A 114,068-nucleotide genomic window follows, 5' to 3' on the forward strand; every position below is an offset into this window, starting at 1 on the left:
TCTGCCCGCCGGCGAGTCCCTCGGGCAGCGGCTGCTCGCCGGGCCCGTCGCCGACCAGGTGCGCGGCGCCGTCGAGCCACACGTGCCACACGGCGCGGGCGGACCCGGTGGCGCGTACCCAGATCAGGCCGGACTTCTTGGTGGCTTCTTCGACCAGGGCCCGGCCGAGCGGCGAGTCAGCAGCAGTCATGGCCCCGAGCTTATGCGGGGCGCGGCAGCGGCGGACCCGGGGAGGCGGCACGGGCTGCCACGACGGAAACCCGGTCGCCCCCGTGCGCCCGGTGCGACGGGACGGGCGGCCGTCCCGCCGCGAGCACCCGGCGGACGCGGCGCACGCCACGGGCCTGCGCCGCGTCCGTCCTCACCTGCCGCTGTAGACGGGGAACACGGTGTGCTCGCCGTAGTCCACGTCGTCGAGGTCCCGCAGGACGTCCATGTCGGCGCCGGAGATCTCGAAGTCGACCTCCGCGTTGGAGCGCATGTGCGCGGGGTTCGCCGTCTTCGGCAGCGACACCGTGCCCAGTTGCAGGGTGTAGCGGATGCACAGCTGGGGGACGGACACGCCGTACTTCTCCGCCATGCCCCGGACCCGGGCGTTGTCGAGGATCGCGCCGTGGGCGATCGGCGAGTACGCCTCGACGAGGATCTCCTGGCTCTCGCAGTAAGCCAGCAGCTCGGAGGGGGTGTTGCCGGCGTGCACGAGCAGCTGGTTCACCTGCGGGGCGACGGTGGCGTCCTGCGCGATGTTCTCCAGGTCGTGCCGCTGGAAGTTGGAGACGCCGATCGAGCGGATCCTGCCGGCCCGGTGGGCGTCCTCCAGGGCGCGCCACGCCTCGCGGTTTCCCCGGGCGTAGTCGCCGCCGCGGAAGTCGTCCCACGGCTGCGGGCTGTGGATGAGCATCAGGTCGACGTAGTCGATCCCGAGCTTCTCCAGCGACCCGTCGATCGCCTCGACCGCCCGGTCGTAGTCCTTGATCTCCGCGGCGAGCTTGGTCGACACGAACAGTTCGGCGCGGGGCACCCCGCAGGTGCGTACCCCCTCGCCGACGCCGCGCTCGTTGCCGTACGCCTGAGCGGTGTCGAGGTTGCGGTAGCCGGCCTCCACGGCCGCGCGGACGGCGTCGGCCGCCTTGTCGTCGTCGATGAACCAGGTGCCGAGTCCCAGCTTGGGGATCTCGACGCCGTTTGCCAGCGTGTAGGTCTCGTCCAGGACGGTCATGCGGTCGCTCCGTTCTTCGGCAGTGCCCCGTACACCTCGTCGGTGATGGGTTCGAGCCATTCGTTGCGGACGTCCTCACCGGGGGTGAGGAAGGCGAGGTGGGAGAACCACGCGTCGGCCTTCGCGCCGTGCCAGTGCTTCGTGCCCGCCGGGACGCGGACCACCGTTCCCGGCTCCATGCTGACGGGCTCCCCGCCCTCGGCCTGGTACCAGCCGCTGCCCGCCGTGCACAGCAGGATCTGGTCACCGCCACCGTCCGTGCCGTGGTGGACGTGCCAGTGGTTGCGGCAGCCCGGCTCGAAGGAGACGTTGCTGACGGGGACGCTCCCCGCGGCGAGCGGGGCCAGGTAGCTCTGGCCGGTGAAGTACTGCGCGAAGGCGTCGTTCTTCTCCCCGAGCGGGAAGATCTGGTCGAATCCGTTGGCAGACATGCGGTCCTTTCGTCCTTTCGTCCTTTCGGCGCGCCCCACCGGGCGCGGTGCGGGTGCGGGTGCGGGGTCCCGGGTCCCGGCCGGCCCGCGCGGGTCCCCTAGCGGTTGACGTGGGCCATGTGCTCGGCGTTGTAGCGCTCGCCGCTGACCCCGACCCGCCGGGCGAGGCCGTCGAGGTCGGCGACCTCGTCCGCGGACAGCGCGAGGGCCGTCGCGGCGTTGTTCTCCCGGACGCGCGCCGTGCGGCGGGTTCCGGGGATCGGCACGATCCAGGGCTGTTGCGCGAGCAGCCAGGCCAGGGCGATCTGGCCGGGCGTCGCACCCTTCGCTTCGGCGAGCCGCCGGACGTGGTCGACGAGCGCCCGGTTCGCGGCCAGGTTCGCCGCCTCGAAGCGCGGGACCCGGTGGCGGATGTCCCCGTCGCCGAACCTCGTGGTCGCGTCGACGGTGCCGGTCAGGAAGCCCTTGCCGAGCGGGCTGAACGGCACGAAGCCGATGCCCAGCCCGGCGAGCGTGGGCAGCACCTCCGCCTCGGGGTCCCGGGTCCAGAGCGAATACTCGCTCTGGACCGCGGTCACCGGCTGGACGGCGTGTGCGGCGCGGATGGTGGCGGCCGAGGCTTCGGAAAGCCCGAAGTGCCTGACCTTTCCCTCGGTGATCAGCTCGCCGACCGTGCCCGCGACGTCCTCGATCGGCACCGTGGGATCGACGCGGTGCTGGTAGAACAGATCGATCGTCTCGGAGCGGAGCCGCCTCAGGGACTCCTCCGCGACGCGGCGGATCCGCTCGGGACGGCTGTCGAGGCCGACGCTCCGGCCGCCCTGGATGTCCCACCCGAACTTGGTGGCGATCACGACCCGGTCGCGGACCGGCCCGAGCGCCTCGCCGACCAGTTCCTCGTTCACGTAGGGCCCGTAGACCTCGGCGGTGTCGAAAAGGGTCACGCCCTCGTCGACCGCGGAGCGCAGCACCGCGATCATGTCGTCGCGGCTGCCGGGGTTGGGGCCGTAGCTCTGGGACATGCCCATCGCGCCGAGCCCGACCGCGGAGACGTCCAGGCCGTTTCCGAGCGTTCTGGTGTGCATCGTCATTCCTCCGGAGCGGTGATCGGGTCCCTGGCGTCCATGCCTTCCACGCTACGGCGCGGGGCCCCGGTGAGGGATGCCCTGCCAGTACGCCCCTTGCCGAGGACTCCCTCGCCCGGCCCCGGGCGACCCGGACGCGGACTTATCCGCTGGAGACGGATCGGGAGCGGTCACTATGCTGCGCCGGAGCCGGGGCCCGGACGTGGGCGGCCCGCTCGGGATCGGAGACGTACCACCATGATGAGCCGTCTGCACGCGGTCTGCTTCCGGGCGGACCGCCCGGAAGAACTGGCGCGGTTCTGGTCCGGGGTCCTCGGGTGGGAGGTGGCGGGCGAGCCGGACGGGGCCGCGCTCCTGCCCCCGGACGCCTCCGGGTTCCGCGTCCGCTTCGTACCGGGCGGACGGCCGAAGACCGTGCGGAACCGGGGGCACTTCGACCTGACCAGCGCCTGTGCCGAGGACCAGCGGCGGACGGTGGCCAGGGTGCTGGAGCTCGGTGGCCGGCACATCGACGTGGGCCAGACCCCCGAGGACGCGCACGTGGTGCTCGCGGACCCCGAGGGCAACGAACTGTGCGTGATCGAGCCGGACAACGCGTTCCTGGCCGGCACCGGTGCGATCGGGGCGCTGGCCTGCGACGGCACGCAGGAGGTCGGCCACTTCTGGAGCCGGGCGCTGGGGTGGCCGCTGGTCTGGGACCAGGACGAGGAAACCGCCGTCCAGTCGCCGGACGGCGGTACGAAGATCACCTGGGGCGGCCCTCCGGTGGCGCCGCAGACCGGAACCGACCGGCTGTTCCTGGAGCTGGCGGTGTCCGGGGACGGCCCGCGGACCGGGGACGGCGGCCTGGAGGCGGAGGTCGACCGTCTGCTGGCGCTCGGCGCGACCCGCGCCGCCGACGGCGACGGCGAGGAGGACGGGCGCGGCGTCCGGCTGCGCGATCCGGACGGGAACGCGTTCGCCCTGCGCGGGTCCCGGTGAACGGTGCCCCGGTGAGCGGCCCCCGGTGAGCCGCGTGCGTACCGCGCCGGCCGCGGGGCGACGCGTACCGGCGGGCGAGCCCCGGTGTCCGGGGCCCGCGTCCGCTCAGAGCCAGCCGTTCCGCTTGAGCGTGCGGTGGATGGAGAAGCACACCACGGCGATGACGCCCAGCACCGCCGGATAGCCGTAGGTCCACCGCAGTTCCGGCATGTGTTCGAAGTTCATGCCGTACACGCCGCAGATCATCGTCGGCACGGCGATGATCGCCGCCCACGAGGTGATCTTGCGCATGTCCTCGTTCTGCGTCACGGTCGCCTGCGCCAGATTGGCCTGCAGGATCGAGTTCAGCAGTTCGTCGAAGCCGACGACCTCTTCCTGGACGCGGGCGAGGTGGTCGGCGACGTCGCGGAAGTACTTCTGGATGTCCGGGTCGATCAGCCGCATCGGCCGCTCGCTGAGCAGTTGCATGGGCCGCTGGAGCGGTGACACGGCCCGCTTGAACTCCAGCACCTCGCGCTTGAGCTGGTAGATGCGTCCGGCGTCGGAACCGCGCTTGCCGCCCTTGACCGGGGTCGAGAAGACGTCGATCTCGACCTCGTCGATGTCGTCCTGCACGGCTGCCGCCACCGCGATGTACCCGTCGACGACGTGGTCGGCGATGGAGTGCAGCACGGCGGAGGGCCCCTTGGCGAGCAGCTCGGGGTCGTCCTGCAGCCGGTGGCGCAGCGCCCGCAGCGAGCCCTTGCCGCCGTGCCGGACGGTGATGACGAAGTCCCGGCCGGTGAAGCACATCACCTCGCCGGTCTCCACCACCTCGCTGGTCGCGGTCAGTTCGGCGTGCTCCACGTAGTGGATGGTCTTGAAGACGGTGAACAGGGTGTCGTCGTACCGTTCCAGCTTGGGCCGCTGGTGGGCGTGGACCGCGTCCTCGACCGCGAGCGGGTGCAGGCCGAACTCCCGCGCGATACCGGCGAATTCCTCCTCGGTCGGTTCGTGCAGGCCGATCCAGGCGAACCCGCCGCCCTCACGCACCCGCAGCATCGCCTCGTGCGGGGTCTGGCAGGCGGCCGCCTCCATCCGGCGCCCGTCGCGGTACACCGCGCAGTCGACCACCGCGCTGGACGCCGACGGGTCGCGGGTGGCGTCGTAACCGCTGTACGGGGTGGGGCTCTTGCGGAAGTGCGGGCGCAGGGACGGGCGCACGGCGGCACGGAGGTCACGGATCATCGACATGGCTGACTCCTTCACGGAGGGCCGTGCGCGCAGGCGTGGAACAGCCCGGAATGGGGACGTGCGCTCACGTCCACAAAGCGGGCGGCACCGCGGCGGCGCGACGACGGCGTTCGCTGCGGACAGGCAGAAAGGGAATGCTCTTCCGTCGTGCGAGAAGCCATGAGCCCTGACCGGGAGGGCTGAAGATCACCCGATGCGGGTGGGGGCGGAAGAGCGGTTGGTACTGCACGGTCGACTTGGATCCATGGCAGTCCCCACCTCCTCCGGCCGGTCCCCCGTGGGGGACGACGTGTGTCGGGATCAGAAGGGCGTCGATGTCAGACGCTGTCCCGACCGGCGCCCAGGCTATCAGCCGGGTTGGGCGGATCTCTTACTTTGCCCATTCCGGACGGGTTCTATGCTCGCGGCATGGCAGAAATTCTCGCTCTGGTCGAAGCCAGGCTCCGCACGGCCCTGGGGGAACCGGACGCACGCGCGGCCGTGACCTTCCTCGGCACCGACCGCATCGAGGTGCTGCGCTTCCTGGACGGCGACGTGGTCCGCTACGCGACGCTCGGCATGTCCGCGCAGCCGATGGCCGATCCGACCTCGCCGCTCGCCGATCCGGTGAAGGGGCCGCGCGCCGAACTGGTCCTGTCGGTGCGCGTCGGTCTCGCCGACACCGACCAGGTGCTGCGCCCGCTCGCGGTGCTGGCCGCGTCCCCGCAGGTGGAGGGCTTGATCGTGGCGCCGGGCGCCTCGCTGGACCTGGGTGACCCGCTGTGGCCGGGCGCGCCGTTCTCCTCCGTGCTGGTGGCCGAGGCCGGCGGGCTGGTGGAGGACCTGGAGCTGGACGCCCCGATGGACCCGGTGCGCTTCCTCCCGCTGCTGCCGATGACGCACAACGAGGCCGCGTGGAAGCGGGTCAGGGGTGCGCAGGAGCTCCAGGAGCGGTGGCTCACCCACGGCACCGACCTCCGCGACCCGATGCGGAGCTCGGTGGCCCTGGACTGACCCCGGTGGCCGTCCTGCACACCGCAGGCGAAGCCGGGGGCCGGACGTGGCCCCGGCGTCCACGTCCCGTGCGGCCGTGGAGGCCGACGTCGTGCTCGGGGAAGGCGCCGGTGTCGTCGCGCGCGAACGTTGCCGTGGTCGTGACGGGGCCTTTAGGGTCGGTCGGGTGACTGCCGGGTCGGCCATGGGCCATGCACGAGTGAGGCGCCCGGCCCCGGCGTGAGTGCGGGGCGGGCGAGAGCCCCGCCGACGCCTCCCTGTCTTTCCTCCCGGCGCCCGCACGCGGCGCTCGACAGCGGACCCAAGACTCGGAGACACGTCCACCCATGCCCTACGAAGAGCGACGCCGGCAGGAAGCTGAGCCGTCGGCCAACGCCATCCAGCTGAACCACACCGCCGTCTATGCCGCGGACCGGCACCTCTCGGCCGAGTTCATCGCCGCGATCCTGGGGGTGAGGGTCGGCGCCCCCTTCGGGCCGTTCTTGCCCGTCGACCTGGGCAACGGTGTGACGCTCGACTACTACGAGAAGCGGGACGAGCCGATCCAGCCGCAGCACTACGCCTTCCTTGTGCCCGACGAGCACTTCGACGCCATGATCACCCGCCTGGAGGCGGTCGGGGTCGCCTACTTCGCCGACCCCCAGCACACCGAACCGGGCCGGATCAACCGTCTCTTCGGCGGACGCGGGGCGTACTTCGACGACCCGGGCGGTCACAACATGGAGATCATGACCCGGCCGTACCTCCGGCCCTAGCGGCCGGGCGGCGGCCCCGTCAGGGCCTCACGCCGAGCGGATCCGTCCACGGCGCCGGTCCCGGCGTGTGCCCCCGGGCAGGGCGGAGCCCCGCCGCGCGGCCAGGAGGGGGAGCTGCGGGCGGGGCGGTCGGTGCCCGGTCCCCGCGCGCGGGGGCGCGGGTCCGGAGGTTTCTTGGCGGCTCGTCAGCCGGCGAAGGCGGAGACGCCGTCCTCGGTGGCGTGCCGGGGCTCGAGCTCCTCGGCCTCGTGGGTGAGGGCGGTGCGCCGGACCCGGACGACCAGCGCGCCGATCACCGCGGTGGCCGCGGCCACGACGAACGGGATGTGGACGTCGCTCCACTCCTCGATCTTCGGCGCGAGGAAGGGGGCGGCGGCCGCGGCGAACCAGCGGACGAAGTTGTAGCCGGCGCTGGCCACCGGGCGCGGGGCGTCGGAGACACCGAGGGCGAGTTCGGTGTAGACGGTGTTGTTCATGCCGATGAAGGCGCCGGAGAGGATCGTGCAGACGATCGCCGCGGTGTGGTCGCCGTAGCCGAGCACCAGCAGGTCGACGGCGAGCAGGACGAGCGATCCGCCGACCACCTTGAGCGAGCCGAAGCGGGCCTGCAGGCGGGGCGCGACGAGGACCGAGAAGACGGCGAGCAGTAGGCCCCAGGCGAAGAAGACCGCGCCGGAACGGTAAGGCGTCATGTCCAGCACGAACGGGGTGAAGGCCAGGATCGTGAAGAACGAGTAGTTGTAGAAGAACGCCGAGGTCGCCACCGAGGCGAGCCCGCCGTGGCCGAGCGCCTTGACCGGATCGAGCAGCGAGGTCTTCTTCGCGGGCCTGGGCTGCTCCTTGAGGAACGCGGTGATGCAGAGGAAGCCGATGGCCATCAGGACGGCGGTGCCGAAGAACGGGTAGCGCCAGCTCGCGTTGCCGAGCAGGGCGCCGACCAACGGGCCGCAGGCCATGCCGAGGCCGAGCGCCGACTCGTAGAGCAGGATCGCCGCCGCGCTGCCGCCGGCCGCGGCGCCGACGATCACCGCGAGCGCCGTGGAGACGAAGAGGGCGTTGCCGAGGCCCCAGCCCGCCCGGAAGCCGACCAGTTCGCCCACGGACGACGAGGTGCCGGAGAGGGCGGCGAACACGACGACGAGCGCGAGGCCGAGCAGCAGCGTCTTGCGGCCGCCGATGCGGCTGGAGACGAAACCGGTGACGAGCATCGCCATGGCGGTGATCAGGAAGTACGAGGTGAACAGCAGGGACACCTGGCTGGGGGTGGCCTCCAGTCCCTTGGCGATGGACGGCAGGATCGGGTCCACCAGCCCGATGCCCATGAACGCCACGACGGATGCCCCCGCGGTGGCCCAGACCGCCTTGGGCTGGTGCAGCAGGCTGCCCGCGCCCTCGTCGAACGGATCCTTTCCCGGCATGGGATGACTCGCCTCTCTCCGATGAAGTAGCTGTGTTATGCACAGAATAAGTTAGGGGCACTAATAAATGCAAGCTACATTTATTTACGCGGGTGAGCGCCTTCCGGGCGTCGCACCTCCGGGTGGTCCGTAGGGGGAAGGGGTCTGCCCGGAGGGTCCGTGCCGGGGGCACCGGGCGTCGGTGCGGACGCCGCCGCCACGGTCGGGTGACTCTGCTTTTCGGCAGGTGATCCGCCTTGACGGGACGCCGGACGGGGTGGACCGTGGAGCGCTATGAGGGGCGAACCCAGTTGCCCGAGATGCGGTGGCCGGGTCAGGGCGCCCGGTCTCTTCGCCGACTCCTGGCAGTGCGACGCGCACGGCCGGGTCCATCCCCTGCAACCCGTGGTGCCGCCGGGCGTCGAGGTGCTGGGCGCCGTCGTCGGCCGCGCCCAGGTCCCCGTCTGGATGCCGTGGCCGCTGCCGGTCGGCTGGCTCTTCACCGGCGTAGCCCACGCCGGGGACGACCGGGGCGGCAGCCGTGCCACCGCCGTCGCCTGCTCCGGGCCGGGACCGCTCGGCGGCACGGGGGAGATGCTGCTGGTGGCCGAGGAGCCCGGCGTCGGACTCGGGGCGCGGTACGCGGGACTGGAGGGTCCCGACCCCGGCCCCTCCCTCCGGCTCGACACCGTCCCCGAGGCCAAGGTCCACGCGGCCGGCCGGTCCACCCCGCTCTGGCACGTCCGGTCGGCCCCCGCCGACCGCGCGGTCTTCGCCGGGGAGGCGCGCGGCATCTGGCTCTGGGCCGTCGTGCGGCCCGAGCGGTCCGCGATCCTGATGTACGACGAACTGGTGCTGACGGACCTGCGCGACGCCGGGGCCGAGGTGGAGCTGGTGCCCTGCGGGGCGCTCTCCCCGCAGCTGCTCGCCGCCCCGGACGCCCCGCCCCCACGGGCGCGGCCCGGCGCCTAGGGGGATGCCCGCGCGGGTCGGGGCGCGCCGGAAGGGACGGTTATCCTGGAGCGTCCCCTTCCGTCGCCAGCAATGGAGCGTCCGCCGTGCGCATCGATCTGCACACGCACTCCACCGCCTCCGACGGCACGGACACCCCCGCCGAACTGGTCGCGCACGCGCGGGCCGCCGGGCTCGACGTCGTCGCCCTCACGGACCACGACACCGTCCGCGGCCACGCCGAAGCCGTCGCCGCGCTCCCCGAGGGGCTCACCCTCGTCACCGGCGCCGAGCTCTCCTGCCGTCTCGACGGCGTCGGGCTGCACATGCTGGCGTACCTCTTCGACCCCGAGGAGCCCGAGTTCGCCCGCGAGCGCGAGCTCGTCCGGGACGACCGGGTGCCGCGCGCCCGCGCCATGATCGACAAGCTCCGCGGGATGGGCGTCCCGGTCACCTGGGAACAGGTCGCCCGGATCGCCGGGGACGGCTCGGTCGGCCGCCCCCACATCGCGACCGCCCTGGTGGAACTCGGCGTCGTGGACACCGTCTCGGACGCCTTCACGCCCGAGTGGCTCGCCGACGGCGGACGCGCGTTCGCCGAGAAGCACGAACTCGACGCGTTCGACGCCGTCCGGATGGTCAAGGCCGCCGGCGGCGTCACCGTCTTCGCCCACCCGCGGGCCGTCAAGCGCGGCACGGTGGTCCCGGAGAGTGCCATCGTCCGGCTCGCCGAGGCGGGGCTCGACGGCATCGAGGTCGACCACATGGACCACGACGCCCCCACCCGGGAGCGGCTGCGGGAGCTCGCCGCCGGGACCGGACTGCTCACGACCGGCTCCAGCGACTACCACGGCAGCCGTAAGACCGTCCGGCTCGGTGAATACACCACCGACCCCGAGATCTACGGCGAGATCACCCGGCGCGCCACGGGAGCCTTCCCGGTGCCGGGCGCCGGCGGAGCGCTCCTGCGCTGACGCCGCCGCGGGCCGCCCGGACCCGCGCGCCCCGTCGCGTACCCGCCACCGCCCACGCGACGCCCTCCCCGCCGGCCGCCGGACCCCGCCGGTGGGCGGAGCGCGCCGTGCGCGGCCCTCTCCTTCCCCCTGCCCCACCTCTCTCGCAAGGCTCACCCGTGTTCGACATCGCTGTCTTCGGATCCCTCTTCCTCACGCTGTTCGTGATCATGGACCCGCCCGGAATCACCCCGATCTTCCTCGCGCTCACCGCCGGGCGCCCCGCCAAGGTGCAGCGCCGCATGGCGCTCCAGGCGGTCGCCGTCGCCTTCGGCGTGATCGCGGTCTTCGGCGTGCTCGGGCAGCAGATCCTGGACTACCTGCACGTCTCCGTGCCCGCGCTGATGATCGCGGGCGGGCTGCTCCTGCTGCTCATCGCGCTGGACCTGCTGACCGGCAAGACCGACGAGCCGACCCAGACCAAGGACGTCAACGTCGCCCTGGTGCCGCTCGGGATGCCGCTGCTCGCCGGGCCGGGCGCCATCGTGTCGGTGATCCTCGCGGTACAGCACGCGCACTCGCTGAGCAGCCAGGTGTCGGTGTGGACGGCGATCGTCGCCATGCACGTGGTGCTCTGGCTGACCATGCGCTACTCGCTGCTGATCATCCGCGTCATCAAGGACGGCGGAGTGGTGCTGGTGACCCGGCTCGCCGGCATGATGCTCTCCGCCATCGCGGTGCAGCAGATCATCAACGGCGTCACCCAGGTCGTCCGGGGCGCCTGAGGGCGGCCGTCCCGCCCGCCCGTCCGGCCCCGGACGCACCGCACCCCCGCACGGATGAGTCCGTACGGGGGTGCTTCGTCGACGGGCCCTCCTGCGCGGCGGGCCGTACTGCGGGAAAAGGGTTACGAAGCCGAACTGTCGGCCGGCCGGATATAGATACGCTGGCCCATCGCTGCGGCCTGCTGCACGATTCGGTTGACGGAGGCGGCGTCCACGACGGTGCTGTCCACGGCGGTACCGTCGACATCGTCGAGTCGCATGATCTCGAAGCGCATACGGCTTCCCTTCGTCTGATCCTCCTGCTGGAGAACTGCTGGTCGGACGGGGGGTACCCATCCGCAAGGATATGAGCGCAAGGCGTCTTCGTCCTGCGCTCCACAGTGGGTGCAACGGCTTGCCCGCGACAAACATTCCCTACGCTAAGGAAAAGTTTTGGATGTCTAAGTACCCCTTGTGTCTGCGTATGCTTCCCCGTTTCCGCATGATCATGGGTGCCGCGTGAACGACACGGGCCCACACCACCACGACCAAGACGCACTCCACGAACGTCTCGACCTCACCAACGAGCTGCTGCAGCGCGTCCTGGCCGAGGTGTCCAAGACCCCGTCCACGCACGCGATCTTCGTGGACGCCGGATACGTCTACGCCGCGGCGGGACTCCTCGTCACCGGCACCGAGGACCGGCGCTCCTTCGACCTCGACGCGGAGGGGTTGATCGACGCCTTCATCGACAAGGCGCGCACGATCTTCGCCGACAGCCGGCTGCTGCGCGTCTACTGGTACGACGGCGCCCGGCGCCGCATCCACACCACCGAGCAGCAGACCATCGCCGAACTCCCCGACGTCAAGGTGCGGTTGGGTAACCTGAACGCCAACAACCAGCAGAAGGGCGTCGATTCACTCATCCGCACCGACCTCGAATCGCTCGCCCGGCACCGCGCCATCAGCGACGCCGCGCTCGTCGGCGGCGACGAGGACCTGGTCTCCGCGGTCGAGGCCGCGCAGGGGTACGGCGCCCGCGTGCACCTCTGGGGCATCGAGGCCGGGGACGGCCGCAACCAGGCCGAACCGCTGCTCTGGGAGGTCGACAGCTCGCGCACCTTCGACCTGGACTTCTGCCGACCCTACGTCACCCGCCGCCCGGTCACCACCTACGAGGACGACGGCGGCGGCCCGATGCCGTCCCGCGAGGACGTCCGGTTCGTCGGCGCGCAGATCGCCGCCGCCTGGCTGGTCGCGCGGGGCCGTGAATCCCTCGCCGACCTGCTGCCCGGCCAGCCCTACCTGCCGGGCTCCGTCGACCAGGACCTGCTGGTGGAGGCCGAGCGCCTGCTCCAGCGCTCGCTGCGCGGCCACGCCTCGCTGCGCAGGGCCCTGCGGGACGGCTTCTGGCAGCACCTCCAGGCGCAGTACTGAGCGGGACGGGGCCCCGTCCTCCCTGGGCCCCGTCCGGTCAGAGGCCGGTCCAGAACCCCACGAGCGCCGCCGCCGTCTCGGCCGGGCGACCGGTGTTGGGGGAGTGCTCGGCGCCCGCGACGACCGTCCGCCGCGCGGAGAGCCGGTGCGCCATGGTGTCCAGCAGCTCCACCGGCCAGACGTCGTCGCTCTCGCCGGAGATCACATGGACGGGCAGACCGGTCGCGGCCAGCTCGTCCACCCGGTCCGGCTCGGTGCACAACTGGGTTCCGGTGGCGACGAGTTGGGCGGGGTTGTGGCGCAACCAGCGCAGCCGCAGCCCTTCGCCGTCCCCGGTGTCGGCGTCCTCGGGCGGGTCGAGCAGCCGCATGGCCTGCCAGACCTCGGCCATGGTCAGCACGTCCAGCGCGTCGCTGAGCATCTTGACCTTGTCCTGCTGCGCCGGGGCGATCTCGGCGGGCCCGGAGGACATCAGGGTCAGCGAGCGGAACGCGGTCGGCGCCCGCAGGACGGCGGCGCGGGCGATCTGGCCGCCGAGGGAGTGGCCCAGCAGGTGCGGCGGCCCGCCGCCGTTCAGGGCGGCCGCCTGCGCCAGTACGTCCTGCGCCAGCCCGGCCTGCGCGTACGCCGCCCGGTCGTCCGGCCCCGCGCTCTCGTACTGGCCGCGGCCGTCCACCGCGACCGTGCGGAAACCCGCCAGCGCGAGCGGCTCGAGCAACGCGACGAAGTCCTCCTTGCTGCCGGTGTAGCCCGGCAGCATGAGCACCGTCCCGCGCGGCGGGGCGGACGGCGCGGCGTCGAGTACGGCGAAGTCCCCGCGCGCGGTCCGCAGCGTACGGGGGCGGGCGCAGGGGGGCGGGGCGAAGGTGGACGGGCGGCTCATGCCACGAGGTTAAGGGGTGGCCGGTCGCGCGGCGGGTGCGGGCATGCGCGACGGCCCCGCCCCCGGCGCCGGTGCCGTGGGCCGGCATCGGTGTCGTGGGGCGGGGCCGTCAGGGGATCCTGCGGACCGGGGCGGATCAGCCCTCGGTCGACTGCACCTCGGTCTTCGGCCGGGTCGCACGGCGGCGGCGCGGCTTCGCCGGGGCGGCCTCGGCCTCGGCCGGCGCGGCGGCTGCGCCCACGGCGGCCTCCGCGGCCTCCGCGGCGGGGGCCCGGCGGGTGCGGCGGCGCGGCTTCTCCTCGGCCGGGTCCGCGGCGGCGGACTTCGGCGCGGACGCCGCCCGCGTCTCCGTCTTCGGCTGGGCGGCCGTACGGGGGCGACGGGTACGCGAACGGGTCTCCGGCTCGGGCTCCGAGGCGGGGGCGATCTGGAAGTCGACCTCGTCCTCGGCCGGCTTCACGACCCGGGCGCGGCGGCGCGGCCGGGTGACCGGCGCGGTCTCTTCGGCGGTGCCGGCCGCACCCGCGACCGTCTGGAACTCGGGTGCCGCCACGGCCGTCTTCGCGGGAGAGCGGCGACGGCGGGCCTTCGGCTCGGCGACCGGCTCGGCCGGAGCGTCGACGGCCGGAGCGATGACCGGGGCGACAGGGGCCTCGGCCACGGCCGCGGCCACGTCCGGCTTCTCCGCCACGGCCACTGCGGCCTCGGCGGCGACGCCCTCGGCCACGCCCACCCGGCCGCGACGGCGGCGGCGCGGCGTGCGCGTCTCCGGCGCGGAGCCGGCCTCGGCGGCCGGAGCCGCTTCGGTGGCCGGAGCCGCCTCGGTGGCGGGCGCCGGGACGGTCACGGTGTTCTCGACGGCGCCGGTCCCGGTCTCCGTCGAGCCGCCACGGGTGCGGCGGCGCTGGCGCGGCGTGCGGGCCGGGCGCTCCTCGCGCTCGCGGGCAGGGGCGGCGGCGGGACCGGAGGACGACTTGCGTCCCCGGCCACCCGTCTCGCCCAGGTCCTCCAGCTCCTCGGCGCGCAGACCCGCGCGGGTCCGCTCGGAACGGGGCAGCACGCCCTTGGTACCGGCCGGGATGCCCAGGTCCTCGAAGAGGTGCGCCGAGGTGGAGTACGTCTCCGGCGGGTCCGGGAACTTCAGGTCCAGCGCCTTGTTGATGAGCTGCCAGCGCGGGATGTCGTCCCAGTCGACCAGCGTGACCGCGGTGCCCTTGGCGCCGGCGCGGCCGGTGCGGCCGATGCGGTGCAGGTAGGTCTTCTCGTCCTCGGGGGACTGGTAGTTGATGACGTGCGTCACACCCTCGACGTCGATGCCGCGGGCGGCGACGTCGGTGCAGACGAGGACGTCGACCTTGCCGTTGCGGAAGGCGCGCAGCGCCTGCTCGCGGGCGCCCTGGCCGAGGTCGCCGTGGACCGCGCCGGAGGCGAAGCCGCGCTTTTCGAGCTGCTCCGCGATGTCGGCGGCGGTGCGCTTGGTGCGGCAGAAGATCATCACGAGTCCGCGGCCGTCGGCCTGGAGGATGCGCGAGACCATCTCGGGCTTGTCCATGTTGTGGGCGCGGTAGACGAACTGCGTCGTGTTCTTGACGGTCGTCCCCTCGTCGTCCGGCGAGGTGGCGTTGATGTGCGTCGGCTGCGACATGTAGCGGCGCGCCAGGCTGATGACGGCGCCGGGCATGGTGGCCGAGAACAGCATCGACTGGCGCTTGGCCGGCAGCATCGTCATGATGCGCTCGACGTCCGGCAGGAAGCCCAGGTCGAGCATCTCGTCGGCCTCGTCGAGGACGAGGGCGCGGATGTGCGAGAGGTCCAGCTTGCGCTGGCCGGCCAGGTCCAGCAGGCGGCCGGGCGTGCCGACGACGATGTCGACGCCCTTCTTGAGTGCCTCGACCTGCGGCTCGTAGGCGCGTCCGCCGTAGATCGCCTGCACGCGCACGTTGCGCACCTTGCCGGCGGTCAGCAGGTCGTTGGTGACCTGCTGGCACAGCTCGCGGGTGGGCACGACGACGAGCGCCTGCGGCGCGTCGGTGAGCTTGTCGGGCGCGGCGCGGCCCGCCTCGACGTCGGCGGGGACGGTGACGCGCTCCAGCAGGGGCAGACCGAAACCGAGGGTCTTGCCGGTGCCGGTCTTGGCCTGGCCGATGACGTCACTGCCGGAGAGCGCTACGGGGAGCGTCATCTCCTGGATGGGGAACGGGGTCAGGATGCCGACGGCTTCGAGGGCTTCGGCCGTCTCGGGGAGGATCCCGAGGTCGCGGAAAGTAGTCAGGGTTCTGCCTCTTCTGTGAGACGCGGACCGAGGCGAACGCTGGGGGTCGTACCGTGCCGGGGTTGGTCATCCGGCCCTGTGGGAGGGCGCGGGTGGCGCGGGACCACTGCCGTCGCTCGAGCGCTCGTGCCGCTGAGGGGGCCCCTCATATGCGTCGCACGTGATGTGCGACCCACGCGGAGGGCTGTCGGGTCGGAGCCGATCGGGCCACCGACCGGGCATCCTCATTCAAGGTCGCGCTTCCGGCACAGCAGTGCACAGCAATGCTCAGTAAGCGCATTACCACTGTACCCCGGAATCGCGCACACGTGTCGGGCGAATTCATCGGAACGGTGTGGTGCCGGTGACCGACCGGCCCCGGGAGCAGGTGCGGAAGCGGGCTATTCTGCGCTGCATGGAGACGCCTGACAACGCCACTGAATCAGCCGACGAGGCCGCCGCGCCGACCCGGATCGCCGCCCAGGACTGGGCCACGGCCGCCGCGGACCCGCAGTACCGCGCCGCCGTCGTCGATCTTCTCGGCGCCCTCGCCTACGGCGAACTCGCGGCCTTCGAGCGCCTCGCGGAAGACGCGAAACTCGCGCCGACACTCGGCGACAAGGCGGCTCTGGCGAAGATGGCCTCCGCCGAATTCCATCATTTCGAGCAGCTCACCGACCGCCTCACCGCGATCGAGGTGGATCCGGCGGCCGCCATGGAGCCCTTCGCCAAGCCGCTCGACGCCTTCCACCGCCAGACCGCCCCGTCGGACTGGCTGGAGGGCCTGGTCAAGGCGTACGTGGGCGACTCGATCGCGAGCGACTTCTACCGCGAGGTGGCCGCCCGGCTCGACACCGACACCCGCTCGCTGGTGCTGGCGGTGCTGGACGACACCGGGCACGGGAACTTCGCCGTGGAGAAGGTGCGCGGCGCGATCGAGGCCGAGCCGCGCGTCGGCGGCCGGCTGGCGCTCTGGGCGCGGCGGCTGATGGGCGAGGCGCTGTCGCAGGCCCAGCGGGTGGTCGCCGAGCGCGACGCGCTGTCGACCATGCTGGTCGGCGGGGTCGCGGACGGCTTCGACCTCGCCGAGGTCGGCCGGATGTTCTCCCGCATCACCGAGGCCCACACCAAGCGGATGGCCGCGCTCGGACTGGCCGCGTAACCGTCCGGAACGCGCCGATCGCGTCGGCCGGGCCGACGCGATCGGGGTGGTCGCGGGAGGCGACCGGCGGTCCTGGAGAAGGCGCTCCGCTACTGCGCGGCGGCCGACCTGATGTTCCGTCGGGCGCGCGGCCGGATCAGCAACGAGAGCGTGATCGCGCCGACCAGCACCGCGCAGACCAGGGTGACGGGCAGGTGGCCGGAGCCGAGGGTGGAGCGGGTCAGGTACACGCCGAACAGGGTCCCCAGGGCGCCCGCGGCATAGACCGTCCGGCCGCTCGGAAGGCGGCCGGGAAGTGTGTGCAGTGCGGCCCAGGCCAGGGCGAGGCCGAGCACGACGGAGCCGAAGGATTCCCAGAACACGGAAGATCACCTCGTGGGGGTCTGTGGCGGGATGTCCGCTCTTCCGCGGGTGACGGAGAGGGCGAATCGGTCACAGGGCGTCCTACCCGCCGCTCTCTGAGGGCAATCCTCCCGTCACCTACGGAAACCTCGCCGCAACCTGACCGGTCCCGTCCCGGCCGGTGGCGCTCCGGCCGGTCCCGCCCCGGCCGGGCGCACCGGCACGGCATGACGGAGCGGCCCGGCGGGAATCCCGCCGGGCCGCTCCGTATGTCACGGGCGTGACGTCCTACAGCGCGCCGAACCCGACGCGGCGGGCCGTGGGCTCGCCGATCTCGACGTACGCGATCCGGTCGGCCGGCACCAGGACCTTGCGGCCCTTCTCGTCCGTGAGGCTGAGCAGCTGAGCCTTGCCGCCGAGTGCGTCGGCGACCGCGCTCTCCACGTCCGCGGCGCTGAGCCCGCTCTCCAGAACGATCTCCCGGGGCGTGTGCTGAACCCCGATCTTGACCTCCACGGCTATGTCCCTCCGACGGTCAGTCCCTGCGCGGTGAGCCGCGCCGTACGCAGCCACATTAGCCCGGCCACCGGCGCGCCCACGGCCCTACCGGGAACGCTGGGAGCGAACACGGGCGGCCGGACGTCCGTGCGCGACGCGTCAGGGCTGCTCGGTGCCGTACAGCGGGAAGCCCGCGATGCCGCGCCAGGCCAGCGAGGTCAGCAACTGGACCGCGGTGTCCCTCGGGATGCTGGAGCCGCTGGAGAGCCAGTAGCGGGCCACCACCTGGGAGACGCCGCCGAGGCCGACGGCGAGCAGCATCGACTCGTCCTTGGACAGGCCGGTGTCGCCCGCGATGACGTCCGAGATGGCCTCGGCGCACTGGAGCGACACCCGGTCGACCCGCTCGCGCACGGCGGGCTCGTTGGTCAGGTCGGACTCGAAGACGAGGCGGAAGGCGCCGCCCTCGTCCTCGACGTACGCGAAGTAGGCGTCCATCGTCGCCTCGACGCGCAGCTTGTTGTCCGTGGTCGAGGCGAGCGCGGTGCGCACGGCCTGGAGCAGCGACTCGCAGTGCTGGTCCAGCAGTGCGAGGTACAGCTCCAGCTTGCCGGGGAAGTGCTGGTACAGCACGGGCTTGCTGACCCCGGCCCGCTCCGCGATGTCGTCCATCGCCGCGGAGTGGTAACCCTGCGCGACGAAGACCTCCTGGGCGGCGCCCAGGAGCTGGTTGCGTCGGGCGCGGCGGGGCAGGCGGGTGCCCCGCGGGCGCGCTGCCTCTGTCTGCTCGATGGCGCTCACGCCGCCTCCCAAATAGATGATCGGGCACAGCCGTTCCGTGCACGTCGTGCCACGCACCCATCGTACTTTTGAGTAACCCGGGCGTGCGCGGCGCGGACGCAGAATTTCACGGACCGGACACCAGGGGTAGCCGTGTATACCGGCAGGAGCAGGTCGAATCAGCATTTTCACTGACAATCCCGCCGCTGGTGGGTGCGCAACCGTGACGATCGCGTCGGAGCCGTCGGAGCCGTCGGAGGGTTGCCGCCCGACGCGCTCCCCGCCGGGCGGCACCCGTCCGGCGCGGCTTACCGGTAGTCGTCCTCGTGCAGGGACACGACGCGCTTCTGGTCCGCGGCGTCCGCCTCGTCGGCGTGGGCGGGATCGACGGCGGTGAGCGGTTCGTCCTCCTCGGGGACGACGTCGGCCCGCTGTTCGGCGGCGTCCGCCTCCGGGGTCTCGTCGCCCCGTTCCGGGGGCGGGGCGTCCTCGAAGGTCTCCGGGTCGCTCGGATCGACCGTCATGGTGACTCCCTTCCGTTGACTTGAGCCTAGGTGTGTCCCTCCTGCCCCGCGATGCGTCCTGTGACCGCGAACACGTGAAGCGGCGCGTGATCGTCTCGTAACATTGCCGCATGTCTTCGACCGAGCTGCCGGGTATCAGCGCCGCCGCCGCGGCCGTCGCCCCCACGGTCGGGGCCGTCAGGGTCGCCGACGGCGAGCGTCTGCGCACCGTCTCCCTGCCCGGTCTCGGCCTCACCCTCCGGTCCCGGCCCGGTGAGGGCGAGGGTCTGCCGTCCGCCCTGTTCGTGCACGGGCTCGGCGGGTCCTCGCAGAACTGGTCGGACCTGATGGCCCTGCTCTCCGACACGGTCGACGGCACCGCCGTCGACCTGCCGGGGTTCGGCGACTCGCCGCCCCCGGACGACGGCGACTACTCGGTGCGGGGGCACGCCCGCGCCGTGGTGCGGCTGCTCGACGCCGAACGCCTCGGCCCCGTCCACCTGTTCGGCAACTCCCTCGGCGGGGCGGTCGCCACCCGGGTCGCCGCCGTCCGCCCGGACCTGGTGCGCACCCTGACCCTGGTCTCGCCCGCGCTGCCCGAACTGCGCGTCCAGCGCCCCGCCGTCCCCACCGGGCTGCTCGCGGTCCCCGGCGTGGCCGCGCTCTTCGCCCGGCTCAGCCGGGACTGGACCGCCGAACAGCGCACCCGCGGAGTCATGGCACTCTGTTACGGCGATCCGGCACGGGTCTCCGAGGAGGGCTTCCGCCACGCGGTCGCCGAGATGGAGCGCCGGCTGGAACTGCCGTACTTCTGGGACGCGATGGCCCGCTCCGCGCGGGGCATCGTGGACGCCTACACGCTGGGAGGCCAGCACGGGCTGTGGCGCCAGGCCGAGCGGGTGCTCGCGCCGACCCTCCTGGTGTACGGCGGGCGGGACCGGCTCGTCTCGTACCGTATGGCGCGCAGGGCGTCCGCGGCCTTCCGCGACGCGCGCCTGCTGTCACTGCCCGACGCCGGGCACGTGGCGATGATGGAGTACCCGGACGTGGTGGCCCGCGCCTTCCGGGAATTGCTGGACGACAGCGGCAGGAGCTGATCCGGGGCGTGGGACGACACAGCCGAAGCGGTCCCGGGGCCGCCCGCACCGGGAGCGGGGCGGACCCGGCGGCGGACGACGGCGCCGAGAACCCCGGCAGCGGCCGTCGCAGGCGCGGGGCCGGTACGGCGGCCGGGCACGGCGAGGCCCGTGCCCCCTTCCCCGGCGCCGAGGCGCCGGGGGCCCGCCACACGCGTCCGGAGCAGCGCGAGTCACCCGTGCGCGGCGGTCACCCCGAGCAGCACGAGCCGGGCGGCGGCTGGGGTTCCGGCCCGCCGGCCGGCCGCGCTCCGGCGCAGACCCCGCCGCGCTCCGCGCCGCCCGGCGCCCCCGGGCGGGGGCCCGGCCCGCAGGCCGGCCGCCCGGCCGCCGGCGGAGCCCCGCTGATACCGGGCCCCCGGCGGGAGTTCGTCGACGCCTTCGACATGCTGCCGCCCGCCCCGCGCCGGCCGGTTCCCGGTCCGGCCGCGCCGCATCCCGTACGGGACGAGCCGGCCGCCGGGACCGGAGACGGTTCGGACGGCTCCGACGACGGCGCGCGGACCGGGACCGAGGAGTCCGGCGGCAAGGGCGGCCTGGCCCGCGTCTTCACCGGCATCGCCGCCGCGGCCGTGACCACCGTCCTCGCCGTGGTGGTGGCCGGGCAGGTCGCCCAGGAGCCCGCGAAGGACGCGATCGGCACCCTGAAGTCCGCCGGGACGGGCCGGGACGGTGAGTCGGACGCCTCCCGTTCGGACACCCGGGCGGATCCGGAGTCCGGGAAGCCGTCCGCCGCCGCCAGGCCCTCGTACGAGCAGGCGATGGCGACCCCCTACCCCCTCGCGCCCGACCTGAAGGCGAGCGGCGAGTTCGAGGCGGTCCCCGGGCGGGCGAAGGCGCCGGGAACCGGGCAGAAGTTCCGCTACCGCATCGACGTGGAGAAGGGGCTCGGGCTGGACGCCGCACTGTTCGCGCAGGCGGTGCAGAAGACCCTCAACGACGACCGGAGCTGGGCGCACGACGGCGCGATGACCTTCGAGCGGGTCTCCTCCGGCTCGTCCGACTTCGTCATCACCCTGGCCAGTCCCGGCACCACCGGCGTCTGGTGCGCGAAGTCGGGGCTGGACACGACGGTCGACAACGTCTCCTGCGACTCCGCCGCCACCGAACGCGTGATGATCAACGCCTACCGGTGGGCGCAGGGCTCGGCGACCTTCGGCCCCGACAAGCTGCTGCCCTACCGGCAGATGCTCATCAACCACGAGGTCGGCCACCGGCTCGGACACAACCACGTGAGCTGCCGGACGCCGGGCGCGCTCGCCCCGGTCATGCAGCAGCAGACCAAATCGCTCGATATCGATGGGATCACGTGCAAACCCAACCCCTGGGCGTATCCGGGTAGTTGACACGAGCTGTCCGGATGATGGGACGGCTGTCTCATTCGGTGTTGACGCAGGTGCGTGTGTCACGCATATTTCTCCCCATGTCACGCAGTCATGATCTCCCCGAGAGCGCCGCCCACCGGCTGGCGCTGATCGGCGTGACCGTGCACTGCGTAGCCGACATCCTCTGTCGCTGACGCCCGCCCGAGCGCGCGTCGGTCCGCTCCGTGACCCCCTGCGGGGGTGCGGGGCCCTCATGACGGCCGCGTCCGGGCGCACTTCGCCCGCAGGCGCGGCCTCTTCGGTGTCTCCCTCCGGTCCCGGTGTCCCCGGGGCGGCGGACCCCCGGTGCCGCAGCCCGCGTGAGCCCCCACCCCGCAGACCGTCCCACGCCTGCGCCACCCCTGCTCGCGGCACCACCGAGAGGTCGTCTTCCGATGCGTCATCCGTCCGTCACAGCCCGCAGAGCCGCCCTCGCGGCCGTCGTCCTCGCCGTCGGAGCGGGCGCCGTCGCCTGCGGACCCGAGGAGTCCGGCAAGAGCGCCGCCGGCCGGTCCGGCGCGACCGGCGCGCCCGCCGAGGGCGGCACGCTGACCGTCCTCAACTCCACGGCGCAGTCGGACTTCGACCCGGCACGGCTCTACACCTCCGGCGGCGGCAACGTCCCCTCCCTCGTCTTCCGCACCCTCACCACCCGCAACCGCGAGAACGGCGAGGCCGGCGCGCAGGTCGTCCCCGACCTCGCCACCGACCTGGGCACGCCCAGCGAGAACGCCACCGTCTGGACGTACACCCTCAAGGACGGGCTGAAGTACGAGGACGGCACCGCGATCACCAGCGCGGACGTCAAGTACGGCATCGAGCGCTCGTTCGCCGCCGAACTCTCCGGCGGCGCGCCCTACCTGCGCGACTGGCTGATCGGCGGCGCCGACTACCAGGGCCCCTACAAGGACAAGAAGGGCCTCGACTCGATCGGGACGCCCGACGACCGGACGATCGTCTTCCACCTGAACAAGCCCGAAGGCGAGTTCCCCTACCTGGCGACCCAGACCCAGACCACCCCCGTCCCGCAGGCCAAGGACACCGGCGCCGCGTACGAGAACCACCCCGTCTCCTCGGGCCCGTACAAGGTCGTCTCCAACGAGGGTGACGGCGAACGCCTCGTCCTCGAACGCAACCCCTACTGGTCCGCGAAGACCGACTCCGAGCGCAAGGCCTACCCGGACAGGATCGACGTCCGCTCCGGGCTCGACTCCGCCGTCATCAACCAGCGGCTCTCCGCCTCCCGGGGCGCCGACGCCGCCGCCGTCACCACCGACACCAACCTGGGCCCGGCCGAACTCGCCCAGGTCACCGGCGACGAGGACCTCGCCGCCCGGGTCGGCACCGGCCACTTCGGCTACACCAACTACATCGCCTTCAACCCGAAGGTGAAGCCGTTCGACAACCCGAAGGTGCGCCAGGCGATCTCCTACGCCGTCGACCGCTCCTCGGTCGTCAACGCGGCCGGCGGCTCCGCGCTCGCCGAGCCCGCCACCACCTTCCTGCCCGAGCAGAAGTCCTTCGGGCACACCGCCTACGACGCCTTCCCCGCCGGGAAGACCGGTGACGCCGTCAAGGCCAGGGAGCTGCTGAAGGAGGCCGGCTACCCGAACGGGCTGACCGTCACCCTGACCCACTCCAACGCGAAGGACTTCGCCACCAGCCCGGAGATCGCCACCGCCCTCCAGGAGGCGCTGAAGAAGGCCGGCATCACCGTCGAGCTGAAGGGCCTCGAAGACAACGCCTATTCCGACACGGTGTACAACGTGAAGACCGAGCCCGGCTTCTTCCTGGCCGGCTGGGGCGCCGACTGGCCGTCCGGCGGGCCGTTCCTCGCCCCGATCTTCGACGGCCGCCAGATCGTGAAGTCCGGGTACAACTTCAACTCCGCGCAGCTCGACGACGCGTCGGTCAACAAGGAGATCGACGAGATCAACAAGCTCACCGACCTCGGCGCCGCCGCCGCCCGCTGGGGCGCGCTGGACGAGAAGATCGGCGGACAGGCGCTGACCGTGCCGCTGTTCCACCCCGTCTACCAGCGGCTCTACGGCTCGTCCGTCAAGAACGTCGTCATCAGCGACTGGACGGGCGTGCTGGACATCTCGCAGGTCGCGGTCAAGTAGCCATGACCGCACCCCTGCTGATCCAGGAGGCGGGGGCCGTCCGGACGGCCCCCGCCTCCGGGGCCCACGCCTTCTGGCGGCGGCTGCGCGCCCGGCGGTCCGCCGTCGTGGCGGGCGCCGTCGCCGCCCTGCTCGTCCTGACCGCCCTCGCCGCGCCGCTGCTCGCGGCCGTGGAGGGCCAGGACCCCACCACCTACCACCCGGACCTGGTCGACTCCGCCACCGGCGGGGTGCCGGTCGGCGCCTTCGGGGGCATGAGCGCCGACCACTGGCTCGGCGTCGAACCCCTCACCGGCCGCGACCTGTTCGCCCGCGTCGCCTACGGCGCCCGCGTCTCGCTCGGCGTCGCCCTCGGAGCGACCCTGCTCCAGGTGCTCGTCGGCGTCGCCGTGGGGCTCGCCGCCGGGCTCGGCAACCGCTGGGTCGACCAGGCGCTCAGCCGCCTCACCGACGTGGTCGTCGCGCTGCCCGTCATGGTGATCGCCCTCGCCGCGCTCGCCGTGGTGCCCGCCGGATTCCCCCGGCCGGTCCTCATCGCGGTCATGGTCGGCCTGGTCGGCTGGTCCGGCATCTCCAAGATCGTGCGCTCGCAGACACTCGCCCTCAAACAGCTCGACCACGTCGCGGCGGCCCGGCTGAGCGGCTGGAGCGGGGTGCGGATCGCCCGGCGCGAACTGCTGCCCGCGCTCGCCGCCCCCGTCATCACCTACGCCGTGCTGCTCTTCCCCGGCAACATCGTCGTCGAGGCGGCGCTGTCCTTCCTCGGGGTCGGCATCAAACCGCCGACTCCGTCCTGGGGACAGATGCTCAGCGACGCCGACACCTGGTACCGCGCCGCCCCCACCTACCTGCTGATCCCCGCCCTGCTGATCTTCGTCACCGTGCTCGCGCTGACCGTGCTCGGCGAGGGCGTCCGCACCGCGCTCGACCCGCGCGTCGCCTCGCGGCTGCGGATCGGCACCGGCCGCAAGAAGGAGGCCGGAGCGTGACCCGCTTCCTGCTGCGCCGCGCGGGCGGCGCGCTGCTGGTGCTCTTCGTGCTGAGCGTCGTCGTCTACGCCGCGTTCTACGTGGCCCCCGGCAACGTCGCCCAGATCGCCTGCGGTCCCCGGTGCTCACCCGCGCAGGTCGCCCAGGTGAGCGACCAACTCCGCCTCGGCGACCCGGTGTACGTCCAGTACGCCCACTTCGTCCAAGGCATCTTCGCCGGCCGGGACTACTCCACCGGTACCGGCGTCCTGCACTGCCAGGCACCCTGCCTCGGCCGCTCCTACCAGGACGACCAGCAGGTCACCGACATGATCCTGGCCAAGCTCCCCGCCACCGCCTCGCTGGCCCTCGGCGCGTTCGTGCTGTGGATCGTGCTCGGCGTCGGCACCGGGCTGCTCTCGGTCTGGCGGCGCGGCCGCGCCACCGAACGCGTGCTGACCGGACTGACGCTGGCCGGCATGGCGACGCCCGTCTTCGTCGTCGGCCTGCTGCTCATCATCGTCTGCTGCTCCGTCCTGCGGATCCTGCCGTTCCCCGACTACGTGCCGCTGACCGACGACCCCGAGCAGTGGGCCTGGAACCTGCTGCTGCCCTGGGTCTCGCTCGCCCTCGTCACCGCCGCCCCGTACGCCCGGATGACCCGCGCGTCGATGCTGGAGACCCTCGCCGAGGACCATGTGCGCACCTTCCGGGCGTACGGAGTCGGCGAACGCGCCATCGTCGGGCGGCACGCCCTGCGCGGCGCGCTCGGACCGGTGATCGCGCTCGGCGCGCTGGACATCGGCTCGATGTTCGGCGGCGCGGTGCTCACCGAGTCGCTGTTCGACATCCCCGGCGTCGGACGGGAACTCGTCGAGGCCGTGAAGAACGTGGATCTCCCGGTCGTCGTCGGGCTGGTGCTGGTCACCGGCTTCTTCGTCGTCCTCGCCAACGCCGTCGCCGACATCCTCCAGGCGCTGGCCGACCGTCGGGTGGTGCTCTCATGAGCCTCGTCGAAGTGTCCGGACTGACCATCGACTTCGACGGCGTACGCGCCGTGGACGGGCTCTCCTTCACGCTGGACGAGGGGGCCGCCCTCGGCGTCGTCGGCGAGTCGGGGTCCGGCAAGAGCGCCACCGCCTACGCCCTGCTCGGACTGCACCGGGGGACCGGCGCGGCGGTCGGCGGCTCCGTGCGCGTCGCCGGCACCGACGTGCTGAGCGCGTCCGACGCGGAGATACGGGCGCTGCGCGGGGCGAAGGCCGCCATGGTCTTCCAGGACCCGCTCTCCTCGCTCGACCCGTACCAGTGCGTCGGCGACCAGATCGCGGAGGTGTACCGGGTCCACAACCGGGCCTCCCGGCGGGCCGCGCGGGCCCTCGCCGTGACGGTGCTCGACCGGGTCGGCGTGCCCGACGCTCCCCGGCGGGCGCGGTCGCGCCCGCACGAGTTCTCCGGGGGCATGCGCCAGCGCGCGCTGATCGCGATGGCGCTGGCCTGCGAACCGGAACTGCTGATCGCCGACGAGCCGACGACCGCCCTGGACGTCACCGTGCAGGCGCAGATCCTCGACCTGCTGCACGACCTGCGCCACGAGACCGGCATGGGGCTGATCCTGGTCACCCACGACGTCGGCGTCGCCGCCGAGAGCGTGGACGAGATCCTGGTGATGCGCGACGGCCGGGAAGTGGAACACGGCCCGGTGGCCCGCACGCTGAGCGAGCCGCGCGCGCCCTACACCCGGACGCTGCTCTCCGCCGTGCCCCGCATCACGCCGCCGGACCGGCCCGTACCCGCACCCGGACCTCCCGCCACGACGGCCGCCGTCGTGGCGCCGCGCCCCCGCAGGCCGCAAGCGGAACCGGCCGGGGAGACTCCGGACCGGGCCGCGCCGCTGCTCGAAGCGGTCGGACTGCGCAAGGAGTTCGGCCGGGGGAGGGGACGGTTCACCGCCGTCGACGACGTCTCCGTCACCGTCGAGGCGGGCCGCACGCTCGGCATCGTCGGCGAGAGCGGCAGCGGAAAGACGACCCTCGGACGGATGCTGGTACGCCTGACCGACCCGACCGCGGGCCGGCGCCGTTACGGGGGTACGGAGATCGGCGCGCTGTCGGCGCGGGGACTGCGCCCGCACCGGCGGGAGTTGCAGATGGTCTTCCAGGACCCGGTCGCCTCCCTCAACCCGCGGCGGTCGGTGGGCGAGTCCGTCGCGGACCCGCTGCGGGCCGCCGGGGAGCGCGACGAGGACCGTCTCCGCGAGCGGGTCGGCGGGCTGCTGGAACGGGTCGGCCTGGACGCCGGGCGTTACGACGCCTATCCGCACGAGTTCAGCGGCGGGCAGCGCCAACGCGTCGGGATCGCCCGCGCGCTGGCCGCCGAACCCCGGCTGATCGTCTGCGACGAACCGGTCTCCGCGCTGGACGTCACCACCCAGGCGCAGGTGGTGGCGCTGCTCGCCGAACTCCAGCGGGAGCTGGGCATCGGCCTGGTCTTCATCGCCCACGACCTCGCGGTGGTCCAGCAGGTCAGCCACCGGGTGGCCGTGATGCGCGGGGGCCGGATCGTGGAGCAGGGCACCGTCGACGAGGTGTACGGCGCCCCCGGCGACCCGTACACCCGGCAGCTCCTGGCGGCCGTCCCGGCACTGGACCCGGCGGTGGCGAAGGCCCGGCGCGCGGCCCGGCGCCGGCAGGCCGGCGGGGCGGCGGCGTCCGCGCCTGCTCCGTCGGCGGCGGCCGGGGCGGCGCGCGTGGCGGGCTGACGCGGCAGCCCCGCCGCCGGTCCCGCCGGCCCGGCCTCCGGACCGCGCCCCGCGCCCTCCCGTTCCCGGGGCGCGGGGCGCGGTCAGGTCCGTACCACCAGGAGACGGAGCGCGAGCGCGGCGATCAGCGACGCGGAGACCACGCCGGTCAGCAGCCGGCCGCGGTCCCCGGTCAGCGCGCGGCCCAGCAACGCGCCGCCGCAGGCCAGCAGGGACTGCCAGCCCGCGGACGCGGCGAACGCCGCCGCCACGAACACCGCCCGCTCCGCCGGGCCCGCCCCCGCGGACAGCGTGCCGCCGAGCACCAGCGCGGCGAAGTAGACCACCGTCGTGGGGTTCAGCAGGGTGAGCGCCAGCAAGGACGCAAAGGCCCGCGCCGGCGAGGGCGGAGCCCCGTCGCGGGCGTCCGCCGACTCCCGCGCGCGGTACCGGCGTACGGCCGATCGGCCGGTCCGCACCGCCAGTGCCAGGAGCACGGCGGCGGAGAACAGGCGCAGCGGGAGCAGGACCGGCGTGAGCAGGGGCGCCAGGGTGGCGCCCCCGGCCGCCGCGACCAGGGCGTAGAGGCCGTCGGCGGTGGCGACCCCGAGGGCCGCGCAGGCCCCGGTCCGCAGCGGCGTCCGGGCCGCCAGGGCCACCAGATACGCCGCGACCGCGCCCACCGGGACGGCGATGCCGAGGCCGGCCAGCAGCCCCGCGAGGGCCGCCGCGCTCACGGACGGAGAGGATCGGGCCTCCGTCGGCGGCCGGGCCGCTGCTGGTCGCCCCGGTGCGGGGCGGAGGGAGCGGCGGCCGGGGGCGCGGGGGTGAGAGTCGTCTTCATGGCCGGGAGACTGCCGGTCCCGACGGGGCGCGGCAAGCCGTTTTCCGCGCCCGGCACCGCCACTGTTCCCGTCCCGGACCCGGCGTCACGGCCTGACGGCGTGTGACCGAACGCCAAGCGATGCGAAGGAACGCCGCCGGGGCGCGAAGGTTACGACGGTTCACCCCTTTCGGTGGTGCGACGGACAACCGTCCGTCATCCCCCCGTCCTGTCCGCATACGGTCGTCCCGCTGTGAGCCACCCGCCAACGGTGGCTGCCCACAAGGGAGATCGGGGGTGCACTCGTGCGGATCGGCCTGCTCACCGATGGTGGTTATCCGTATGCGAACGGTGAGTCCAGACTGTGGTGCGACCGCTTGGTACGCGGTCTGCCCCAGCACGAGTTCGACCTTTTCGCGCTGAGCCGCTCCGCCGAGCAGGAGGACCTCGGCCGGGTCCTGCTCCCGCCGCAGGTCCGCGAGGTGTACACCGCACCGCTCTGGGACTCGGAGGAGGACGTGCTGCGCGGCGGCGAGGGCGGCTGCGGGCTCACCCGGCTGGTGACCGGCGGCGCCGGAGCGTACGGGCGCCGCGAGCGGCGCCGGTTCACGGCGCACCTGACGGAGCTCTGCACCGCCGTCTGCGCGTCCGAGGAGGACGCCGCGCGCACCGCCGGACTGTTCACCCGGGGGCTCTACGGGCTCGCCGAGCTGGCCCGGGAGCACGGCGGGCTGCACACCGCCCTCCGCTCCGAGGCCACGGTGCGGATCCTGGAGGCGGCCTGCCGCGCCCGGGGCACCGCCCGCACGGTGCAGCGCGCGACCGTCGCCGACCAACTCGCCTTCGCCGCCGAGCTGGAACGCCTGCTGCGACCCCTCTCGCTCGACTGGTACGACGACGACACCCTCGGCTCGGTGGACCTCTGCCACGCCGCATCCGGCGGCGCGGCCGCCCTGCCGGGGCTGCTGGCCAAACGCTTCTTCGGCACCCCGTTGCTCGTCACCGAGCACACCGTCCCGCTCCGCACCCACTACCTCTCCGCCCCGGACGGAGCCGGCGCTCCGGCCCGCGCCCTGCTGGCCCGGCTGCACGCCCGGCTCGCCGCCGAGGTGTACCGGCAGGCCGCCGTGATCACCCCCGGCAACACCCATGTGCGCCGCTGGCAGGAACGCTGCGGTGCGGACCCCGGCAGGGTGCGCACGGTGTACCCCGGCATGGAGGCCGCCCGGTTCGCCGGGGTCGGCGAGGGACCGCAGGACGACGGAGCGGGCCCGGGCACGCTGGTGTGGGTGGGCAGGATCGAACCGGCCAAGGATCTGATCGGCCTGCTGCACGCCTTCGCCGAGGTCCACCGCGCCGAGCCGGACGCCCGGCTCCGCGTCTTCGGGGCCCCCGCCGACGGCCCCGAGGGCGCCGCGTACCTCGGTCACTGCCGGGCGCTCGCGGCGCGGCTCCTCCCCGACGAGGCGGACGGCGCGCACGCCGAGGGCGACAGCCCCGTCTCCTTCGAGGAGATCGGCGGCCCCGAGGCGCACGACCTCGCCGAGGCGTACGCGGCGGGCGGCATCGTCGTCCTGTCCAGCGTCGTGGAGGGGTTCCCGATCAGTCTGGTGGAGGCGATGTTCTGCGGTCGGGCCACCGTCTCCACGGACGTGGGCGCCGTGGTCGAAGTCATCGGCGGCACCGGCCTGGTGGTGCCTGCGCGCAATCCGAAGGCGCTCGCCGACGCCTGCCTCGCCCTGCTCGGCGACCCCGAGCGCCGTGCCCGCCTGGGGGCCGCCGCGCGGGCCCGCGCCGTCGAACTCTTCACGGTCGAGCAGAACCTGGCGGCGTACCGGTCCATCTACCTGGAACTGCTGGCCCGTTCACCGGGGCGGGTGGCCCGCGCGGCCCGGTACGACGACCGCGACACCCGGCCCTTCGCCACGCCGCCGGAGGCCCATGTGCTGGGGGAACGCACGGGCGGGGCACGGACCCCACAACCGGCCGGGCGGGCCGCGGTACCGGACGCGGGTCCCGTCGAGGAGCGGTGGGTCCCGGCGGCCGCCACGGCTCCGGGGGCGCACGCGTCCGCGGAGTCCGCCGGCGCGCGCGCCGGGCGGGTGCCGCGCTGGGCCCAGGTCCCCGAAGGCGCGTGTGCCGGGGCGGGGGACGGCGATGCGTGATTCCCGCCCCACCGCCCCCGCCCACGAACCCGTCCCGGACCCGGCCCACGAACCGGCCCACGAACGCGTCCACGGACCGGCCCCGGACCCGGCCCACGCACCGCACGGAGGAGACCCGATGGGCCGAACGGCCCCCGAGCCCGACGCCCCCGAGCCCGACGCCCCCGAGCCCGACGCCCCCGAGCCCGACGGCTCCCGCCCCGGTGAGGGTCGGCGGCCGGCCGCCGACGTGCCGTCCACGCGCGACGAACGGTCCGGACCGGCGGGGCGCGGGGCCGGGACGCCGCGGACCGCCGCCCCCTGTGCCGACGAGGACGCGCCCGCCGAAGGCCCTCGGCCCCGCGACGATGCCTCGGACGCAGCCGCCCCGGCCGACGACGCGACGCCCGACGCCCCGGCCGACGCCCCCCGCGCCCCCGAACTGGCCGCCTCCGCTCCGGCGCACGCCCCCGCGCACCCGGTCCCCGGCCGCGGAGCGGGCCACCCGGCGGCCGGTCACCCCGCCACCGGCCGCCCCGTCCCGAACCGTCCCCCCGCGCGCCGTCCCGGCACCGCCCGGCGCGGTCCCGTGGACCCCGTGAAGTCGCTGCTGCACCGCCACCGCGACCTGTGCGAACGGGCCGTCGACCCGCTGGAGATCGCCGCCGGGCTGGAGGCGCACGGCCTCACCGACCGCACCGCCGCCCGCTACCGCCACCGGGACGTCTTCTCGCTGGCCGAGGAGCTGTACGCCCGCGTCCCCGATGCCGAGCGGGAACCCGCCGCCCTGCCCTCCGGCCCGTCCCCGGTCCCGCCGGCCGGGGCGCGCACGGCCTGGACGCTCCGCGCCCTGCTGCCCGGTGCCGCTTGCTTCCTCGCCGTGACCGTGCTCCGGCTGACCGATGGCGTGTTCGGCGCGGGCACCCGGTTCGCCCTGGTCGCGGCGGGCGTCCTGCTCGTCCACCTCGCGCTCCGGGCCGCCCTGCGGACCGGCCCGCTGAGGGCCGCCGGGGGCTCCGGCCGGGCGGGCCTCTACACCTGCTGGCTGCTCGCCTTCGCCGCGTACGGCGAAGGGCTGCTGGCCCAGATCGCCCGCGGCGGCCCCGACGGACCGTGGGACGGCGACACCGCCCCGCTGCTCGGCCTCTCCCTGGCGGTGCCCGCCGGGGCGTGGTGCGCGCACCTGTTCGCCGTACAGGCCCGCCGCAAGCTCGACGGCAGTCGCGCCCTGGAGGAGTTCGGCGCGGGCGTCCGCCCCGTGCTGCTCGTGGTGGTGGTCCTGTTCGCCTGCGCCCTGGTCCCGCCGCTGGTGGCGGCCCACCTCGGACTCGGCGCCGGCGCCGTGCCGCTCTCGGCCGCCGCGCTCGGCGTCCTCTTCTTCCTGGCCCGGCTGGAGGCCGTGCACGGCCTCACCGCGCCCGCCGTCACCGCCCTGGCCGCCGCCTGCGCCGTCGAGGCCGCCGCCCCCGCCCTGCTGCTGGCCGGCCGGCTGCCCGGCCTCGCCCCGCTCGCCCGGCCGGTCGACGTGCTGATCGCGGCCGGGGGCACCGGGGCCGTACCCGCCCTGGCCTGCACGGCGGCCGCCCTCGGACTGCTGCTGCACGCCTCCGCCGCACTCGCCCGCGCCTCCGCCCATGCCGCCCGCCGCCCCTGACCCGCAACGGACCGCCACGGAGCGCCGCGCTCCACGGCCCCCGAACCGCACGACCCCCGCGGAGCCGACGCCGCGGGACATCCGTACCGCACGCAACCGCTCAAGGAGAAACCGGACATGACCCCCCGACCCACCGCACCGGCAGCCCGCCGTCGGCACTCAGGGAGCGCGCGATGAGGGTTCTGCTGCTCGGAGCCAACGGCTTCCTCGGACGTTTCGTCGCCGACCGGCTGCTCGCCGACCCGGCCGTGCACCTCACGGCGCTCGGCCGCGGCGACGACGCCGACGTCCGGTTCGACCTCGCGGGCGGCAGCCCCGGAGCGCTCACCCGCTTCCTGGACGCCGTCCACCCCGGAGTCGTCGTCAACTGCGCCGGAGCCACCCGCGGCGGCGCCCGCGAACTGACCCGGCACAACACCGTCGCCGTCGCCACCGTCTGCGAGGCCCTGCGCCGCAGCGGCTGCGGCGCCCGCCTCGTCCAGGTCGGCTGCGCCTCGGAGTACGGGCCCTCGCAGCCCGGCTCCTCCACCGCGGAGGACGCGGTGCCGCGCCCCGGCGGCCCGTACGGCGTCAGCAAGCTGGCCGCCACCGAACTCGTCCTCGGCTCCGGCCTGGACGCGGTGGTCCTCCGGGTCTTCTCACCGGTCGGACCCGGCACCCCGGCCGGCTCCCCGCTCGGCAGGCTCGCGGAGGCGATGCGCCGGGCGATGCAGTCCGGCGACGGGGAGCTGAAGCTCAGCGGCCTCGGCGTCCAGCGCGACTTCGTCGACGTGCGGGACGTGGCGCGGGCCGTGCACGCCGCCTCGCTCTCCGCCGCCCAGGGCGTCGTCAACATCGGCACCGGCCGCGCGGTCCGGCTGCGGGACGCCGCCGCCGTGCTGGCGCGGGTCGCCGGCTTCGCGGGCGCGCTGCACGAACTGGACACGCCCCCGGCGCGGCTGCCGATCGGCGCCCCCCGGCCCTCCGCCGAGTCCATGGTCGAGCACCTCGCCGCCACCCCGTCCCCCTACCCGGACGGCTGCGGCGCCTGGCAGCAGGCGGACGTGCGCACCGCCCGCGACCGGCTCGGCTGGCGCCCCCGGATCAACCTGGAGGAGTCGCTCGCCGACATCTGGATGGAGGCGGCATGCCGCATCTGACCCGTACCGGAACCGCCCCCCGGATCAGCGGTGGCGAACGGCTCGGCGTCGGCGTGCCCGGCTACGGCCACCCGCTGCTGGCCCGCGCCGAATGGGCCGAACTCGTCCGGCCCGGCACTCCGCTGCACTGGGCCGTCCTCAACGTGGCCGACGGCCCCGGCAGCCGCCCCGACCCGCACTGCCTGGAGGCGGCGGGCCGACTGCGCAACGCCCGCGAGCGCGCGCTGCACGAGGACGCGCCGGGCGACGCCGTGCGCGCCGCCGGCGGCCGGCTGCTCGGCCACCTGAACCTCGCCGGCGGCCGGCGGCCGTGGGACGAACTCGTCGCCGACGCCCGCTCGTTCCTCGACTGGTACCGGGTCGGCGGCTTCTACCTCGGCCGCTGTCCCACCGACCGGGCCGCGCTGCCCTCGGTCCGCCGGCTCACCGCCACCCTGCACGCGCTGGCCGGGGAGAGCGGCCACGACGACGGCTCCCTCCGGATCGTGCTCGGGCACGGCACCCACCCGCACCCCGGATACGCCGAGGCCGCCGACCAGCTCGTCACCTTCCGGGGGCCGTGGACCGAGTACCGCTGGGCGGAGGTCGAGCAGTGGACCGCCGACTACCCGCCGGGGCGCTTCGCGCACTTCGTGCACGGCGTCCCGCGCACCCACCTCGACGAGGCCCTGCGCATCGCCCGCTGGCAGGGGGCGGGCACGGTCTTCTTCACCGACCGGGACGGCCAGAAGGGACAGACCGACCCCTTCGCGACGCTGCCCGGCTACTGGGACGACATCGTCTCGCGGATCGGACCCGGTATCTCGGAATGACGGGGGGCGTGGCAGTGTTACGGCAAGAACAACCGTACGCAGATGAAGTACGTAGAAACCGACCACCTGCATTGTCGAGGTTCCTGTGTCGCTGCCACCCCTGGTCGAGCCCGCTGCCGAGCTCACCGTCGATGAGGTCCGCAGGTACTCCCGCCACCTGATCATCCCGGACGTCGGGATGGACGGGCAGAAGCGGCTGAAGAACGCGAAGGTGCTCTGTGTGGGCGCCGGCGGTCTCGGTTCGCCGGCGCTGATGTACCTGGCCGCCGCCGGTGTCGGCACGCTCGGCATCGTCGAGTTCGACGAGGTCGACGAGTCGAACCTGCAGCGTCAGATCATCCACAGCCAGGCCGACATCGGCCGCTCGAAGGCCGAGTCCGCGAAGGACTCGGTCCTCGGCATCAACCCCTACGTGAACGTGATCCTCCACGAAGAGCGGCTCGAAGCCGAGAACGTGATGGAGATCTTCGCGCAGTACGACCTCATCGTGGACGGCACCGACAACTTCGCCACCCGCTATCTGGTCAACGACGCCGCCGTGCTGCTGAACAAGCCGTACGTGTGGGGGTCGATCTACCGTTTCGACGGCCAGGCGTCCGTCTTCTGGTCCGAGCACGGTCCCTGCTACCGCTGCCTCTACCCGGAGCCGCCGCCGCCCGGCATGGTCCCCTCCTGCGCCGAGGGCGGGGTGCTCGGCGTGCTCTGCGCGTCGATCGGCTCCATCCAGGTCACCGAGGCCATCAAGCTGCTCGCCGGCGTCGGCGACCCGCTCGTCGGCCGTCTGATGATCTACGACGCGCTGGAGATGCAGTACCGCCAGGTCAAGGTCCGCAAGGACCCCGACTGCGCGGTCTGCGGCCCGAACGCCACCGTCACCGAACTCATCGACTACGAGGCCTTCTGCGGCGTCGTGTCCGAGGAGGCCCAGGAGGCGGCGGCCGGCTCCACGATCACTCCGAAGCAGCTCAAGGAGTGGATCGACGGGGACGAGAAGATCGAGATCATCGACGTCCGCGAGCCGAACGAGTACGAGATCGTCTCCATCCCCGGCGCCAGGCTGGTCCCCAAGGGCGAGTTCCTGATGGGCAACGCCCTCCAGGACCTGCCGCAGGACAAGCGCATCGTCCTGCACTGCAAGACGGGCGTCCGCAGCGCCGAGGTCCTCGCCGTGCTCAAGTCGGCGGGCTTCGCCGACGCCGTGCACGTCGGCGGCGGCGTGATCGGCTGGGTCAACCAGATCGAGCCCGAGAAGCCGGTCTACTAGACGATCCGGCCCACCGCACCCGTACGACCCCGAGGGGCCGGCCCGCGCACACCGCGCGGACCGGCCCCTCGGCCGTGCGCGGGCTCAGGCGGTGCAGACGGTCCGGTCGGCCGGCACCTTGCCGTTCAGGAAGTACGCGTCGACCAGCGAGGTCACGCACCGGCTCTCGCCGTAGGAGCCATGGCCCTCGCCCTTGTTGGTGATCATCACCCCGACCCCCTCGCCCAGCTCGTCCGCCATCCTCTGCGCTCCCTCGTACGGGGTGGCGGGGTCGCCGGTGGTGCCGATGACCAGGACCGGTCCGGCGCCCGGGGCGCTCGCCACCGGCGTCGTGCGCTCGCCGGGCACCGGCCAGCGGGCACACCAGCCGGCCGTGTCCCAGGCCAGGAAGGGTCCGAAGACCGGCGACAGCTTCCGGAAGGCGGGCAGCAGCGCCCGCGCCTGCTCCACCGTGGGCCGGTCGGAGGAGTCGGCGCAGGAGATCGCCCGCTGCGAGTGCGCCTGAGTGTCGTAACGGCCCTGCTCGTCGCGGCCGTTGTACGAGTCGGCGAGCTGGAGCAGTCCGTTGCCGGTGCCGTTGTTCTGCGCCTCGTCGAGCGCCTGCGCCAGCATCGGCCAACTGCTCCGCGCGTACAGGGGCGTCACGATGCCGGTGATCGCCAGGGACTCGTTGAGCGTCCGCCCGGAGTCCGTCGGCAGGGGCTTGGCGTCGATCTTCCTCAGCAGCCGCACGATCCGCTGCGTCCCCGCTTCGGGGTCCTCACCCCGGTCCTTCAGATAGTTCTCCAGGGCCCGTTGGAACCCGAAGGCCTGGTGCTCGGCGTGCCCCACGGTGTCCGCCGTGGGGTCGACCACGGCGTCCAGCACGGTGCGCCCCACGTGCTGCGGGAACAAGTGGGCGTAGGTGCCGCCCAGCTCCGTGCCGTACGACACACCGAAGTAGGAGAGCTTCTCGTCACCCAGGACCTGACGCAGGACGTCCATGTCGCGGGCCGCGTCCGACGTGCGCACATGGGGCAGCACCGTGCCGGAGTTCTTCGCGCACCCCGCGCCGAAGTCCGCGGCGTCCTCGATGAAGGCGGCCTCCTCCGCAGCCGTGTCGGGCGTCATGTCGATCCTCTTCAGGGCCTGTTCGGTCCGCTGGTCGGTGCGGCAGTTCACCCCGGCGCTGGCGGCCACCCCGCGCGGATCGAAACCGACCAGGTCGTAACGGGAGTTGAGGTCGGCGTACGACGCCGACAGGCGCGGCAGGACCTGCACCCCGGAGCCGCCGGGGCCGCCGAAGTTGAACAGCAGTGAGCCGAGCCGGCGCTGCCCGTCCTGCGCCTGACGCCGGATCAGCGCGATGCCGATGGTCCGGCCCTCCGGTTCCGCGTAGTCGAGCGGCACCTTCACGGTCGCGCAACGCCAGGCGGAGCCCGGTGCCTCGCCGCCCTCGGGCGCTTCGCACCGCTGCCAGTCGGGCCGCTGTCCGGTGAGCGAGGCGGGCAGACCCGCCGGGGCGCCGCCGGTCGCCGTCGCGGAGGCGGTGGCCTTCGCGGTCGCGGACGGAGTGCCCGCCGCCTTGCCGGAGGTTTCCCCGCCCCCGCCGCCGCAGCCCGCCAGCGCCCCGGCCATCAGCAGCGCCGCCCCGGAGAGCGCCCCCACGCGTCGGTTCCGTCCCCTTGCGTGCATGTGGTGCCGTCCTCCCCGTTGCCGCGGACGCGGTACGACACGCCCCGGCGCGACCTGTGTCGCGGTCATGCTATGCGGCGCCCACGAGCGAGCCGTGCCCCCGCTTGCGCCCACGAGCGGGCCGTGCGCCGCCTACGAGCAGACCGTGCCCGCCGCGGGTACCTCGCCGTCGAGCAGATAGCCGTCGACCGCCTTCTGCACGCAGGCGTCCCCGCTGTTGTAGGCGCCGTGCCCCTCGCCCTCGTACGTCAGCTCCACGCCCACACCCTCGCCCAGCTCCACGGCCATCGCCTTCGCCCCCTCGTACGGGGTGGCGGGGTCGCCGGTGTTGCCGATGACGAGGATCGGGGCGGCGCCGGGGGCGGACACGTCGGGGGTCTTCCAGGCGCCGGTGACCGGCCAGCCGGTGCAGGAGATCAGGCCCCAGGCGAGGTAGTCGCCGAAGACGGGGGACGCCTCGCGGAACTCCGGGAGGGCGGCGCGCGTCTGCTCCACGCTGAAGCGCTGGGCGGAGTCCGCGCAGTTGATCGCGGCGTTCGCGGCGTTGGAGTTGTCGTAATGCCCGTCCTGTGAGCGGCCGTTGAGCGAGTCGGCCAGGGCCAGCAGCAGTGCGCCGTCGCCGCCGTCCGCTTCGTCCAGCCCCTGCTCCAACAGGGCCCAGGTCTCCTTCGAGTACAGCGAGGAGGCGATGCCGGTCAGCGCCTGGGACTGTGTGAGCTTGCGTTCGCCGAGCCCCGGTACCGGTTCGTCCTCCAGCTTCGCCAGCAGCTCCGCGGTCCACGTCTCGATCTCCTTGCCGGTGGAACCCGGCAGCCTGCACGCGTCGCCCCGGTCCGCGCAGTCCGCGGTGAAGGCGTCGAAGGCGAGCTGGAACCCCTTGGCCTGGCCCAGCGACGACTCCTTCACGTCCTCGGTCGGATCGACCACCGCGTCGAGTACCGCCCGTCCGACCCGGTCCGGGTAGAGGTGGGCGTAGACGCTGCCCAGTTCGGTGCCGTACGAGATCCCGAAGTAGTACAGCTGGTCGTCGCCGAGGACCTCGCGCATCAGGTCCATGTCGCGCGCCGCGTTCGTGGTGCCGACGTGGGGCAGCTCCCCGCCGGAGTTCTTCCGGCAGTCGTCGATGTACGCCTTCTGGCCGGCGGCGTAGGCCTTCTGCGCGGCGGCGTCGTCGGGGGTGGCGTCCTGCGCGTAGCGCGCGTCGAGCGTCCTGTCGTCGGAGCACTCCACGCCTTCGCTGCGGCCGACCCCCCGGGGGTCGAAGCTGACCAGGTCGTAGCGGGCCCGCAGCCGGTCGTAGTCGGTGCCGAGGGCGGGCAGGGTGGCGACGCCGGAGGCGCCGGGACCGCCGAAGTTGAAGATCAGTGAGCCGATCCGCCTCTTCCGGTCCGTGGCGGCGGCCCGGACGAGAGCCAGTTCGATGGTCCGGCCGTCGGGCTTCGCGTAGTCCAGGGGCACGTCCATGAACGCGCACTCCCAGGCGGTGCCGCCCGGCAGCGGCGACGGGGAGGTGCCGCCGCCCTGCGAGGTGCTCGGCGCCGTACACCGTTTCCAGTCCAGATCCTGGGAGGCGAGCTTCGCGGCCGTCGAGGTGGGCGACGCGGTGGACGCCGGGACCGGGGACCGGTCCGCACCGCCGCTCCCCGTGCCGTCCCCGTCCGAACAGCCCGCCAGCGGGAGAAGGACACCGGCGGTGGCGGTGAGGGCGGCGGCACGCAGGGCGGGGGAAGTCCTCATGATCTCCATCGTGCGGCGGCCCGGACCGCCGCGCGCGGACCGGCGGGCCATGCGGGTGGCCGGGCCGCGGAAGGGATGCGGCGAGGCTCGGCGGGCGTGGGAGGTGGGCCCGCGCCAGTGCGAGGCGGTCCGTGGAGGGTGCGCGACGCGGTGCGGGCGCGTCCGGGGAGGCGCGCGCGGCGCGGTGCGTGGCGGTGCCCGTGACGCGGTGCGCTCTCGCCGGTGCGCGCGGGGCGTGCGCACCGGCGGGAGGCGCCCAGGCGGCTCCCGGACGCGTGCCGGGGCGGGACCGTCCTCGGCCCGGCCCCGGCACGCGCCCCCGAGACGTCCCCTACAGCTCGCCCTTACGGGTCAGCTGGTTGAAGCACAGCCACCCCGGCAGCACCGGCAGCCACAGCGTCATCAGGCGGTACAGCAGCACCGCGGGGGCGGCCACCTCCTTGGGCAGGCCGACCGCGATGAGCCCCAGCGTCAGCGCGCCCTCGACCGCGCCCATGCCGCCCGGCGTCGGCGCCGCGGACCCGAGTGCGTTGCCCGCGAGGAAGACCACCGCGATGCTCGCGTAGCTGAGCTGCGGCACGTCGGGCCCGCTGAACGCGCGGATCGAGGCGTCCAGACAGAGCACGAACAGGCCCGTCAGCAGCAGCATCCCGCCGATGCCGGTGAGCAGCTTCTGCGGCCGCTGCACCACGTCCAGCATGCGCGGCACGACCCCGGCGAACAGGGACCGCACGCGGGTCACCACGAACTTGCGCAGGAACGGGATGGCGGTGACCACCAGCACCAGCACCGCGACCGTCAGGAGCCCGGCGATCACCGTGCGGGACGGGGTCAGCGAGTCCGGCGTCTTCTCCGTGCCCGTCAGATAGCCGAACAGCCCCAGCAGCAGGATGTGACAGCCGAGGCCGAAGAGCTGCGACGCGCCGACGCTGGCCACCGCCAGCCCCGGACGCACGCCCGCGCGCTGGAGGAAGCGGGTGTTCAGGGCCACCCCGCCGACCGCCGCCGGCGCGACGATCTTCACGAACGACCCCGCCACCTGCGCCAGCACCGTGCGGCCGAACGCCACCCGCTCCGGCACGAAGCCCAGCAGGCTCATCGCCGCCGCGACGTAGCTCAGCGCGGAGAAGCCGAGGGCGGCCGCCACCCAGCCCCACTCAGCCTGCTCGACGACGGTGCCGAAGTCGGCCTGGGTGACCTGCGAGATGAGGAAGTAGGCGGCGATCGCACCCGCGATGAAGCTGAACAGCGTGCGCGGCTTGATGCGCTCCAGGCGGACCGGTTCGACCGGTGCCTGCGGGCGGATCAGCAGCACCTGGCGGCGGATCTGCGCCAGCAGGTCCTCCTCGCGCGCCTCGTCCAGCGCCTCGTCCAGCGCCCGCTTCTCGGCCTGCTTCTCGGTCCGCTGCGACTTTCGCCCGGCCTTGCGGCCCGTCGCCTCCGCACCGCTCTCCGCGGCCTCCTCGGCCTTGGCGCGCTTGGCGGCGCCGGACGCCTCCAGCACCGCTTCCCGCTCCCGCTGGGCCCGCTCCCGCGCGATCCGGCGCAGCGTGGCGCGGGTCGAACGGCTCAGCGCGATCGGCTGGAGCAGCGGCAGGCAGTTCGCCACCGCGTCCGGTCCGAGCACCTCCAGCGCCCCGGACACCGACCGCTCGGCCCCGACCCGGAGCCCCAGCGTGGTCAGCAGCTGCGCCACGTCCATCCGCAGGATCAGGTCGCCGGCCGCGATCTCGCCGCCGCGCAGATCCGTGACGAAGGCCCTGCCGGAACGATCCACCAGCAGCGCGTCGCCGGTCAGCCTGCGGTGCGCGATCCGCCGCGACTGGAGCGCCTTCACCTGCTGCCACGCCGAACGCACCAGCGCGTCGGTGATCTCTTCGTCCGCCAGTGCGTCGAGCTGGCGCCCGCCGATGTGCTCGTAGACGAGCATCACCGCGTCCGGGCCCAGCTCGGAGGTGGCGATCAGCTTCGGTGCGTTGGCCCCGGCGGCGATGGCGGCGTACGCGAGCAGCGCCTCCTGCTCCAGCGCCTGGCGCAGCGACTGGATGGAGCGCCGCTGGGTGAGGCTGCGCAGGGTGATCCTGCGCCACAGGCGGTAGAAGAACCCCTGTGCCTGCTGTTCCCGGTCGACCACCGTCACGTCCAGCGGCGGCCCGTTCTCCAGCGTCACCAGGTAGCGGCGGCCCCGGTCGTTCTGGTCCGGGTTCTCCGGGGCGTCCTCGGTGCGCATCGCGGCGACCGGACGGAACCCGACGTGCCGCAGTCCGGCCATCAGGTGCTGGCCGGTCGGCCGGACGTTGGGCGAGCCGACCGTGTAGAGCGTGCCGTACGCGACGGTCCAGCCGATCAGCACGGTGAGGCCGATCGAGAACGGGGTGGTGTAGCCGCCCACCAGCATCGCGAACGCGTCCAGCAGCAGCACCACCCACAGCACCACCCGCCAGCGCGGCCGCCGGGCCATGCCGACCGCCGTCATGTACGCGATCACCGGCGCGAGGTAGCCGTGCACCGGATCGGTCAGGGCGGCGCCGGGCTGCGGCTGGGTCAGGGCGTCCTGGATCGTGCCGGGCGCGGAACGCGAGACCCAGAGGTCGGTGGCGAGCGTCACGCCGTGCGCGAGGACCGCGGCCAGCACCCCGTCCGCGATCCGCAGCCCGTCACGTTTGACCAGCCGTTCGATCGCGAACGCCACCGGCACCAGGAGCACCGCGATGCTCGACACCAGCCCGGCGATCTTGATCAGCAGATCGGGGGCCTGCTGGGTGCCCTTGGAGATGTCGTCCTCGAGGCCCGTCGTGGTGCCCTGCGCGAACGCCGCGACGGCGAGCAGCAGCGCGATCGCGAGCACGCCCACCAGCAGCCGCAACAGGTCGGAGGGACGGTGCACCCGGGCCGCGAGCAGCGGCTCGTCGCCGGAGACGCGGTCGGTCAGCCCTTCGTCGGCCGCGGAGCCCACGAGGGTCGAGCCGGAACCGCCGGCGGTGACGTCCGCCGGCGGCGGAACATCCGGTACGACGCCGGAGGCGGGCGGCACGGGAGGCGCGGCGCCCCCGGCCTCCGGCCCGGACGCACCGTCCGGGCGGTCGCCGGACGTCCCGTCCGGCTCCTGCCGCGACGTCTGCGGACGCGGTCCTTCCGGCTGCGATCCGGCAGCAGAGCCCGCCGCCTTCGATGGCTGCACGCCCTGCTCCTTCGTGTCATCCGGTCGGTCTTCGTGTTCCGGTGTCACCGCTCACCGTCCGCACGATGGTGGCACGGCCCGTACGGGTACGGGGGCATCAGGGTGCATCCGCCCGGCCCGCGACGCGGAACATTAGCCCCTTTGCCCCGGCGCGCACGCCGGATTCCGGCCCTCGGCCGTACGCCCCCGCACTGTCGGAGGCGTACGGCAAGATGGGAGGGATGAGCCAGCACCGGACGAGTCAGCACCGCACGCCCCCGGGCGGGGCGGACCGTGTCCGCGCGAGCGGTGCGTCCGGCGGCGCGGACCGGCCACCGGCCCTCGCCGAACTGCCCCATTACGCGGAGCGGGTGCTGGACGTCGCCGAGCTGATCCCGCCCGGCCGGGTGATGACCTACGGCGACGTCGCGGAGTGGCTCGGCGACGGCGGCCCCCGCCAGGTCGGCCGGGCCATGGCCCTCTACGGCTCCGCGGTGCCGTGGTGGCGGGTGGTGCGGTCCGACGGGAAGCTGCTGCCCGGCCACGAACAGCGCGCGCTGGGCCACTACCGCGAGGAGGGCACCCCGCTGCGCGAGGCCCCGGCCGCCGCGGACGGACACCTGCCGCGCCTCGACATGCGCCGCGCCCGATGGGACGGACGGGACGGGACGCGTCCGGGCGACGGCGGCGGCTCGGGCGGGGCCGGACCGGGCGGGAGCGAGGAACCTCACATCTGACAGCTTCGGCCATCGGGCTGCGCCCGGCGTCCGGTGCCACGCCCGGATCCGGCACGATCCCCACGGGCGCGTACGCCCCCGGGGCGGGCGGGCACGTGACGCGGAACGCGCCCCGACCGCCGCCGTCCGCGCCCCGTTCGGCGTAGCGTCGTCACGACGCGGCCCGCGCCGGCCGCCCCGGCGACCGTCCGGGCGCGGAGCCCTCGCACGCTGTCCCACCGTCACACTCCGTCCGTCATCACCTCGTCCGACCCGACGTCCGACCCGACCGCCCGAGCCCACCGTCCGACGCCCGGCACCCCCGGCGCCGGGCGCCCCGCACCAGCGCCCCGTACGACCCCAGGACCGGCGAACCACGTGAGCTTCTCCCCGACCACCCGGCACAGCCCGCCCCGTGAGACACGGCGGCGGGCCGCTCCGGGCGCGTACCGGCTGGTGCGGACCCCGCCCGGTTCCGTCGGCCCCCCTGTCCTGGACGCGGCCCAGCGCGCGGTGGTTGAGCACCCCGGCGGCCCCCTGCTGGTGCTCGCCGGTCCCGGCACGGGCAAGACCACGACCCTCGTCGAGGCGGTCGCCGCACGGGTCGCTGCGGGCACCGACCCCGCCCGCGTCCTGGTTCTCACCTTCAGCCGCAAGGCGGCCGTGGAACTGCGGGACCGGATGGCGGTCCGGCTCGGCGCGGCCAGCGGCCCGCAGGCCACCACCTTCCACTCGTACTGCTACGCCCTGGTCCGCGCCCACCAGGACGCCGACCTGTTCGCCGACCCGCTGCGGCTGCTCTCCGGCCCCGAGCAGGACGTGACGGTCCGCGACCTGCTGGCCGGCCAGCTCGACCTGGAGAAGGAGGGCCTGGCACACGTCCGCTGGCCGGACGAGCTGCGGGCCTGCCTCACCACGCGCGGTTTCGCCGACGAGGTCCGCGCGGTGCTCGCCCGCAGCCGCGAACTGGGCCTCGGCGCGGACGCGCTGGCCGCTTTCGCCCGGCGCACCGGCCGCCCCGACTGGGGCGCCGCCGCCCAGTTCCTCGCCGAGTACCTCGACGTGCTCGACGCGCAGGGCGTCCTCGACTACGCCGAGCTGGTGCACCGCGCGGTGCTGCTGGCGGAGCGCCCGGAGGTCGCGGCGGACCTCGCCGGACGGTACGACGCCGTCTACGTCGACGAGTACCAGGACACCGACCCCGCCCAGGTGCGGCTGTTGCGCGCCCTGGCGGGCAACCACCCGCCCCGGCTCCGCCCCCGCCGCACGGGCCCCGGCGGTCGTGAAGCCACCGGTCCGGACGCGGGCACGGCCACGGGCACCGTCACCGCCACGGGTACGGACACCGCGACGGGTACGGACACGGCGACGGGTACGGGCACGGGGCGGCCGGGCGGGGACGCGGGCGGCGGGCGGACGCTGGTGGCGTTCGGCGACCCCGACCAGTCGATCTACACGTTCCGGGGCGCCGACGTGAACGGCATCCTGGAGTTCCCCGAGACCTTCCCGCGCGCCGACGGCACGCCCGCGCCGGTCGGAGTGCTCACCACCTCCCGGCGCTCCGGCGCCGACCTCCTCGCCGCGACCCGGCTGCTCACCCGCCGGATGCCGCTCACCCGGCTGCCCGCGGACCGGGTCCGCGCCCACCGCGACCCCGTGCCGGTGCGCAAGGGCGGCAAGGTCGAGGTGTACACCTACCCGACCGCCTCCACCGAACTGGACAACATCGCCGACCTGCTGCGCCGCGCCCACCTGGAGGACGGGGTGCCGTGGCAGGAGATGGCGGTGCTGGTACGCGCCGGCGGCCGCTCGCTGCCCGCCGTGCGCCGGGCCCTGACGGCGGCCGGCGTCCCGCTGGAGATCGACGGCGACGACCTCCCGCTGCGCCACGAACCGGCGGTGGCCCCGCTGCTGACCGCCCTGCGCACGATCGCCGAGGCCGTCCCGGACCGCCCGGCCGGCGGCGGCGGCTCCCGCGCGTCCGCCGACGAGGACGCTCCGGCGGACGGGACGGACGGGGCTCGCGGGACGGACGGGACTCGCGGGACGGGCGGTGCTGGTAGGGCCGACGGTACTGACGCGACGGAAGCTGTCGGCGGGGCTGACCGCGCCGGCGCGGCGTCGTCCTTCCGGTTCGACGCCGAGACCGCGCTGACCCTGCTCACCTCGCCGCTGGGCGCCATGGACGCCGCCGACCTGCGCCGCCTCGGCCGCGCGCTGCGCGACGACGAACGCGCCGCGGGCAACCGGGTGCCGCCGCCCTCCGGCGACCTGCTCGCCCGCGCCCTCGCCGAACCCGAACGCCTCGCCACCCACGACCCCTCCTACGCCCGGGGCGCCCAGCGGCTCGGCGCCCTGCTGGCCACCGCCCGCGACCAGCTCGCCGCGGGCGGCACCGCCGAGGAGGCGCTCTGGACCCTGTGGAGCGGCACCCCCTGGCCCACCCGGCTGGAACGCTCCGCGCTGCGCGGCGGCACCACCGGACGCAACGCCGACCGGGACCTCGACGCCGTCTGCGCGCTCTTCGACACCGCAGCCCGCGCCGAGGAACGCACCGGCGGGCGCGGGGCGCTCAACTTCCTGGAGGAGATCGACGCCCAGGACATCGCCGCCGACACCCTCTCCCGCCGGGTCGCGCGCCCCGACGCCGTACGCCTGATGACGGCGCACCGGTCCAAGGGACTGGAATGGCGGCTGGTGGTCGTCTCCGGGGTGCAGGAAGGGCTCTGGCCCGACCTGCGCCGCCGCGGCTCGCTCCTCGAAGCGGACCGCATCGGCCGCGACGGACTCGCCGAGCCCCTCACGCCCGGCGCCCTCCTCGCCGAGGAGCGCCGGCTGTTCTACGTCGCCGCCACCCGGGCCCGCGACCGCCTCGTGGTCACCGCCGTCAAGGCCCCCGCCGACGACGGGGACCAGCCCTCGCGGTTCCTCACCGAGCTGGGCGTCGAGCCCCGCGACGTCACCGGCCGGCCGCGCCGCCCGCTGGCGGTGGCCGCCCTCGTCGCCGAACTGCGGGCCACCACCGTCGACCCGGCGGCCTCCGACGCGCTGCGCGACGCCGCCGCCCGCCGGCTCGCCCGGCTCGCCGCGCTCACCGACGACGAGGACCGCCCCCTCGTCCCGGCCGCCCACCCGCACCGCTGGTGGGGACTGGACGAGCCGACCCGCTCCGAGGTGCCGCTGCGCGACCGCGACCGGCCGGTCGTCCTCTCCGGCAGCGCGCTCGACCAGCTCGCCAACACCTGCGCCCTGCAGTGGTTCCTCGGCCGCGAGGTGAAGGCCGACGCCCCCGCCACCGCCGCCCAGGGGTTCGGCAACGTCGTGCACGTACTCGCCGACGAGGTCGCCTCCGGGCGCACCCCGGCCGATCTCGACGTGCTCATGGCACGCCTCGACTCGGTCTGGGACGGCCTCGTCTTCGACGCGCCGTGGAAGTCCGACCAGGAGAAGAGCCACGCCCGCGCCGCCCTGGAGCGGTTCCTGCGCTGGCACGTCACCGACCGCGGTGGCCGCACCCCGGCCGCCAGCGAGCACGACTTCGACGTGACGCTCGGCGCGGGGCCCTTCGAGGTCCGCGTCCGCGGCTCCATGGACCGGGTCGAGCGCGACGCGCAGGGCCGCGCGTACGTCGTCGACTTCAAGACCGGCAAGGCGGCGCCCACCAAGGACGAGGTCGCCACCCACCCGCAGCTCGCCGTCTACCAGCTCGCGGTCCGGGAAGGCGCGGTCGACGAGGTCTTCGACGGACAGCGCCCCGAACCCGGCGGCGCGGAACTCGTCCAGCTCCGGCAGCCCGCCCCGGTGAAGGAGGGCGGCGACGCCCTGCCGAAGGTGCAGGCCCAGCAGGCGCTGTCGGGGGAGTGGGTCTCCGATCTGCTCGCCACCGCCGCGGGCCGGGTGCTCGACGAGCGCTTCACCCCCAGCACCGGCTCCCACTGCGCCCACTGCGCCTTCCGCGCCTCGTGCAGCGCCCAGCCGGAGGGCGCGCAGATCGTCGAGTGAGCCGGGACACGCGGGCGCACCCCGGCGGGCCGCGCGCCCCCGGTCGCGTACGCCACGTGGGGGGACGCCCCCGCCCGGCGCGGCGGGCGGCCGGACCGGTTTGTCGGTCGGTCCGGTTACCGTTTCTCAGGTGTCCCCGCGCCTGACCGACCCCGAGCAGCTCAAGGAGCTGCTGGGCATCCCCTTCACCCCGGAGCAGACGGCCTGCATCGTCGCGCCGCCCGCCCCGCAGGTCGTCGTGGCCGGGGCCGGGTCCGGCAAGACGACCGTCATGGCGGCCCGCGTGGTGTGGCTGGTCGGCACCGGACAGGTCGCACCCGAGCAGGTGCTCGGCCTCACCTTCACCAACAAGGCGGCCGGCGAACTGTCCGAACGCGTCCGCAAGGCCCTGGTCGCCGCGGGCGTCACCGACCCCGACGTCATCGACCCGGACGATCCGCCGGGCGAGCCCGCCATCTCCACCTACCACGCGTTCGCCGGCAGGCTGCTGACCGACCACGGGCTGCGCATCGGACTGGAGCCCACCACCCGGCTGCTCGCCGACGCCACCCGCTACCAGCTCGCCGCCCGCACCCTGCGCGAGGCCCCCGGCCCCTACCCCGCCCTGACCAGATCCTTCTCCACCCTGGTCAGCGACCTGCTGGCACTCGACGCCGAACTCTCCGAGCACCTCGTCGAGCCCGAGCGGCTCGCCGCGTACGACACCGGCCTGCTGACCACGCTCGCCTCCGTCAAGCTCGGCAACGCCGAACTGCGGAAGATCCCCGAGGCCGCCGAGGGCCGCCGCGAACTGCTCTCCCTCACCACCCGCTACCGCCGGGCCAAGGCAGACCGCGACCTCCTCGACTTCGGTGACCAGATCGCCCGCTCCGCCGAGCTCGCCCTCACCCGGCCGGAGGTCGGCGAGATCCTCCGCGACGAGTTCCGGGTCGTGCTGCTCGACGAGTACCAGGACACCTCCGTCGCCCAGCGACTGCTGCTCTCCGCCCTCTTCGGCCACGGCCCCGCGGGCCCCACCGGCCACGCGGTCACCGCCGTCGGCGACCCCTGCCAGGCGATCTACGGATGGCGCGGCGCGTCCGTCGCCAACCTCGACGACTTCCCGCTCCACTTCCCGCACGCCGACGGCACCCCCGCCGCCCGCCACAGCCTCAGCGAGAACCGCCGCAGCGGTGGCCGCCTCCTGCATCTCGCCAACGGCCTCGCCGAACCGCTGCGCGCCCGCCACGAGGGCGTCGAAGCGCTGCGCCCGGCCCCGGGCGCCGAGCGCGACGGCCTCGTCCGCTGCGCCCTGCTGCCGACCCACGAGGCGGAGATCGACTGGCTGGCCGACTCGCTCGCCCACCTGGTGCGCACCGGTACACACCCCGGCGAGATCGCCGTGCTCTGCCGCACCGCGTCGGACTTCCCCCTGATCCAGGCGGCCCTCGTCGCCCGTGACGTCCCGGTCGAGGTGGTCGGCCTCGCCGGACTGCTGCACCTGCCCGAGGTCGCCGACCTCGTCGCGGTCTGCGAGGTCCTCCAGGACCCCGGCGCCAACGCCTCCCTCGTCCGGCTGCTGACCGGCCCCCGCTGGCGCATCGGTCCTCGCGACCTGGCGCTGCTCGGCCGCCGCGCCCGCCTCCTGGTCCAGCACGCCCCCGGCGACGCCGCGCCGGACCCGGACGTGCGGCTCGCCGAGGCCGTCGAAGGCACCGACCCCGCCGAGGTGATCTCGCTCGCCGACGCCCTGGACACCTTCCTCGACCACGGCGGCGCCCCGGACGACGGACTGCCGTTCTCCCCGGAGGCCCGCGTCCGCTTCGCCCGGCTCGCCACCGAACTGCGCGAACTGCGCCGCTCGCTCGCCGACCCCCTCATGGACGTCCTGCACCGGGTGCTCACCGCCACCGGCCTCGAAGTCGAGCTCTCCGCCTCCCCGCAGGCACTGGCCGCCCGTCGCCGCGAGACGCTGGCCAACTTCCTGGACGTCGCGGCCGGCTTCGCCTCCCTCGACGGCGAGGCCACCCTGCTCGCCTTCCTCGGCTTCCTGCGCACCGCCGCCCAGTACGAGAAGGGGCTCGACAACGCCCTGCCCGGCGGCGAGAACACCGTCAAGGTGCTCACCGCCCACAAGTCCAAGGGCCTGGAGTGGGACGTCGTCGCCGTGCCCGGACTGGTCGCCGGCCAGTTCCCGAGCAGCCGCTCCCGCGACTCCTGGACCGCGCAGCCGCAGGTGCTCCCGCACGCCCTGCGCGGCGACGCCGAGACCCTGCCGGCCGTCCCCTCCTTCGACGCCCGCGGACTGAAGACGTTCAAGGAGGAGATGAAGGAGCACCAGCACACCGAGGAACTGCGCCTCGGCTACGTCACCTTCACCCGCCCCCGCAGCCTGCTGCTCGGCTCCGGCCACTGGTGGGGCCCGTCCCAGAAGAAGACCCGCGGCCCGTCCGAGTTCCTGCACGCGCTGTACGAGCACTGCGCGGCCGGGTACGGCGAGATCGAGGTCTGGGCCGACGAACCGGCGGAGGGCGAGGAGAACCCGGCGCTCGCCGGGAGGGACGCCGACACCGCCTGGCCGCTGCCGCTCGACCCCACCGCGACCGCCCGCCGCCGGGCCGCCCGGGACACCGTCCTCGCCCACCTGGCCGCCCTCGCCGAGTCCGACCGCCACCAGGACGCCCACGCCCCCGACGGCCCGCCCCCCGAACCCGACGCCGGGTACGACGAGCCGTACCCGGAGGAGCCGTACCCGGAGGAGCCGTACCCGGACGACGAGCCGTACGACGACGTCCCGTACCCGGACGACCCGTACCCCGACGGCCCCGACGCGTACGGCACGCAGGACGCGCCACCGGCCGGACCCGCCTCCCCGGGCCCCGCCCCCCTCGACCACGTGCCGGCCGCCCGCACCCGGCCCGCCGGGCCCGCCCTCACCCCGGAGGAGGCCCGCACCCTGGCCTCCTGGGACCGCGACCTCGACGCCCTCACCGGCGAACTGCGCCGCGCCCGCGCCACCGTGCGGGACGTCGTCGTGCCCGCCTCGCTCTCCGCCACCCAGCTGCTCCGTCTCGCCGAGGACCCCGACGCCTTCGCCCGCGAACTGGCCCGGCCCATGCCCCGCCCTCCGCAGGCCGCCGCCCGCCGCGGCACCCGCTTCCACGCCTGGGTGGAGTCCCGCTGGGAGGAACTGCCGCTGCCCCTGCTCGGCCCCGACGAGCTCCCCGGCGGCGACGAGAGCGACGCGGACATCGCCGACGAACGCGACCTGGCCGGACTCAAGGAGGCGTTCGAACGCACCGAGTACGCCCGCCGCACCCCCCACAGCGTCGAGACCCCGTTCCAGATCAGCCTGGCCGGCCGGATCGTCAGGGGCCGGATCGACGCGGTCTACCGCACCGGCGACACGTACGAGATCGTCGACTGGAAGACCAGCAGGCACCGCGCCGCCGACCCGCTCCAGCTCGCCGTGTACCGCCTCGCCTGGGCCGAGCTGCACGGCCTGCCGCTCGACGCGGTCACCGCGACCTTCCTCTACGTGCGCACCGGGGAGACCGTCCGCCCCCGCTCGCTGCCCGGCCGGCCGGAGCTGGAGCGCCTGCTGCTGGACGAGCCCGCTCCACGGGCCCGTTAGGCTCAAAGGTATGAGCGACACCCCGGACAGCGCCGTCCGTACGTACATCGAGCAGCACCGCTCGGCCTTCCTCGACGACCTCGCCGAGTGGCTGCGCATCCCCTCCGTCTCCGCCCAGCCGGAGCACGGGGACGACGTACGGCGCAGTGCGGCATGGCTCGCAACGGCCTTCCGCGACAACGGCTTTCCGGTCGCCGAGGTCTGGGAGACGCCGGGCGCCCCGGCGGTCTTCGCCGAGTGGCCCTCCGACGATCCGCAGGCCCCCACCGTGCTGGTCTACGGCCACCACGACGTACAGCCCGCGGCCCGCGAGGACGGCTGGAATTCGGACCCCTTCGAACCGGTCGTCCGGGACGGCCGGATGTACGCCAGGGGCGCCGCGGACGACAAGGGCCAAGTGTTCTTCCACACACTCGGCGTCCGCGCCCACCTCGCCGCGACCGGCCGCACCAGCCCCGCCGTCCACCTGAAGTACCTCGTCGAGGGCGAGGAGGAATCGGGCTCCCCGCACTTCCGCGCCCTCGTCGAGGAACGGGCCGGCCGCCTCGCCGCGGACGTCGTGATCGTCTCGGACACCGGCATGTGGGACGAGGACACCCCGACCGTCTGCACCGGCATGCGCGGCCTCGCCGAGTGCGAGATCGAACTGCGCGGCCCCGAGCAGGACATCCACTCCGGCTCCTTCGGCGGCGCGGTCCCCAACCCGGCCACCGCCGTCGCCCGCCTGGTCGCCGCGCTCCACGACGAGGACGGCCGCGTCACCGTGCCCGGCTTCTACGACGGGGTGGCGGAACTGACCGAAACCGAACGCACCCTCTTCGCCGCGCTGCCGTTCGACGAGGAGGCCTGGCTGCGCACCGCCAAGTCGGCCGCCGCCTCCGGCGAGGCCGGCTACACCACTCTGGAACGCGTCTGGGCCCGCCCCACCGCCGAGGTCAACGGCATCGGCGGCGGCTACCAGGGCGAGGGCAGCAAGACGGTCATTCCGTCCTCGGCCATGGCGAAGATCAGCTTCCGTCTGGTCGCCGGTCAGGACCCGGACCGCATCGAGAAGATCGTCCGGGAGTGGGCCGAGGACCGCGTCCCGGCCGGGCTCCGGCGGCGCATCACCTTCCTGCCCGCCACCCGGCCGTGCCTGACCCCGCTCGACCACCCCGCCCTGCGGGCCGTGGCCCGCGCGATGGGCCGCGCCTTCGACCGCGAGATCCTCTTCACCCGCGAGGGAGGGTCCGGCCCCGCCGCCGACCTCCAGGACGTGCTCGGCGCGCCGGTCCTCTTCCTCGGCATCTCCGTACCCTCCGACGGCTGGCACGCCCCCGACGAGAAGGTCGAGCTCGACCTCCTGGCCAAAGGCGTCGAGACGACCGCCCACCTGTGGGGCGAACTGGCCGCCGTACTCCGCCCCACCCTCTGAACGCCCGATCGATCCCGGGGGAGTAGGAAGCACTTGTGAGCACCTTCAGCAGCAGCATCACCGAGCGTCCGATCGGCCTCACCGCGCCCAGCGGCATCGACCGCGCCGCGCACCACCGCATGGACGAGGCGTGGCTCGCCGTGGCCTGGAGCCACCCGACCACCCGCGTCTTCGTGGTCTCCGGCGGGCAGGTCCTCGTCGACGACACCGCCGACGGCGGCACCGAGATCGTGATGACCCCGGCCTTCGAGGCCCCCGTCACCGAGACCCACCGCTACTTCCTCGGCACCGACGAGGAGGGCGTCAGCTACTTCGCGCTGCAGAAGGACTCGCTCCCCGGCCGCATGGACCAGCAGGCGCGCCCCGCCGGACTGCGCGAGGCCGGCACGCTGCTCTCCGCCCGCGACGCCGGCCTCATGGCGCACGCCGTGGCGCTGGAGAACTGGCAGCGGCTGCACCGTTTCTGCTCCCGCTGCGGCGAGCGCACCGTCATCGCCGCGGCCGGCCACATCCGCCGCTGCCAGGCATGCGGAGCCGAGCACTACCCGCGCACCGACCCGGCCGTGATCATGCTGGTCACCGACGAGAAGGACCGGGCGCTGCTGGGCCGCCAGGTGCACTGGCCCGAGGGCCGCTTCTCGACCCTCGCCGGGTTCGTGGAGCCGGGCGAGTCCATCGAGCAGTCGGTGGCGCGCGAGGTCTTCGAGGAGGTCGGGATCACGGTCGGCGAGGTCGAGTACGTCGCCAGCCAGCCCTGGCCCTTCCCCTCCAGCCTGATGCTCGGCTTCATGGCCCGCGCCGTCGACTCCGCGATCGAGGTCGACGGCGAGGAGATCGAGGAGGCCCGCTGGTTCTCCCGCGAGGAGCTGACGGCCGCCTTCGAGTCGGGCGAGGTCCTGCCGCCGTTCGGCATCTCCATCGCGGCCCGCCTGGTCGAACTCTGGTACGGCCAGCCGCTCCCCCCGCGCCCCGGCAACTTCTGACCCGCCCGCCCCGCGCAGCCGCCCGCCGCGCCCCGCACGACGAAAAGGGCCCCACCCGGAAGTGGGGCCCTTCGTCGTACCCGATGTGCCGGGCCTCGGCTCAGACGCCGACCTTCTGCTTGACCTGCGCCAGGGACGGGTTCGTCAGCGTCGAACCGTCTGCGAAGAGCACGGTCGGGACCGTCTGGTTCCCGCCGTTCGCCTTCTCGACGAAGGCCGCCGACTCCGGGTCCTGCTCGATGTTGATCTCGGTGTACGCGATGCCCTCGCGGTCCATCTGGCCCTTGAGGCGGCGGCAGTAGCCGCACCACGTGGTGCTGTACATCGTCACGGTGCCCGGCATGTCGCAGGTGCTCCTTCGTCGTAGGTCCGTCGGCGTCCGCTCCCGCCGCCGGTCCCGGCCGGGGCCTGGGAACCGCGGGCCGGGTGACGGTGCCGACGGAGCGGGTGTCGCTGAGGGGGAAACGCTCGGGGTACGCCGCTCATTCCCCCGTACGGCCCGTGGCGCGGCGGCTCCGCCCGGTGGCGCGGCCGGTGTACGGCGGACGGCGAGGTGCGCCGAGGCCGGTGTACGGCGGACGGCGAGGTGGGCCGGAGCCGGTGTGCACCGCGTGGGGCGCGGGAGAGGCCGGGGTCGGCGTGAGGGCGAGTACCGGGGCCGGCCGAGCCGGGAGCGGCCTGATTTCGACGTTCCGCGAGGGCCGTGCCGGGGCCGGCCGCGGGTGTCCGCAGCTGTCCGCGGGGGTGACGAACACACGAATCCACTGCCCCTGTGGACAACCCCTCCGGCGGGCCCCGTCGACCTGGCAGCATGGCAGGGTGACAGCAGCAACGCATTCCACCCTCTTCCCCCAGGTCCCCGAGTCCCCCGACGCCGTCCTGGAGGGGCTCGACCCGGAGCAGCGCGAGGTCGCCCTCGCCCTGCAGGGACCGGTGTGCGTGCTGGCCGGAGCGGGCACGGGCAAGACCCGCGCCCTCACCCACCGCATCGCGTACGGCGTGCGTGCCGGGATCCTCCAGCCGAACACCGTGCTGGCGGTCACCTTCACCAACCGGGCGGCCGGGGAGATGCGGGGACGGCTCAGGCAGCTCGGCGCGACGGGCGTGCAGGCGCGCACCTTCCACTCCGCCGCGCTCCGGCAGCTCCAGTACTTCTGGCCGAAAGCCGTCGGCGGCGAGATGCCCCGGCTGCTGGAGCGCAAGGTGCAACTGGTCGCCGAGGCCGCGGCCCGCTGTCAGGTCCGCCTCGACCGCAACGAGCTGCGCGACGTCACCAGCGAGATCGAGTGGGCCAAGGTCACCCAGACCGTCCCCGCCGACTATCCGGCGGCGGTCGCCAAGACCCGCCGGGACGCCCCGCGCGCCCCGGCCGAGCTGTCCCAGATCTACTCGGCGTACGAACAGCTGAAGCGGGACCGCTCCGTCATCGACTTCGAGGACGTGCTGCTGCTGACCGTGGCCATCCTCCAGGACCGCCGGGACATCGCCGACCATGTGCGGACCCAGTACCAGCACTTCGTCGTCGACGAGTACCAGGACGTCAGCCCCCTCCAGCAGCGGCTGCTGGACCTGTGGGTCGGGGACCGGGACAACCTCTGCGTGGTCGGCGACGCCAGCCAGACGATCTACTCCTTCACCGGCGCCACCCCCGACCACCTGCTGAACTTCCGCACCCGTCATCCGAACGCCACCCTGGTCAAGCTGGTGCGCGACTACCGCTCCACCCCCCAGGTCGTGCACCTCGCCAACGGTCTGCTCAGCCAGGCCGCCGGGCGGGCGGCCGAGCACCGGCTCGAACTCGTCTCGCAGCGCGAGAAGGGCCCCGAGCCGTCCTACACCGAGTACACCGACGAGCCTGCCGAGGCCGAGGGCACCGCCCGCCGCATCCGGGACCTGATCGCCGCCGGTGTGCCGGCCGGTGAGATCGCGGTGCTCTACCGGGTGAACTCCCAGTCCGAGGTGTACGAGCAGGCGCTCGCCGACGCCGGGGTGCCCTACCAGCTCCGCGGCGCCGAGCGGTTCTTCGAGCGGGCCGAGGTGCGCGAGGCGGGGGTGGCCCTGCGCGGCGCCGCCCGCGCCGGGGGCAACGACGCCCTGCTCGACGGCGCGGACAGCCTGCCCTCGCAGGTGCGGGCGGTGCTCTCCACCAAGGGCTGGACCGACCGGCCGCCGGCCGGATCGGGCGCGGTCCGCGACCGCTGGGAGTCGCTGGCCGCCCTGGTGCGGCTGGCCGAGGACTTCGAACGGGCGCAGCCCGGCGCGACCCTCGCCGGGTTGGTGCGGGAGCTGGACGAGCGTGCGGCCGCCCAGCACGCCCCCATGGTCCAGGGCGTCACCCTCGCCTCGCTGCACGCGGCGAAGGGGCTGGAGTGGGACGCCGTGTTCCTGGTGGGGCTGACCGAGGGCATGATGCCGATCGCCTACGCCAAGACCGATGAGCAGGTCGAGGAGGAGAGGCGGCTGCTGTACGTCGGCATCACCCGCGCGCGCTTCCACCTCGGGCTGTCGTGGGCGCTCTCCCGCTCGCCGGGCGGACGGGCGGGGCGTCGCCCGACCCGCTTCCTCAACGGCCTGCGGCCCGGTTCCACCGGACCCGGTTCGCGGGGGGCGGCGGGCGGCGGCGGTGGCATCGACCGGGGCACCGGGAGCGGTGCCGGTGCGCATCCGGACGCCGGACGGAATCTGCGGCGCAAGGCGTGGGGCCCGGTGCGCTGCCGGGTCTGCGGCCGGACGCTGACCGAGGCCGGCGAGATGAAGCTGATGCGGTGCGAGGACTGCCCCTCGGACATGGACGAGGCGCTCTACGGCCGGCTGCGCGACTGGCGTGCCGCCCGTGCCGCCGAGCTGAGTCAGCCGGCCTACTGCGTCTTCACCGACAAGACGCTGATGGCCATCGCGGAGGCGATGCCGGGAGACGAGGGCGAACTCGTCACGATCCCGGGCGTCGGGAACCGGAAACTGCAGCGGTTCGGCACCGAGGTTCTGGCCATCTGCGCCGGTGAGGAGGGGGACGGGGAGACCGGGGAGGAGGTCTGAGAAGGTCCCGCGAAACTCGTCCCAAAAATAGTTTGCGCCCGCGCCAGTCATCACCATAGGTTCTTAACCACGGACACAGCGGCTTCATCGAAACCCCGTTTCCGTGCTGTACTGAGCTGTACCCAACCGTATACGCAGGACCGGTTCCGGCCGTTCCGCCCGAGACGCCGAGAGGAGGCGATTCCAGTGATCAGCATCAACACCAACAAAGTGACCGATCCCTCGGTCGTCTCCGCATGCTCTCTCGGCCTTCTCGGCTCCTCGGAATCCGTCCTGCTCGGCACCGGTCTGTCCGGCGTCTCCGCCGTTCGTCCGATGCCGTTCGCCGGGCTCCCCGTGGTGCGGGAGCGCAATGAGCGACCGATTCAGGCACCGGCGGCAGCAGTAGCGATGGCGGCTCAGGCCTATGCCTTCGCGGCAGCCGGTGCGGGAATCGGAGCCGAGAAGCAGACGACGCAGCACCACACGATGTGGGCCTTCCGTGGGCCTGAACCCTGGAGCGATCCAGCCTGACGCACCATCAGGCCGGCGCCTTCAGGGCCGCGGAACCCCACTCGGGATCCGCGGCCCTTTTGTTTTGTCCGAACGGACACGACATCCGGAAGGGGCCTCGGGACGAGCAGTACCTGGTACCAGCCGACAACGGCCGACAGGCCGCACGAAACAGACGAGGACACCACCCACCGTGCAACTCGACACGCACGCCCCGTCCGTCCCGCCTTCCGACACGATCGCCCTGCCCGGTTCCACGGAGGACCCCACCTTGACCCCGCTCACCACCCTCACCGCCCTCGACGACGCCATCGAGAACCTCGGCGTACCCGTCCCCTGCCGTTCCTACGACCCGGAGGTCTTCTTCGCCGAGTCGCCGGCCGATGTCGAGTACGCCAAGTCCCTCTGCCGCACCTGCCCGCTCGTGGAGGCCTGCCTCGCCGGCGCCAAGGAGCGGCGCGAGCCGTGGGGCGTCTGGGGTGGCGAGCTCTTCGTGCAGGGCGTCGTCGTCGCCCGGAAGCGGCCGCGTGGCCGCCCGCGCAAGAACCCCGTCGCCGCGTGAACGCCGGCCTCGGGGTCAAGGCCCCGACACGAGCCAAGCGCCTCGGATCCATCGATCGCCCCCACACCCATGACCCCCGAAATCAGGCAGCCATGACCACCCCCACGAAGGAGCCCGCCGGCTCCGTCATCACATCCGACTTCAGCTGCACCACCGGCGCGAACGACTCGCGTCAGAACAGGAACCGCGAGATGCAACTCATCCCAGAAGCCATGGCGCGTGCGCATATGGACGACCGCCTCAGGGTCGCCGAGACGGAACGCCGGGCCGCGCGCCTGGTCTCCGCCCGGCGCATGCAGCGCAAGGCGGAGCGCGTGTCACTGCGCGCCCGCCGCGCGCTGGCCATGGCGGTCATGCAGTAACGAGCGCGTGGCCCGCCCCCGTGGCGGGCCGGCGGTCCGCACCCCGGACCGCACGTCCGTGAGACTCCGCGGGACCGGCCGACCAGGCCGGTCCCGCATGCGTTGTGCCGTGCCGTGCGCCGGGGCCGGGGTTATCGTCACGAGGTGGACGAGGAACGGCATCACCTCACGACGCCCGCCCCTGAGCCGCCCGTTGTCTGCGGGCACTGCGGCACCCCCGCGCCCGGCCAGGACCCGCCCCCGACATGGCTGTACGCCAAGGAGGACGGGGCCTCCCAGTACTTCTGCGAGGACTGCTCCCGCATGCACATCAGGGCGATCGAGAGCCGTCTCGACTCCGTCTGGTGGTGACGCCGACGGGTGCCGGCGGTGACGGCGGCGGGATGCCGCCCCCGGAGGACCCGTGCCGCAGTCCCCCGCCCCGAGAAGCCGCGCCGGAGTCGCGCCTCCGGGCGAGCCGCGCGCAGGCCTCCCGCGGACGCCCTCGGTTCGGCCCGGCATGCCGCCGCCCCGGCCGGTTCGGCTGCCCCACGCCCGAGTTCCGCCGAGGGTCAGTCGTGGGCGGGCTTCGCCACCGCGAGGGCGTCCTGCTCCGTCCCCTGCTTCTCGGCGCTCCCCTCCGCTTCGGTTTCCGCCCCGCTCCCGTCGTTCTCGCCACCGGCTTCGTTCTCGTCGCCGGTCTCGTCCCCGTCACCGGTTCCGTCCACGACGTCGGCCCGGTCCGTGACGCCGGCATCGTCGCCGTCCCCGTCCCCCGCCTCGGTCTCATCCGCGAAGCCGGGGAGCCAGGACTCCAGCTCGTCCCGGAGCCGCACGGTCGCACCCAGTTGGCACAGGACTCCGATGGTGCTCAGCGTCACCCGGTGGATCAGTACGTACGACGGAGGCAGGTTCAGTCGGCGGCCCAACTGGTGGGCGGGGGAGCGGGGATCGGCGATCCGCGCCGCCTGCGTCCGCAACCAGCCCCGGGTGAAGGTGAATTCCTCCACGGCGGCGGGCTCGATGATCGGCAGCAGGTAGTCCCGCACCTCCTCCGGGTCGAGGTCGATCGTCTCCTTGACGAACCCCTCTTCCCGCAGCTTCGCGTAGACCGCCTCGGCGTCGCCCCGGAGGGTCAGCCGGAGGGCGTCCCCGATGAGGTCCGGCAGCCCGCCCGGCAGCCGGTCCACGGTGCCGAAGTCCAGTACGCCGAGCCGCCACCGCGTGGGGTCGGCGGTCTCGGCCGCCCCCGTCTCCCCGTCGTCGGTGCTGTCCTGCGCACCGCCGGCGTCGCTCTCGGCGACCGGCACCAGGCGGAAGTTGCCCGGATGGGGGTCGGCGTGCAGCAGACCGGTGCGGGCGGGTCCGGAGAAGAGGAAGCGGGCCAGCAACTGTCCCGCGCGATCCCGCTCTTCCGGGGTGCCGTTCGAGATGATCTCCGAGAGGGGGATGCCGCCGATCCACTCCGTCACCAGGATCTGGTCGGCCTGGTGCACCACCGCCGGGATGAGGACTTCCGGGTCGTCGGCGAACTCCTCCGCGTGTGCGGTCTGGGAGCGCGCCTCCAGTGCGTAGTCCAGCTCCTCGGTGACCCGGTCGCGCAGTTCCTGGATCAGCGGCTTGATGTCCATGCCGGGGATCAGCGGACCGAGCAGCTTGGCGAACCGGCCGAGCTGGGTGAGGTCGGAGAGCAGGGCCTCGCCCGCGCCCGGGTACTGGATCTTGACGGCGACGTCCCGGCCGTCGTGCCAGACCGCCCGGTGGACCTGGCCGATGGACGCGGCTGCCGCCGGGGCGTCCTCGAACTCGAGGAAGAGGTCGCGCCACTGTTCGCCGAGCCGATCCGCGAGCACCGCGTGCACCGAGTGCGTGGGCATCGGCGGTGCGGCCTCCTGGAGTTTGGTGAGGGCCGCCCGGTAGGGGCCCGCCACCTCTTCGGGGAGGGCCGACTCGAAGACGGAGAGCGCCTGGCCCACCTTCATCGCACCGCCCTTCAGCTCGCCGAGCGTCTTGAAGAGCTGCTCGGCGGTGCGCTGCTGTACCTCGCGGGCCACCAGCTCCGCGGACCGGCCGCCGATCCGCTTGCCCAGGCCCCAGGTGGCCCGGCCGGCGAAGCCGAGTGGGAGAGCGGCCAGCTTGGCGGTGCGGGTGACCGCTTTCCGGGGAAGATCAGACATGTGCCCCTCCAGTTCCCAGACTGCCGTACCGGGTGAATCCTTCGATCACTCCGTCGACGGCGGTCACCCGGCCATTGTGTCCTGCGGGACCGCCACTTCCGAGAGAGGCTCCGTCCGAGCGGGTCCGTGCGCCCCGCACGGGCAGTCGGGATGCGGCGCGATCCGTTCGCTCCGCCAGTCCAGCAGGGGCAGCGCCGCCTCCCAGCGGGTGCCCGTGCTGGCGGGCAGCTCGCCGTCCAGGAAGGCCAGGGCGTGGGACGCCGCCAGTCCGGCCACCGCGGTGGCGAGGCTGAGATCGCAGGCCGGGACCGGGTCCCGTCGGCGGGACGAGCGCCACTGGGCGGTCATCCGGGGCCACTGGGGATCCTGGTCCGCGCGGCCCAGCGCGAGGCAGCGGGCGCATCCGGTGCCGCCCGGCAGGACGAGCGGGCCGACCACACCGGTGGCCTCGATCACCCCGGCGTAGAGGTGGGGGACGCCGCCGGTGAGCCACGGGGCGGCCGCGTCCGGGTCGGGGGCGTAGACGTCGAGTCCCTCGCGCGGGGCGAGCACCACCAGGGAGAGGCCGGGCGCGTGGCCGTCCGCACCGTCGGGGCCGTCGGGGAGCCGGGCGGCGCCGTCCGCGGCGGACCTGCGGACGAGCTGGCGGGCGGCGGTGTCGCGCCGCTCGCCCACCGCCGAGGCGGGCAGCCCGCCGGGGGCGACGTCCCACGGCTCGGTCCGCCCGCCGTCCAGGACGTCCACGCGCCCCACCCCCGACGCGGAGAGCAGCGCCGCGACCGAGGCCCCCACCCGTCCCGCACCCCGCACCCGCACGCGCATGGCGCGGCGGGCGGCCAGCCGTCGGACGCCGTCCCCCGGGCCCGGATGCACGACGGAGAGCGAGGCGGCGTCGGAACGCTGGCGCTCCAGCGCGTCGGCCCGCCGCCGCAGCGCGTCCGCCTCCGGTCCGCCGGCCCGCGGGTCGTCGAGCAGCCCCGCCCTGGTCAAGCGGTCCAGCAGAGTGTTCACGTGACGGTCCGACAGGTCGAGGGCACGGGCTTCCTCGCGGAGGAGAGGAAGGCCGCGAGTTCCGTCGAGGAGTTCGAGAAAACTTCCCGTCGCGATATCGAGCGGCCCCACTTTCACCGCGTGGGCGGGTGTGACTCCGAATTGCACGGTGTTCCGGCCCCGCCAGGCGCGGCGCAGTGCGGGCTTCAGCATCGGATGCATGGTCTCTCCCCCGGTCGTGTCGTGAACTCGGGCCGGAGGCTCCGGTCCGAGCGCGAGATCCGTTCACAGAATGCCGGGAGGCGGAGAGGCGTGCGGAAAGTTATCCACAGGAGTGGGGTATTAGTCGTTCAAATGGTGCAGGAGGAAGAAGGGAAGTGCACCGAACCGCAGCGGAGGCGGGACTTCCCCCACTGACAGCGGGTAACGTCGGAGCGTGCCCGCCGACCCGTCACCCGGCATCGCCGGGGAGACCTCCGTGCGCCGTGCCGGTAGCTCTCAGCCCGCCACGGCTGCCCTCGCCCGCCCCCGCGGCGCCGTCGCGGGCGCCGTCGAGGTCCGCCGCAGTGCGCGGCGCAGGAGGACGGTGTCCGCCTACCGCGAGGGGGACCGGACGATCGTGCTGATCCCGGCCCGCATGTCGGAGGCCGAGGAGCAGCGCTGGGTCGGCGTGATGCTCGACAAGCTGGCGGCGCAGGAGAGCAAGCGGGTCCTCGGGGACTCCGAGCTGACCGAGCGTGCCGACCGGCTCTCGGTCCAGTACTTCGACGGGCGGGCGCGGCCCGCGTCGGTGCGGTGGGTGACCAACCAGAACACCCGCTGGGGTTCGTGCACCCCCGCGGAGGGCAGCATCAGGCTGTCGCACCGCCTGCAGGGCATGCCGGAGTACGTCGTGGACTACGTCCTCCTGCACGAACTGGCGCATCTGCTCGTGCCAGGCCACGGCCCCGGGTTCTGGCGGCTGCTGGAGGCCTATCCGCGGACCGAGCGTGCGCGGGGGTATCTGGAGGGTGTGGTGGCCGCCGACCAGCTCCCGCACCTGCCCGCCGCCCGCGAGGAGTGACGTACGGTCACTTTGTACCGGGTCTGTACCGGCTTGGCTCGATGTCGGACTTTGCGGATAGCCTGACGCGACGCATTCACCTTCGGGATGGGGGACGGTCGTTACGTATGGCCAGGGAATTCCAACGCGGTCACAAGGCCAAGGTCAGTGATCTCACGCCGGGTACCGATCTGTACGTGGGTGTGCAGATCGCGGGGCCGGGACTGACCTTCGACATCAGCTGCTTCGGCCTCGACGCGCATGAGCAGCTCTCGGACGACCGGTATTTCATCTTCTTCAACCAGCCGAAATCGCCTGAGGAGTCCATTCAGCTCCTCGGCGCCCAGTCGGGCGACACCGAGTCGTTCCGGGTGACCCTGGACCGCCTGCCTGCGCAGATCCACAAACTGTCGTTCACCGCGACCGTCGACGGCGGCGGACAGATGTCGCAGATCGGTCCCGGATACATCCGGATCGTGGCCGGCGGCGAGGAAGTCGTGCGGTATTCCTTCACGGGGTCGGAGTTCACGACCGAGCGCGCCGTGATGCTGGGCGATTTCTACCTCAAGGACGTCTGGCGCTTCGCCGCGGTCGGTCAGGGCTTCGACGGCGGACTGGACGCCCTGCTGAGGAACTTCGGCGGCGAAGTCGCCGAGGAAGAGGCCCCCGAGCAGCCGCAGGCCCCCGCCCCGTCGTTCGCCCCGCCCGCGCAGGCGACCGCTCCCCCCGCCTTCGGCGCGCCCGCCGCGCCGCAGGCGCCCCGGCCCGCCCCCTCCTTCGGCGCGCCGGCCCCCGCTCCGCAGGCACCCCCGTCCTTCGGCGCGCCCGCCGCCCCGCAGCAGCCGGTGCACTCGGCGCCCACGGTGGCCGCCCCGCTGACTCCGCAGGCCCCCGCTCCGCACGGTGCGCCGGGGCAGCAGCCGCCCCAGGCGCCACCGTTCGGCCAGATCCCGGGTCAGGCCCCGCCGCCCGCCGCGCCGTACGGCCAGCCGGCACCCGCGCCGTACGGCCAGCCGGCACCCGCGCCGTACGGCCAGCCCTCCGCACCGTTCGGGCAGCAGCCCCAGGGCGGTCCCTTCGGGCAGCAGCCCGGTTTCTCCGGGCAGGGGGTGCCGCAGGGAGCCCCCGCGGGCGGAGCCGGCCTGGCCGCCGCCCTCCAGCCGTACAAGGAGGCGCCGACCGGGCAGCGCTGGACCTCGCAGAACCAGCAGCTCGTCCGGGCCGACCTGACCATGGGCGGCACGGGTGTCCTCGCCCGGCAGGGCAGCATGGTGATGTACCAGGGCAAGGTCGACTTCGGCTACAAGGGCGCCGGTTTCGCCGGCCGCATGGTCGGCAACGCCACCGGCCAGGAGATGCAGCTCATGCGCTGCACCGGCCGGGGCCAGGTCTTCCTCGCCGAGGAGGGCGCGCACCTCCACCCCGTCGAACTCCAGGGCGACGGCATCTGCGTCTCCGCGGAGAACGTCCTCGCCTTCGACGAGTCGCTCCAGTACGAGGTGCGCCGCATCGAGGGGCACGGAATTCCCGGCGGCGCGCTGTTCACCATGCAGTTCCAGGGCACCGGCACCGTGGTCGTGAAGACCCACGGCGTCCCGGTGGTCCTGCCGGTGACGCCGACGACGTTCGCCGACTGCAACGCGGTCGTCGCCTGGTCGTCCGCCTCCCAGGTGATCATCTCCAGCCAGGTCCGGCTGCGCCGCAACGCCTATCCCGGCCACAGCGGCGAGACCGTGAACCTCCAGTTCCGGGGCGCCCCCGGCAACTTCATCGTCGTCCAGCCCTACGAGGTCTGAGGGAGCCTGCCATGAACCAGCAACTCGCGGGCTACGCCCCGTCCCCCGTCACGGCCCGGATGGAGAACCACGGCCATTCGATGCTCAAGGTCGCCATGGCCTCCGGGCAGGACCTGTACGCCCGCACCGGCTCGATGGTCGCCTACGAGGGCTTCATCCAGTACGAGCCCAACCCGCCCGCCGTCCGCCAGATCGCGTCCCAGTGGGTGACCGGCGAAGGCACCCCCGTCATGAAGTGCTCCGGCGACGGACTGCTCTACCTCGCCGACTACGGCGCCGACGTCGTCGTGGTCAACCTGAACAACGACGCCCTCTCGGTCAACGGCACCAACCTCCTCGCCTTCGACGCCCATCTCACCTGGGGCGTCGAGCGGGTCAAGGGCCTCGCGAAGTTCGCCGGGCAGGGGCTGTGGAACGTCGTCGTCCAGGGCACCGGCTGGGTGGCCATCACCTCGCGCGGCACCCCGATCGTGGTCGACTGCGGCCGAGGCGAGGACGAGACGTACGTCGACCCGGACGCGCTCGTCGCCTGGTCCCCGAACCTCAAGGTCAAGGGGAAGCGCAGCTTCAAGGCCGGGGCGCTCCTCGGCCGGGGCAGCGGCGAGGCGTACCAGATGGCCTTCTCGGGGCAGGGGGTGGTCGTCGTGCAGCCGAGCGAGGACAGCACCGACCGCCTCCGGGTCCGGAACTGAGCGGGGGAGGAGACACATCATGCAGAGTCCGCTTTTCGCCCACACGGAACAGCAGTCGCAGGAGCGCTACACGCTCCAGAACCCGCAGCTGCTCCGCGTCGCCCTGACCGGCAACGACGACGTGCTCGCCCGCAAGGGCGCGATGGTCGCCTACCAGGGCCTGATGGAGTTCGACGGCGAGTACCAATCGCACGCGCAGCGCGGCGCGCGGGCGCGCACCGGCGAGGGACTTGACCTGATGCGCTGCTCCGGGCAGGGCACGGTCTACTTCGCCAACCTGGCGCAGCACGTCCACGTCGTGGACGTCGACCACGGGGGGATGACGGTGGACAGCGCCTACGTCCTCGCGCTGGACTCCTCGCTGCACACCGAGGTCATCGCCGTGGACAGCCAGTACGGCGTCTCCGGCAGCGGCAAGTACCAGCTCAACATCTCCGGCACCGGCAAGGTCGCGCTGATGACCTCCGGCGTCCCGCTGATGATGCGCGTCACCCCGGACAAGTACGTCAGTGCGGACGCCGACGCGATCGTCGCCTGGTCGACCTCGCTGCGGGTGCAGATGCAGGCGCAGACGCACTCCTCCGGCGTCATGCGGCGGCGGGGCAACACCGGCGAGGGCTGGGAGCTGAGCTTCCTCGGCGACGGCTTCGCGCTGGTGCAGCCCAGCGAGGTGATGCCTCCGCAGAACGCGCAGCTCGGACAGGGGCTGGGCGCCCAGTACGGCGTCGGCCAGCACGGGGCGCACGCGCAGAACCAGAACAACGCCTGGAACTGAACCGCCGGGCGGACGCGGTGGAGGGGCGGTCTCCGCGGAGACCGCCCCTCCACCGCGTCCCGCGGGCCCGCTAGAGAGCCGCGCGGGTCCGCTCCAGCAGACGCACCACCGACGCGTCGGCGACCTCCGCGACCTCGTCGTACGCGAACCAGCGCAGGTCCAGCGACTCGTCGCTGATCCGCTGGGTGGCGCCCTCGGGGGCCAGGGCCGCGTACTGGACGTCCAGGTGCCAGTGGCACGGGGCCGGGATCGGGTGCCGGTCGAGCCGGACCGGACCGGACCGCAGCAGGCGGAGTCCGGGGATGCCGGACTCCTCCGTCGCCTCCCGCAGCGCCGCCCCCGCGAGCGTGCCGTCCTGGGGTTCGCAGTGGCCGCCCATCTGGAGCCACATGCGCAGCTTCCGGTGCAGGGTCAGCAGCACCCGGTCGTGCTCGGGGTCGACGACCAGCGCGCTGGCGGTCAGGTGCCCCGCACCGCACGCCTTCCACATCGCGTCCGGGTGGGACGCCAGGTGGTCGAGGTAGGCCCCGCGCAGTTCGTCCTGCCCGCCGTCGTACTCCTTGAGGACGCGCACGGCGTCGTCGTGCAGGCTCACCGGCCGCCGTCGCCCTTGTCCGGGCTGCCGGTCCCGCCGCCGTCCTCGTCCGGGCCGGGGCCGTCCGCGGTGTCCGTGCCCTTCGCGCCGTCGGCGCCGTCGGTGTTTCCGGTGTTTCCGGTGTTCCCGGTGTCTTCGACGGTGCCGGGGGAGGGCGTGCGCCCGTCGTCCGGACCGCCCGCGGCCGCCTCGCCGAGCATCTTGTCCAGCTCGGAGAAGTCCAGGTGCTCGCGGTGCACGAAGCCGTCCGGGTCGTCCAGGTCCTGCGCGGTCGGCAGCATGTCCGGGTGCTCCCACAGCCCGTCGCGACCCTCCATGCCCCGCGCGTCCGTGAGCGACGCCCACAGCCGCGAGGCGTCCCGCAGCCTGCGGGGGCGCAGCTTGAGGCCGATGAGGGTGGCGAAGGTCTGCTCCGCCGGGCCGCCGGAGGCACGGCGCCGGCGCATCGTCTCGCGCAGCGCGTCCGCCGAGGTCAGCCGGGGCTTGGCGGCCTCGTGGACCACCGCGTCCACCCAGCCCTCGACCAGCGCGAGCGCCGTCTCCAGGCGGGCCAGCGACGCCTTCTGCGCCGGGGTGTCCTCGGGCTGGAACATGCCCTGCTGCAAGGCGTCCTGCAACTGCTGGGGCTGCGACGGGTCGAACTGGCCGACCACGTCCTCCAGCTTCGAGGTGTCCACCGTGATGCCGCGTGCGTAGGACTCCACCGCGCCGAACAGGTGCGAACGCAGCCACGGCACGTGGACGAACAGACGCTGGTGGGCGGACTCGCGCAGCGCCAGGTACAGCCGCACCTCGTCCATCGGGACGCCCAGGTCCTTGCCGAACTGCTCGATGTTGAGCGGCAGCAGCGCGGCCTTGCCGGACGGCCCCAGGGGCAGCCCGATGTCCGTCGAGCCGACGACCTCACCGGCCAGCACACCCACCGCCTGGCCGATCTGCTGACCGAACATGGCGCCGCCCATCGACCGCATCATGCCGATCAGCGGGCCCGCCATCGCCTGCATCTCCTCGGGCAGCACGTCGCCCATGGCGATCCCCACCCGCTCGGCGACCGGGTCCACGAGCTGCTGCCACGCGGGCAGCGACTCCTCGACCCACTCGGCCCGGCTCCACGCCACGCTGGAGAAGGACCCCGAGGGGAGCGAGGTCACCCCGTCCAGCCAGTGGTCGGCGAGGCGCAGGGCCTCGTCCACGGCGGTGCGCTCGGCCGGGCCGACGCTGGCGTCCTTGGTGCCGTCCGACGTGCCCTGCGAGACCGTCTGGCGGGCGATCTGCTTGGCCATGTCCCAGTTCACCGGGCCGCCCTCGTAGCTGAGCATCTGGCCCAGCTGCTGGAACGCGGCCCCGAGGTCGTTGGGGTTCATGGCGCCGAACATCGCGGCGAAGGGGTTGTCCCCGCCGGCGCCCGGCCCGAAGCCGAAGGGGTTGGCGGGACCGCCCGCGCCGCCGAACGGGCTGGCCGGCCCCCCCGAGCCCTGCCCGCCCTCGGTGGGGTCCTTCTTCTTGCCCTCGTCGCCGTTCTCCGGCTCCTCCGGCGGAAGACCGAATCCGAATGGGGTGTCACTCACGGGTTTCCTCGGCTCGTAGGGCCGCCGGCTCGTACCGGCGGCGGTGCCCGGCTGTCTCCATCCAGCGTAGACACCCGGCCCGGCTTAAGGGCTCGGTGCTCCGTCGGCCACCGGCCTGCGGCAGGATGGACGTCACCTGGTACGTACGCGTCGTACGGGTACGTACTGAAGACAACCGCTGGAGACGCCCGGTGAGTTCCCCAGATCCGCAGGTTCGCGCAGCGCGAAACCCGACCTCCCCCACGACCGAGAAAACCGCCGCGAACAAAGTTTCCAGAACCCCGGGCAACCGGGGCCCGGTCGTCGCCGTCACCGGCGCGGCCACCGGGGTGGGCGCCCTGCTCACCGCCCACCTGGCCGCCTCCGAGGCGGTCGGGCGGGTCGTCGCCATCGACGAGCGCCGCGGCGAGGAGCCCGCGGCGACCTGGCACGTCCTGGACGTGCGGGACCCCGCCATCGCCGAGAAGCTGCGCGGCGCCGACGTGGTCGTGCACCTCGCGCTCGACCTCGACCTGGAGACCGACCCCGCCGCCCGCACCGCCTACAACGTGCGGGGCACCCAGACCGTGCTGACCGCGGCCGCCGCCGTCGGCGTCCGCCGGGTCGTGCTCTGCACCTCCGCCATGGTCTACGGCGCGCTGCCCGACAACGACGTCCCGCTCTCCGAGGACGCCGAGCTGCGGGCCACCGCCGAGGCCACCGGCGTCGGCGACCTGCTGGAGATCGAGCGGCTCGGCCGCCGCGCCCCCCGCGCCCACCCCGGTCTCCACGTCACCGTGGTGCGCCCCGCCGTCCTGGTCGGCGGCACCGACACCGCGCTCACCCGCTACTTCGAGTCGCCCCGGCTGCTGGTGGTGGCGGGCTCCCGGCCCACCTGGCAGTTCTGCCACGTCGAGGACCTGGTCAGCGCCCTGGAGTACGCGGCGCTGGACAAGATCGACGGCGAGTTCGCGGTCGGCTGCGACGGCTGGCTGGAGCAGGAGGAGGTCGAGGAGCTCAGCGGGGTGCGCCGGATGGAGCTGCCCTCGGCCGTCGCCCTCGGCGCCGCCGCCCGGCTGCACCGGATCGGCCTCACCCCGTCCCCGGCGGGCGACCTCGCGTACACGATGCATCCCTGGGTGGTCAGCGTCAGCCGGCTGCACGACGCCGGCTGGCGTCCCCGGTGGACCAACGAGGAGGTCCTCGGCGCCCTCCTGGAAGAGGTCGAGGGCCGCCACACCCTCGCCGGCCGCCGTCTCGGCCGCAAGGACGCCACCGCCGCCGGAGCCGCCGGCGCCACCGTGGCGCTGCTCGGCACCGCCGCGCTGGTCCGGCGCGCCCGCAAGGCGCGCCGCCGCATCTGAGGCGCGTCCCCCCACCCGTGGCGCGGCCGGCCGCGCCGGACGCCGGGTTCCTCGTACGAGACTCCGAACGGACGGCCGCCGCGCTGGTGGGAACGGCGCTACCGCGAGGGCGGGAAGGTGCGGCACGATGGGGCGCATGGAACCACACCATGACTCCGCGGCCTCCGCCGCCCCCGCAGCCCCCACCGCCGACCACCCCGGCGAGCGGGCCGCCGAGGCCCCCGTCCGGTTGATCGCGATCCGCGAGACCCCGCTCTCCGTGGACGAGGTCTTCCGGGCGGTCGGTGACGGGGCGGCCGGCGGCATCGCGCTGTTCGTCGGCACCGTGCGCAACCACGACGGCGGCCAGGACGTCGGCGCGCTGGGCTACTCCTGCCATCCCACGGCCGAGGCGGAGCTGCGCCGGGTGGCTGACCGGGTCGCCGCCGCCCACCCGGTCCGGGCCCTGGCCGCCGTCCATCGTGTGGGTGAACTCGCGGTAGGCGATCTGGCGGTGGTGGTGGCCGTCGCGTGCCCGCACCGGGCCGAAGCGTTCGACGCCTGCCGGCAGCTCATCGACGACCTGAAACACGAGGTGCCCATCTGGAAGCACCAGCGCTTCTCGGACGGCACCGAGGAGTGGGTGGGAGCCTGCTGAACGCAAACCGTACGGCGGCGCATCGCCCCTGATTTGCGTAACCGCACCCCTGCCCGGAGCGTTGGGGATCCGGCTGGTTAATCTGCTGATCGCCCGTCGCGATCGCTGATGGGGCAGGGAGGTCGTCGTGGCAGCACTCGCTTGGCTGTTGATTCCGGTTTTCGCCGCGCTGGGCGCAGCGATATGGGGGAGCTGGGCCGCACGCAATTCAACGACCGGCGACGTCACCGAACTCGCCGGCTACGCCCGGTTCCGGGAAGCGATGGAGAAGTCGCACTCCGGTTCCGAGGCCCCCGAAGTCGTCTGAGGACGGCGACGGACGGCCGCACCGCACGCGCCGCTCCCACGCGGCCCCGCCGGAACGCGTGTTCCGGCCTCCCTCGCGGACCGGCCCAGGCAGTGCACTGACAGGCGCTTCCCGTACTGTCGTTCCATGCCACGCCGCACCGCGACGATGCTCGCCTCCACCCTCGTTCTCATCGCGCTGCTCTGCGCAGGAGTGTTCATCCCCGTGCCGTACGCGGAGATGTCGCCGGGGCCGACCGTGAACACGCTGGGCGACGCACGGGGCGAGCCCGTCCTGCGGATCTCCGGTCGCAAGACGTACCCGACGTCCGGGCATCTCAACATGACGACGGTGCGCGTCACCGGCGCGGACTACAGGATGAACCTGGTCGAAGCGGTGTACGGCTGGCTCGGCCACGACAGCGTCATCGTGCCGCACGACACCCTCTACCCGGACGGCAAGACCGAGGAGCAGTCGACGCAGGAGAACGCCGAGGAGTTCAGCCAGTCCCAGGAGAGCGCCAAGGTCGCCGCCCTGAAGGAGCTGGACATCCCGGTCACCTCCCGCGTCGTCGTCTCCACCGTCGTCAAGGACAGCCCGTCCGAGGGCAGGCTGCACGCCGGTGACGTGATCAGGAGCGTTGACGGCACCGCGGTGAAGAAGCCCGAGGACGTGGCCGCGCTGGTCACCGAGCACGAGCCCGGCGAGAAGGTCACCTTCACCGTGGTTCCCGCCAAGGAGGCGGCGGCGGCCGAGAAGGCGGGCCGCGAGCCGGAGGGCACCGAGAAGGTCGTGCTCACCACGGAGAAGGCGCCGGAGGACGACCGGGCCATCGTCGGGATCCAGGCCGGGACCGACCACACCTTCCCGTTCGAGATCGACATCGAGCTGGCCGACGTCGGCGGCCCGAGCGCCGGGCTGATGTTCTCGCTCGGCATCGTCGACAAGCTCACCCCCGGCGAGATGACCGGCGGCCGGTTCGTCGCCGGCACCGGGACCATCGACGACGCGGGCGAGGTGGGCCCGATCGGCGGCATCAACATGAAGCTGGTCGGCGCGCGCGACGCCGGGGCGACGTACTTCCTCACCCCCGAGGACAACTGCGCGTCGGCCGCCTCGGACACCCCGTCCGGCCTCACCCTGGTCAAGGTGAAGACCCTCGCCGACGCGACGAAGTCGATGGACAGGATCCGTACGGGCGACACCGCGGACCTGCCGACCTGCTCGGCGAAGTAGCGGAAGCGACGGGACCGCTCCGGCCCCCGGGTCGGGGGCCGGAGGGACGGTCAGGCCTCGAAGGTCGCCGCGAGCGCGTCGGCCAGGCCGGGGACCAGCCCGGCGCCGGTCAGCACCTCGCTCGCCGAGTCCTTCGCACGCAGCCGCACCGCGGACTCCCGCGCGCCGGAGCGCAGCACGCCCACGGTCATCCGTACCTCCTGGCGGTCCGGGTGGCGGGCCACCCACGCGCTGAGCTGCTGGTCGTCGAGGCCCTCGGGGACGGACGCCTCGGCCGACGGCGGCAGCATCAGCCGCTCCACGGTGAGGGCGCAGCCGACAACCGCGTCGGGCCAGGCGATGGTGGCGAGGAACTCGTCCAGCGCCTTGCCGGCCGGGATCTCCTCCTGTTCGACCGGGGTGAGGGCGGTGGCGGCCTCGGCGAGTGACGGGAGTCCCGGCTGCCGGGCGCGGAGGCCCGCGGTGTCGACGAGGGCGAAGAGACGGGCGGGCTTGTCCCAGCCGAGACCCGCCGCGTACTCGTCGATTTCGAGCACGGCGACGGTCAGGGGACTGGCGGCCATCGGGGGGCCGGAGGGGGAAACGTTGGGCATGCCCGACATCCTGCCTCCTTGCACCCCCGGAACGGGAACTAGGTAAAGCCTCAGTAAGTTGCTCAGGTGGGCTCTACGATCGCTGGGCCCGCTCCACACGACCCGCGAACTTCGAGGTGCGCACGTTGGCTTTCCAGATGCCGGACCGCGGCGGAGGCCCGACCGGGCCACGGATCAGAGTCGGCCGCCCGTCCCGGCGCGTCCGTACCCTGCTCATGACACTGGGCGTCTTGGCGGTCCTCGCCATGGCCTTCGTCATGTTCGCGGGGTTCTGGACGGACTGGCTCTGGTACAGGTCCGTCGCGTATTCGTCCGTTTTCACCACCACCCTGTGGACCAAGATCGGCCTGTTCCTCGTCTTCGGACTGCTGATGGCGGCCGCCGTCGGCGTGAACATCTGGCTGGCGCACCGGCTGCGGCCACCGCTGAGCGCGATGTCGCTGGAGCAGCAGAGCCTCGACCGGTACCGCATGAGCGTGGCCCCCTTCAAGAAGTGGGTCCTGCTCGCGGTCACCGCGCTCGTCGGCCTGATCGCCGGCGCCTCCGCGTCGGGCCAGTGGCGTACCTGGCTGATGTACGTCAACGGCGTGCCGTTCGGGCAGAAGGACCCCCAGTTCAAGCTGGACGTCTCCTTCTACGCGTTCGACCTGCCGTTCTACCGCTTCCTGCTCGGCTTCGGCTTCGCCGCGGTCGTGCTGTCGCTGATCGCGGCGGCGCTGACGCACTACCTCTACGGCGGGCTGCGGATCACGAGTCCGGGCGCCCGTGCCACCGGGGCGGCCACCGGCCACCTCTCGGTGCTGCTCGGCGTCTTCGTCTCGCTGAAGGCGGTGGCGTACTGGCTCGACCGCTACGGCCTCGCCGTGAAGTCCAGCGACTTCAAGGCGACGGACAACTGGACGGGCCTGCGGTACGTCGACGCCAACGCCTATCTGCCGGCGAAGACGATCCTGTTCTGCATCGCCGCGATCTGCGCGGTGCTGTTCTTCGCGACGCTGTGGCGCCGCACCTGGCAGCTGCCCATCATCGGCCTCGGTCTGATGGTGCTCTCGGCGGTGCTGATCGGCGGGCTCTACCCCGCCATCGTGCAGAAGTTCCAGGTCCAGCCGAACGAGCAGGCCAAGGAAGCGGAGTTCATCCAGAAGAACATCGACGCCACGCGCGACGCGTACGACATCGACGACGCCAAGGTGACCGACTACTCGGGCAAGAGCACCACGTCCGACGGCGCGGAGCTCCGGACGGCCGCCGACCAGGCGGCCAGCTACCGGGTGATGGACCCGAACGTGGTCTCGCCGGCGTTCCAGCAGCTCCAGCAGAAGAGGAACTACTACCAGTTCCCGAAGACGCTGGACGTGGACCGCTACAAGGACGAGGACGGCAAGGAGCAGGACACCGTCGTCGGTCTGCGCGAGCTGAACATCGCCGGTCTGCCCAAGCGGAACTGGATCAACGACCACTTCACCTACACCCACGGCTACGGCGTCATCGCGGCCAAGGGCACCTCCACGGGCACCAACCCGACCGGCTCCCCGGACTTCACCGAGTCCGGGCTGCCGACCAAGGGCGAGCTCGGCACCTACCGCCAGCAGATCTACTACGGCGAGAAGACCGAGCAGTACTCCATCGTCGGCGGGCCCCAGAAGGAGCTCGACTACGAGGAGGACGGCGAGAAGACCACCAGTTACCAGGGTGACAGCGGGGTCTCGCTCTCCAACACCTTCAACCGCGCCGCCTACGCGGTCGCGTTCAGCGAGCCGCAGATCCTGTACTCGGGAGCCATCGGCGACGGTTCGCGGATCCTGTACAACCGCACCCCGAAGGAACGCGTCGAGGCCGTCGCGCCGTGGCTGACCATCGACGGCGACGCCTACCCGGCGGTGGTGAACGGGCAGATCGAGTGGATCGTGGACGCGTACACCACGACCAACGGCTACCCGTACGCCTCGCGCACGACGCTCGGCGACACCACGGCCGACTCGCTGACCACCAACCAGCGCGCGGTCGTCGCCCAGCAGAACCAGGTCAACTACATCCGCAACTCGGTGAAGGCCACCGTCGACGCGTACGACGGCAAGGTCACGCTCTACGAGTGGGACACCGAGGACCCGGTCCTCAAGACCTGGCGCAAGGCGTTCCCCGGCACGGTCAAGTCCCGGTCGGACATCCCGCAGGAACTGATGGACCACCTGCGCTACCCGCAGGACCTGTTCAAGGTGCAGCGCGAGCTGCTGACCCGCTACCACGTCACCAACCCCGCGCAGTTCTACAGCGGCAGTGACGCCTGGCAGGTGCCGGACGACCCGACCAACAAGGAACCGGGCGCCGTTCCGCCGTACTACCTGTCGATGAAAATGCCGGACCAGAACACCCAGACGTTCTCGCTGACGACGACCTTCACCCCGAGAGGCCGCCCCGACCTGGGGGCCTTCATGGCGGTGGACGCCGACGCCTCCAGCAAGGACTACGGCACGATCAGACTCCTCAGAGTCACCGACACGGTCAAGGGGCCGGGCCAGGTGCAGAGTGAGCTCAACGGCAACAACGACGTCGCCGAGTTCGTGCGCAACCTCAAGGGCACGGACTCCGACATCGAGTACGGAAACCTCCTGACGGTGCCGCTGGACGGCGGGTTCCTGTACATCGAGCCGGTCTACACGCGCGGTGGCACGCAGAACTACCCGCTGCTGCGCAAGGTGGCCGCTTCCTACGGGTCGAAGATCGTCTTCGAGGACAGCCTCGGCGAGGCGCTCAACGCGGTCTTCGGGGTCGAGGGCGGCACCGAGGAGCCCACCGAGCCGACGGAGCCCACCGAGCCGGGCGACACCACGACGCCCCCGGCCACCGGGGACGCCGCGCTGAAGGACGCCATCGCGGACGCCCAGAAGGCGTACACCGACGGTGAGACGGCGCTCAAGGAGCAGGACTGGGAGGCGTACGGCAAGGCTCAGGACGCCCTCCAGGAGGCTCTGGAGCGTGCCGCGAAGGCCCAGCCCGAGGGTTCGGGCGGGCCGGCGGCGGCCGCCGCCGACAAGCCGGCCGCCGGCGACCAGGGGAGCTGAGAAAACCCCGCCCCGCGTCGTGGTACGGTTTGAACACAACGACGCGGGGTGGAGCAGCTCGGTAGCTCGCTGGGCTCATAACCCAGAGGTCGCAGGTTCAAATCCTGTCCCCGCTACTGAAGACGAAGGCCCGGATTCCAAGGAATCCGGGCCTTCGTCGTGTCGTCGTGCCCAAGTGGGGACGAACTGCGTGAAGTGCGGTTTGCTGGGCACGAGTTGCCCCGGGGCGTGTTTGACTTGTCACTGTGTGGGCAAGTCGACAAAACGCTGAAGTGACCCAGGTGGTCGCGATATACCAGCTGTACGCGGGTTGTGGGCGGTGCGACGATGGTATTTATGGGGGACAGGGCAACTCTGTTGGAGACAGGGCGGTTTGTGCAGCGAAGCGTCACGAGGGCGGAGAACACGGCCGATGCGGCATATGCCGCTGCCGCCGTCCGCACCGCTGAAGCCGCCGAGAGCGCCGTAGCCATCGATTTCGCCGCACTCACCGGCACGTCCGGCGCTGCGGCCGGCGGGACGACGGAGGTGGCCGGCACGGCGGACATCGCGGACGCGGGCGCCACCACCGACACGCTGGACGCCGCCGACGACACCGAGACCGAGGCGAAGCACCGCCGCGCCGCGGAGGCCGGGGACACCAACGCCATGAGCACCCTCGGCGCGCTGCTGCTGCGCCGGGGCGACCTCGACGGCGCCGAGACGTACCTGCGCGCCGCGACCTCGGACGGCGACCGGGCCGCCGCCAACAACCTCGGCGTCCTGCTGCACCAGCGCGGCTACCCGGACGAGGCGGCCGGCTGGTGGCGCATCGCCGCGGTCGCCGGCTCCGGCGCCGCCGCCCACGCCCTCGGCCGCCTCCTGCGCGAGCGGGGCGACGAACCGGGCGCCGAGTACTGGCTGCGCCAGTCCGCCGAGCAGGGACACGCCCTGGGCGCCTACGCCCTCGCCGACCTCATGGAGCACCGCGGCGACACCGGTACCGAGCGCTGGCTGCGCGCCGCCGCCGAACAGGGGCACCGCGAGGCCGCCTACCGGCTCGCCCGCACCATCGAGCGCAACGCCGTCGACGACCCCTACGAGGCGTTCGGCCTCGGCCGCGCCGCCCCCGAGCCGGTGCCCGTGCCCGCGCCGCCGGTGACCGGCCGGCAGAAGGCCGCGGCCGGGGACCGGCCCGCCGACGGCCCGGTGGCGGGCCCCGCCGAGGGCCGCGTGGGCGAGGCGGAGCAGTGGTACCGCCAGGCCGCCGCCCGCGGTCACCGCCGGGCCGCGCTGCACCTCGGCGCGATCCTGGAGCGGCGGGGCGAGCTCAAGGAGGCCGGGCGCTGGTACCTCACCTCCGCCCGCGCCGGTGAGGCCCGTGCGGCCTGCGCGCTCGGCTTCCTGCTGCGCGACGCGGGCGACACCGAGTCCGCCGCCGTCTGGTGGCTGCGCGCCGCCCAGGAGGGGGACGGCAACGCCGCCAACGCCCTCGGGGCGCTGCACGCCGACCGGGGCGAGCAGCAGACCGCCGAGCGCTGGTACCGGGCGGCCATGGACGCGGGCGACGTCAACGGGGCGTACAACCTCGGACTGCTCTGCGCCGCCCAGGACCGCACCCCGCAGGCCGAGCAGTGGTACCGCCGGGCCGCCTACGCCGGACACCGGGAGGCCGCCAACGCGCTGGCCGTCCTGCTGCTCCAGGCGGGCGACCCGACCGGTGCCGAGCCGTGGTTCTCCAAGGCGGCCGAGGCGGGCAGCGTGGACGCCGCCTTCAACCTCGGCATCCTGCACGCGGGCCGCGACGAGGACGGCACCGCGCTGGGCTGGTACGAGCGGGCGGCCGCCGCCGGGCACACCGACGCCGCGCTCCAGGTCGCCATGGCCCTGCTGCGGCGCGGCGAGGAGCAGGAGGCCGAGCGCCACCTGCGCACCGCGGCGGGTGGCGGCAGCGCCGAGGCGGCGTTCCGGCTGGCCGGGGTGCTGGACGCCCGCCAGCCCCCGCCGGGCGTGCCGGTGCTGGGCGAGCCGATGCCGGTGAAGACCGAGTGCGAGGAGTGGTACGAGCGGGCCGCCGAGCAGGGGCACCGGCGCGCCCAGGTCCGGGTCGGCATGCTGGCCGCGGCCCGCGGCGACGTGGAGAACGCGGCGCGCTGGTACCGCGCGGCGGCCGAGGCGGGCAGCCGCAACGGCGCCTTCAACCTCGGGCTGCTGCTCGCCCGCGAGGGCAGCGAGCGTGAGGCGGCCCTGTGGTGGAGCCGGGCCGCCAACGACGGCCACGGCCGGGCGGCCCTGCGGCTCGCGCTGCTCGCGGCCCGGCGCGGCGAGCTCACCGAGGGGCAGCGCTGGTGCGCCCGCGCGGTGGAGCTGGGGCCCGCGGAGGTCTCCGAGCGCGCGGCACGGCTCCAGGAGGCGCTGCACCAGGAGCTCACGGCCTGACCGGGCCCCCGCGGAACGCGTCGGGTGGATCGGCCCCACGGCCTGATACGGGGCCGCCACGTCCCTTGCCCCGGTGCCGGGACCGGCGGCCCGCCGCCGGGCCTCCGGCCGGGGGCGGACGCTCGCGCCGCCCCTCGGGCCGCAGGCCTGCGGGCCCACGCTGAATGAATTTGCCCCTGGGGCCCCGGTGACGTAATGTTGCATTCATCGACGCGGGGTGGAGCAGCTCGGTAGCTCGCTGGGCTCATAACCCAGAGGTCGCAGGTTCAAATCCTGTCCCCGCTACTGAAAGACGAAGGCCCGGATTCTCCAGAGGATCCGGGCCTTTGTCGTGTGCGCCCGCAGGGGCGTGCGACGAAGGGGCCCCGCGCGGTGCGGGGCCCCTTCGTCGGTGGTGTGTGTGCCGGTCAGCCCCGGCCGGCGGCCGTGCAGTCCGGGCAGAGGCCGCGGTAGGTGACCTCGACCTCCGAGACGGTGAAGCCGAAACGTTCGTCCGTGGGGAGGTCGGCGAGCGGGTCGCCGGCCGGATGGACGTCGCGGATCGCTCCACAGCCCGCGCAGACCAGGTGGTGGTGCGGGCGGTGGGCGTTCGGGTCGTACCGCTTGGCGCGGCGGTCGGTGCTCACTTCCAGGATCTCGCCCAGCGACACCATCTCGCCCAGCGTGTTGTACACCGTCGCCCGCGAGATCTCCGGCAGTCGGCCCACGGCCTTCGCGTGCACCTCGTCGGCGGTCAGGTGGACGTGTTCGCCGTCGAGCACCTCGGCCACGACCCGGCGCTGTGCCGTCATGCGCCAGCCGCGTCCGCGAAGTCTTTCCAGCAGGTCACTCATGGCATCAGCTTAACAGCGGGGGAACAAGTCCCGAACGAGTGTGATCTTGGATGAGTGCTGGCCTTGGATAATGTCTAAGGTAGGATCGTGCCCAGAGTTCACGCCGGGGGCAGGGAGCGCGGACCGCAGGACGGGAAGGGCCGTACATGACGCAGGAGGCGCACGTGACGCAGGGACCGCTCACCACGGAGGCCGGCGCACCGCTGGCCGACAACCAGAACAGCGAGACCGCGGGCGTCGGCGGGCCGGTGCTCGTCCAGGACCAGGCGCTCCTGGAGAAGCTGGCCCACTTCAACCGGGAGCGGATACCGGAGCGCGTGGTGCACGCCCGCGGCGCCGGCGCGTACGGCACCTTCACGGTGACCCGCGACGTCTCGCGGTGGACGCGTGCCGCGTTCCTCTCCGAGGTGGGCAAGCGGACGGAGACCTTCCTGCGCTTCTCCACCGTCGCGGGCAACCTCGGCTCGGCCGACGCCGTGCGCGACCCCCGCGGCTTCGCGCTGAAGTTCTACACCGAGGAGGGCAACTACGACCTCGTCGGCAACAACACCCCGGTGTTCTTCATCAAGGACGCCATCAAGTTCCCCGACTTCATCCACACCCAGAAGCGCGACCCGTACACCGGCTCGCAGGAGGCGGACAACGTCTGGGACTTCTGGGGTCTGTCCCCGGAGTCGACCCACCAGGTGACCTGGCTCTTCGGCGACCGCGGCATCCCGGCGACGCTGCGCCACATGAACGGCTACGGCTCGCACACCTACCAGTGGAACAACGCCGTCGGTGAGGTCTTCTGGGTCAAGTACCACTTCAAGACCGACCAGGGCATCGAGAACCTCACCACCGACGAGGCCAACCGCCTCTCGGGCGTCGACCCGGACAGCCACCAGCGCGACCTGCGCGAGGCCATCGAGCGCGGCGACTTCCCGTCCTGGACGGTGCAGGTGCAGATCATGTCCGAGGCCGACGCGGCGACCTACCGCTTCAACCCGTTCGACCTCACCAAGGTCTGGCCGCACGCGGACTACCCGCCGATCGAGATCGGCAGGCTGGAGCTCAACCGCAACCCGGAGAACATCTTCGCCGAGGTCGAGCAGTCGGTCTTCAGCCCCGCGCACTTCGTGCCGGGCATCGGCCCCTCGCCGGACAAGATGCTCCAGGGCCGCCTCTTCGCCTACGGCGACGCCCACCGCTACCGCGTCGGCATCAACGCCGACCACCTGCCGGTGAACCGCCCGCGCGCCACCGAGGCGCGTACCCACGGCCGTGACGGCCACCTCTACGACGGCCGGCACGGGGGCGCCAAGAACTACGAGCCGAACAGCTTCGGCGGCCCCTCCCAGGCCGGTGCTCCGCTGTGGCGGCAGACCCCCGTCGCCGGGTACACCGGCAACCACGAGGCGCCGGTCCACGCCGAGGACGACGACTTCCGGCAGGCCGGCGACCTCTACCGGCTGATGTCGCAGGACGAGCAGGGCCGACTGGTCGACAACCTCGCCCAGTTCATCGCCAAGGTCTCGCGCGACGAGATCGCCGAGCGCGCCGTGGACAACTTCCGCCGGGCCGACGACGAGTTCGGCAAGCGTCTGGAGAGCGCGGTCCGCGCCCTGCGCGGCTGACCGGGCGCGTCCGGCCGTGCCCCGTCCGCCGCGCGTACGGGGAGCGGCGTCAGCCGGCCAGTTCGGCCGGGTGACGCCGCACCGGGGACCAGCAGCGGATGATGTCGCGGACCGAGACGACGCCCACCGGACCGTCGCCGTCGAGCACGATCAGGTGCCGGAACCCGCCGTGCGTCATCGCGGTGGCGGCCTCCTCCAGGGTCCACGACGGCGCGGCGAAGACGACGTCGGTGGTGGTGTGGGCGGCGGCCTTCTCCCGGTCGGGATCGAGGCCCGCCCCGACGGCGTTCAGGATGTCCCGCTCGGTCAGGATGCCCAGACCGCAGGTGTCCGGGTCGTGGACCACCGCCGCTCCCACGCGGCGCGCCGCCATCAGGCGGGCCGCCTGGCGGAGGGTGTGGGCGGGGCCGATGGTGAGGACCACCGTGCTCATGGCGTCGCGGACCAGCATGACGGGAGCCACCTCCTGGGCGCATCTGCCCCGACCGAGTGATTCACACATTCACAAGCGGGGCTTTCAGCGTCGCATCGCCCGGCCGGGGCCACAAGGGGGCGCGGGGCACGGAAGCGGGGCGTGCGTCGGCACGCCCCGCTTCCGTTGTGCGCCGGTCCGGTACCGCCGGCGGCTGAACGGCCGGTCCGGTACCGCCGGTTCAGTACTGCTGGTTCAGGTAGCCGAGCAACTCCTCGTGGAGCAGTCCGTTGGACGCCGCCGCGTTCTCACCCCCGGGGCCGTCGGCCCCGTCAAGGTCGGTGAACCGCCCGCCGGCCTCCTGGACGATGATCGCGTTGGCCGCCATGTCCCACAGCGACAGCTCCGGTTCGGCGCAGATGTCCACCGCGCCCTCCGCGACCATCATGTACGGCCAGAAGTCGCCGTAGCCGCGGGTGCGCCAGCAGGCACGCGTCAGGTCGAGCAGGCCGTCGAGGCGGCCGCGCTCCTCCCAGCCGGAGAGCGAGGAGAACGCGAACGAAGCGTCGCCGATCGTGCCGACCTCCGAGACCTTCAGCCGGGTCGCGGAGGTCAGACTGCGGCCGGTGAAGGCGCCCGCGCCCTTCGCCGCCCACCAGCGCCGGTTCAGAGCCGGGGCGGACACCACGCCGACCACCGGCTGGAACCCGTTCTCCCCGGCTTCCATCAGGGAGATCAGCGTCGCCCAGACCGGCACCCCGCGGACGTAGTTCTTGGTGCCGTCGATCGGGTCGATCACCCAGCGCCGCGGCCCCGAGCCTTCGACGCCGTACTCCTCGCCGAGGATCGCGTCGCGCGGCCTGGCCCGCTGGAGGTGACCGCGGATCAGCTCCTCGGTGGACTTGTCCGCCTCGCTCACCGGCGTCATGTCCGGTTTGGTCTCGACCTTCAGGTCGAGCGCCTTGAACCGGTCCATCGTCGTGGCGTCGGCGGCGTCCGCCAGCACATGGGCGAGGCGCAGATCATCGTGGTAGTCGGCCATGCCGCCACAGTATCCAGCCGGGCCGGGGCCGGACCAACGCGCCCGGCCCGCAGGGGCGGGACTCAGTGCGCGGAGCCGGAGAGCTGGAGCCCGATCACGCCGAGGATCACGAAGGCGATCGAGACCAGCTTGAGGGTGGAGACCACGTCGTCGAGGAAGATCATGCCGTAGATGGCGGTGCCGGCCGCGCCGATGCCGGTCCACACCGCGTAGGCGGGGCCGACGTCGAGCTTCTTCAGGGAGAGGGTCAGCAGACCGAAACTCCCCAGCGCGAAGGCGGCGAACGCGATCGTCGGCCAGAGCCGGGTGAATCCGTGCGAGAGCTTCAGACAGACGGCGAAGCCGGTTTCCAGCAGCCCCGCGACCACGACCAGCAGCCACGCCATGGTTCCGTTGCCTCCCGCGTCGGTGACCGGTTCGTCTCGCTCGGTGCGATTATGCCCTTACCGCTGCCCGGGTGATCGCAAACGTGCGCGAGCCGCCGGCCGGAACCACCGGTGGACCGGCCCCTCCCGGTCAGTCGCCCTCGCGCCGCTCGCGCGTCGCCAGCAGTCGGCGCAGCGACTCCAGCCGCGCGGGATCGGCGTGCCCCTCGGCCACCCAGGCGTCCAGCGCGCACTCCGGCTCCTGGGCGTCGTGGGTGCAGCCGCGCGGACAGTCCTCGGTGCCGGGCTGGAGGTCGGGGAAGGCGTTGATCACGCGGGACGGGTCGATGTGGTGCAGTCCGAAGGAGCGCACCCCGGGCGTGTCCACCAGCCAGCCCGCGTCCCCCGGAAGCGGCAGCGCGAGGGCGGAGGTGGTGGTGTGCCGGCCGCGTCCGGTGACCGCGTTGACGTGCCCGGTGGTACGCCGCCTGTCCTCGGGCACCAGCGCGTTGACCAGCGTCGTCTTGCCGACGCCGGAGTGTCCGACGAACGCGGTGATCCTGCCGTTCAGCTGCTCCCGCACCCGGTCGGCGGCGTCGCCGTTCGCCAGCTCCTCGCGGTTGGTCACGATGAAGGGGACGCCCAGGGGGGTGTACGCCTCCAGCAGCTTGTCCGGGGAGGCCAGGTCCGACTTGGTGAGGACCAGCAGCGGCGTCAGCCCTCCGTCGTACGCCGCGACCAGGCAGCGGTCGATCATGCGGGGGCGCGGTTCGGGGTCGGCCAGCGCCGTCACGATCGCGAGCTGGTCGGCGTTGGCCACGACCACCCGCTCGTACGGGTCGTCGTCGTCGGCCGTGCGCCGCAGCACCGTGCGGCGCTCGCCGATGCGGACGATGCGGGCCAGCGTGTCCTTCTCGCCGGACAGGTCCCCGACGATCGACACGGTGTCGCCGACCACCGCCGCCTTGCGGCCCAGCTCGCGGGCCTTCATCGCCACCACCGTGCGCCCCTCGACCAGGCAGGTGAGCCTGCCCCGGTCCACGGTGAGGACCATGCCGTCCTCGGCGTCCTCGTGCTTGGGACGGGTGTGCGTGCGGGGGCGGTTGCCCTTCCGGTTCGGCCGGACCCGGATGTCGTCCTCGTCGGGGTTCTTCCCGTAACGGCGCACGGCGTCAGGCCCCGAGCATTCCGGTCCACATGTCGGGGAAGTCCGGCAGCGTCTTCGCCGTCGTCCCCACGTTCTCGATCTCCACGCCGGGGACCGCGAGGCCGATGACCGCCCCGGCCGTCGCCATCCGGTGGTCGTCGTAGGTGTGGAACACTCCGCCGCGCAGCGGGCGCGGGCGGATGTGCAGACCGTCCGCGGTCTCGGTGACGTCGCCGCCGAGCTCGTTGATCTCCTTGGTCAGGGCCGCCAGCCGGTCCGTCTCGTGCAGCCGCAGATGGGCGACGCCGCTGAGGGTGGACGGGGAGTCGGCGAGCGCCGCGACGGCGGCGATGCCCGGGGTCAGCTCACCGACCTCGCCGAGGTCCACGTCGATGCCGTGGATGCGGCCCGAACCGGTGAAGGTGAGGCCCTGCGGGGTCAGCTCGCAGCTCCCGCCCATCGCGGTGAAGATCTCGCGCAGCGCGTCGCCGGGCTGGGTGGTGGTCTCCGGCCAGTCGCGGACGGTGACCCGGCCACCGGTGACCAGGGCGGCCGCGAGGAACGGCTGGGCGTTGGAGAGGTCGGGCTCGACCGTGAGGTCCCGGCCGAGCAGCGCGGAGGGGGAGACCCGCCAGACGTTCGGCTCGCCACCGGTCTCGGGCTCGTCCACCTGGGCGCCGACCGCGCGCAGCATCTCCACCGTCATCCGGATGTGCGGCATCGACGGAAGGGCCGAGCCGATGTGCCGGACCTCGACGCCCTGGTTGAAGCGGGGGGCGGAGAGCAGCAGGGCGGAGACGAACTGGGAGGAGGACGAGGCGTCGATCTCCACGGAGCCGCCGTCCAGCGCGCCGGCGCCGTGCACGGTCAGCGGCAGCGACCCCCGGCCCTCGTCCTCGATGCGGGCGCCGAGGACGCGCAGCGCGTCGATCACGCCGTGCAGGGGGCGCTCGTAGGAACGCGGGTCGCCGTCGAAGCGGACCGGGCCGTCGGCGAGGGCCGCCACCGGCGGGAGGAAGCGCATCACGGTGCCGGCGTTGCCGACGTCCACCGCCACCGGACCGTGCAGCCCGGCCGGGATCACGCGCCAGGCCTCGCCCGAGCCGTCGGGACCGACGCCCTCCTCGATGCCGACGCCGAGCCGCCGCAGGGCCTGGGCCATCAGCAGGGTGTCGCGGGAGCGCAGCGGGCGGCGCAGCCAGCCCGGTTCGGCCGCCAGCGCGGCCAGCACCAGGGCGCGGTTGGTGACCGATTTCGATCCGGGCACGGTGACGGTCGCGTCGACGGCGCCGCTCGCGGAGGGGGCGGGCCAGAGGGCGGGGCGCACGGAGCTTACGGAGCTTTCGGTCATGCCCCTCACTTTAGTGGCTCCCCGCAAACCGGGAACGCGGCCAAAAACCCCGAAACCGGGGCGTCACAGGAGCATGGTAAAGAGCACGGTCGCGCGGCGCCGCGTCCCTCAGAGCCCCAGCAGCCAGCGTCCGCCGCCGATGAGCGAGCAGAGCGAGACCGCGTGGAAGAGGAAGAGCCACAGGACCGCAGGGGCGTCGGTGAGCCGGGCCAGCTGGTCGGCGTCCGAGTCCGGGGCGCCGCCGTGCCGTCGCTTGGACTGGAGCTCGAAGACCGGACGCACGCCGCCGAGCAGCAGGAACCACACGACCGTGTAGGCGAACGCGGACTGGGTGGCGGGCGAGGCCAGCCACGACACCAGCAGGAAGGCGGAACCCGTGAGGATGACGGTGAGCGCCCCGTACACGTTCCGGATCATCACCAGCATCGCCGCCAGCAGCGCGGTGGCCAGCCACAGCAGGAGGGTGATCCGCCCGTCGGCCAGCAGCCAGGCGCCGCCCAGGCCCAGCAGCGAGGGGGCGGTGTAGCCCGCCACCGCCGTCAGGACCATGCCGATGCCGGTCGGCCTGCCGCGGCTGACGGTCAGTCCGCTGGTGTCGGAGTGCAGCCGGATGCCGGAGAGCCGGCGCCCCGTGAGCAGGGCGGCCAGCCCGTGGCCGCCCTCGTGGGCGATGGTGATGGTGTTGCGGGTGCGCCGCCACAGCACGTTCGGCACCACGGCGATCAGCGCGAGCGTCGCCGTCACGACGACCAGCCACTCCTCGGGCGCGGGCTGGGTGCCGGCGATCCGGTCCCAGAGCCGGCCCAGTTCGGTGCTGTTCATGGTGTCGGGGGCTCCCTCGTGGTCGGGGCGGGCGGTCGTGGCAGTCTGGCAGGTATGTGCGGACGGTATGCGGCGAGCCGGCGACCCGAGGATCTGACCGGGCTCTTCCAGGTGGAGAGGTGGGACCCGGCGGAGACCCTGGAGCCCGACTGGAACGTGGCGCCGACCAAACCGGTCTACGCCGTACTGGAGCGTCCGGTGAAAGACGCCGCCGACCGCCGTCCGGTTCGCCAGTTGCGCACCCTGACGTGGGGGCTGGTGCCCTCGTGGGCGAAGACGCCCGAGGGCGGCGCCCGGATGATCAACGCGCGGGCCGAGTCGGTCCACGAGAAGCCGTCCTTCCGCCGCCCCTTCCTCCAGCGACGCTGCATCCTGCCCGCCGACGGCTATTACGAGTGGGTCACCGGTTCCGGCGAGCGGGAGCTGGAGGTCGAGGGCAGGAAGAAGCGCGCCCGCAAGCAGCCGTACTTCGTCACGCCCGCCGACGGTTCGGTCTTCGCGATGGCGGGGCTGTACGAGTTCTGGCGCGACCGGACCCGGCCCGACGAGGACCCCCGCGCCTGGTGGGTCACCTGCTCGGTCATCACCACGGAGGCGGAGACCTCGCCGCTGGCCGTCGCCCCCGCCGAGGGCCCCGCCTCGCTCTCCGACATCCACCCGCGGATGCCCGTGATGCTGACCCCGGACCGCTGGGACGCCTGGCTGGACCCCTCCCGCACCGACACCGACGAACTGCGCGCCCTGATCGCCCCGCCGCCCGGCGGACTGATGCGCGCCTACCCGGTGGCCACTGCCGTCAGCAACGTCCGCAACAACGGACCGGAACTGCTGGAGGAGCTGGCGGTGCCCGAGGAGCCGACGCTGTTCTGACCGGCCGCGCCGGTGCCCCGCCGCCCGTCCCGCCCCGCCGCCCGTCCCGCCCCGCCGCCCGTCCCGCCCCGCCGCCCGTCCCGCCCCGGCGGGCGGCGGGGCAGGATGGGCGGTGTGAGCCGTACTCAGAAGACGCAGACCGTCCCCACCGCCGCCGGCGACGCCCGGATCACCTGGACGTCCGCTCCGGGCGCCCGGCTGGTGCTCGCCCTCGGCCACGGCGCGGGCGGTGGCGTCGAAGCCCGCGACCTGGCCGCGCTGGCCGCCGCGCTGCCCGCGCACGGCGTCCGGGTCGCCCTGGTGGAGCAGCCCTGGCGGGTGGCGGGGAAGAAGGTGGCGCCCGCGCCGAAGACCCTGGACGCGGCCTGGCGGGAACTGTGGCCGGCGCTGGCCGCGTCCGGCCGGCCGGTCGTCGCCGGCGGCCGCAGCGCCGGGGCGCGGGTCGCCTGCCGAACCGGACGCGAGCTGGGCGCCCGTGCCGTGCTCGCGCTCTCCTTCCCGCTGCACCCGCCCGGCCGCCCCGAGAAGTCGCGGGCCGGTGAACTGCTCGGCACCGGGCTGCCGACACTGGTCGTGCAGGGCGGCAACGACCCCTTCGGCCGGCCGGAGGAGTTCCCGCGGGGTGACTTCGCTCTCGCCGAGGTGCCCCACGCGGACCACGGGTTCGCCGTGCCGAAACGCTCCGGGCGGACCGCGGAGCAGACCGCGGCGGCGGTCACGGACGCCGTCGCCGGCTGGCTGGCGGACCTGTCCTGACCCCGTGCCCGACGCGGTGACCGGGCGGCCGCCGGGGCCGGGAATGGAGGCGGGGGCACGGCTGTTGTTCGGACTGTCGGTAGAACAACGTCGTATGAGGAGTCCGTCGCATGGGTTCGACCATCTGCCCGCAGCGCTCCAGCGCCGCCGAGTTGGAGTGGACGGTGCTGCACGCGGCACGGACCACTTCCGGGCGCGCGTCGGGCGGAGCCGATCGGCAGCCCGCCGAGAAGCAAGGTCGACTATTCTCCAAGGCGAGCGGGTCCGGTTTCGGGTCCGCCACATCGTTGGAGGAGGTGGGTCCGGTCACTGGTACCGACACAGGGACCGAAGACGGCCGCCCGCAGGAGACGACGGACGAACGCAACGCCCGTTTCGAGCGGGACGCACTCGTCTTCCTCGACCAGATGTACTCCGCGGCGCTGCGCATGACGCGCAATCCCGCGGACGCCGAGGACCTGGTCCAGGAGACGTACGCCAAGGCCTACGGCTCCTTCCACCAGTTCCGCGAGGGCACCAACCTCAAGGCGTGGATGTACCGCATCCTCACCAACACCTTCATCAACTCGTACCGGAAGAAGCAGCGCGAGCCCCAGCGCAGCGCCGCCGAGGAGATTGAGGACTGGCAGCTCGCGCGTGCGGAGTCGCACATGTCGACCGGTCTGCGGTCCGCCGAGTCCCAGGCGCTGGACCACCTGCCGGACTCGGACGTGAAGTCGGCCCTGCAGGCGATCCCGGAGGAGTTCCGCATCGCGGTCTACCTCGCGGACGTCGAGGGCTTTGCCTACAAGGAGATCGCGGACATCATGGGGACTCCCATCGGTACGGTGATGTCCCGGCTGCACCGCGGACGCCGCCAGCTGCGCGGCATGCTGGAGGACTACGCCCGCGAGCGCGGGCTCGTCCCCGCCGGCGCCGGTGAGTCGGACGATCGGAAAGGCTCGGCCTCATGAGCTGCGGAGAGCCGCACGAGACGGACTGCTCGGAGGTACTCGACCATCTCTACGAGTTCCTGGACCGTGAGATGCCCGAGGGTGACTGCACCAAGATCGAGGTGCACTTCGAGGAGTGCTCCCCGTGCCTGGAGAAGTACGGGCTGGAGCAGGCCGTGAAGAAGCTGGTCAAGCGGTGCTGCGGGCAGGACGACGTCCCCAGTGACCTGCGGTCCAAGGTGATGGGGCGGATCGACCTGATCCGCGCCGGCGAGGCCCTGCCCGAGCAGGACGTGTCGCTGGACGCGGGAAGGCCCGCCGCCACCACGGAGTGACGGACACCTCCACGGCGGGGGCACACGGCGGAAACGCGGTGCGCCCCCGCCGTCGTACGTCCGCGGGCACCGTCCCCGGCGCCCCGCTCCCCCCACCGACCCCGGCCGTGTCACCCGAACGCGCTAATCGGATCCATTGCGCCGTCCCGGGCCGTCCCACTCGCTAACCTCGGCCCATCGACGAGGGGGCGGACGGCGGGCATGAGGGCGACATCGCGAGCGGCACGCGCGCTGATCCTGGCGGTGTCGGGACTCGCCCTCGTCTGCACGCTGCCCGCGGTCCGGGCCGGGGCCACCGCTTGGAGTCCGTGGCCCGACGTCCCGGCCGCACCCGCCGCGGCGGTCGTGCCGTGGGGGACGTTCGCGCTGCTCGCCGGGGTGTACCTGGTCTGCGAACTGCCCGGCCGCTGCCCCTTCTCCGGCGGCTCGACGCCCGTCGCCGCCGGCTCGTTCTTCCCGCTGCTGCTCGCCGCCGCCTTCCTGCTGCCGCCGGCCGCCGCCGCCCTGGTCGCCGTGCCGGGCGCGCTGGCGGGCCGGGTCGAACGGCCGCCCGCGGCGGCGCGCCGGCTCTGGCGGGCCGCCCAGCTCGCCGTCGCCGTGTGGGCCGCCTCCCGCGCCTACCGGGTGTGCGGCGGGCCCGCCACGCTCGGCGGCGGTCCGGGCGGGGCGCCCCTCTTCCCGCAGGCCCTCGTGCCTGCCTGCGCGGCGGCCCTCGTCCTCTGCCTCGTGCTCACCGCGCTGGACGGCGCGATCCTCGCCGCGGCCGAGCGGCTGCCGCTGCGGCGCGCCTGGCGGGGCCTGCTGTTCCGGTCGCTCGGCCCCCATCTGGTGCACGGGCTCGCCGGACTGATGATGGCGGTCCTGTGGCAGGGCCCCTACGGCCCGCCGTCCGCGCTCTGCGTGCTGCTGCCGATGTACATCTCCTGCTGGGTCTTCGCCCAGTACCACCGGGAGAGGGCCGCCCACCGGGCCACCATCCGGGCGCTGGTGCAGGCCGTCGACCTCAAGGACCCCTACACCCGCGGCCACAGCGAACGGGTCGGGCTCGCCTCCTTCATGATCGCCGGCGAGCTGGGCATGGCCGACGACCGGTTGGAGGCGCTCCGCTTCGCCGGCATCCTGCACGACATCGGGAAGCTCGGCGTGCCCACCCGCGTCCTGCGCAAGAACGGCCCGCTCACCCCCGAGGAGCGCCGGGTCGTCGAACTGCATCCGGAGTACGGCCACGAGATCGTCCGGGGCATCGGCTTCCTGGACGACGCCCGTGCCGCGATCCTGCACCACCACGAACGCCTGGACGGCGGCGGCTACCCGTGCGGACTGAAGGGCGGGGCCATTCCCGAGTTCGCCCGGGTGGTGGCGGTGGCCGACGCCTTCGACGCCATGACCTCGTCCCGCTCCTACCGGCGCGGCCGCCCGGTCCCGGCGGCGGTCGAGGAACTGCGCCGGTGCGCCGGCACGCAGTTCGACCCCCGCATGGTGAGCGCCCTGGAGCGGGCCCTCGACCGGCACGGCTGGTCGCCGTCCGCGCCGGTCACCGCGGACGAGGCGGGGGAGCCCGGCGGTACCCCGGACGCCGGGACCGTCCCGCCCGGCCCGACGGCCCCGCCCGCCCCGCCCGCCCCGACGACCCCGCGCCCCCGCACCGCGCCGCCCGCCGCACCGGCCGCCACGCCGCCGCCCGCCGGGCGCGGCAGGCGCGGACGGCGCGGCCGGTGAACGCCCCGCCCGCGCGCCGGGGCGCGCCGCCCGCCGCGGTGGCGCTGCGGACCGCCGCCCTGGCGCTGACCCTCGCGGCCCTCGTCCAGACCCTGCTGCACGGTCTGGTGGAGCCCGGCCACGCGCTCGCCTTCGGCCTGCTGGTCGCGGTCGGCGAGCCGGCCCGCCGGGGAGCGCCGCCGGGCGAGCGGGAGCCCGCCCCGCTGGGCGCCGCCGGGGCGCTGGCGTACGCCCTGCTCGGGCGGAGCGCCGGGGAGCCCGTCGGGCACGGGGTGCTCCAGGTGGTGGCGGTCGTCGTCGCCGCGCAGTTGGTCGCCGCCGTGTGGCACCTGTCCCGTGGCCGGGGGCCGCAGCCCGACGAGGCGGCCCGCCGGGTGCTGACGGTGGCCTTCGCCGCGGTCTGCTTCCAGCCGTTGCGGGCCGACGGGTCGACGCTCCGCGAGGGGCCCGCGTACGTCTTCGTCCTGCTGGCCCTGCTGGTGCTGACCGCGCTCTGCGACGCGGTGCTGGCGGCCCTGCTGGTCCGCTCCCGCACCCGGTTCCCGTTCGGTCCGCTGCTGCGGGACGAGCTGCGGGCGCTGCTCGGCATCGGCTCGGCGGTCTGTGCCACCGGTGCGGTGATGGCGCTGGGGGTCGCCGTCGCCGGGCTGTGGGCGCTGCCGGTGCTCTGCGTGCCGCTGCTGCTGACCCAGATCTCGTTCCGGCGGTACGCGGCGGTCCGCGCGACCTACCGGCAGACCATCGCCTCGCTCGCCCGCGCCACCGAGGTCGCCGGCTACACCCCGCACGGTCACGCCCGCCGGGTCGCCGAGCTGTCCACCGCGGTCGGCCGCGAGCTGGGGCTCGGGGGCCGGGCGCTGACGGTGCTGGAGTACGCGGCGCTGATGCACGACATCGGCCAGCTCTCCCTGGTGGACCCGGTCGCGCACGGGGCGACGGTCTCGCTGCCGGCCGCCGAACAGCGCCGGATCGCCCTCCTCGGCGGGGCGGTCGTCCGGCGGACCGGGGTGGACGCGAAGGTGGCGGTGGTGGTGGAGCGGCAGGCCGATCCGTACCGCGAGCAGCCGCTCTCCGCGCGGATCGTCAGGACGGCCAACGCATACGACGACCTGTGCGGGGCACACGTGGGCGGAGCCCTTGGGGCGCTGGAGCAGCTCAGGCTCGCCACCGGCCACGACCACCAGCCGCAGGTGGTCGAGGCGCTGGCCAGGGTTCTGGCACGCGGAGGGTCGACCGCCGGGGCCGGCGGGTAACCCATGGGTAAGGAGCGGGTGTCCGGCCGGGCATGGTTGGATGCGGAACAAGAGGGTGTCCAGTCGGGACAGGCGGGAATCGTGAGGATCTTCGGGAAGGTACGGCACCGGCCGTCCGCCTCGTGGCGGCAGGCCACCGACCGCGCGTTCACGCTGATCGGCGACGGCCGGTACGAGGACGCGGGGGCGCTGCTGACACGCGCCGCGGACCTGGAGCCCTGGCTCTCCGAGTCGTGGTTCAACCTGGCGCTGCTGCACAAGTTCCGGCACGACTGGGAGCAGGCGCGCGCCGCCGGACTGCGCGCGGTCGCGCTGCTCGACCGGGAGTCCGGTGCGCCGGACTGGTGGAACGTGGGGATCGCCGCGACCGCGCTCCAGGACTGGCCGCTGGCCCGCCGGGCCTGGCAGGCGTACGGCCTGAAGGTGCCGGGCAGCGGCACCGGGGCCACCACCGAGCCGACCGGCATGGAGCTGGGCAGCGCGGCGGTCCGGCTCTCGCCGGAGGGCGAGGCCGAGGTGGTGTGGGGCCGTCGGCTGGATCCGGCCCGCATCGAGGTGCTGTCCATCCCGCTGCCGTCGTCCGGGCGGCGCTGGGGCGAGGTCGTGCTGCACGACGGGGTGCCCAACGGCGAGCGGATCACCGCCGCGGGCCCGTCCTACCCGGTCTTCGACGAGATCGAGCTGTGGGCGCCGTCGCCCGTGCCCACCTGGGTGGTGCTGCTGGAGGCCGCCACCGAGGCGGACCGGGACGCGCTGGAGCAACTCGCCTCGGACGCGGGCTTCGCCGCGGAGGACTGGTCGTCCTCCGTGCGGCTGCTGTGCCGGGCCTGCTCGGAGAGCCCGATGGTGAGCGACGAGGGCGAGGGCGAGCACCTCGATCCGCACGACCACAGCGAGCCGGGCCATCCGGGACCGCTGGGCCACCGCACGGCCGGCGAGCTGTGGGTACCGGAGCGCGAGTGCGGGCTGGCCGCCCCGCCGGGACTGGTGCGCGGGCTGCTGGACGGCTGGGCCGCGGACAGCCCCGACAGCCGCGAGTGGCGGGATCTCGAAGAAGTCTGCTGACGTGTGCCCGTAGGCTGTACGGGCACCGATCGCGGTGCTGGTGGTCCCGGGCCGATCCGGACCGGGCAGACAGGTTGCAGGAAGGCGTACGGCGGACATGGCGCAGCAGGAGACGGACGAGCGGACGGGCGTGGACGGCGTCGACGGCGTGGACGGCGTCGACGATGAGGGGTTCGTCGTCGACACGGAGGACTGCGAGGAGCGCGAGGCGGCGCACCGCGGGCGCGGCACCTCCCGTCCGATCACGGTCGTGGGCAATCCGGTCCTGCACAAGGAGTGCAAGGACGTCACCGCCTTCGACGACGACCTGGCGGCGCTGATCGACGACATGTTCGCCAGCCAGCGGACGGCGGAGGGCGTGGGCCTGGCCGCCAACCAGATCGGCGTGGACCTCAAGGTCTTCGTGTACGACTGCCCGGACGACGAGGGGGTCCGCCACGTCGGCGCGGTCGTCAACCCGGTGCTGGAGGAGCTGCCGCCGGCCGAGCGGGTCCTGGACGACTCCAACGAGGGCTGCCTGTCCGTCCCGACCGCCTACGCCTCGCTGGCCCGCCCCGACTACGCGGTGGTGAGCGGCCGGGACGCGCGCGGCAACCCGATCAAGGTGCGGGGCAGCGGCTACTTCGCGCGCTGCCTCCAGCACGAGACGGACCACCTGTACGGCCGCCTCTACATCGACCGGCTCTCCAAGCGGGACCGCAAGGACGCGCTGAAGCAGATGGCCGAGGGCACCCCGCGCTACGAGACCGTCCCCAACGACTGACGCCCGGGACCGTCCCGTCCGGGTGGGTCCGGACGGCGCGAGGGCCCGGCGGCCGGTGCGCGAGCGCCCGCCGCCGGGCCCTCGCGCGTATCCGGGCCAAGGGGTTCCGCGGCGGCCATGTGGCGTCCAACTGCCATTGCGCCAGGGGTGGTTGACGCGCGTCGACTCCTCCGCCAAGCTCACCTGCACATGCCATCGCGAGAGGGAGCCCCCCACATGCCCGGACGTATCGTGCGCATTCTGCTCGGACTTGTCATGACCTTTACATGTACGTTGGCGGGGGTGGTGTTCACCGCCGGAACCGCCCACGCCGACGGCTGCTACACCTTCACCCGCACCCTGTCCTCCGGCGCCACCGGCAACGACGTCACCCAGCTCCAGATCCGCGTCGCCGGCTACCCCGGCTACAACTCGGTGCTGGCCATCGACGGTTCCTACGGACCTGCCACCACGGCCGCCGTCAAGCGCTTCCAGGCCGCCTACGGCCTGGCCGCCGACGGCATCGCCGGACCGGCCACCCAGGCCAAGATCTACGCGCTCCAGGACGACGACTGCACCCCGATCCACTTCACCTACGCCGAGCTCAACGGCTGCAACAGCACCTGGTCGGGCGGCGCCGTCGCCGCGGGCACGGCGCGGGCCAACGCGCTGTCCAGCATGTGGAAGCTGGAGGCGCTGCGGCACGCGCTGGGCGACCAGCCGATCCGCGTCACCAGCGGCTTCCGCTCCACCTCCTGCAACGCGGCGGTCGGCGGAGCCTCCGGCAGCCGTCACCTCTACGGTGACGCCGTCGACCTCGGGGCCGGCTCGCACTCGCTGTGCACCATGGCGCTGCAGGCCCGCAACCACGGCTTCCGCGGGATCCTCGGCCCGGGCTACCCGGACCACAACGACCACGTCCACGTGAACCAGGGCCCGAACCGCTTCTGGTCCGCGCCCAGTTGCGGGATCTGACCGCACCACCCACCGCGTGACCGCCGTGCCCCCGGTCTTCACCGGGGGCACGGCACCACGCTACGGCCGGGCGCCTCAGACCCTCTCGGGGGTGGCGACCGGGCCCCGGAACGTCCTGCGGTACGCCTGCGGGGTGGTGCCCAGCGAACGGACGAACTGGTGGCGCAGGGCGGCGGCGTTGCCGAAGCCGGTGCGGCCGGCGATGGCGTCCATCGTCTCGTCGGACGCCTCCAGCAAGTGCTGTGCCAGAAGCACCCGTTGACGCAGCAGCCAGCGGTAGGGCGTGGTGCCGGTCTCCTGCTGGAAGCGGCGCGCGAAGGTGCGCGGCGACATGTGGGTCAGCGCGGCGAGCTGGTCCACGGTCATCTCCTGCTCCAGGTGGCCCTCCATCCACGCCAGGGTGTCGCCGACCGTGTCGCACCGGGTGCGGGGCAGCGGCCGCTCGACGTACTGCGCCTGCCCGCCGTCCCGGTGCGGCGGCACCACCATCCGGCGGGCGACCGCGTTGGCCACGTCCGGCCCGTGCTCCTGGCGCAGCAGATGCAGACAGGCGTCGATGCCCGCCGCGGTGCCGGCCGAGCTGATCACCGGGCCCGCGTCCACGTACAGCACGTCCGGCTCCACCACGGCCGCCGGGAAGCGGCGGGCCAGTTCGGCGCTGTGCCGCCAGTGGGTGGTGCACCGCCGTCCGTCCAGCAGCCCGGCCGCGCCCAGGACGAACGCGCCCGAGCAGACGCTCAGCACCCGCGCCCCGCGCTCCACGGTCCGGCGCAGGGCCTCCAGCACCTCCTCGGGATACGACCGCGCCACGAAGTGACTGCCGGCCGGCACCGCGACCAGGTCGGCCTCGTCCAGCCGGTCGAGGCCGTACGGGGTGCTGAGGGTGAAACCGGCGTGGGTGCGCAGGACCGGGCCTTCGGCGGAGACGACGGCGAAGTCCTGCACCGGCAGGCCCTCGTCGCTGCGGTCGAGACCGAAAACCTCGCAGAGCACGCCGAGTTCGAAGGGGTGTACCTCGTCGAGCAGCAGGACGGCGACGTTGTTCAGCATGGCGACAGTGTGGCAGTAATTCAACGTCCTATGACAGTCCTGCCACTCACCGAATCCTTGCGGCGCGGCCACAGTGGAGCCATGAACACACTCCTGAACCTCCTCGCCGTGGCCGTCCTCCTCGCCCTCGTCCTGCTCCCCGCCCTCGTCGGACTCGCCCGCGAACGACGCATCGACCGCGCCCTGCGCGCGGCGCATCCCGCCTCCCGCGACGAACCGCCGCAGCCCCCGGCCGCCGTCGTCCTGCCCGCCCGGACCGGCGGACGGCCGTACCGGGGAGCGTGGGTGCGGGTCTGATCCCCGGACGGCGCGAGCCCCCGCGGCGGCCGGCGTGCGGCCGGCCGTCGCGGGGGCTCCCGATCGTGCCGGGCGGGCTAGAACTCGTCGTCGAAGCCGACGGTGCCCTCGACCGCGACCTGGTAGGCCGACGGACGGCGCTCGAAGAAGTTCGTCAGCTCCTGGACGCCCTGCAACTCCATGAAGGAGAACGGGTTCTGGGAGCCGTACAGCGCCGGGAAGCCCAGCCGGGTCAGGCGCTGGTCGGCGACGCACTCCAGGTACTGCCGCATCGACTCGGTGTTCATCCCCGGCAGGCCCTCGCCGCACAGGTCGCGGCCGAACTGCAGCTCCGCCTCGACGGCCTCCTTCAGCATGTCGGTGACCTGCTGCCGCAGCTCGTCGTCGAAGAGGTCCGGCTCCTCCTTGCGGACGGTGTCGACCACCTCGAACGCGAAGTTCATGTGCATGGTCTCGTCACGGAACACCCAGTTGGTGCCGGTGGCCAGGCCGTGCAGCAGACCGCGCGAGCGGAACCAGTAGACGTACGCGAACGCGCCGTAGAAGAACAGGCCCTCGATGCACGCCGCGAAACAGATCAGGTTCAGCAGGAAGCGGCGCCGGTCGGCCCTGGTCTCCAGGCGCTCGATCTTCTCGACCGAGTCCATCCAGCGGAAGCAGAACTGTGCCTTCTCGCGGATCGACGGGATCTCCTCGACCGCGTCGAACGCGGCCGCCCGGTCGTCCGGGTCGGGCAGATAGGTGTCGAGCAGCGTCAGGTAGAACTGCACGTGCACGGCCTCCTCGAAGAGCTGCCGCGACAGGTAGAGCCGCGCCTCCGGGGAGTTGATGTGCTTGTACAGCGTCAGCACCAGGTTGTTGGAGACGATCGAGTCACCGGTGGCGAAGAACGCCACCAGCCGGCCGATCATGTGCTGCTCGCCGGGGGACAGCTTGGCGAGGTCGGACACGTCGGAGTGGAGGTCGACCTCCTCCACGGTCCAGGTGTTCTTGATCGCGTCCCGGTAGCGCTCGTAGAAGTCCGGGTAGCGCATCGGCCGCAGGGTCAGCTCGAATCCCGGGTCGAGCAGGTTCTTCCGGGCGGCGGAATCGGTGGGGGTCGTCACTGGCATGCCTCGCAGGACTCGGGGTTTTCGAGGGAGCAGGCGAGCGCCTCGGCGTCGGGGGCCGCCTGCTGCACCGGAACGGGGGCGGCGGCCCTCGCGGCGCCGGACGCCGCACGGGCGATCCGGGTCGCCGGGCGCGACCGCAGGTAGTACGTCGTCTTCAGCCCCTGCTTCCAGGCGTACGCGTACATCGAGGAGAGCTTGCCGATGGTCGGCGTCTCCAGGAACAGGTTCAGCGACTGGCTCTGGTCCAGGTACGGGGTACGGGCCGCCGCCATGTCGATCAGGCCGCGCTGCGGGATCTCCCACGCGGTGCGGTACAGCGCCCGGACGTCCTCGGGGATCCAGTGGAAGCCCTGGACCGAGCCGCTCGCCTCGCGCAGCGCCTCCCGGGTCCGCGCGTCCCACACGCCGAGCCGCTTCAGCTCCTCCACCAGATAGGCGTTGACCTGGAGGAACTCGCCGCTGAGCGTCTCGCGCTTGAAGAGGTTGGAGACCTGCGGCTCGATGCACTCGTACACCCCGGCGATCGAGGCGATGGTCGCGGTCGGCGCGATGGCGAGCAGCAGGGAGTTGCGCATCCCCGTCTTCGCGATCCGGGCGCGCAGCGCCTCCCAGCGCTCCGGCCAGGCCGGCGCGGTGGTGTAGTGGTCGGGGTGCAGCACCCCGCGCGCGGCCCGGGTCCCGCTCCACGCGGGCAGCGGACCCGAGCGCTCGGCGAGGTCGCAGGACGCCTCGTACGCCGCCAGCATGATCCGCTCGGAGATCTTCGTGGACAGCGCGCGTGCCTCGGGGGAGTCGAAGGGCAGGCGCAGCCGGAAGAAGACGTCCTGGAGCCCCATCGCGCCCAGGCCGACCGGCCGCCAGCGGGAGTTGGAGGCCCCGGACTGCTCGGTGGGATAGAAGTTGATGTCCACCACGCGGTCCAGGAAGGTCACGGCGGTGCGCACGGTGGCGTCCAGCCGCTCCCAGTCGATCCCGCCGTCGGCGACGAACGCGCCCAGGTTGACCGAGCCCAGGTTGCAGACCGCGGTCTCCCCGTCGTTCGTGACCTCGAGGATCTCGGTGCACAGGTTGGACGAGTGGACCACCGCGCCCGGCTCGGCGGTCTGGTTGGCGGTGCGGTTGGCGGCGTCCTTGAACGTCATCCAGCCCTGCCCGGTCTGCGCCAGCGTGCGCATCATCCTGCCGTACAGCTCGCGGGCCGGGAGCGTCCTGCGGGCCAGGCCCTTCGCCTCGGCGGCCCGGTAGGCGGCGTCGAAGTCGTCGCCCCACAGGTCCACCAGCTCGGGGACGTCGGCGGGGGAGAACAGCGACCAGGCGCCGTCCGCGTCGACCCGGCGCATGAACTCGTCCGGGATCCAGTGGGCCAGGTTGAGGTTGTGGGTGCGCCGCTGGTCCTCGCCGGTGTTGTCGCGCAGCTCCAGGAACTCCTCGACGTCCGCGTGCCAGGTCTCCAGGTAGACCGCGGCGGCGCCCTTGCGCCGGCCGCCCTGGTTCACTGCGGCCACCGAGGCGTCGAGCGTCTTCAGGAACGGGACGATGCCGTTGGAGAGCCCGTTGGTGCCCCGGATCAGCGAACCGCGCGAGCGGATGCGGGAGAACGACAGCCCGATGCCGCCCGCGTGCTTCGAGAGCCGCGCCACCTGGTGGTAGCGGTCGTAGAGGGAGTCCAGCTCGTCCAGCGGGGAGTCCAGCAGGTAGCAGGAGGACATCTGCGGGTGCCGGGTGCCGGAGTTGAAGAGGGTGGGGGAGGACGGCAGGTAGTCCAGCCGGCTCATCAGGCCGTACAGCGAGACGACCTCGTCGACCGCGCGGTCGGACTCGTCCTCGGCGAGACCGGCGGCGACCCGGAGCATGAAGTGCTGCGGGGTCTCGAGGACCTGGCGGGTCAGCGGGTGGCGCAGCAGATAGCGGCTGTACAGGGTGCGCAGGCCGAAGTAGCCGAACCGGTCGTCGGCGCCGTCGGCGACGGACTGCTCGACGAGCGCGTCCAGCCGGGCCGCGTGCCGCGCCGCGAAGGCGGCGGTGCGGTCGGCGATCAGGCCGGCGCCGTGGGCGGTCGCGACCGACGTGGAGAAGGAGACCGCGCCCTGGCCGGCCGCCTCTTCGGCGACGGTGATCGTGAGCAGGCGCGCGGCGAGGCGGGAGTAGGCCGGGTCCTCGGAGATGAGACCGGCGGCGGCCTCGGTGGCCAGCTCCCGCAGTTCGGCCTCGTCGGCCCGTGCGGACCGGCCGCGCAGGGCGGCGGCGGCCACCCGGCCCGGGTCGGTGTCCGGGAGATCGGCGGTGAGGGAGGTCAGGGTCCGCAGCAGCGCGGCGCCGGGACCGTCCGCCCCGGCGGTTGGCTCGGCGTTCGGTACGGACTCGGCGGGTGCGGCGGCCTGCACCTGGTCGGGCGCGATGGTCACGTGTGTGCTCTCCCTCGCTCGGCTCGGGGCCGGCGGGGGAACGGTGCGGCCGCGCGGGGAGAGCAGCCCGGCGAGGGGCGTGCGGGACCGCGGCGGCGTCCACCGGCCCATCCGCGAGGCCCGGACGTATCGGCGTCCGGACCGGTCGGGCCGGACGCACTGCCGGCAGGTACCCGGACTCGACGGGCGTGCGGGGCACACCGGTCACACCGTTGCGGGACAGTTCCGGACTCGCACCGGATTCCCCTGCGACGACAGCGAGGTCGAGCATACATGTGGGGGCGGCCCGATCCGCACACCCCTACATGTTGTGTCGTCAGCTCCGATGCGGGAGGCTCGCGCGAACGGCCCGATGCTCGTCCGGGGCCCGTCCGGGCCCGGTCGGCGGGGGCGTCAGCCCGTCGTTCCGGCACCGTTCAGGGGTGCTCCGTCGCCCACCGGAGGCAGGTCGCCGCGCTCGACGGGCTGCTGCCCCGACGCCTCGCCGACCGGCGGAAGCACGTCGGCGAGTTCGGCGTCGTCGGCCCGGTGGGTGGCCGCCAAGGCGTCACTCAGGGTGGCGCGGTCCAGGTCGGTCCGCGCCCCGCCGACCCGTACGACGAGGTCGCCGTCGGCGCGGGCGTAGGAGTGCCCGGCCGCCGTCGCGGTGTACCAGGCGTCGCCGTCCCGCTCGCAGGTCACGGCCCCGTCGTCGTCCGCGGCCGGCGCGGTCGCCCCCGCACAAGCGGGGCCGGGCAGTTCGCCGCGCTCCACGTCGAGTTCGAGCATCCGTCCGCCCTGCCCGGTGTACACCGAGCCGAAGCCGTCGTCCCCGCGCACCCCCACCGACTGCCGGGCCAGCGTGAAGCCGTCCAGCCGGGTCACGTACACGTGCTCGGTACGGGTCTGCAGGGCGGCGGCGCGGGCCTCCAGTTCGGCGCCGGAGGGCGGCGGGGACGCCGGGGAGCCGGACCCGGGCCCGGCGGCCGGGACGGACTCGCTCGGCGTGGTGCCGCAGGAGGCGAGAGCCAGCACCGTGAGGGCCGCGAGGAGCAGCCGTCGGGAGGAAGGAGATGTCATGGGCACATCCTTGCGTACGCCCCCCGGGCGGGGGCGCGAACGCCCGGACACCCGCACGGGCCGCCCCCGCTCCGGCGGTTTCCGGGGAGCGGTGGCGGCCCGTGCGGCCGGGTGCCGGGGGTCAGTGCCCGCCCGGCGCTCCGACCGTGGCCGGCGGCAGCTTCTCCACCACGCCGGGGTCGCCCGCGTCCGCCGTGTAGTCGCCCGGCGAGGTCTCGTCGATGCCCGCCGGGGCCTTGACCGCGTTCAGCACGAAGGTCAGCACGATGACGACCACCACGTTCAGCACGAAGGCGGTGAGGCCGATGTAGCCGATCTCCCCGAGACCGGGGATCTCCTTCGAGGAGCCGCCGAAGTGCTTCTGGGTCGGCGACGCGACCCCGTACGCGGCGGCGGTGCCGTAGACCATGCCGACCGCCCAGCCCGCGATCAGCGCCCACCGGTGGAACCAGCGGGTGAACAGGCCGCCCACCAGGGCCGGCATGGTCTGGAGGATCCAGATCCCGCCCAGCAGCTGGAAGTTGATCGCGACCGTCTTGTCCATCGTGAGGACGAACGCCAGCGCGCCCACCTTCACCAGCAGGGACACCAGCTTGGACACCTTCGTCTCCTGCTCCGGGGTGGCGTCCGGCTTCAGGAAGTCCTTGTAGATGTTGCGGGTGAAGAGGTTGGCCGCCGCGATGGACATGATCGCGGCCGGTACCAGCGCGCCGATGCCGATGGCGGCGAAGGCCACCCCGGCGAACCAGTCCGGGAACATGTTCTCGAAGAGCTGCGGGATGGCCAACTGGCCGTTGTCCACCTTGATCCCGGCCGCGATCGCCATGAAGCCGAGCAGGGCCAGCAGCCCCAGCATCAGCGAGTAGAGCGGCAGGATCGTGGTGTTGCGGCGGATCACGTCACGGCTGCGGCTGGAGAGCGTCGCCGTGATGGAGTGCGGATACATGAAGAGCGCGAGCGCGGAGCCGAGCGCCAGCGTGGCGTAGACCCACTGTCCGGACGGGCCGGGCGCGAGCCCCGCCACCGGTTTGCCGGCCGCCTCGTTCGCCGCCGAGAACTTCTCGCCCGCCGCCGCGAAGATGTCGTCGAAGCCGCCCAGCTTGATCGGGATGTAGATGATCGCCACCGCGATGACCAGGTAGATCAGCCCGTCCTTGACGAACGCGATCAGCGCCGGGGCGCGCAGCCCGGAGGAGTAGGTGTACGCGGCGAGCACGGCGAACGCGATGAGCAGCGGCAGGTCCTTGACGAACCAATGGGTGCCCTCACCGCCGCCGACGCCCATCACGTCCAGCACCGCCTGGATGCCGACGAGTTGCAGCGCGATGTACGGCATGGTGGCGAGGATGCCGGTCAGCGCGACCGCGAGCGACAGTCCGCGCGAGCCGTACCGGCCGCGGACGAAGTCGGAGGTGGTCACGTACCCGTGCTTGTGCGACACCGACCACAGCCGCGGCAGGAAGGTGAAGATCAGCGGGTAGACCAGGATCGTGTACGGGACGGCGAAGAAGCCGGCCGCCCCCGCCGCGTAGACGGCCGCCGGGACGGCGACGAAGGTGTAGGCGGTGTAGAGGTCGCCGCCGAGCAGGAACCAGGTCACCCAGGTGCCGAACGAGCGGCCGCCGAGGCCCCACTCGTCGAGGCTGTTCTCGTTCTCCGCCTTGCGCCAGCGGGCGGCCATGAAGCCGACGACGGTCACGGCCAGGAAGAAGAAGACGAAGACGCCGAGAGCGACTCCGTTCACGCCGTCCTTCACGCGGACGCACCCCCCTTGCGGGAGCGCTGGTCGCGCTGCCACAGCTTGTAGGCCAGCATGGTCAGCAGCGTCGAGACGACGACCCAGAGCATCTGGTACCAGTAGAAGAACGGGATCCCGATGAACGCGGGATCGACTTTCGCGTACGACCCCACCCACAGCAGCGCGACGAACGGCGCGGCGAGGCAGAGCGCGATGACCACCCGCGCGGGGGTGACGGTGGGCGGCCTCTGCGCTGCCCCTGGCTCTTGCGGCATGTGGTGACTCCCGTCCCTGGCTTGCTTGTCGCCGGGGGCAACACGAGTCCCTGCACAGGGTGTTCCGGCCGGAGCACCCGTCCGCGTCGCGTCCCGGCAACGGTGATGTATCCGTCTGGATCACGGAAAGGATAGGGGCCGGGTTCAGAGGTGGCCGAGAATGTTCGGTGAAGCTTCCGGCGGCCGGGCGGTGAAGCCTTCCCGACGGCCGGGAGGCACGGCGGTGCGACGGCCGGGCGGTGCGGTGGTGCGGCGGTGCGACGTCCCGGCGGACGCGGGTGTGCGCCGGGACGCGCTCGGCGGGTCCGGGGCGTCGCCGCCCCGGACCCGCCTCACTCCGCCGGGCGGTTGAGCCGTGCGACGAACTTGTACCGGTCACCGCGGTAGACCGAGCGCACCCACTCCACCGGCTCGCCCCCGCCGTCCAGCGAGTGCCGCGAGAGCATCAGCATCGGCAGGCCCACGTCGGTGCCGAGCAGTCCGGCCTCGCGCGGGGTGGCCAGCGAGGTCTCGATGGTCTCCTCGGCCTCCGCCAGCCGCACGTCGTACACCTCGGCCAGCGCGGTGTAGAGCGAGGTGTACTTCACCAGCGAACGGCGCAGCGCGGGGAAGCGTTTGGCCGAAAGGTGGGTGGTCTCGATGGCCATCGGCTCGCCGCTCGCCAACCGCAGCCGTTCGATCCGCAGCACCCGGCCGCCGGTCGCGATGTCCAGCAGCCCGGCCAGCGTCTCGTCCGCCGTGACGTACCCGATGTCCAGCAACTGGGACGTCGGTTCCAGGCCCTGGGCCCGCATGTCCTCGGTGTACGAGGTGAGTTGGAGCGCCTGCGAGACCTTCGGCTTGGCCACGAAGGTGCCCTTGCCCTGGATGCGTTCGAGCCGGCCCTCCACCACCAGTTCCTGGAGCGCCTGGCGCACGGTGGTGCGCGAGGTGTCGAACTCCGCCGCGAGGGTGCGCTCGGGGGGTACCGGTGTGCCGGGCGGCATGGTGTCCGTCATGGCGAGCAAGTGCCGCTTGAGCCCGTAGTACTTCGGTACGCGTGCGGTGCGCGTCCCCGCGCCCGCCCCGTTCTCCGTACCGCCCCCGTCGGCGCCCATCGCCCGCCTTCCCGCCTGCTGCGCTGCTGCCGTCACCGGCTCCTCCGTCTGTCGCGGCTCACATGGTGGCACGGCCTGCGGTCCCGCCGCCGTCCCGGCCCGAGGTGTCGGTCCGATAACGGACGCGGGCGCACTTCTTATACACCCTTGACACCCCCAAAGGTCTAGGCCAAGCTCCCGTTGCTGGTCTAAACCATTAAAGACCAGAGCCAGCCCCAGCAGTACTCGTCGAATGTCTTCGCGGTGGGCGGGGTTGCAGCATCCCTGAGGAGGGTTTGGCGTGAAGCGCAAGCTCATCGCGGCGATAGGCGTCGCGGGCATGATGGTCTCGATCGCGGCATGCGGCTCGGACGACGGCGGTGACTCCGGCAGTGCCAAGGCCGGACCGGACAGCTACAAGGGCCAGACGCTGACCGTCTGGGCGATGGACGGTTCGACGCCCGAGCAGTGGCAGAAGGACCTGACGGCGGCCTTCGAGAAGAAGACCGGCGCCAAGGTCAAGTTCGAGGTCCAGCAGTGGAACGGCATTCAGCAGAAGCTGACGACCGCCCTGTCGGAGGAGAACCCGCCGGACGTCTTCGAGATCGGCAACACCCAGACCGCCGCGTACGCCAAGACCGGCGGCCTCGCCGAGCTGACGGACGTCAAGGAGGCGATCGGCACCGACTGGGCCGAGTCGCTGAACGAGGCCTCGGTCGTCGACGGCGTCCAGTACGCCGCCCCCTGGTACTTCGCCAACCGCGTCGTCATCTACAACAAGTCGGTCTTCAAGGAGGCCGGCGTCACCGAGACCCCCAAGACCCGCGACGAGTTCTTCGCGGCCCTCGACAAGATCAAGGCCAAGGGCAAGGCCGAGCCGATCTACCTGCCCGGCCAGAACTGGTACTTCTTCGACGGGCTCACCATCGGCCAGGGCGCCGACCTCGTCAAGAAGGACGGGGACAAGTGGGTCTCCAACCTCGCCGACCCGAAGATCGGCGCGGCGATGGACCTCTACAAGAAGTACCAGTCCTACTCCAAGGCCCCCAAGGACAAGGACGAGGCCACCCCGCAGCAGGCCGACGTCTTCGCCAAGGGCAAGACCGGCGCCTTCATCGGCATGGGCTGGGAGGCCGGCACCGCCATCGCCGCCAACCCGGCCATCGAGAAGGAGATCGGCTACTTCACCATCCCGGGTGAGACCGCCGACAAGCCCGAGGGCGTCTTCCTCGGCGGCTCCAACCTCGCCGTCGCCGAGGGCAGCAAGAAGCAGGAGCTCGCCAAGGAGTTCCTGAAGCTCGCGCTCAACGACCAGTTCGAGGGCCAGCTCGCCAAGCTCAACGGCGTCATCCCCAACAAGGAGTCGCTGAACTCCAACCTCACCGGCAACGTGGTGGCCGAGGCCGCCGCGCCGGCCGCGAAGGTCGGCGGCACCACCCCGCTGATCCCCGAGTGGGCCGCGGTCGAGAACGCCCCCAACCCGATCAAGACCTTCATGACGGCGGTCCTGAACGGCAAGTCCAACGCGGAGGCCGCCGCGCAGGTCGAGGCGGAGCTCAACAAGCGCCTCTCGCAGCAGCAGTAGCGAAGGCCGCGCCGGTGAGGGCGGGCGCCACCCCCGGGTGGAGCCCGCCCCCGCCGGCCGATGTGTGTCCCATGGTGCCGAGAAAGAGATGGCGAGCATGACCGTGCAGACCGAACGGCCGCCCTCCGGCCCGGCCGCGGCGGCGAAGGAGACGGGTCCCGCGCCCGACGCGCCGCGCCGCCGCCCCGGTGGTTCCGGCCCGGCCCCGTACCTCCTGCTGCTGCCCCCGGTGGCGGCGACCCTGGTGTTCCTCGGCTGGCCCCTGGTCAAGAACACCCTGCTGTCGTTCCAGAACCTCAACATGAGGCAGCTGATCCAGCACCTCACCGAGTGGAACGGGATCGACAACTACACCGAGGTCCTCGGCAACGCGGACTTCTGGAACGTCACCGGCCGCTCGATCGTCTTCGCCGGCGCCAACGTCGTCCTGATCATGCTGTTCGGCACGCTCGTCGGCCTGCTGCTCGCCCGTCTCGGCAAGCGCATGCGGATCACCCTGCTGATCGGCCTGGTCCTGGCCTGGGCCATGCCGACCATCGCGGCCACCACCGTCTACCAGTGGCTCTTCGCCTCCCGGTTCGGCGTCGTCAACTGGGTCCTGGACAAGGCCGGCTTCCACGGCATGGCCGACTACAACTGGATGGGCGGCCAGTACTCCACCTTCTTCGTCGTCACGGTGCTCATCGTCTGGCAGTCGATCCCGTTCGTCGCGATCAACCTCTACGCCGCCACGACGACCATCCCCAAGGAGCTGTACGAGGCCGCCTCCCTCGACGGCGCCGGCGCCTGGAAGAGCTTCACCTCGGTCACCATGCCGTTCCTGCGGCCCTTCCTCTTCGCCACGACGTTCCTCGAAGTCATCTGGGTCTTCAAGGCCTTCACCCAGGTCTTCGCCATCAACCAGGGCGGCCCCGACCGGTTGACCGAGATCCTGCCGGTCTACGCCTACATCGAGGGCATCGGCAATCAGCACTACGGCATGGGATCGGCGATCGCGCTGCTCACCGTCGTGATCCTGCTCCTGCTGACCTCGTACTACCTCCGGATCGTTCTCAAGCAAGAGGAGGACGAGCTGTGAGCCGCTCGGCTTCGTCACGTCTCGGCCGCATCTGGCCCAACGCCACCGCCGTCGTGCTGGTGATCGGCTTCGTCTTCCCCGTGTACTGGATGTTCGCCACGGCCTTCAAGCCGACGCCGGACATCGTCGCGGACGACCCGGTGTGGTTCCCCACCAACGTCACCTTCGAGCACTTCAGGACGGCCGTCGACGCCGACAACTTCTGGACGATGGTGGGCAACTCGCTCATCGTCACCGTCGTCGCCGTGACGCTCTCGCTGATCCTGGCGCTGGCCGGCTCGTTCGCCCTCGCCCGGATGCGCTTCAAGGGCCGCAAGGGCTTCATCGTCGGCTTCATGGTCGCCCAGATGGCGCCCTGGGAAGTCATGGTGATCGCGATCTACTTCATCGTCCGCGACACCGACATGCTCAACAGCCTGATCCCGCTGACCCTGTTCTACATGGTCATGGTGCTTCCCTTCACCCTCCTCACGCTGCGTGGCTTCGTCGCCGCCGTGCCGAAGGAGCTGGAGGAGTCCGCGATGGTGGACGGCTGCACCCGCCCGCAGGCGTTCGTCAAGGTGATCCTGCCGCTGCTGGCTCCCGGCCTGATGTCCACCTCCCTCTTCGGCTTCATCACCGCCTGGAACGAGTTCCCCCTCGTGCTGGTGCTGAACAAGCAGGCCGAGAAGCAGACCCTGCCCCTGTGGCTCTCGCAGTTCCAGAGCCAGTTCGGCGACGACTGGGGTGCCACGATGGCGGCGTCCTCGCTCTTCGCCATCCCCATCCTCGTCCTCTTCGTCTTCCTGCAGCGCAGGGCCGTCAGCGGCCTGACCGACGGCGCAGTGAAGGGATAACTCGCCATGACCACGCTCGCCTCCCCCACGGACACCGTCACGCGAGACGCGCTGGCGGTCCTCCAGCCCGGCTTCACCGGCACCAGCGCCCCCGACTGGCTGCTGCGCAGGGTCGGTGAAGGGCTCACCGCCGTCGGTCTGTTCGGCCGCAACATCCAGTCGCCCGAGCAGCTCGCCGCACTGACGGCGCAACTGCGCGCCGAGCGGGACGACGTGCTCGTCGCGATCGACGAGGAGGGCGGGGACGTCACCCGGCTGGAGGTCCGCAACGGCTCCTCCTTCCCGGGCAACTACGCCCTCGGCTCCGTCGACGACCCCGCCCTCACCCGGGCCGTCGCCCACGAGCTCGGCCGCCGCCTCGCTGAGTGCGGCGTCAACCTCAACTGGGCGCCGTCGGCCGACGTCAACTCCAACCCGGGCAACCCCGTCATCGGGGTCCGCTCGTTCGGCGCGGACCCGGCGCTGGTCGCCCGGCACACCGCCGCGTACATCGAGGGCATCCAGGCCGCCGGCGTCGCCGCCTGCACCAAGCACTTCCCCGGCCACGGTGACACCGCCGTCGACTCCCACCAGGCGCTGCCCCGCATCGACGTGGACCTCGACACCCTGCACGCCCGTGAGCTGGTGCCCTTCAAGGCCGCCATCGCCGCGGGTTCCAAAGCGGTGATGAGCGCGCATATCCTGCTGCCCGCACTCGATCCCGACCGGCCGGCGACGCTCTCCCCGCAGATCCTCACCGGACTGCTGCGCGGGGAGCTGGGCTACGAGGGCCTCATCGTCACCGACGCGGTGGAGATGCAGGCCATCTCCGCCACGTACGGCATCGAGCGCGGCTCGGTGCTCGCCGTCGCCGCCGGGGCCGACGCGCTGTGCGTCGGCGGCGGCCTGGAGGACGACGCCACCGTGCGGCGGCTGCGCGACGCGCTGGTCGCCGCGGTCCGCTCGGGCGAACTGCCCGAGGAGCGGCTCGCCGACGCGGCCGCACGTGTACGGGCCCTCGCGTCCTGGACGCGGGGTGCCGGGGGGGCGACCCCGGAGCCGGGCGCGGCAGCGCAGGAGGGGACCGCGCCCGGCACCGGTGCGGACGGGGACGTCGGCCTGACCGCCGCCCGCCGTGCCGTCCGGGTCACCGGCGACGGCGCCCGGCTGGACGGACCCGTCCACGTCGCGGCGTTCACCCCGGTCGCCAACATCGCGGTCGGCGACGAGACCCCGTGGGGCGTCGCCGCCGAGCTGGCCCGGCTGCTGCCCGGCACCACCAGCGACACCTACGGGCGCGAGGACGCCGACCCGGCGGCCGGTGTGCTCCGGGCGGCGGGGGACCGGCGCGTGGTGGCCGTCGTGCGCGACGCCCACCGCCACCCGTGGATGGCGGCGGCCGTGCAGGCCCTGCTGACCGCCCGCCCCGACACGGCCGTGGTGGAGATGGGCCTGCCCCAGTCCGCGCCGCGCGGCACCCTGTACGTCGAGACCCGCGGCGCCGCCCGGGTCTGCGGCCTGGCCGCGGCGGAGGCCCTCACCGGGCGCTGAACCCGAGGCGGGGCACCGCCCGCGCCCCCGTGCCCGCCCCGCGGCAGTGGATCGCTCCTGCCGCGGGGCGCACCCATGCGCGGCGGCCGGGGGAGGGCGCGCGGAAGGGGAGGGACCGGATCACCGGTCCCTCCCCTTCCGTCGTGTCACCGTCGCCGGATTACCGCATGGCTCAGATCCCCTGCCAGTCCGGCTTCTCGTGGTACGCGTGACGGAAGTAGTCGGTCAGCTTCAGCTTGGAGGCCGCCGCCTCGTCCACCACGATCGTGGCGTGCGGGTGGAGCTGGAGGGCGGAGGCCGGGACGACCGCGGCGACCGGGCCCTCCACCGTCATCGCGACCGCGTCGGCCTTGCCCTCGCCGGTGGCCAGCAGCACCGCGTGGCGCGACTCCAGGATGGTGCCGATGCCCTGGGTGATGACGTGGTGCGGCACCTGGTCGATGTCGTCGTCGAAGAACCGGGCGTTGTCGACGCGGGTCTGCTCGGTGAGCGTCTTGATCCGGGTACGCGAGGCGAGCGAGGAGCACGGCTCGTTGAAGCCGATGTGCCCGTCCGTGCCGATCCCCAGCAGCTGGAAGTCGACCCCGCCGGCCTCGGCCAGCGCCTTGTCGTACGCCTCGCAGGCCGCCTGCACGTCCGCCGCGCCGCCGTCCGGGCCCATGAAGGACGCCTCGGTGAGACCGAGCGGCTCGACGACCTCGCGGAGCACCACCGAACGGTAGGACTCGGGATGTCCGGCCGGGAGGCCCACGTATTCGTCGAGCTGGCAGACCCGTGCACGCGTGACGTCCACGGCTCCGGTCCGGACCTTCTCGGTCAGCGCCCGGTAGACGGGCAGCGGGGTCGAGCCGGTGGCCACGCCCAGCAGGGCGTCGGGCTTGCGGGACAGCAGGGCCGCGATGGCTCCGGCGATCAGCTCGCCGCCCGCCGCGGCGTCCGGAACGATGACAACTTCCACGCTGTGCCTGCCGATCTGAAGAGTCCGGAAAGGTGGTATAGACCAATCTGATCTTAATTTAGCAGAATCCCGGGGGAGCGGAACGGCTCCGGGGGTGCCGTCCGGGAAGGGGTCCGGCCGCAGGCCGTCGGTGTGCCGGCGGGGGCCCTCGGCCCCACGGTCGACGTGCCTCAATTGTCGGACGATGTGAGCGTTGCGCGACCTCGTGAGGGGCGCCGGCCCGTCCGTCACCCGATCGGCCGAACAGGGCGGGCGTGCGGGCCGTCCCGGCCGCACCGTGTCGGCCGGGCGGCCCGCCCCTTTTCGCCTGCCGTGCCGCTCTCGTGGAGAGTCGCGGGAGAGCCGTCGGGGAACCCCCGGAGAGCCGCGGGAGGGCTGTCGGCGAGCTTCCCGGAGAGCAGTGGGGAAGGGTCGACCGGGCCGGGAACGAAGGCGCGGGCGCCCCTGCTGTGCCGCACCGTGCCACCGGGGCCGGAACGACGGTGTTTGCTGTTCGGGACGGCCCGCGAGGCGGCCGGGCGGGCCCGGGAACCCTGGCGCTCCGGGTCCCGACGTACCCGAGGGCCGTGGCGTACCGGGTCCGGACGTACCCGCGGGCCGCGGCGCCGGGACGGGACCCTCGGCCCGTCCGGCACCGCAGCCCGGAGCTGCCGGGCCGGAGGCGTGCGGTGCCACCGGCCACGGAGGCGCCGGCGCAGTCAGGGCAGAGAGCGCGACGCCTCGGTCCGTCCTCCTGTGCGGGGAGGACGGAGGTTCTTGACCTGTACATTGTGGACTAGACCATTTGTCCGTGTCCATGTGCGCGCAGCAGTGATTTCCGGCCATCCTCACCCGCGCACCCGTCCACGGACGTCCCGGACGATCGGTTCGAAAGCTCCCGCCGTCCACGGGTACGCTCGCACCCGTGCCCTCCATGAACGACCTCGTCCGCCAGCACACAGCCCTGAGCGAATCCGACCTCGAATGGCTCCATCTGCTGGTCTCGGAGTGGCAACTGCTCTCCGACCTCTCCTTCGCCGACCTCGTCCTGTGGGTTCCGACCCGCGACGGGACCCGGTACGTCTCCGTCGCCCAGATGCGGCCCAACACCGGTCCCACCTCCTACCAGGACGACATGGTCGGCCACCTCGTGCCGCGCGGCCGGCGCCCCCTGCTGGACGTGGCGCTCGACGAGGGCCGGATCGTCCGGGAGGGCGACCCCGAGTGGCGTGAGGAGGTGCCCGTCCGCGTCGAGTCCATCCCGGTCCGCCGCGAGGGCCGGGTGCTCGGCGTCATCGCCCGCAACACCAACCTGCTCACCGTCCGGACCCCGTCCCGGCTGGAACTCACCTATCTCCAGTCCGCGTCCGACCTCGCCCAGATGATCGCCGCCGGATCGTTCCCGTTCCCCGGCCAGCAGGTCGACATGGACGCCTCCCCGCGCGTCGGAGACGGCCTGATCCGGCTCGACGCCGACGGGATCGTGCAGTACGCCAGCCCCAACGGCCTGTCCGCGTACCACCGCCTCGGCCTGGCCTCCGACCTCGTGGGCCACCACCTCGGCACCACCACCGCGGAACTCGCGCCCTCCCGGGGCCCGGTGGACGAGGCGCTCGCCAAGGTGGCCAGCGGCTACGCCCCCCGCGAGTTCGAGGTCGAGGGCGACACCGGGGTCATCCAGCTCCGCGCCATCCCCCTCAAGCCCAAGGGGGTGCGCATCGGTTCGCTGGTGCTGCTCCGCGACGTCACGGAACTACGCCGCCGCGAGCGCGAGTTGATCACCAAGGACGCGACCATCCGGGAGATCCACCACCGGGTGAAGAACAACCTCCAGACGGTGGCGGCCCTGTTGAGACTCCAGTCCCGCCGGATGGACTCGGAGACGGGCCGCGAGGCGCTCAACGAGGCGGTGCGGCGCGTCGGTTCGATCGCCATCGTCCATGAGACGCTGTCCCAGAATCTGGACGAGCGGGTGGAGTTCGACGAGATCGCCGACCGGGTCATCGCGATGGTCGCCGAGATCTCGCCGGGCAAGGTCACCTGCCGCCGCACCGGCCGGTTCGGCATCCTGGACGCCGAAGTGGCCACCCCGCTCTCGATGGTGCTCACAGAAGTCCTGCAGAACGCCCTGGAGCACGCCTTCTCGGTCGCCGAACACGGCACGGTGGAGGTTTCGGCGGTGCGTGGCGGCTCCCCTACCGAGGGGCGGCTGCTGATCACCGTTCAGGACGACGGCCGCGGTCTGCCCGAGGGGTTCGACCCCCGCAAGGCCGGCAATCTCGGCCTCCAGATCGTCCGCACCCTCGTCGAGGGCGAACTGGGCGGCACCTTCGACATGGTCCCCGGGCCCGAGCGCGGCACCCATGTGGTGCTCGACCTGCCGGTCCGGGCCGAGAAATGACGACGCTCCGGTGGCCGGCTCCGAAGAGCCGGCCACCGGAGCGTGACACGGGGCACGGGAAGGGCCCGGACCGTCCAGACGAACGCTGTTGGTGACCAACAGCATCCGCGGTGACGGTCCGGGCCCTTCCCGGTGCTCACGTTGCGATGCGCTTCGGTGGTACTGCGCGCTGCGACTCGAAGGCGGGGCCGTGCGTACACTCCGTACGCGCCGCCGGGCTGAGGCTCTTGTCGCGGGGGCGTCGGTCAGGCGCTGGCGTTACGCGCCCGGTTGCGAGCGGCGCGGCGCTTCATGGCGCGGCGCTCGTCCTCGCTGAGGCCACCCCAGACGCCGGAGTCCTGGCCGGACTCGAGCGCCCACTGCAGGCACTGCTCCATGACGGGGCAGCGACGGCAGACGGCCTTGGCTTCCTCGATCTGCAGCAGCGCAGGACCGGTGTTGCCGATGGGGAAGAACAGCTCGGGGTCTTCCTCACGACAAACGGCGTTGTGACGCCAGTCCATGGCTGCTACCTCTCCTTGGTATTACGAATCTGTTGCTTGTGAATGTGAACGCTTTCACGAATCCCCCGACAAGTGAAGGGCCGACCCCCAGGCGAACTGGGTGTGGTCTTCGAGGTGAGGAGGGGTTCTGGCTCTCAGGGAGGCCGATGAAGCGGGCCGTCCCGAGCGCCATGTAGAGATTCCCAAACCTCGGCAGCGGATACAACCCCTTCTGGAAAGTTTTTTTTGAATCCTCGGTGTCGACTAGGTCACAGCCGTACTTCTATGGGGTGGGAGCCAGTCCAAACGTTCGAGTTAAAGGACTTTGGTCCCTTCCACTCACACAATCACACGCAGTGCACGGCGTACGCCTGTGAACGTCACGCTCGTACGCAGTCCCAGGTGGTCTCCGTCCATCTGGAACGGCAGCGGGACCTTTGAATGCAAGGTGAAGTCCGTGAGGTCATGCCGTGAAACCGCGTGCTTGCCCGAGGGCCCCTTTTCCGGGCTCGACGTGAGGAGCTGCGTGCCGTACCGGGCCACCGCGGCGGTCGACAGGCGCTTCAGGCCCAGCACGTCCAGCGCGGTGTCGAAGGAGGCGCGGGGCGAGGCGTATATCGGGCGATTGCCCAGGTAGGTCCAGGGGGCGGTGTTGCAGACTATGGACAGCGCCAGGTCCGTCACCGGGTCCTGCCCCGGCACCTCCAGCGTGATCGTCCCCTGCCGCCGGCGCGGCTCGTCCAGGAACTGCCGCAGGACCTGCCGGACGTAGAGCGCGTGCGTCGAACGCTTGCCGCCCTCGCGCTTCTGTTCGACCCGCCCGATCACCCCCGCGTCGAAGCCCAGCCCCGCGCAGAAGGTGAACCAGCGGTCCGGCGCGGCTTCGTCCCGCGTACCGGGCGTGCCCGCCGCCAGCCCCAGCCCGACCGTGCGCTCCCGCCGGTGCTCCAGCGCGTCCAGGATCGCCCCGGTCGCCTCCACGGCGTCGTTGGGCAGCCCCAGCGCCCGCGCGAACACATTGGTGGAACCGCCCGGCACCACGGCGAGGCTCGGCAGCCGGTCCGGGTCCGGGCCCCCGTGCAGCAGCCCGTTCACCACCTCGTTGACCGTGCCGTCACCGCCCAGGGCGACCACCAGGTCGATGTCGTCCGAGTCCGCCGCCCGACGGCCGAGATCCCGCGCGTGACCCCGGTACTCCGTGGTCACCGCGTCGATCTTCATCTCGCTGGCCAGCGCGTGGATCAGCACGTCACGCGTCCGCGCACTGGTGGTGGTGGCGGCTGGATTGACCACGAGGAGAGCGCGCATGTCCGCCAGCCTACCTACTGGGTGTTATCGGACCGAAGTCCCCGACTCCCCGCGCACCGGCGGTCACGGGCCGCGTCCGGAGCGGCCGGCCCGGACCCCCGGCTTCGCGTTCCGCGGTCCGGGGTGCCAACCTGGCGTGCGTGAGCAATCAGGAGAACACGCCCGCGGCGTCGCCCGCCCCGGAGAAGCCCGCCCGGATCGGGATCCTCGCCGCACTCACCGCCCTCGAAGGGGCGGCTCTCGCCGTCGGCGGGATCTACATGCTGGTCATGGGACTGCTCGGACGCCCCGAGAGCCCCGAGCAGGCGGAGACGGGCGGCCTGACGATCATCGCCCTCGGACTCATCCCGCTCCTCGCGGCGCGCGGCCTGCTGCTGCGCCGCAGCTGGAGCCGCGGCCCCACGCTCGTCACCCAGATCATGGCGCTGCCGGTCGCCTGGACGCTGCTCCGCGCCCAGGGCGCGCTGATCCCCGCCGGGATCGTCCTGGCCGCCGTCGCCGTCACCGCGCTGGTGCTGGTCCTCAGCCCGGCCACCACCCGCGAGCTCGGCATCCGCGGCCCCCGGCCGGCCCCCACCGCCGACGCCCCCGAGGCCTGAACCCCGCAGCCCGGCTCGCCGTGAGCCGGATCCTCCGGAGCCGGGCGGGGGCCCGGCACCCCGGAGGCATACGGGTCCCGCTACTCCTCCACCAGGAGGCGTTCACGGAGCTGCGCCAGGGTGCGCGCCAGCAGCCGCGAGACGTGCATCTGCGAGATGCCGACCTCCTGGGCGATCTGCGACTGGGTCATGTTCCCGAAGAACCGCAGCAGCAGGATCCGCTTCTCCCGCGGCGGCAGACCCTCCAGCAGCGGCTTCAGCGACTCCCGGTACTCCACGCCCTCCAGCGCCTCGTCCTCGGAACCCAGCGTGTCCGCGACGGCCGGCGACTCGTCGTCCGTGTCCGGCACGTCCAGCGACAGGGTGCTGTAGGCATTGGCCGATTCCAGCCCCTCCAGCACCTCCTCCTCGGAGATCCCGAGCCGTTCCGCCAGCTCGTGCACGGTCGGTGAGCGGCCGTGCTGCTGGGACAGCTCCGCGGTGGCCGTCGTCAGCGACAGCCGCAGCTCCTGGAGCCGGCGCGGCACCCGCACCGCCCAGCCCTTGTCCCGGAAGTGCCGCTTGATCTCCCCGACGACCGTCGGCGTCGCGTACGTGGAGAACTCCACCCCGCGGTCCGGATCGAACCGGTCCACCGACTTGATCAGGCCGATCGTGGCGACCTGGGTGAGGTCGTCCAGCGGCTCGCCGCGGTTACGGAACCGGCGGGCCAGGTGCTCCACCAGCGGCAGGTGCATCCGCACCAGCCGGTTGCGCAACTCTGCCTTCTCCGGTGAGCCCTCGGGCAGTTCCCGGAGCTCCAGGAACAGCGCGCGGGCACCGTTCCGGTCCGGCCGCTCGTGGTGCCCGTGCTCGCTCATCCAGTCCGCCCGCTCCTGCGGCTGCTGCACCGCGACCGTGGCGCCGCCGGGCCCGTCCGCCCCGTCCTCCGGGTGCGGGCGCGCCTGCTGCTCCGGGATGTGCTCCGGGATGGCCGTGGGCCCCACCACCCCCGGTCGGATCGTCTCGTCCCGCACAGTGCCGTCCCCGTTTCCGTCGCTCACGCCGGCCCGGGTCCCGCGCCGCGCTGTTTGTGGAGGCTGATGCTGACCGTGCGGTCGTCCGCCACGGTGGATTCGACCTTCCCGGCCAGGGCCGCCAGTACGGTCCAGGCGAACGTGTCGCGCTCCGGCGCCCGGCCGTCCGTGGTCGGGGCGGACACGGTCACTTCCAGCGAGTCGTCGACGAGCCGGAACACGCAGCTGAGGACGGAGCCGGGCACGGCCTGCTGGAGCAGGATCGCGCAGGCCTCGTCGACCGCGATGCGAAGGTCCTCGATCTCGTCGAGAGTGAAGTCCAAACGCGCTGCGAGACCGGCCGTGGCCGTCCGCAGCACCGACAGGTAGGCACCCGCAGCGGGCAGCCGGACTTCTACGAAGTCCTGATTCCCGGGCTCGCCTGCGATCTGGGACACCCTCACCTCCAAGGTGGCACAAACTCATTCGAGGCCCCGGGTGGAATCCCCGGAGCCAAACGGTCCGTCGTCGGTTCTCGTTTTCGGCGACGCTATCGCGACCCATGATGCCGTGTCGCCGGGACCCCATCCCCTGTCGGTCACTCATGGTAAGCATAGCCGCACGCAACGTGGCTAGGGTTCTGCGGGGGTCAATGACGAAGACCCGGCGCCGGTTTGACGTACCCAGGCGTCGGACGATCGAACCGCGTCAGACGATCGAACCGTCGACGTAGCACCAGCGCCAGTCCTCGCCCGGTTCGAAGCTGCGGGCGATCGGATGCCCGGTCGCCTCGACGTGCGCGGTCGTGTGCCGCAGCGGCGAGGAGTCGCAGCAGCCGACGTGGCCGCAGGTCAGGCAGAGCCGCAGCTGCACGGGGTGCGTACCCGCCGCCAGGCACTCGGTACAGGTGTCACTGAGCGGCGCGGGCTCGGGGCGGGGCAATTCGGCTACGTGCGGGCACTCACTCATGATGGCCAGGTTACGACGGATGCGAGGACCCAACACATGGACGCTCTGCCCCTGGTCGCCCTGGTCGCCGCCAGTGCCGCGGTCGCCGGCGCCGCACGCCGCACCCCGGTGCCCGCCCCGCTGCTGCTCGTCGCGGCCGGGCTGATCGCCGCGTACCTGCCGGGGGTGCCCGACTACACCCTCGACGCGCACATCGTGCTGCCCCTGCTGCTGCCGCCGCTGCTGTACACCGCGGCGATCGACAGCTCCTATCTCGACCTGCGGGCCAACGCCCGCCCCATCGCCCTGCTGTCGGTGGGGTACGTGCTCTTCGCGACCCTCGCGGTGGGCGGGCTCGCCTACTTGCTGGTGCCCGACCTGCCGCTCACCGCCGCGC

101 protein-coding genes, 2 tRNA genes and 1 riboswitch (2 of these 104 running past the window's edge) are annotated in these 114,068 nt (G+C 73.0%); of the genes, 60 read left to right on the forward strand and 43 right to left on the reverse strand.

What is annotated here, in order from left to right; genetic code table 11:
- From Q0994_RS02915 to Q0994_RS02930, 4 genes are all read right to left on the reverse strand, one after another.
- Window positions 1–190, reverse strand: the start of a protein-coding gene (locus tag Q0994_RS02915) for a hypothetical protein (protein WP_299528422.1). 329 nt of this gene lie to the left of the window's left edge; 190 of the gene's 519 nt are visible here — the first part of the coding sequence; its start codon is at window positions 188–190; its stop codon lies beyond the left edge, outside the window.
- A gap of 171 nt (window positions 191–361) precedes the next feature.
- Window positions 362–1,219 carry an aldo/keto reductase gene (locus Q0994_RS02920; RefSeq protein WP_299528424.1) on the reverse strand — a complete coding sequence of 286 codons (858 nt, stop codon included), beginning with the start codon at window positions 1,217–1,219 and terminating at the stop codon, window positions 362–364.
- Window positions 1,216–1,650 (reverse strand): cupin domain-containing protein, encoded by a 435-nt coding sequence (locus tag Q0994_RS02925; protein WP_299528426.1) that lies wholly within the window; start codon window positions 1,648–1,650, stop codon window positions 1,216–1,218. The genes Q0994_RS02920 and Q0994_RS02925 overlap by 4 nt, the downstream gene beginning before the upstream one ends.
- Before the next feature lie 98 nt (window positions 1,651–1,748).
- Window positions 1,749–2,735, reverse strand: coding sequence for an aldo/keto reductase (locus tag Q0994_RS02930; protein ID WP_299528428.1), 987 nt, complete (start codon window positions 2,733–2,735; stop codon window positions 1,749–1,751).
- Between the two features lie 237 nt (window positions 2,736–2,972).
- Between Q0994_RS02930 and Q0994_RS02935 the strand changes: the two genes are divergently transcribed.
- Window positions 2,973–3,716: a VOC family protein gene (locus Q0994_RS02935; protein ID WP_299528430.1), complete on the forward strand. Its 744-nt coding sequence runs from the start codon at window positions 2,973–2,975 to the stop codon at window positions 3,714–3,716.
- Between the two features lie 105 nt (window positions 3,717–3,821).
- Here the strand turns inward: Q0994_RS02935 and Q0994_RS02940 are convergent, their stop codons facing one another.
- Window positions 3,822–4,949 (reverse strand): magnesium and cobalt transport protein CorA, encoded by a 1,128-nt coding sequence (locus Q0994_RS02940; protein ID WP_299528432.1) that lies wholly within the window; start codon window positions 4,947–4,949, stop codon window positions 3,822–3,824.
- 408 nt (window positions 4,950–5,357) lie between these two features.
- Here Q0994_RS02940 and Q0994_RS02945 point away from each other — a divergent pair, with 408 nt between their 5' ends.
- Together Q0994_RS02945 and Q0994_RS02950 are read left to right on the forward strand one after the other, a co-directional pair.
- Window positions 5,358–5,942, forward strand: coding sequence for a suppressor of fused domain protein (locus Q0994_RS02945; RefSeq protein ID WP_299528434.1), 585 nt, complete (start codon window positions 5,358–5,360; stop codon window positions 5,940–5,942).
- A 326-nt stretch (window positions 5,943–6,268) separates the two neighbouring features.
- The gene (locus Q0994_RS02950; RefSeq protein WP_299528436.1) at window positions 6,269–6,697 is read left to right on the forward strand and encodes a VOC family protein; all 429 of its coding nucleotides are present in this window, start codon (window positions 6,269–6,271) and stop codon (window positions 6,695–6,697) included.
- Between the two features lie 185 nt (window positions 6,698–6,882).
- Here Q0994_RS02950 and Q0994_RS02955 read toward each other — a convergent pair whose 3' ends face one another.
- Window positions 6,883–8,115 (reverse strand): MFS transporter, encoded by a 1,233-nt coding sequence (locus Q0994_RS02955; RefSeq protein ID WP_299528438.1) that lies wholly within the window; start codon window positions 8,113–8,115, stop codon window positions 6,883–6,885.
- A gap of 273 nt (window positions 8,116–8,388) precedes the next feature.
- Here Q0994_RS02955 and Q0994_RS02960 point away from each other — a divergent pair, with 273 nt between their 5' ends.
- The 3 genes from Q0994_RS02960 to Q0994_RS02970 all read left to right on the forward strand — a co-directional run bounded on the left by Q0994_RS02960 (window position 8,389) and on the right by Q0994_RS02970 (window position 10,783).
- Window positions 8,389–9,066, forward strand: a complete 678-nt coding sequence (locus tag Q0994_RS02960; RefSeq protein WP_299528440.1) for a DUF6758 family protein — start codon at window positions 8,389–8,391, stop codon at window positions 9,064–9,066.
- Window positions 9,067–9,152: 86 nt separating this feature from the next.
- The gene (locus tag Q0994_RS02965; RefSeq protein ID WP_299528442.1) at window positions 9,153–10,019 is read left to right on the forward strand and encodes a PHP domain-containing protein; all 867 of its coding nucleotides are present in this window, start codon (window positions 9,153–9,155) and stop codon (window positions 10,017–10,019) included.
- Window positions 10,020–10,177: 158 nt separating this feature from the next.
- Window positions 10,178–10,783, forward strand: a complete 606-nt coding sequence (locus Q0994_RS02970; RefSeq protein ID WP_299528444.1) for a MarC family protein — start codon at window positions 10,178–10,180, stop codon at window positions 10,781–10,783.
- Window positions 10,784–10,905: 122 nt separating this feature from the next.
- On the opposite strand, the gene Q0994_RS02975 is transcribed toward Q0994_RS02970, so the two are convergent.
- Window positions 10,906–11,058: a hypothetical protein gene (locus tag Q0994_RS02975; protein WP_007446805.1), complete on the reverse strand. Its 153-nt coding sequence runs from the start codon at window positions 11,056–11,058 to the stop codon at window positions 10,906–10,908.
- 223 nt (window positions 11,059–11,281) lie between these two features.
- Here Q0994_RS02975 and Q0994_RS02980 point away from each other — a divergent pair, with 223 nt between their 5' ends.
- A complete protein-coding gene (locus tag Q0994_RS02980) occupies window positions 11,282–12,199 on the forward strand; it encodes an NYN domain-containing protein (protein ID WP_299528452.1) in 918 nt (305 codons plus the stop codon).
- A 37-nt stretch (window positions 12,200–12,236) separates the two neighbouring features.
- Here the strand turns inward: Q0994_RS02980 and Q0994_RS02985 are convergent, their stop codons facing one another.
- Complete coding sequence (locus Q0994_RS02985; RefSeq protein WP_299528455.1) at window positions 12,237–13,082, reverse strand: alpha/beta fold hydrolase; 846 nt, start codon at window positions 13,080–13,082, stop codon at window positions 12,237–12,239.
- A 136-nt stretch (window positions 13,083–13,218) separates the two neighbouring features.
- Window positions 13,219–15,264: a DEAD/DEAH box helicase gene (locus Q0994_RS02990; RefSeq protein ID WP_299528458.1), complete on the reverse strand. Its 2,046-nt coding sequence runs from the start codon at window positions 15,262–15,264 to the stop codon at window positions 13,219–13,221.
- A 484-nt stretch (window positions 15,265–15,748) separates the two neighbouring features.
- Here Q0994_RS02990 and Q0994_RS02995 point away from each other — a divergent pair, with 484 nt between their 5' ends.
- A complete protein-coding gene (locus Q0994_RS02995; RefSeq protein ID WP_299528461.1) occupies window positions 15,749–16,495 on the forward strand; it encodes a ferritin-like fold-containing protein in 747 nt (248 codons plus the stop codon).
- An 89-nt stretch (window positions 16,496–16,584) separates the two neighbouring features.
- Here the strand turns inward: Q0994_RS02995 and Q0994_RS03000 are convergent, their stop codons facing one another.
- The 4 genes from Q0994_RS03000 to Q0994_RS03015 all read right to left on the reverse strand — a co-directional run bounded on the left by Q0994_RS03000 (window position 16,585) and on the right by Q0994_RS03015 (window position 18,639).
- A complete protein-coding gene (locus Q0994_RS03000) occupies window positions 16,585–16,857 on the reverse strand; it encodes a hypothetical protein (protein WP_299528464.1) in 273 nt (90 codons plus the stop codon).
- Window positions 16,858–17,125: 268 nt separating this feature from the next.
- Window positions 17,126–17,353: a DUF3107 domain-containing protein gene (locus Q0994_RS03005; RefSeq protein WP_299528467.1), complete on the reverse strand. Its 228-nt coding sequence runs from the start codon at window positions 17,351–17,353 to the stop codon at window positions 17,126–17,128.
- A gap of 141 nt (window positions 17,354–17,494) precedes the next feature.
- Window positions 17,495–18,136, reverse strand: a complete 642-nt coding sequence (locus tag Q0994_RS03010) for a TetR/AcrR family transcriptional regulator (protein WP_299528470.1) — start codon at window positions 18,134–18,136, stop codon at window positions 17,495–17,497.
- 287 nt (window positions 18,137–18,423) lie between these two features.
- Window positions 18,424–18,639, reverse strand: coding sequence for a hypothetical protein (locus Q0994_RS03015; RefSeq protein ID WP_299528473.1), 216 nt, complete (start codon window positions 18,637–18,639; stop codon window positions 18,424–18,426).
- A 110-nt stretch (window positions 18,640–18,749) separates the two neighbouring features.
- Here Q0994_RS03015 and Q0994_RS03020 point away from each other — a divergent pair, with 110 nt between their 5' ends.
- The 7 genes from Q0994_RS03020 to Q0994_RS03045 all read left to right on the forward strand — a co-directional run bounded on the left by Q0994_RS03020 (window position 18,750) and on the right by Q0994_RS03045 (window position 26,970).
- Window positions 18,750–19,715, forward strand: coding sequence for an alpha/beta fold hydrolase (locus Q0994_RS03020; protein ID WP_299528476.1), 966 nt, complete (start codon window positions 18,750–18,752; stop codon window positions 19,713–19,715).
- Between the two features lie 8 nt (window positions 19,716–19,723).
- On the forward strand, window positions 19,724–21,100 hold the full coding sequence (locus Q0994_RS03025) for a DUF3152 domain-containing protein (RefSeq protein WP_299528479.1): 1,377 nt from the start codon (window positions 19,724–19,726) through the stop codon (window positions 21,098–21,100).
- A gap of 77 nt (window positions 21,101–21,177) precedes the next feature.
- Window positions 21,178–21,273: an Ms4533A family Cys-rich leader peptide gene (locus tag Q0994_RS34110; RefSeq protein WP_363325527.1), complete on the forward strand. Its 96-nt coding sequence runs from the start codon at window positions 21,178–21,180 to the stop codon at window positions 21,271–21,273.
- Between the two features lie 240 nt (window positions 21,274–21,513).
- Window positions 21,514–23,241 carry an ABC transporter substrate-binding protein gene (locus tag Q0994_RS03030; protein ID WP_299528482.1) on the forward strand — a complete coding sequence of 576 codons (1,728 nt, stop codon included), beginning with the start codon at window positions 21,514–21,516 and terminating at the stop codon, window positions 23,239–23,241.
- Window positions 23,242–23,243: 2 nt separating this feature from the next.
- Window positions 23,244–24,230, forward strand: a complete 987-nt coding sequence (locus tag Q0994_RS03035) for an ABC transporter permease (protein WP_299528485.1) — start codon at window positions 23,244–23,246, stop codon at window positions 24,228–24,230.
- Window positions 24,227–25,216: an ABC transporter permease gene (locus Q0994_RS03040; RefSeq protein ID WP_299528488.1), complete on the forward strand. Its 990-nt coding sequence runs from the start codon at window positions 24,227–24,229 to the stop codon at window positions 25,214–25,216. Before Q0994_RS03035 ends, Q0994_RS03040 begins: the two co-directional genes overlap by 4 nt.
- A complete protein-coding gene (locus Q0994_RS03045; RefSeq protein WP_299528491.1) occupies window positions 25,213–26,970 on the forward strand; it encodes an ABC transporter ATP-binding protein in 1,758 nt (585 codons plus the stop codon). Before Q0994_RS03040 ends, Q0994_RS03045 begins: the two co-directional genes overlap by 4 nt.
- 83 nt (window positions 26,971–27,053) lie before the next feature.
- On the opposite strand, the gene Q0994_RS03050 is transcribed toward Q0994_RS03045, so the two are convergent.
- Window positions 27,054–27,686, reverse strand: coding sequence for a LysE family transporter (locus tag Q0994_RS03050; protein ID WP_299528493.1), 633 nt, complete (start codon window positions 27,684–27,686; stop codon window positions 27,054–27,056).
- A gap of 391 nt (window positions 27,687–28,077) precedes the next feature.
- On the opposite strand from Q0994_RS03050, the gene Q0994_RS03055 reads away from it, so the two are divergent.
- The 5 genes from Q0994_RS03055 (at window position 28,078) to moeZ (ending at window position 34,785) form a co-directional block, all read left to right on the forward strand.
- The gene (locus Q0994_RS03055) at window positions 28,078–29,937 is read left to right on the forward strand and encodes a DUF3492 domain-containing protein (RefSeq protein ID WP_299528496.1); all 1,860 of its coding nucleotides are present in this window, start codon (window positions 28,078–28,080) and stop codon (window positions 29,935–29,937) included.
- 118 nt (window positions 29,938–30,055) lie between these two features.
- Entirely contained in the window at window positions 30,056–31,570 is a 1,515-nt protein-coding gene (locus Q0994_RS03060) for a hypothetical protein (protein WP_299528499.1), read from the forward strand.
- Window positions 31,571–31,743: 173 nt separating this feature from the next.
- Window positions 31,744–32,709 (forward strand): NAD(P)-dependent oxidoreductase, encoded by a 966-nt coding sequence (locus Q0994_RS03065; protein WP_299528502.1) that lies wholly within the window; start codon window positions 31,744–31,746, stop codon window positions 32,707–32,709.
- Complete coding sequence (locus tag Q0994_RS03070; RefSeq protein ID WP_299528505.1) at window positions 32,697–33,521, forward strand: spherulation-specific family 4 protein; 825 nt, start codon at window positions 32,697–32,699, stop codon at window positions 33,519–33,521. Before Q0994_RS03065 ends, Q0994_RS03070 begins: the two co-directional genes overlap by 13 nt.
- Window positions 33,522–33,606: 85 nt before the next feature.
- Window positions 33,607–34,785, forward strand: coding sequence for an adenylyltransferase/sulfurtransferase MoeZ (moeZ, locus tag Q0994_RS03075; RefSeq protein ID WP_299528508.1), 1,179 nt, complete (start codon window positions 33,607–33,609; stop codon window positions 34,783–34,785).
- An 84-nt stretch (window positions 34,786–34,869) separates the two neighbouring features.
- Here the strand turns inward: moeZ and Q0994_RS03080 are convergent, their stop codons facing one another.
- The 3 genes from Q0994_RS03080 to Q0994_RS03090 form a co-directional block, all read right to left on the reverse strand.
- Window positions 34,870–36,459: an alpha/beta hydrolase gene (locus Q0994_RS03080; protein ID WP_299528511.1), complete on the reverse strand. Its 1,590-nt coding sequence runs from the start codon at window positions 36,457–36,459 to the stop codon at window positions 34,870–34,872.
- A gap of 132 nt (window positions 36,460–36,591) precedes the next feature.
- Window positions 36,592–38,196, reverse strand: a complete 1,605-nt coding sequence (locus Q0994_RS03085) for an alpha/beta hydrolase (RefSeq protein WP_299528514.1) — start codon at window positions 38,194–38,196, stop codon at window positions 36,592–36,594.
- Window positions 38,197–38,527: 331 nt separating this feature from the next.
- A complete protein-coding gene (locus tag Q0994_RS03090) occupies window positions 38,528–41,377 on the reverse strand; it encodes a lysylphosphatidylglycerol synthase transmembrane domain-containing protein (protein ID WP_299528517.1) in 2,850 nt (949 codons plus the stop codon).
- 221 nt (window positions 41,378–41,598) lie between these two features.
- Between Q0994_RS03090 and Q0994_RS03095 the strand changes: the two genes are divergently transcribed.
- From Q0994_RS03095 to nudC, 5 genes are all read left to right on the forward strand, one after another.
- On the forward strand, window positions 41,599–42,093 hold the full coding sequence (locus Q0994_RS03095) for an MGMT family protein (protein ID WP_299528520.1): 495 nt from the start codon (window positions 41,599–41,601) through the stop codon (window positions 42,091–42,093).
- A 357-nt stretch (window positions 42,094–42,450) separates the two neighbouring features.
- A complete protein-coding gene (locus Q0994_RS03100; RefSeq protein WP_299528523.1) occupies window positions 42,451–46,074 on the forward strand; it encodes an ATP-dependent DNA helicase in 3,624 nt (1,207 codons plus the stop codon).
- A gap of 130 nt (window positions 46,075–46,204) precedes the next feature.
- The gene (locus Q0994_RS03105) at window positions 46,205–49,687 is read left to right on the forward strand and encodes an ATP-dependent DNA helicase (protein WP_299528526.1); all 3,483 of its coding nucleotides are present in this window, start codon (window positions 46,205–46,207) and stop codon (window positions 49,685–49,687) included.
- 10 nt (window positions 49,688–49,697) lie between these two features.
- Window positions 49,698–51,101 carry a dipeptidase gene (locus tag Q0994_RS03110; RefSeq protein WP_299528529.1) on the forward strand — a complete coding sequence of 468 codons (1,404 nt, stop codon included), beginning with the start codon at window positions 49,698–49,700 and terminating at the stop codon, window positions 51,099–51,101.
- 35 nt (window positions 51,102–51,136) lie between these two features.
- A complete protein-coding gene (nudC, locus tag Q0994_RS03115) occupies window positions 51,137–52,084 on the forward strand; it encodes an NAD(+) diphosphatase (RefSeq protein ID WP_299528532.1) in 948 nt (315 codons plus the stop codon).
- A 100-nt stretch (window positions 52,085–52,184) separates the two neighbouring features.
- Here nudC and Q0994_RS03120 read toward each other — a convergent pair whose 3' ends face one another.
- On the reverse strand, window positions 52,185–52,427 hold the full coding sequence (locus tag Q0994_RS03120) for a mycoredoxin (protein ID WP_299528535.1): 243 nt from the start codon (window positions 52,425–52,427) through the stop codon (window positions 52,185–52,187).
- Between the two features lie 476 nt (window positions 52,428–52,903).
- On the opposite strand from Q0994_RS03120, the gene Q0994_RS03125 reads away from it, so the two are divergent.
- The 5 genes from Q0994_RS03125 to Q0994_RS03145 all read left to right on the forward strand — a co-directional run bounded on the left by Q0994_RS03125 (window position 52,904) and on the right by Q0994_RS03145 (window position 56,887).
- Window positions 52,904–55,120 carry an ATP-dependent DNA helicase UvrD2 gene (locus Q0994_RS03125; protein ID WP_299528538.1) on the forward strand — a complete coding sequence of 739 codons (2,217 nt, stop codon included), beginning with the start codon at window positions 52,904–52,906 and terminating at the stop codon, window positions 55,118–55,120.
- Window positions 55,121–55,306: 186 nt separating this feature from the next.
- Window positions 55,307–55,633: a hypothetical protein gene (locus Q0994_RS03130; protein ID WP_299528541.1), complete on the forward strand. Its 327-nt coding sequence runs from the start codon at window positions 55,307–55,309 to the stop codon at window positions 55,631–55,633.
- A 172-nt stretch (window positions 55,634–55,805) separates the two neighbouring features.
- On the forward strand, window positions 55,806–56,174 hold the full coding sequence (locus Q0994_RS03135) for a WhiB family transcriptional regulator (protein WP_299528544.1): 369 nt from the start codon (window positions 55,806–55,808) through the stop codon (window positions 56,172–56,174).
- 92 nt (window positions 56,175–56,266) lie between these two features.
- Entirely contained in the window at window positions 56,267–56,536 is a 270-nt protein-coding gene (locus Q0994_RS03140) for a hypothetical protein (RefSeq protein WP_299528547.1), read from the forward strand.
- Window positions 56,537–56,680: 144 nt separating this feature from the next.
- A complete protein-coding gene (locus tag Q0994_RS03145) occupies window positions 56,681–56,887 on the forward strand; it encodes a hypothetical protein (RefSeq protein WP_299528550.1) in 207 nt (68 codons plus the stop codon).
- A gap of 200 nt (window positions 56,888–57,087) precedes the next feature.
- Here Q0994_RS03145 and Q0994_RS03150 read toward each other — a convergent pair whose 3' ends face one another.
- Window positions 57,088–58,692, reverse strand: coding sequence for an AarF/ABC1/UbiB kinase family protein (locus tag Q0994_RS03150; protein WP_299528553.1), 1,605 nt, complete (start codon window positions 58,690–58,692; stop codon window positions 57,088–57,090).
- Between the two features lie 63 nt (window positions 58,693–58,755).
- On the reverse strand, window positions 58,756–59,904 hold the full coding sequence (locus Q0994_RS03155) for a TOMM precursor leader peptide-binding protein (RefSeq protein ID WP_299528556.1): 1,149 nt from the start codon (window positions 59,902–59,904) through the stop codon (window positions 58,756–58,758).
- 214 nt (window positions 59,905–60,118) lie between these two features.
- On the opposite strand from Q0994_RS03155, the gene Q0994_RS03160 reads away from it, so the two are divergent.
- The 4 genes from Q0994_RS03160 (at window position 60,119) to Q0994_RS03175 (ending at window position 63,987) form a co-directional block, all read left to right on the forward strand.
- Window positions 60,119–60,745 (forward strand): M48 family metallopeptidase, encoded by a 627-nt coding sequence (locus tag Q0994_RS03160; RefSeq protein ID WP_299528559.1) that lies wholly within the window; start codon window positions 60,119–60,121, stop codon window positions 60,743–60,745.
- Window positions 60,746–60,852: 107 nt separating this feature from the next.
- Window positions 60,853–62,520 (forward strand): TerD family protein, encoded by a 1,668-nt coding sequence (locus Q0994_RS03165; RefSeq protein WP_299528562.1) that lies wholly within the window; start codon window positions 60,853–60,855, stop codon window positions 62,518–62,520.
- 11 nt (window positions 62,521–62,531) lie between these two features.
- Window positions 62,532–63,212 carry an AIM24 family protein gene (locus tag Q0994_RS03170; RefSeq protein WP_299528565.1) on the forward strand — a complete coding sequence of 227 codons (681 nt, stop codon included), beginning with the start codon at window positions 62,532–62,534 and terminating at the stop codon, window positions 63,210–63,212.
- A 19-nt stretch (window positions 63,213–63,231) separates the two neighbouring features.
- Window positions 63,232–63,987 carry an AIM24 family protein gene (locus Q0994_RS03175; protein WP_299528568.1) on the forward strand — a complete coding sequence of 252 codons (756 nt, stop codon included), beginning with the start codon at window positions 63,232–63,234 and terminating at the stop codon, window positions 63,985–63,987.
- Window positions 63,988–64,057: 70 nt separating this feature from the next.
- Here Q0994_RS03175 and Q0994_RS03180 read toward each other — a convergent pair whose 3' ends face one another.
- Window positions 64,058–64,582 (reverse strand): NUDIX hydrolase, encoded by a 525-nt coding sequence (locus Q0994_RS03180; RefSeq protein WP_299528570.1) that lies wholly within the window; start codon window positions 64,580–64,582, stop codon window positions 64,058–64,060.
- Window positions 64,579–66,150, reverse strand: a complete 1,572-nt coding sequence (locus Q0994_RS03185) for a zinc-dependent metalloprotease (RefSeq protein ID WP_299528572.1) — start codon at window positions 66,148–66,150, stop codon at window positions 64,579–64,581. The genes Q0994_RS03180 and Q0994_RS03185 overlap by 4 nt, the downstream gene beginning before the upstream one ends.
- A 191-nt stretch (window positions 66,151–66,341) precedes the next feature.
- Here Q0994_RS03185 and Q0994_RS03190 point away from each other — a divergent pair, with 191 nt between their 5' ends.
- The 4 genes from Q0994_RS03190 (at window position 66,342) to Q0994_RS03205 (ending at window position 69,652) form a co-directional block, all read left to right on the forward strand.
- Window positions 66,342–67,493 carry an SDR family oxidoreductase gene (locus Q0994_RS03190; RefSeq protein WP_299528574.1) on the forward strand — a complete coding sequence of 384 codons (1,152 nt, stop codon included), beginning with the start codon at window positions 66,342–66,344 and terminating at the stop codon, window positions 67,491–67,493.
- A 136-nt stretch (window positions 67,494–67,629) separates the two neighbouring features.
- Window positions 67,630–68,130 (forward strand): molybdenum cofactor biosynthesis protein MoaE, encoded by a 501-nt coding sequence (locus tag Q0994_RS03195; protein WP_299528576.1) that lies wholly within the window; start codon window positions 67,630–67,632, stop codon window positions 68,128–68,130.
- A gap of 127 nt (window positions 68,131–68,257) precedes the next feature.
- Window positions 68,258–68,437 carry a hypothetical protein gene (locus Q0994_RS03200; protein ID WP_299528579.1) on the forward strand — a complete coding sequence of 60 codons (180 nt, stop codon included), beginning with the start codon at window positions 68,258–68,260 and terminating at the stop codon, window positions 68,435–68,437.
- 126 nt (window positions 68,438–68,563) lie between these two features.
- On the forward strand, window positions 68,564–69,652 hold the full coding sequence (locus Q0994_RS03205) for a PDZ domain-containing protein (RefSeq protein WP_299528582.1): 1,089 nt from the start codon (window positions 68,564–68,566) through the stop codon (window positions 69,650–69,652).
- Between the two features lie 50 nt (window positions 69,653–69,702).
- On the opposite strand, the gene Q0994_RS03210 is transcribed toward Q0994_RS03205, so the two are convergent.
- Window positions 69,703–70,245, reverse strand: a complete 543-nt coding sequence (locus tag Q0994_RS03210) for a PPA1309 family protein (protein ID WP_299528585.1) — start codon at window positions 70,243–70,245, stop codon at window positions 69,703–69,705.
- A gap of 137 nt (window positions 70,246–70,382) precedes the next feature.
- Here Q0994_RS03210 and Q0994_RS03215 point away from each other — a divergent pair, with 137 nt between their 5' ends.
- From Q0994_RS03215 to Q0994_RS03230, 4 genes are all read left to right on the forward strand, one after another.
- A complete protein-coding gene (locus tag Q0994_RS03215; RefSeq protein ID WP_299529251.1) occupies window positions 70,383–73,307 on the forward strand; it encodes a UPF0182 family protein in 2,925 nt (974 codons plus the stop codon).
- Between the two features lie 42 nt (window positions 73,308–73,349).
- Window positions 73,350–73,423 (forward strand) — tRNA-Met (locus tag Q0994_RS03220).
- Between the two features lie 211 nt (window positions 73,424–73,634).
- Window positions 73,635–75,725 carry a tetratricopeptide repeat protein gene (locus Q0994_RS03225; RefSeq protein WP_299528588.1) on the forward strand — a complete coding sequence of 697 codons (2,091 nt, stop codon included), beginning with the start codon at window positions 73,635–73,637 and terminating at the stop codon, window positions 75,723–75,725.
- A gap of 211 nt (window positions 75,726–75,936) precedes the next feature.
- Window positions 75,937–76,010, forward strand: a tRNA-Met gene (locus tag Q0994_RS03230).
- Window positions 76,011–76,132: 122 nt separating this feature from the next.
- Here the strand turns inward: Q0994_RS03230 and Q0994_RS03235 are convergent.
- Window positions 76,133–76,558, reverse strand: a complete 426-nt coding sequence (locus Q0994_RS03235) for a Fur family transcriptional regulator (RefSeq protein WP_299528590.1) — start codon at window positions 76,556–76,558, stop codon at window positions 76,133–76,135.
- Window positions 76,559–76,704: 146 nt separating this feature from the next.
- Between Q0994_RS03235 and Q0994_RS03240 the strand changes: the two genes are divergently transcribed.
- A complete protein-coding gene (locus tag Q0994_RS03240) occupies window positions 76,705–78,174 on the forward strand; it encodes a catalase (protein WP_299528593.1) in 1,470 nt (489 codons plus the stop codon).
- Window positions 78,175–78,223: 49 nt separating this feature from the next.
- Here the strand turns inward: Q0994_RS03240 and Q0994_RS03245 are convergent, their stop codons facing one another.
- From Q0994_RS03245 to Q0994_RS03270, 6 genes are all read right to left on the reverse strand, one after another.
- A complete protein-coding gene (locus tag Q0994_RS03245) occupies window positions 78,224–78,625 on the reverse strand; it encodes a cyclic nucleotide-binding/CBS domain-containing protein (RefSeq protein ID WP_299528596.1) in 402 nt (133 codons plus the stop codon).
- Window positions 78,626–78,827: 202 nt separating this feature from the next.
- Window positions 78,828–79,628 carry a histidinol-phosphatase gene (gene hisN / locus Q0994_RS03250; protein WP_299528599.1) on the reverse strand — a complete coding sequence of 267 codons (801 nt, stop codon included), beginning with the start codon at window positions 79,626–79,628 and terminating at the stop codon, window positions 78,828–78,830.
- A 62-nt stretch (window positions 79,629–79,690) separates the two neighbouring features.
- Window positions 79,691–80,014, reverse strand: a complete 324-nt coding sequence (locus Q0994_RS03255; protein ID WP_299528602.1) for a multidrug efflux SMR transporter — start codon at window positions 80,012–80,014, stop codon at window positions 79,691–79,693.
- Window positions 80,015–80,144: 130 nt separating this feature from the next.
- Window positions 80,145–81,161, reverse strand: a complete 1,017-nt coding sequence (gene rsgA, locus Q0994_RS03260) for a ribosome small subunit-dependent GTPase A (protein WP_299528605.1) — start codon at window positions 81,159–81,161, stop codon at window positions 80,145–80,147.
- A 4-nt stretch (window positions 81,162–81,165) separates the two neighbouring features.
- The gene (gene aroA / locus Q0994_RS03265; RefSeq protein ID WP_299528608.1) at window positions 81,166–82,491 is read right to left on the reverse strand and encodes a 3-phosphoshikimate 1-carboxyvinyltransferase; all 1,326 of its coding nucleotides are present in this window, start codon (window positions 82,489–82,491) and stop codon (window positions 81,166–81,168) included.
- A gap of 108 nt (window positions 82,492–82,599) precedes the next feature.
- Window positions 82,600–83,313 (reverse strand): M50 family metallopeptidase, encoded by a 714-nt coding sequence (locus Q0994_RS03270; RefSeq protein ID WP_299528610.1) that lies wholly within the window; start codon window positions 83,311–83,313, stop codon window positions 82,600–82,602.
- 54 nt (window positions 83,314–83,367) lie between these two features.
- Here Q0994_RS03270 and Q0994_RS03275 point away from each other — a divergent pair, with 54 nt between their 5' ends.
- From Q0994_RS03275 to Q0994_RS03315, 9 genes are all read left to right on the forward strand, one after another.
- Window positions 83,368–84,183 carry an SOS response-associated peptidase gene (locus Q0994_RS03275; protein ID WP_299528613.1) on the forward strand — a complete coding sequence of 272 codons (816 nt, stop codon included), beginning with the start codon at window positions 83,368–83,370 and terminating at the stop codon, window positions 84,181–84,183.
- 114 nt (window positions 84,184–84,297) lie between these two features.
- Window positions 84,298–84,939, forward strand: a complete 642-nt coding sequence (locus tag Q0994_RS03280) for an alpha/beta family hydrolase (protein WP_299528616.1) — start codon at window positions 84,298–84,300, stop codon at window positions 84,937–84,939.
- A gap of 296 nt (window positions 84,940–85,235) precedes the next feature.
- The gene (locus Q0994_RS03285; RefSeq protein ID WP_299529253.1) at window positions 85,236–85,892 is read left to right on the forward strand and encodes a sigma-70 family RNA polymerase sigma factor; all 657 of its coding nucleotides are present in this window, start codon (window positions 85,236–85,238) and stop codon (window positions 85,890–85,892) included.
- Window positions 85,889–86,206, forward strand: coding sequence for a mycothiol system anti-sigma-R factor (gene rsrA / locus Q0994_RS03290; protein ID WP_299528619.1), 318 nt, complete (start codon window positions 85,889–85,891; stop codon window positions 86,204–86,206). Before Q0994_RS03285 ends, rsrA begins: the two co-directional genes overlap by 4 nt.
- Window positions 86,207–86,407: 201 nt before the next feature.
- Window positions 86,408–87,925 carry an HD-GYP domain-containing protein gene (locus tag Q0994_RS03295; RefSeq protein ID WP_299528622.1) on the forward strand — a complete coding sequence of 506 codons (1,518 nt, stop codon included), beginning with the start codon at window positions 86,408–86,410 and terminating at the stop codon, window positions 87,923–87,925.
- A gap of 38 nt (window positions 87,926–87,963) precedes the next feature.
- Window positions 87,964–89,178 (forward strand): HD-GYP domain-containing protein, encoded by a 1,215-nt coding sequence (locus tag Q0994_RS03300; protein WP_299529255.1) that lies wholly within the window; start codon window positions 87,964–87,966, stop codon window positions 89,176–89,178.
- A gap of 81 nt (window positions 89,179–89,259) precedes the next feature.
- Window positions 89,260–90,243 carry a hypothetical protein gene (locus tag Q0994_RS03305; protein ID WP_299528625.1) on the forward strand — a complete coding sequence of 328 codons (984 nt, stop codon included), beginning with the start codon at window positions 89,260–89,262 and terminating at the stop codon, window positions 90,241–90,243.
- Between the two features lie 97 nt (window positions 90,244–90,340).
- Window positions 90,341–91,006, forward strand: coding sequence for a peptide deformylase (def, locus tag Q0994_RS03310; protein ID WP_299528628.1), 666 nt, complete (start codon window positions 90,341–90,343; stop codon window positions 91,004–91,006).
- Between the two features lie 216 nt (window positions 91,007–91,222).
- Window positions 91,223–91,960, forward strand: a complete 738-nt coding sequence (locus Q0994_RS03315) for a D-Ala-D-Ala carboxypeptidase family metallohydrolase (RefSeq protein WP_299528631.1) — start codon at window positions 91,223–91,225, stop codon at window positions 91,958–91,960.
- A 75-nt stretch (window positions 91,961–92,035) separates the two neighbouring features.
- On the opposite strand, the gene Q0994_RS03320 is transcribed toward Q0994_RS03315, so the two are convergent.
- Window positions 92,036–93,010, reverse strand: coding sequence for a helix-turn-helix domain-containing protein (locus tag Q0994_RS03320; RefSeq protein ID WP_299528634.1), 975 nt, complete (start codon window positions 93,008–93,010; stop codon window positions 92,036–92,038).
- Between the two features lie 81 nt (window positions 93,011–93,091).
- On the opposite strand from Q0994_RS03320, the gene Q0994_RS03325 reads away from it, so the two are divergent.
- Window positions 93,092–93,307, forward strand: coding sequence for a hypothetical protein (locus Q0994_RS03325; RefSeq protein WP_299528637.1), 216 nt, complete (start codon window positions 93,092–93,094; stop codon window positions 93,305–93,307).
- 77 nt (window positions 93,308–93,384) lie between these two features.
- Here Q0994_RS03325 and Q0994_RS03330 read toward each other — a convergent pair whose 3' ends face one another.
- From Q0994_RS03330 to Q0994_RS03355, 6 genes are all read right to left on the reverse strand, one after another.
- A complete protein-coding gene (locus Q0994_RS03330; RefSeq protein WP_299528640.1) occupies window positions 93,385–94,419 on the reverse strand; it encodes a ribonucleotide-diphosphate reductase subunit beta in 1,035 nt (344 codons plus the stop codon).
- Window positions 94,410–96,824: a ribonucleoside-diphosphate reductase subunit alpha gene (locus Q0994_RS03335; protein ID WP_299528643.1), complete on the reverse strand. Its 2,415-nt coding sequence runs from the start codon at window positions 96,822–96,824 to the stop codon at window positions 94,410–94,412. Before Q0994_RS03335 ends, Q0994_RS03330 begins: the two co-directional genes overlap by 10 nt.
- Window positions 96,825–96,989: 165 nt before the next feature.
- Window positions 96,990–97,093, reverse strand: a riboswitch (cobalamin riboswitch).
- 124 nt (window positions 97,094–97,217) lie between these two features.
- Window positions 97,218–97,883 (reverse strand): hypothetical protein, encoded by a 666-nt coding sequence (locus Q0994_RS03340; protein WP_299528646.1) that lies wholly within the window; start codon window positions 97,881–97,883, stop codon window positions 97,218–97,220.
- 121 nt (window positions 97,884–98,004) lie between these two features.
- A complete protein-coding gene (gene mctP / locus Q0994_RS03345; RefSeq protein ID WP_299528649.1) occupies window positions 98,005–99,639 on the reverse strand; it encodes a monocarboxylate uptake permease MctP in 1,635 nt (544 codons plus the stop codon).
- Complete coding sequence (locus Q0994_RS03350) at window positions 99,636–99,896, reverse strand: DUF3311 domain-containing protein (RefSeq protein ID WP_299528652.1); 261 nt, start codon at window positions 99,894–99,896, stop codon at window positions 99,636–99,638. The genes mctP and Q0994_RS03350 overlap by 4 nt, the downstream gene beginning before the upstream one ends.
- A 332-nt stretch (window positions 99,897–100,228) precedes the next feature.
- Window positions 100,229–100,993 carry a GntR family transcriptional regulator gene (locus Q0994_RS03355; RefSeq protein WP_299529256.1) on the reverse strand — a complete coding sequence of 255 codons (765 nt, stop codon included), beginning with the start codon at window positions 100,991–100,993 and terminating at the stop codon, window positions 100,229–100,231.
- A 280-nt stretch (window positions 100,994–101,273) separates the two neighbouring features.
- On the opposite strand from Q0994_RS03355, the gene Q0994_RS03360 reads away from it, so the two are divergent.
- From Q0994_RS03360 to Q0994_RS03375, 4 genes are all read left to right on the forward strand, one after another.
- A complete protein-coding gene (locus Q0994_RS03360; RefSeq protein WP_299528655.1) occupies window positions 101,274–102,557 on the forward strand; it encodes an extracellular solute-binding protein in 1,284 nt (427 codons plus the stop codon).
- Window positions 102,558–102,654: 97 nt separating this feature from the next.
- Entirely contained in the window at window positions 102,655–103,635 is a 981-nt protein-coding gene (locus Q0994_RS03365; RefSeq protein WP_299528658.1) for a carbohydrate ABC transporter permease, read from the forward strand.
- Window positions 103,632–104,471 (forward strand): carbohydrate ABC transporter permease, encoded by an 840-nt coding sequence (locus tag Q0994_RS03370; protein ID WP_299528661.1) that lies wholly within the window; start codon window positions 103,632–103,634, stop codon window positions 104,469–104,471. Before Q0994_RS03365 ends, Q0994_RS03370 begins: the two co-directional genes overlap by 4 nt.
- A gap of 6 nt (window positions 104,472–104,477) precedes the next feature.
- A complete protein-coding gene (locus Q0994_RS03375) occupies window positions 104,478–106,001 on the forward strand; it encodes a glycoside hydrolase family 3 protein (RefSeq protein WP_299528665.1) in 1,524 nt (507 codons plus the stop codon).
- A 172-nt stretch (window positions 106,002–106,173) separates the two neighbouring features.
- On the opposite strand, the gene nagB is transcribed toward Q0994_RS03375, so the two are convergent.
- On the reverse strand, window positions 106,174–106,959 hold the full coding sequence (nagB, locus tag Q0994_RS03380) for a glucosamine-6-phosphate deaminase (RefSeq protein ID WP_299528668.1): 786 nt from the start codon (window positions 106,957–106,959) through the stop codon (window positions 106,174–106,176).
- Between the two features lie 913 nt (window positions 106,960–107,872).
- Between nagB and Q0994_RS03385 the strand changes: the two genes are divergently transcribed.
- Window positions 107,873–109,339 carry a sensor histidine kinase gene (locus Q0994_RS03385; protein WP_299529257.1) on the forward strand — a complete coding sequence of 489 codons (1,467 nt, stop codon included), beginning with the start codon at window positions 107,873–107,875 and terminating at the stop codon, window positions 109,337–109,339.
- A 245-nt stretch (window positions 109,340–109,584) separates the two neighbouring features.
- Here Q0994_RS03385 and Q0994_RS03390 read toward each other — a convergent pair whose 3' ends face one another.
- Together Q0994_RS03390 and Q0994_RS03395 are read right to left on the reverse strand one after the other, a co-directional pair.
- Complete coding sequence (locus tag Q0994_RS03390) at window positions 109,585–109,842, reverse strand: WhiB family transcriptional regulator (RefSeq protein WP_003953983.1); 258 nt, start codon at window positions 109,840–109,842, stop codon at window positions 109,585–109,587.
- A gap of 318 nt (window positions 109,843–110,160) precedes the next feature.
- Entirely contained in the window at window positions 110,161–111,129 is a 969-nt protein-coding gene (locus Q0994_RS03395; RefSeq protein ID WP_299528837.1) for a diacylglycerol kinase family protein, read from the reverse strand.
- Between the two features lie 140 nt (window positions 111,130–111,269).
- Here Q0994_RS03395 and Q0994_RS03400 point away from each other — a divergent pair, with 140 nt between their 5' ends.
- Window positions 111,270–111,728: a hypothetical protein gene (locus Q0994_RS03400; RefSeq protein ID WP_299528839.1), complete on the forward strand. Its 459-nt coding sequence runs from the start codon at window positions 111,270–111,272 to the stop codon at window positions 111,726–111,728.
- Window positions 111,729–111,808: 80 nt separating this feature from the next.
- Here Q0994_RS03400 and Q0994_RS03405 read toward each other — a convergent pair whose 3' ends face one another.
- From Q0994_RS03405 to Q0994_RS03415, 3 genes are all read right to left on the reverse strand, one after another.
- Window positions 111,809–112,744 (reverse strand): RNA polymerase sigma factor SigF, encoded by a 936-nt coding sequence (locus Q0994_RS03405; RefSeq protein WP_299529258.1) that lies wholly within the window; start codon window positions 112,742–112,744, stop codon window positions 111,809–111,811.
- A 23-nt stretch (window positions 112,745–112,767) separates the two neighbouring features.
- Entirely contained in the window at window positions 112,768–113,181 is a 414-nt protein-coding gene (locus Q0994_RS03410; protein WP_266708962.1) for an anti-sigma regulatory factor, read from the reverse strand.
- A 250-nt stretch (window positions 113,182–113,431) separates the two neighbouring features.
- Window positions 113,432–113,692 (reverse strand): UBP-type zinc finger domain-containing protein, encoded by a 261-nt coding sequence (locus Q0994_RS03415; protein ID WP_299528846.1) that lies wholly within the window; start codon window positions 113,690–113,692, stop codon window positions 113,432–113,434.
- 36 nt (window positions 113,693–113,728) lie between these two features.
- Here Q0994_RS03415 and Q0994_RS03420 point away from each other — a divergent pair, with 36 nt between their 5' ends.
- Window positions 113,729–114,068 carry the 5' end (the start) of a Na+/H+ antiporter gene (locus tag Q0994_RS03420; protein WP_299528849.1) on the forward strand. 1,259 nt of this gene lie beyond the right edge of the window, so 340 of the gene's 1,599 nt are visible here — the first part of the coding sequence; it begins with the start codon at window positions 113,729–113,731; its stop codon lies off the right edge, out of view.

Source organism: uncultured Streptomyces sp. (assembly GCF_947488945.1).
Classification (GTDB): domain Bacteria; phylum Actinomycetota; class Actinomycetes; order Streptomycetales; family Streptomycetaceae; genus Streptomyces.

What these genes read in the sequence shown, in the direction of transcription:
- Q0994_RS02920 (WP_299528424.1), bottom strand. Translation starts at nt 1,219, where the DNA reads ATGACCGTCCTGGACGAGACCTACACGCTGGCAAACGGCGTCGAGATC.
- Q0994_RS02925 (WP_299528426.1), bottom strand. Translation starts at nt 1,650, where the DNA reads ATGTCTGCCAACGGATTCGACCAGATCTTCCCGCTCGGGGAGAAGAAC.
- Q0994_RS02930 (WP_299528428.1), bottom strand. Translation starts at nt 2,735, where the DNA reads ATGCACACCAGAACGCTCGGAAACGGCCTGGACGTCTCCGCGGTCGGG.
- Q0994_RS02935 (WP_299528430.1), top strand. Translation starts at nt 2,973, where the DNA reads ATGATGAGCCGTCTGCACGCGGTCTGCTTCCGGGCGGACCGCCCGGAA.
- Q0994_RS02940 (WP_299528432.1), bottom strand. Translation starts at nt 4,949, where the DNA reads ATGTCGATGATCCGTGACCTCCGTGCCGCCGTGCGCCCGTCCCTGCGC.
- Q0994_RS02945 (WP_299528434.1), top strand. Translation starts at nt 5,358, where the DNA reads ATGGCAGAAATTCTCGCTCTGGTCGAAGCCAGGCTCCGCACGGCCCTG.
- Q0994_RS02950 (WP_299528436.1), top strand. Translation starts at nt 6,269, where the DNA reads ATGCCCTACGAAGAGCGACGCCGGCAGGAAGCTGAGCCGTCGGCCAAC.
- Q0994_RS02955 (WP_299528438.1), bottom strand. Translation starts at nt 8,115, where the DNA reads ATGCCGGGAAAGGATCCGTTCGACGAGGGCGCGGGCAGCCTGCTGCAC.
- Q0994_RS02960 (WP_299528440.1), top strand. Translation starts at nt 8,389, where the DNA reads ATGAGGGGCGAACCCAGTTGCCCGAGATGCGGTGGCCGGGTCAGGGCG.
- Q0994_RS02975 (WP_007446805.1), bottom strand. Translation starts at nt 11,058, where the DNA reads ATGCGCTTCGAGATCATGCGACTCGACGATGTCGACGGTACCGCCGTG.
- Q0994_RS02985 (WP_299528455.1), bottom strand. Translation starts at nt 13,082, where the DNA reads ATGAGCCGCCCGTCCACCTTCGCCCCGCCCCCCTGCGCCCGCCCCCGT.
- Q0994_RS02990 (WP_299528458.1), bottom strand. Translation starts at nt 15,264, where the DNA reads ATGACGCTCCCCGTAGCGCTCTCCGGCAGTGACGTCATCGGCCAGGCC.
- Q0994_RS02995 (WP_299528461.1), top strand. Translation starts at nt 15,749, where the DNA reads ATGGAGACGCCTGACAACGCCACTGAATCAGCCGACGAGGCCGCCGCG.
- Q0994_RS03015 (WP_299528473.1), bottom strand. Translation starts at nt 18,639, where the DNA reads ATGACGGTCGATCCGAGCGACCCGGAGACCTTCGAGGACGCCCCGCCC.
- Q0994_RS03020 (WP_299528476.1), top strand. Translation starts at nt 18,750, where the DNA reads ATGTCTTCGACCGAGCTGCCGGGTATCAGCGCCGCCGCCGCGGCCGTC.
- Q0994_RS34110 (WP_363325527.1), top strand. Translation starts at nt 21,178, where the DNA reads ATGTCACGCAGTCATGATCTCCCCGAGAGCGCCGCCCACCGGCTGGCG.
- Q0994_RS03030 (WP_299528482.1), top strand. Translation starts at nt 21,514, where the DNA reads ATGCGTCATCCGTCCGTCACAGCCCGCAGAGCCGCCCTCGCGGCCGTC.
- Q0994_RS03035 (WP_299528485.1), top strand. Translation starts at nt 23,244, where the DNA reads ATGACCGCACCCCTGCTGATCCAGGAGGCGGGGGCCGTCCGGACGGCC.
- Q0994_RS03045 (WP_299528491.1), top strand. Translation starts at nt 25,213, where the DNA reads ATGAGCCTCGTCGAAGTGTCCGGACTGACCATCGACTTCGACGGCGTA.
- Q0994_RS03060 (WP_299528499.1), top strand. Translation starts at nt 30,056, where the DNA reads ATGGGCCGAACGGCCCCCGAGCCCGACGCCCCCGAGCCCGACGCCCCC.
- Q0994_RS03065 (WP_299528502.1), top strand. Translation starts at nt 31,744, where the DNA reads ATGAGGGTTCTGCTGCTCGGAGCCAACGGCTTCCTCGGACGTTTCGTC.
- Q0994_RS03070 (WP_299528505.1), top strand. Translation starts at nt 32,697, where the DNA reads ATGCCGCATCTGACCCGTACCGGAACCGCCCCCCGGATCAGCGGTGGC.
- Q0994_RS03080 (WP_299528511.1), bottom strand. Translation starts at nt 36,459, where the DNA reads ATGCACGCAAGGGGACGGAACCGACGCGTGGGGGCGCTCTCCGGGGCG.
- Q0994_RS03085 (WP_299528514.1), bottom strand. Translation starts at nt 38,196, where the DNA reads ATGAGGACTTCCCCCGCCCTGCGTGCCGCCGCCCTCACCGCCACCGCC.
- Q0994_RS03095 (WP_299528520.1), top strand. Translation starts at nt 41,599, where the DNA reads ATGAGCCAGCACCGGACGAGTCAGCACCGCACGCCCCCGGGCGGGGCG.
- Q0994_RS03110 (WP_299528529.1), top strand. Translation starts at nt 49,698, where the DNA reads ATGAGCGACACCCCGGACAGCGCCGTCCGTACGTACATCGAGCAGCAC.
- Q0994_RS03120 (WP_299528535.1), bottom strand. Translation starts at nt 52,427, where the DNA reads ATGCCGGGCACCGTGACGATGTACAGCACCACGTGGTGCGGCTACTGC.
- Q0994_RS03140 (WP_299528547.1), top strand. Translation starts at nt 56,267, where the DNA reads ATGACCACCCCCACGAAGGAGCCCGCCGGCTCCGTCATCACATCCGAC.
- Q0994_RS03150 (WP_299528553.1), bottom strand. Translation starts at nt 58,692, where the DNA reads ATGTCTGATCTTCCCCGGAAAGCGGTCACCCGCACCGCCAAGCTGGCC.
- Q0994_RS03155 (WP_299528556.1), bottom strand. Translation starts at nt 59,904, where the DNA reads ATGCATCCGATGCTGAAGCCCGCACTGCGCCGCGCCTGGCGGGGCCGG.
- Q0994_RS03165 (WP_299528562.1), top strand. Translation starts at nt 60,853, where the DNA reads ATGGCCAGGGAATTCCAACGCGGTCACAAGGCCAAGGTCAGTGATCTC.
- Q0994_RS03170 (WP_299528565.1), top strand. Translation starts at nt 62,532, where the DNA reads ATGAACCAGCAACTCGCGGGCTACGCCCCGTCCCCCGTCACGGCCCGG.
- Q0994_RS03175 (WP_299528568.1), top strand. Translation starts at nt 63,232, where the DNA reads ATGCAGAGTCCGCTTTTCGCCCACACGGAACAGCAGTCGCAGGAGCGC.
- Q0994_RS03195 (WP_299528576.1), top strand. Translation starts at nt 67,630, where the DNA reads ATGGAACCACACCATGACTCCGCGGCCTCCGCCGCCCCCGCAGCCCCC.
- Q0994_RS03205 (WP_299528582.1), top strand. Translation starts at nt 68,564, where the DNA reads ATGCCACGCCGCACCGCGACGATGCTCGCCTCCACCCTCGTTCTCATC.
- Q0994_RS03210 (WP_299528585.1), bottom strand. Translation starts at nt 70,245, where the DNA reads ATGCCCAACGTTTCCCCCTCCGGCCCCCCGATGGCCGCCAGTCCCCTG.
- Q0994_RS03215 (WP_299529251.1), top strand. Translation starts at nt 70,383, where the DNA reads ATGCCGGACCGCGGCGGAGGCCCGACCGGGCCACGGATCAGAGTCGGC.
- Q0994_RS03225 (WP_299528588.1), top strand. Translation starts at nt 73,635, where the DNA reads ATGGTATTTATGGGGGACAGGGCAACTCTGTTGGAGACAGGGCGGTTT.
- Q0994_RS03235 (WP_299528590.1), bottom strand. Translation starts at nt 76,558, where the DNA reads ATGAGTGACCTGCTGGAAAGACTTCGCGGACGCGGCTGGCGCATGACG.
- Q0994_RS03240 (WP_299528593.1), top strand. Translation starts at nt 76,705, where the DNA reads ATGACGCAGGAGGCGCACGTGACGCAGGGACCGCTCACCACGGAGGCC.
- Q0994_RS03245 (WP_299528596.1), bottom strand. Translation starts at nt 78,625, where the DNA reads ATGCTGGTCCGCGACGCCATGAGCACGGTGGTCCTCACCATCGGCCCC.
- hisN (WP_299528599.1), bottom strand. Translation starts at nt 79,628, where the DNA reads ATGGCCGACTACCACGATGATCTGCGCCTCGCCCATGTGCTGGCGGAC.
- Q0994_RS03255 (WP_299528602.1), bottom strand. Translation starts at nt 80,014, where the DNA reads ATGGCGTGGCTGCTGGTCGTGGTCGCGGGGCTGCTGGAAACCGGCTTC.
- aroA (WP_299528608.1), bottom strand. Translation starts at nt 82,491, where the DNA reads ATGACCGAAAGCTCCGTAAGCTCCGTGCGCCCCGCCCTCTGGCCCGCC.
- Q0994_RS03270 (WP_299528610.1), bottom strand. Translation starts at nt 83,313, where the DNA reads ATGAACAGCACCGAACTGGGCCGGCTCTGGGACCGGATCGCCGGCACC.
- Q0994_RS03275 (WP_299528613.1), top strand. Translation starts at nt 83,368, where the DNA reads ATGTGCGGACGGTATGCGGCGAGCCGGCGACCCGAGGATCTGACCGGG.
- rsrA (WP_299528619.1), top strand. Translation starts at nt 85,889, where the DNA reads ATGAGCTGCGGAGAGCCGCACGAGACGGACTGCTCGGAGGTACTCGAC.
- Q0994_RS03295 (WP_299528622.1), top strand. Translation starts at nt 86,408, where the DNA reads ATGAGGGCGACATCGCGAGCGGCACGCGCGCTGATCCTGGCGGTGTCG.
- def (WP_299528628.1), top strand. Translation starts at nt 90,341, where the DNA reads ATGGCGCAGCAGGAGACGGACGAGCGGACGGGCGTGGACGGCGTCGAC.
- Q0994_RS03315 (WP_299528631.1), top strand. Translation starts at nt 91,223, where the DNA reads ATGCCCGGACGTATCGTGCGCATTCTGCTCGGACTTGTCATGACCTTT.
- Q0994_RS03320 (WP_299528634.1), bottom strand. Translation starts at nt 93,010, where the DNA reads ATGCTGAACAACGTCGCCGTCCTGCTGCTCGACGAGGTACACCCCTTC.
- Q0994_RS03325 (WP_299528637.1), top strand. Translation starts at nt 93,092, where the DNA reads ATGAACACACTCCTGAACCTCCTCGCCGTGGCCGTCCTCCTCGCCCTC.
- Q0994_RS03330 (WP_299528640.1), bottom strand. Translation starts at nt 94,419, where the DNA reads ATGCCAGTGACGACCCCCACCGATTCCGCCGCCCGGAAGAACCTGCTC.
- Q0994_RS03340 (WP_299528646.1), bottom strand. Translation starts at nt 97,883, where the DNA reads ATGACATCTCCTTCCTCCCGACGGCTGCTCCTCGCGGCCCTCACGGTG.
- Q0994_RS03350 (WP_299528652.1), bottom strand. Translation starts at nt 99,896, where the DNA reads ATGCCGCAAGAGCCAGGGGCAGCGCAGAGGCCGCCCACCGTCACCCCC.
- Q0994_RS03355 (WP_299529256.1), bottom strand. Translation starts at nt 100,993, where the DNA reads ATGGGCGCCGACGGGGGCGGTACGGAGAACGGGGCGGGCGCGGGGACG.
- Q0994_RS03365 (WP_299528658.1), top strand. Translation starts at nt 102,655, where the DNA reads ATGACCGTGCAGACCGAACGGCCGCCCTCCGGCCCGGCCGCGGCGGCG.
- Q0994_RS03375 (WP_299528665.1), top strand. Translation starts at nt 104,478, where the DNA reads ATGACCACGCTCGCCTCCCCCACGGACACCGTCACGCGAGACGCGCTG.
- Q0994_RS03385 (WP_299529257.1), top strand. Translation starts at nt 107,873, where the DNA reads ATGAACGACCTCGTCCGCCAGCACACAGCCCTGAGCGAATCCGACCTC.
- Q0994_RS03390 (WP_003953983.1), bottom strand. Translation starts at nt 109,842, where the DNA reads ATGGACTGGCGTCACAACGCCGTTTGTCGTGAGGAAGACCCCGAGCTG.
- Q0994_RS03395 (WP_299528837.1), bottom strand. Translation starts at nt 111,129, where the DNA reads ATGCGCGCTCTCCTCGTGGTCAATCCAGCCGCCACCACCACCAGTGCG.
- Q0994_RS03415 (WP_299528846.1), bottom strand. Translation starts at nt 113,692, where the DNA reads ATGAGTGAGTGCCCGCACGTAGCCGAATTGCCCCGCCCCGAGCCCGCG.